The following is a 113,376-nucleotide window of genomic DNA, read 5'->3' as shown; positions in this document are numbered from 1 at the left end:
GGGGTTGGCGGTTAGCGCCGCGGCGTTGCCGGATTATCCCAAGGGCGTATTAGTCGTTCAGGATGGGCGTAATCGCGCGCCGGAGGCCGTGCAGAATTTCAAAGTGGTTGATTGGCGCAAAATTGCCGAGTTGCTGGAACCGGGCGACGACTGATGCATTGCCCCGTCACGGCTGGGGTCGCCGCGCCCGGCCGTGAGCCTTACGGGGTTGTGTCGTCGCTATCCTCGCGGGCGTTCCACTCATCAATCACTTCCTGTGCAGAGCGAAAGGCGTCAATGCCTGCGGGCATGCCGCAGTAGACCGCTGAGTGCAGCAGCACCTCCTGAATTTCTGCCACAGTACAGCCGTTGCGCAGTGCGCCGCGCACATGTCCTTTCAGTTCCTTGGTCGCTTTTAAGGCGGCGAGGGTGGCGATTGTGATCAGGCTGCGGGTTTGGCGCGGCAGGCCGTCGCGGCTCCATACCTCGCCCCAGCAATTGGCGGTAACCAGTTCTTGCAGGGGTTGGCTGAACTCAGAGGTATTGGCAAAGGCGCGATCGACAAAATCGTCGCCCATCACCTCCCGGCGGACACTCAGGCCCTTATCAAATTGGGCTTTGTTCATAGTAAAACACTCCACAGCTCGTGTTGTAGAAATGAAAAATAAAAGGGGCTAAAAGCCCTCCAGCACGATCTTGCCCTTGGCTTTGCCGGATTCAATCAGAGCGTGGACGCGGCGGAGGTTGTCGGCATTGATACCGCCGGCGACCTCGCTGAGGGTCGAGCGGATTTCGCCGCAATCGACCAGTTCGGCAATGCGGTTCAGTACGGTGCCCTGCTCGGCGATATCCGGGGTCGCGTACAGGGGCCGGGTGAACATAAACTCCCAGTGCAATGACAGGCTTTTTTGCTTCAACGGCATAATCGAGACATCGCTCAGGTCGTCGATTACCCCGAGGCGGCCCTGGGGAGCGATCAGCTCGGCGATGTCGGTGAAGTGGCGGGCGGATTGCGTTGTGGAGAACACGAAACCCGGTGCGGCCAGGCCCAGGGCTTTCAGTTGAGGAGCGAGGGCCTGGCTGTGATCGATAATACAGTGCGCGCCACAATCCTGGGTCCACTGCCGGGTTTCCGGCCGCGACGCGGTGGCAATAACAGTCAGGTCGGTGAGGGCGCGCAGTAGCTGGATCGCGATGGAGCCGACCCCACCGGCTCCGCCGATAATCAAAATGCTATTGCCGCCCTGTGGAGTAGAGGTGTTCACGTCCAGGCGGTCGAATAACATCTCCCAGGCGGTGATCGCGGTGAGGGGCAGGGCGGCGGCCTCGGCATGGCTCAGAGAATGCGGTTTGGTCCCGACGATACGTTCATCCACCAGGTGAAATTCGCTGTTGGTGCCTGGCCGATCGAAACAGCCGGCATAGTAAACCGCGTCGCCAACGCGGTAGTGACGAACCTCCGGGCCAACGGCCTCGACAACACCGGAGGCATCGAAGCCGAGCACCGCCCACTCATTCTCAGGGGGACGATTGCCGCGCAACTTGGTATCGATCGGGTTGACCGAGACAGCGGCGATTTTTACCAGAAGATCGCGACCTTGCGGTTGTGGTGTCTCCAGCTCGATATCCTGTAGGGCATCGCTGCGATCAACCGGGCCGGGTGTGCGGTAGCCAACTGCTTTCATAAACTTCTCCGGGAATACAGTATTAGCCTAGGTCAACGCTCACCGGGCAGTGATCGGATCCCAATATCTCGTTCCAGATACTCGCTGAGGTCAGTTTGCTGACCAACGCGGTTGAACTGAGGAAGTAATCAATCCTCCAGCCGATATTTTTACCCCGGGCCCCGGCGCGGTAGCTCCACCAACTGTATTTCACCGTGTCCGGAAAAAAGTGCCGAAAGGTGTCGATAAAGCCTGCACCGATAATATTATCCATGCCGTCGATTTCTTTCTGAGTAAAACCGGCACTTTTATTGTAGTTGGGCTTGGGGCGGGCGATATCGATGTCCCGGTGGGCAACATTGAAGTCGCCGCACATCAGCACCGGTTTGCTGCGCTCCAGCTCTTTAACAAAGTGCAGAAAATCCCTGTCCCAGGTTTCCCGGTAGGGTAGGCGGGCCAGCTCACTCCCAGAGTTGGGGGTGTACACCGTCACCAGATAGAAATCCTCGAATTCTGCCGTGAGTACCCGCCCTTCGTTGTCGTGTTCGGCAATGCCGATATCGGCAAATACCCGCAGCGGCTTGCGTCGACTCAGAATCGCGACACCGGAGTAGCCCTTGCGCTCGGCGGAGTTACTGAATACGTGGTAGCCCTCAATGCCCTCCAGCGCGGCAACCACCTGATCGTCCTGTGCCTTGGTTTCCTGCAAGCACAAAATATCGGCATTGAGGGTGGCGAGGGAGTCGGCGAAATCTTTTTTCATCACGGCGCGGATGCCGTTAACGTTCCACGAGGCTATGCGCATTGTAGGGCCTATTTGTTGTCATTCCGGTTATTGTATAGCAGGCTGCTGTAAAGGCTCAAAACTGGAATGGCGGCGATGTGCTTATCGGGAGGTGCCTGAAGTGGTGAAGCGACAGATGCGATTTGATGGTAGCAGGGCACTCAGCACAGTACCAACGTGTTTTGATGACTCGGATGATCTTCCCGAGCTGGGCAAAAGCCAAAAGCGCCTCAAAGCGGCCCAGTATCGTTTGTGGGCCAGCCAATCCAGAGGTGTGCTGCTCATCTTTCAAGGGCTGGATGCCAGTGGTAAAGATGGCTGTATTCGCCAGCTGGTAAGTGCGATGCATCCGACGGGCGCACGTGTGAAAGCTTTCACTGTGCCGACGGAGCTGGAGGCGCGGCACGATTTTCTGTGGCGTGCCTGGGCTCACATGCCTGCACAAGGCGAGGTAGCCCTGTTTAATCGCAGCTATTACGAAGCGGTGATTATTGACCAGATGTTGTCAGACGCTGCCACTGGTGCAGAGCAGCGTCTGACGGCGATTCGCGCGCTGGAGCAGCACCTGATCGACAGTGGTACTGTGGTAGTGAAATTTTGGTTGCACATCAGCCGTGAGGAGCAGAGACGGCGGCTGTTGCGTCGACTGGAGGATGTGCGACGGCAGTGGAAATTTGACCCGTCTGACATTGATGGGTGGCAGCACCGCGACCGCTACCTTGAGCTGGTTACGCAGGCCATGGCGGCTACCAGCAGTGAGGCTAGCCCTTGGTATGTGCTCCCGGCTGACGACAAGGGTCTCTGCCGGCGGGCGCTGTGTGCCCATGTCGCAGATGTGCTGGAACACGCGGCTGGCGACTACCCCCAACTTGATGCGCCTTTGATAGAGCGTTATCGCGGAATTCTGGAGAATGGCGAGTAGCGTTTGTTAAAGGGGTCTGTCCCCGGGGACAGACCCCGGAGTTTAGTTGCGGGCGATTGCAGTGTCTTCGCCTTCCAGACGGGCGATGACGACAGCGGCGCAGGAGTCGCTGAAGACGTTAACGGCGGTGCGCATCATGTCGAGGATACGGTCGGTCACCAGAAGTAAACCGATGCCCTCAAGGGGCAGGCCAATGGTGCCGAGAATAACTGAAATGGCAACCAGACTGGCGGCGGGTATACCGGCAACACCGATTGAGGTCAGCAGGGCGACCATCACCACGGTAAATTGCTGGCCGATGCTCAGGTCGAGACCGTAAACCTGCGCGATAAACATCGCCGCAACACATTCGTACAGGGCGGTGCCGTCCATATTTACGGTAGCGCCAAGTGGCAGCACGAAGCCGCTGGTGCTTTTGGACACGCCAGCGCGGTCCTGTACACATTCCATGGTGAGGGGCAACGTGGCGGAGCTGGAAGCAGTTGAAAATGCCGTGAGCAGCGCGGGGGCCATCGCCTGATAGTGTTTTTGCGGATGCACGCGGCCGATAAAGCGCAGAATTAATGGCATGGCGACAAAGGCGTGGATCAGTAACGCCAGTGAAGTAGCGATAAAAAACTTCAGCATGGGGGTAAAGGCGTCGAAGCCGGTGGTGGCTACGGTTTTGGCGATCAGGCCGAACACGCCGATGGGGGCAAACTTCATTACCCACATGGTGATGCTGGTCATTACGTCCATGGTGCCCTGCCAGAAATTCAGCAGGGTTTTTGCCTGGGGAGAATCATTGCGCGCCAGGAAAAAGCCAAACAGCAAGCTGAAAAATATCATGCCCAGCATTTCGCCATTGGCGGCGGCATCGACGATATTGGTCGGAATCATGCGCTCGAAGACCTGCACGATGTCGGCGGCGCTACGCCCTTCTACCTTGCTAAGAGTGGCTTGCAGCTCCGGGTCGTCGCCACTGAGACTGGCGGCCAGCGCCTGGGTGTCGCCACTGCCAGGGGCGATAATATTGACCACGGTCAGACCGATCAGAATCGCGATCAGGCTGGAGCAGGCGTAAAACAACAGGGTTTTGCCGCCGAGGCTCTCCAGTCGGTCACCGCCGACCCCCGCCATGCCGCTGATAATCGACGATGTCACCAGCGGTACAATCAGCATTTTCAATGCGTTCAGAAATAGCGTACCGACGAAGGCGTAAATCGCGACCAGCTTGACGCCGCCAATGCTGGCGTCTGCGCCACTGGCCAGGCCGACGATAACCGCGAGGAGAATGGCAATGGCAATTTGCCAGTGCAGGGCAAGTTTGGGCATGGCTTGAACCTTGTTGTGCTGCGATAGCCGTCCACTCTAGCCTGCGCTGAGGGGTGATGCCAGTAGTGCGGCGGGTAAATGCGCCGGGCCATTCAGCCTTTGGTGGCGCTACCGGAGTAGACATAGCCCGCGACGCGAGGCGTCTTTGGTAAATAGCGCGTTTGGATATCGTCGATCGCAAATCCGCTCTCGCGCAGCATTTGCGCGATAGGTCGGTCGAGGTGACAGCCCCCGGCGAGGCGTTTCCACACCGGGGTGAGACGCTGTTGCCAGTGCTGTACCTCGGCATCGCGGGAAAGGCCGTGTTCGCAGAACAGCAGTGTTCCGGCGGGTTTCAGCACCCGGCGAATGTGTGCGAGTGCGGCGCGCCAATCGGGAATGGTACACAGGGTGAAGGTAAGCAGCACGGTGTCGACGCTGTTGTCCTCCAGAGGAATCGCCTCGCCTCCCAGCTCCAGCCAACGCACTTCCAGGGGGCTGGCAGCCAGTTTGTCAGCGGCGCGTCGTCGCATCGCGTCAGAGGGTTCCAGACCCCAGATGAAGTCGATGTTTTCTGCAGTGTAAAGGGGAAGGTTGAGACCGCTGCCCATGCCGACTTCCAGTACCACGCCACTAGCCAGCGGCACAATTTCCTCCCGCACGGCCATGACGGCGGGCATTGAACAGGCACAGTTAATTACATGGGGCAGAATATAATTCTCGTAAAGGCTCATGACCGTGCGTTGTACCTGTGTGGTAACTGTTTACTAAAGTGTAGCGTATCTGCTGGCGGCCGCCGGGCCGCCAGGTGGAAAAGCCCGCCTTCACCGGCATAAGCTGCGGAGGTTATTCCGGCCCTAGGGCATAATGGCGGGCAGCTGCTTTTGCAGAGCCATTTTCTGCTTGGTGCCCTCGCCCGTCAGGGCAAAGCCGAGCAGGTCGCCGGTGGCGGTGTCCACAAATCGGGCGACAACGTTGTTGCCGTCTTGCTCGACTTGCCAGGACCCCTTGGCATCGGCGGCAGGTGGTGCCACGCAAACCGGACAGGCGGGGGTTTTAATGGTTACCGGCATCGCCGGGTAGCTGACCTCTGTAGCCTCTCCGCTCAGGGTTTTCGCCAGCGCTCGGGCCTGGGCCATCAGCGGCGCCACATACACCAGCACGTGACCAGCGACCTCGGCACAATCGCCCATGGCATATACGTTGGGGGCGCTGGTTTCCAGCAGCCGGTTCGTTACGATACCGCGATTCACCTTAATACCCGCCGATTTGGCCAGTGCGGTTTGCGGGCGCACACCGACGGCGGAGAGGACGAGGTCGCAGCTGAGGGTGTCGCCGGAATTCAGGGTGACCGCGACGCCCTTATCGGCTTTGTTAACCTCGGTGACAAGGGGGCCGAAGTGGAAGGTAGCGCCTTTTTCCTCCAGTGCGGCCTGTACCGCCTTGCCGGCGGCCTCGGGCAGTAGCGTTGGCAGGCAGTAACCCAGGGGGTCGACGGTTTCGACTTCGAGCCCGCCGTTAATCAAGTCGTTGGTGAATTCACAACCGATCAATCCGCCGCCGATAATGCAGATTTTCTTCGCATTGTTATTGGCGACGGCCTTGCGGAAGTCGTCGTAATCGAGAAGGTCGTTAACGGCATAGATATAGTCCTGGCCATCGCCGCCAATGGGGGGGCGAATCACCTCGGCACCGAGGGCCAACACCAGTTTCTTGTAATGCACCTGGGTCTGGGCATCGCCGGTGGACACGGTTTGGGCGACGGTGTCGATGGCGGTCACGCGGGTGTGGGTCCACACGCTGGCGTTGAGATCTTCGCCGATACTGCCTGCATCCTTCTGCGCGAGGGCGTCGGCGTCTTGGTTCTTGGTGAAGCCGGTGGACAGCATGGGTTTGGAGTAAGCGCGACCATCGTCAGCGGTGATGATAATCAGCGGTGTGTCGGTGTCGTGTTTGCGCAACTCCCGGGCCAGCCCGTAGCCGGCCAGTCCCGAGCCGATAATAATGATGGGCGCGTCGGCGGAGGGGGTCGGGGCGTCATCGTGGTGGGGCAGGTTGGACGGCTCCGACTGCTCGATCATCTCAAAGTCTTCCTTGCCAACGCCACAGTCCGGGCACAGCCAGTCGTCGGGAATGTCTTCCCAGCGTGTACCGGCTTTGATACCAGACTCGGGGTCGCCGACTTCTTCGTCATAAACCCAGCCACATACTATGCATTCCCACTTACTCATAACGCGATTATCCTGTTGCCGTCAGCGGCTGTTATTGATTGGTGCCAGTGCGCTGCGCCGACTTGCATGTCGGTGGCGGTTCACGCATTCTGCCGCACTCGGCGAACAGCATATTGCGCCCTGTGCAGCTGTTTAAACAGTGACCAGTACACTGGAAGGTCAGCATTGTACCCCCTCCAATTCAGGCGATACCACAGCTCGGAAGCCAATTGGCGCCCGGCTAATCAGTTTGCAGGAGCCGCGTTACCCCACCCGGTTGCGCGGTGGCTGCTGGACACCGGTTCCCTTACCGCTCATCTGCGACGAAAGTCCGGCGGCCATTTCCGGGTGCGAGTGTTGAGCCAGCAGTGGGGGTTGCCGCGCTTGTCGGAGCGCCGCTTACTGGATATGGGCGATCGCGAGTGGGGGCTTATACGCGAGGTGTTGCTGTGCTGCCATGGTGAGCCCTGGGTGTTCGCCCGCAGCGTGATGCCGGCCTCCAGCTTGACCGGACATTTACGCCGCCTGCGCCGCCTCGACAGTCGTCCGTTGGGCCACCTGTTGTTCACCGACCGCAGTATGCGGCGCGTTCCCTATGAAATTTGTCGCACCGCGCCGGGCCGACTGAGCGAGGGCGTCGAGGTGGATGAGCCACTGTGGGGGCGGCGCTCCTGTTTTCTGCTGCGGGAGCGGCCGATTATGGTGAGTGAAATCTTTCTGCCGGCCTTTCAGGCCTGGGACTGAGTGGCGATGACGGGGCAAGGGTGGTAACGCCGATGGTATACTGCCGGCGCTGGATTGAACTGATAACCGGGCAACTTTTCCATGATGACAACACTACACACGCTGCGCAGGCAAATGCCCCATTACCTCGCGCTGATGCGGGTGGATCGCCCGATAGGGACGTATCTCGTGCTGTGGCCGACCCTGTGGGCACTGTTTCTGGCCGCCGAAGGCTGGCCTGACTGGCAGTTGCTGGTGATATTTTCCCTGGGCACTTTTTTAATGCGCTCCGCGGGTTGTGTGATTAACGACTACGCCGACCGCAAGGTTGACGCCCATGTCGCGCGCACCCGTGAGCGTCCCTTTGCCACCGGATCGGTCACTGAAAAAGAGGCACTGGTGTTGTTTGCATTGCTGTGCCTGAGCGCCTTCGCACTGGTGGTGTTGACCAATTGGCTGACGGTATTGCTGTCCTTGGGCGCGGTTGCCCTCGCCGCCTGTTACCCCTTTATGAAGCGCTACACCCATTTGCCCCAGGTGGTATTGGGAGCGGCCTTTGCCTGGAGCATTCCCATGGCCTTTGCCGCCCAGCGGGGTGAGTTGCCGAGCACCCTGTGGTTGATTTATATCGCGGTGCTGTTGTGGACGGTGGCCTATGACACCTTTTACGCGATGGTTGATCGGGACGACGACCTGAAAATTGGCGTGAAATCCACGGCGATTCTGTTTGGTGACGACGACCGGGCGATTACGGCAATGCTGCAGGCCACGGTGATACTCATCATGGTGCTGGTGGGCAAGCAGTTTGCGCTGAGCTTTATCTACTATGCGAGTTTGATGGCGGCGGCAGGACTGTTTTTTTACCAGCAACAATTGATCCGCGATCGCCGCAAAGAGGACTGTTTCAAGGCCTTTTTGAACAATCACTACGTTGGCATGGTGATTTGCCTGGGGATTGTGCTGCACTACACCCTGAACGGCGCGGCGGGATCGGCATGATACCGGCGCAAGGGCCTGAATATGCTTGAGCTGGAATACTGCGAGGCGATAGCCGAGGTTGAGGCGGAGGCATGGGATGCGCTGACCGGACAACACTATCCCTTCACTCGACATGGCTTTCTTGCGGCGCTTGAGGCCAGTGGGGCCTGTCGCCGGGAAACCGGTTGGCAACCCCAACACCTGCTGTTGCGCGAAGGTGGGGTGTTGGTCGGGGTGCTGCCGCTGTATATCAAATCCCATAGCTACGGCGAATATGTGTTCGACTGGGCCTGGGCCAATGCCTATCAACGCTATGGTCGCGACTACTATCCCAAGCTGGTGGCGGCGGTGCCCTTTACCCCGGCCACTGGGCCGCGTCTGTGTTTGCGCGAAGGGTTGGACGCCGAGGCCCTGATGCCCTGGCTTGTTGAGCAGTTACAGCTTCGCGCCCGGCAGCTCGGCGCGTCGTCGGTGCATATTCTGTTTCCCGATCAGCCCGGCTCCGATGCTTGGCAGCAGGCCGGGATGGCCCAGCGAGTGGGGCCGCAGTATCACTGGTTCAATCGGGGTTTTGCCAGTTTCGACGACTTTCTCGGGACGTTCAGTTCGCGCAAGCGCAAAAACCTGCGCAAAGAGCGCCGCACGGTGGCAGAGCAAGGGCTGAGCCTGTGCCGGTTGCGCGGCGATGAGGCCAGTGACGAGCAGTGGCGATTTTTCTACCGCTGCTATCAAACCACCTATGCCAAGCGCAGCGGGCACGGCGGATATTTGAACGAAGCCTTCTTTCGCGCGATTGCCGCCACGATGCCCGAGCAGATGTTGCTGGTACTGGCCTATCAGGGGGCGGAGCCAGTGGCCGCGGCGCTGAATTTTCAGGGCAGCAACAGCCTTTATGGCCGTTATTGGGGATGTGTTCGCGAATACGACTTTCTACATTTCGAGGCTTGCTACTACCAGGGCATCGAGCACTGTATCGAGCAGGGGCTGGCGCATTTTGATCCCGGTGCCCAGGGCGAGCACAAGATTCAGCGGGGCTTTGAGCCGATACTTACCTACTCCAATCACTGGTTGGCCGACGAGGGCTTTGCTCAGGCGATTGATGGCTTTCTGCGGGAGGAGCGCCGCCATATCGACCAGTATTTACTGGAGGCGGCGCGAATGCTGCCGTTCAGGCAGAGTGAGTAAGTGCTCGCTACTGCTGGGCCTTTTTCAGCGCGCGCTCCACGAACAGTAGACTGAGTATTGGCACAAGGTAGCTACAGGCGATCTGCACCAGTAGCAAAATTTCACCGGTGCTCCACTGGGCGTCGCTGCCGTACCAGTACACGGCGATGGGGGCGGCGATAAAGGCGAGTGTGGGTAGCAGCCGCCACAGACTGTAGCTGAGCTGGTTGGCATTTTCGCGATCGGCGCGGCGATAGCAGTAGAAGGTAAGCAGCACACCGCCTACGCCGATGAACAGCGCGGTGTAGCTGTCCAGCAGGCCAATCATCAACTGCAGGATCGCGCCGAAAATCAGGGCCAGCAGACTCAGGTTAATCAGGCCGCGCAGTGTGCGTAACTTCCGTCTGTCCATTTATTCACCGCCTCGTCGCAGGGTTTCACTTAGCGTAGCAGGCTCAACCCTGAGCGTGAATATCCTTTACCAGCAGGCCGTAACGCAGACTTTCCGTCGGGATATCCCGGTCCAGCGGGATGGTGACCCGATGGCCGGAGCCGGGTGCCAGCTCTATGGCCTTGCCCTTTTTGTCGAGCAGGGTGTTGAGGTTGAAGCGATGGTTGCCATCCGGGGTCATCAGTTGCATGGGGTCACCCACGCCAAAGCGGTTTTTGACATCAATAGTCACGCTGTTGTTAGCCGCGTCGACCACTTCACCGACAAACTGCTGCTGTTGGGCGTTGTTCAGGCCCATCTCGTAGTTCTGGTACTCCTTGGGCGGGTGGCGCCGATAAAAGCCCTCGGTATAGCCCCGGTTGGCCAGAGTTTCCAGCTCATCCATCAGCCCCATATTGAAGGGGCGGTTGGCGGCGGCATCGTTGAGCGCCTGGCGGTAGACCTGGGCGGTGCGGGCAACATAATAGTGAGACTTGGTGCGACCCTCGATTTTCAGTGAATGAATGCCCAGTTTGTGCAGGCGCTCCACATGCTGCACAGCGCGCAGATCCTTGGAGTTCATAATATAGGTGCCGTGCTCGTCCTCGTAGGCGGGCATATATTCGCCGGGGCGCTGGGCCTGTTGCAGTAGCACAGGCTCCACTTGGGGTTCGGGGGTGTAGCTTTGCACGGCAATCAAATCGCCGCTGTCGTCTTCTTTTGCGGCGTGGGCGTCGTACTTCCAGCGGCAGGCATTGGTGCAGGCGCCCTGGTTTGAATCGCGGTGGTTCATATAGCCCGAGAGCAGGCAGCGGCCCGAGTAAGCGATGCACAGCGCGCCGTGGACGAAGACCTCCAGCTCCATCTCCGGCACCCGCTGACGGATTTCCTCGATTTCATCCAGTGATAGTTCGCGGGAAAGAATTACTCGGCGAATACCGTTCTGATACCAGAACTTTACGCTGGCCCAGTTGACCGCGTTAGCCTGCACAGAAAGGTGAATGACCTGGTCTGGCCAGCGCTCCCGGACCAGCATAATCAGGCCGGGGTCAGCCATTATCAGCGCGTCCGGGCCGAGTTCAATCACCGGCTCCAGATCGCGCAGATAGCTGCGGATCTTGTCGTTGTGCGGGGAAATATTGGAGGCCAGGTAGAATTGCTTGCCCATTGCGTGGGCTTCATTAATACCGGTCGCCAGGGTGTCGAGATCCTTGAATTCGTTGTTGCGGACGCGCAGACTGTAGCGCGGCTGTCCGGCATACACCGCGTCGGCGCCGTAGGCAAAGGCGTAGCGCATATTGCGCAGGCTGCCTGCGGGAGAAAGCAACTCGGTTGCCATTGATGAATGTCTCCTGGAGAAATAGCGGGTATAGTACCGTATTTGGTAGGCATTCTGCTTTATTGCTTGAAATGTCAACAAAGATAAGTCATAAATGTGCGCTATGTCACGCATAACCGGGGATTGCGCAGAATGCGGGATTTATATCACTAACTGGCGGTCGTAGTTTCGGTTAAACTTCCGCTGAATAGTGGTTTATACATACTATGTTGGAAACAATACCTTTAATACTAATGACTGGGGGAAAGCTATGAGCAAGCAATGGATTCCTAGCCTGATGGCTGGCGCGATACTTGCGTCTGCTGCGGGCGTGGTTGCTGCCGAAGAAGAGAAAGGGTTCTATCTGGGTGGAAACGCGTTTTATACCGACGTTTTCGACGCTGATGGTGAACTGACAACCAGTGCAGCGGCAACGGGCAATGACCCGATTGGTGGCCTGCTGGGTGGCATCGGTGCGCTGCCTGGTGGCGGCACATCAGATGTTGAAACCGAATATGACGCCGATGGCGCCTTCGGTATCAGCCTGGGTTACAAGTTTGCCAGTGCCTGGCGTGCAGAGCTTGAGTACCGCGACGGCGAGAATGAAGTCGAAAACGGTAACGGCGACCTGTCTGTAGAGCAGCTGTTGGTCAACTTCTGGTACGACTTCAATCAGGGTGAGCGTCTGCGTCCCTACCTTGGCTTTGGTATCGGTATGGCCGATATGGAAGTGAACGGCGCCAGCGATGATGTCACCATTGGCCAGCTGGGTGCGGGTTTGAACTACCACCTGACCCCTCGTGTGGTACTGGACGCCGGTTACCGCTACGCCATGTCTGAAGACCCCACGTTCAAGAGCGACACCAGCCGCCTTGAAACTGAATACGAAGCACAGAGCCTGTTGCTGGGTCTGCGCTTTAACTTCTTTGATGCCCAGTACGGCCCGAAAGATGCTGACGGCGACGGCGTTTTCGACAACGCGGATCAGTGCCCCGGCACCCCCCGCGGTGTTCAGGTTGACAGCGTAGGTTGTCCCCTTGACGGCGACAAAGACGGTGTTGCCGACTACCTCGACAAGTGTCCCAACACACCTGCCGGCGAAGAAGTTGACGAGCAGGGTTGTTCGCTGGACAGCGATGGCGACGGTGTTGTGAATCGCAATGACGCTTGCCCCGATACCGCTCCTGGTACGCCGGTAATGTCCAATGGTTGTGGTCAAGAGCAGTCTGTTGTACTTCGCGGTGTTAACTTCGAATTCAACAGCGCGCAACTGACCGTTAACGCTGAAACCATCCTTGATGGTGTTGCGGCAACGCTGATCAGCTCGCCTGGTTTCGATGTTGAGCTGCAGGGTCACACCGACAGCAAAGGTAGCGACAGCTACAACATGAACCTGTCGCAAAACCGCGCCAAGTCAGTCAAGCGTTACCTGACCTTGAAAGGGGTTGAAGGCAGCCGCCTGACTGCCCGTGGCTACGGTGAAGAGCAGCCAGTGGCGAGCAATGACACTGCCGAAGGCCGTGCGCAAAACCGCCGCGTTGAGCTGAAAGTTCTGGGTAGCACAGACGTGCCGGTAGACAACTCCTACCTGCCAGCGGTTGAAGAGCCCATGGCCGACGAGCCCATGTTGGACGAGCCGATGACTGAGGAGCCGATGACTGAAGAGCCTGCTGCGGAAGAGTCGTATGAGTACGAGCCTGCTGCCGTGGAAGAGTCCAGCTCAGCCGACGAAGACGAGTACGAGTACGAATACGAGCCCTAAGTAGCTCTGAGTATCATGCTCTGATAAAAACCCGCTGCTTGCAGCGGGTTTTTTTTTCGCTGGTCAAACGCTTAGCGCAGCCAGATGACAAGCCTGTTATTGGCGGGCATGGCGTAATCGCGGTGCAGGGTGTACCCGGCTTCTGCAGCGAGGGCATTGACTGCTTCCATATCGCGGATACCACTGAGAGGATCGCGGTCTTTCAGCCAGCGATCAAAGCTCGCATTGCTGTCCGAGGTGAAATCGCCGTGGTAGTTGAAGGGGCCATAGATACACAGCCGAGTGATGCCCGGCTGCTCGGCCAGTCGAGCGAACAGCCGCTCGACAGACGGCCAGCTCATAATGTGCAGGGTGTTGGCGCTGTACACGGTGTCAAACTCGCCGCTGGGCCAGGGGGAGTGATTGACCTCAAACTCCTGGGGAGGCAGGAGATTGCTCAGGTGACTATCGGCAATCCACTGGCGAATGCCGTCGAGGTAGGGGCGCTGGTCGCAACACTGCCATTGCAGGTGGGGCATCGCCGCGGCGAAGTGAACCGCGTGCTGACCGGTGCCGCTACCGATTTCCAGCACTGACCTGCTGTCTTGCAATGCAGGTAGCAGCTGCTCGAGAATAGGTGTTTTATTGTTTTCGCAGGCCTGTGAAAAAGGCTTTTCCATCATATCGTCCAGTCATTTGGGGTGAGTGTGGGCCTGCCATAATCCCCAAGGGGAACAGGTGATGCAATACTGGTTGATGAAATCCGAGCCGGATACCTTTGGTATCGACGACCTCGCCGCGAGGAAAAATGCCACCGAGCATTGGGACGGTGTGCGCAATTATCAGGCGCGCAATTTCATGCGCGACCGAATGAAGGTGGGCGATCAAATTCTGTTTTACCACTCCGCCTGCAAGACCCCCGGTGTGGCAGGGATTGCCAGAGTGGTGAGGGAGGCCTATCCGGACCACACGGCGCGCAACCCGGAGTCGAAATACTACGATCCCAAGGCCAGCGACGATGATCCGCGCTGGTATATGGTCGATGTGCAATTCCAGCGTAAGTTATCGCGGCTGATTACCCTGAAGGAGCTGAAGGGCAACCCGGCACTTGATGGAATGGCACTGCTTAAAAAGGGCAGCAGGCTGTCGATAATGCCAGTGGAGGAGGCACACTGGCGGGCTGTTCTGGCAATGGAGTAGTCGTATCAGGCGACTTCGTCACGCAGGAATACCCACTCGCGAGCAGTGGACTGGGCGGGGCAGAAATAGTAGCCCTCGCAGTCAAATTGCTTGAGATGCTCCGCCTCGGTAATGCGATTTTTAATGATCCAGGCGCTCATTAGTCCTCGGGCCTTTTTCGCGTAAAAACTGATGATTTTGTATTTGCCGTTTTTGCAGTCCTTGAACACCGGGGTAATGATGTCGGCCTTGATTTGCCCCGGTTTTACCGCGCTGTAGTATTCGTTGGACGCCAGGTTGACCAGCAGTGGCCCGGTCTCCTTCAACTGCCTGTTGACCGCCTTGGTAATGCTGTCGCCCCAGAATTCATAGAGGTTCTTGCCACCGCTGTTGGCGAATTTCGTGCCCATTTCCAGCCGGTAGGGCTGAATCAGATCCAGCGGTCGCAGCAGACCATACAAGCCACTGAGAATGCGCAGGTGCTGTTGGGCAAAGGCGAAGTCATCGTCGTTGAAACTGTCGGCGTCGAGGCCGGTGTACACATCGCCGCGAAAGGCGAGAATGGCCTGTTTGGCGTTGTCCGGGGTAAACGGCGTGTGCCAATCGGCAAAGCGCTGATGATTGAGGCTGCCCAGTTTGTCGCTGATTTTCATCAACGCAGAAATATCGTGGGGGGCAAGCTCGCGCAGCTCCTTGATCAGGGCGCGGGACTGCTTGAGGAAATCCCCCTGGGTAAAGATGTCGGTATGGGCGGGGGTGTCGAAGTCCAGCGTTTTGGCTGGAGAAATAAGCATTAGCATGGTTAATGGCTGCCTCGTGTCTAAACCTGCATCATCGACTGCCACCAGTTCAGTGGCTGTCCTTCATCGTCATACACATTGCCGTAGAGCCAGCGGGCAGAACCCTTGGGCAGATGGGTGTCGAGCAGCTTTTCCAGCGTTTGAAAGCCGATACCAAAGTGGATGCTGTACACCAGTGCCCGTTCGCTGGCGATATCAAGATGGCCGCCAAGTTTTTCCAGCTCGCCGGTCAGTGCCTCTTCAAGCGCGCTGTCCGGTTCGCGCAGAAAGACCCGCACGCAGAGGTTGCCACCGCGCTCCACCAGTGAAAAACGACCGCGGGACTCCGGCACAATTTTGACGATATCCCGCGCGGCTACGCCGCGTACAAACATCGGCGACTTCAACAGGCGGTATTGGTGCTCGGTCTCCGTGGGAGTGGCCAGACATTGCTCGAACACCGGTTGTTGGTTTTGCGGGTGGATGCCGGCGAACAGTTCAAGCCGGGTTTCCTTTTCAGAGAGCGGGGGAGTCTGCATGTGTATCCAATACGGGGCGAAAAGCGACAATGATACCGCGTTTCGCCGCCTGTCGCATGGCGGGGCGGGGCTGCCTGTGCCTATAATGTGCGGCTTATAAAAACGGACATACTCAAACAAGTATCATGACGGCATTCATCTTACTGATCGACCGCTACACCGAACTTTGGGGCCGCCTGTTGGCCTGGTGTATTCCGATAATGATGGCGGTGACCGCAGGGGTAGTGGTAATGCGCTACGGATTCGGCGCTGGCATTATGGCAATGCAGGAGTCGATCACCTACCTGCACGGCAGCATTTTCATGTTGGGGGCCGCCTACACCTTCAAGCACGGTGGCCATGTGCGGGTAGATATTCTCTACCAGCGATTTTCCCCCCGCACTCGGGCGTGGGTCGACAGCCTCGGCACCCTGGTGTTTTTACTGCCCCTCTGTGGGCTGATTGTCTTCAGCAGTTGGGAATTTACCGCGAAAGCCTGGGCTATTCGGGAAACATCGGCGGAATCGGGGGGTATTCCCGGAGTCTTCCTGTTAAAAAGTCTGATTCCGTTAATGGCGATAAATCTGGCGTTGCAGGGCGTGGCTGAGTTACTGCGCAATGTTCGGGTGTTGAGCGGAGCGCCGTCATGTTGATTGAATTGCTGCCGTTACTCATGTTTCTCGCCATTTGCGTGGTCTTGATGCTGGGATATCCAGTGGCGTTCAGCCTTGCCGGTGTGGCGATGATCTTTGCCGGCATCGGTATCAGCATTGGTCATTTCGACCCCACCTTTCTCAGCGCACTGCCGAACCGGCTTTTCGGCACGATTTCCAATACCACCCTCATTGCGGTACCACTCTTTGTGCTGATGGGGGTGCTACTGGAAAAGAGCCAGCTTGCAGAGGAATTGCTGGGCAATATGGCTGCGCTGTTTGGCCGCCGCCGGGGTGGCTTGGGTATATCAGTGGTGTTGGTGGGTATGTTGCTGGCGGCGAGCACCGGTATTGTCGGCGCAACCGTGGTGACCATGGGCCTGATGTCACTGCCGTCGATGCTCAAGCGTGGCTACGACCCCTCGCTGGCAACGGGAACCATCTGCGCCACCGGTACGCTGGGGCAGATTATTCCGCCGTCGATCGCCCTGGTATTGCTGGGCGATACCCTGTCCAGTGCTTACCAGCAAGCCCAGTTGAATATGGGCGTGTTCAGCCCGAAAACCCTGTCGGTTGGCGACTTGTTTGTGGGCGCACTGGTGCCGGGATTGCTGCTGGTGCTGCTGTATATGCTCTACGTGGGTGGTGTTGCCATTGTGCGCCCGCAGCTGGCTCCTCCTGCCAGCGACCTTGAGCCCCCCCCGCTGAAGGATTTGGCCAAGGGCTTTTTGCCGCCGGTATTGCTGATTGTGACCGTGCTGGGCTCAATTCTGCTGGGGGCCGCCACACCGACCGAGGCCGCCGGGGTCGGCGCTCTGGGTGCCGCGTTGCTGGCTGCAGCGCGGGGGCGCTTGTCGCTATCGCGTTTGGCCGAGGTGTCGCAGGAGACCATGAAGGTGACCTGCATGGTGTTTATGATACTTATCGGCGCGGCGGTTTTTTCACTGGTGTTTCGCGGCTTTGGTGGTGACGAACTTATTCACCACTTCTTCGACAGCATGCCCGGCGGGGTGGTTATGGCAACCGCTTTGGTCATGCTGGTGATCTTCCTGCTCGGGTTTATTCTCGATTTTATCGAAATCACCTTTGTGGTTGTGCCAATTGTGGGGCCGATATTATTGGCTATGGGTGTCGATCCGATTTGGTTGGGCATTATGATCGCGCTGAACTTGCAAACCTCGTTTTTGACCCCACCATTCGGGTTTGCCCTGTTCTATTTGCGCGGTGTGGCGCCGGCGTCAGTGAGTACAGCGCAGATTTACCGGGGAGTTGCACCTTTTATTGCCCTGCAGTTGTTGATGTTGCTGATGTTGGCGATGTGGCCGGGCCTGGCAACCTGGTTGCCAGGGCTGCTCAGGTAATTAGATTGACAATACTAATGCTAAAACGTTAACTGGCGCCTAAATCTTTCCTTATAAAAGAAGAGAACTGTAATGCGTGACATAGATGATGCACCGCGTCCTATCGGCGAGCTGGCCTTGCAGGTGATTGCAATGCCCGCAGATACCAACGCTGACGGCGATATCTACGGTGGCTGGTTGTTATCGCAAATGGATGTTGCTGGAGGTATCACTGCAGGACGCCGTGCAGGTGGACGTATCGCGACCGTAGCGGTGGGCGGTATGGCTTTTCTAACGCCAGTTAATGTGGGCGCGGTGGTAACCTGCTACACCGAAATTGTCGAGATAGGTCGAAGCTCTATTCGTGTCAATGTCGAGGTGTGGACCACCGACATCGACGAGGATGAGTCGGTTAAAGTTACCGAGGGCGAATTTGTATACGTGGCTATCGACGACAACGGCCGCACTCGCTCGGTGGACTAACTTAGCCACCTGATAAGTGTTATCGCCTTGTGAAACGATGTTGGTTCTGCATTGTTTCGCAAAATAGGCGATCAACCCTGCCCTGTGCCGCGGAGTCGGCAGCTTTGTGAAGTGGGTCTCGGCTCCGCCGAATTTTCTCCCTTAAGCTAACTGTTAGAATTCTGACAGATCGCAGGGCTGCTATGAGTACGCGCCGACAATTTGTGCAATGGAGTGGCGGCGCCGTCGCCCTGGGTCTCACCGCCTGTGGTGGTGGCGGGGGAGGGGGTAGCGCACCTGCTGTTGCGGAAAATACCGAAAACACCGCCCAAAGCAGCCCCGCGCTGCAGCAAAATTCCACGGCGGCCTCTGCCAACCTGCCGCCCCCTTCCGCTGAATTACATCTGTTAAAGCGCGCCTCCTGGGGGCCAGGCCCCGACGAGCTGGCACGGCTCAGGTCCCTCGGCATTGACGGCTGGTTAGACGAGCAACTCGATCCGAACTTTACTGCCGATGCGGATGTTGAAACCGAGGTCAACTTTCGCTGGCCAACGGTCAACTACAGTGCCTGTCGTCTCGCACAGTTGAAGGACGATGGTCGAGTGATGCGGGAGCTGCGCGCCGCGACCCTGTTCCGACGCATTTTCAGTCGTAAGCAGTTGTTTGAGGTGATGGTCGATTTCTGGAGCGATCACTTTACGGTGTATCACGGCGATGGTATTGCCCGTCATATGAAAACCCTGGACGACCGCGAGGTCATTCGCGCGAACGCCTTGCGCAGTTTCTCGGCAATGCTGCGGGCCTCCGCCAGAAGTCCGGCGATGCTGGAATATCTCGACAATCGCCGTTCCACCGGGAAAAATCCCAACGAAAATTACGCGAGAGAGCTGCTGGAGCTACACACCCTGGGGGTGGACGGCGGTTATACTGAAGCCGATATTAAAAATGTAGCTCGCGCCTTTACTGGTTGGTCAGTTCAGTTCGACGAGCAGGATCAGCTCTGCCTGTTTGGCCAGCACAGCACCTTTGTATTTAATAGCGACAACCACGATTCCGCTGCCAAAACGGTGCTGGGTCACTCCCTCGCCGCCAATCGCGGCATGGAAGACGGCGACGACGTACTCGATATTCTGGTGGCGCACCCGGCGACCCGGCGGCATATCGCGCGCAAGTTGTACCGTCGTTTTGTGGCGGATGGTATCGCGCCGGCAGGATTTGTTGACGCAGTTGCGGCGGCGTGGGGCAGTGATGGCGATATTCCTGCGATGTTGCGCCAGGTCTTTGCGAGCAGTGAGTTCCGCAATTCCGCCGATGCCAAGCTCACTCGTCCTCAGGAGGGCGCCCTGTATCTGGTGCGTGCCCTCGACCCGCAGATGGACAACGATCGCAGTGTTAACGATATTCTTGAGGCGGCGGCGATTCCCGATTTGTACAGCATGTCGGGCCTGGCCAATATCGACTTTTTGCCGAAGCCCGATTACTCAATGTTTGATCCCCTGAAAAGTGATTTTAACGACGCTTATGAAGGGCCCAACAGCGATGCCATGATCAGTCGAACAGGGCACGTTCCTTTCCAGTGGCCGTCCCCGAATGGCTATCCCGATGTTGAATCATACTGGGCCAGTGTCAACGGTCTGTTGGAGCGCTGGCGTTACACCATTCAGGTTGCCGGTCAGCAGCGCGAGGACGGCCTGAGTAATGCGGCCTGGGCCGCGGGTCAGGAGACCGACCCGCAACGGGCGCTGGCAAATATGCGCGATCGCCTGTTAATGCGCGAGCTACTGCCAGAGCAGGCCTCCGTCCTGCTGGCCGCCGCCGGGGTGAAGCCCGACGGCGGCGCGGCATCAACAGAACAGTTCTGGCGGCGGCTGATGGCGTTGCTGGTGTCGTCGCCCTATGCCCTGCGCCGATAACAATAAGGATCTGAACCATGGCCTATAGCCGTCGAGAATTGTGGACTAAGCTGGTCGGACAGGAAACCGAGCAGGCCATCAGTCGTGCCGCCGGTGCGAGTGGCAATACTGTTGTGGTGATATTTATGCGCGGCGCGGTCGACGGGCTTAATGTTGTCGTGCCCCATGGCAGTGACGACTACTACGCGCGCAGGCCAATTGTGCGGGTGTCTCGCCCCGGCGAAAACGATGGGGCACTGGACCTCGACGGCTTTTTTGGCCTGCATCCTGCGCTGTCGCCCTTGCTGCCCTACTGGCAGTCAGGGCAGTTTGCGGCGGTACATGCCGCGGGTTCGCCTCACAGCAGCCGTTCACACTTCGACGCCCAGGCAATCATGGAAAGTGGCGTGCAGGATCCCACGGCAACATTGACCGGCTGGGTGGGGCGCCATGTCGCGGCGACCCATAGCGGTAGCAGCGCCTCACCGTTTCGCTCGGTGGCGATTGCCGGCGCGGCGCCCCACAGCCAGCAGGGGCCGGTGCCGCCCCTTGCACTGTCGTCCTTCGACCGCTTCGACAGCATTATGAATCAGGGCGCGGATTTTCTGTCGGCGATGGCGATGATGCACGGTAGCAATACCGGGCTCGATATACATAGCCGCCTGGCGCTGGAGGTGCTGGACACCCTTAAGCGGGCGAATCCTGCCGCGCTGGAGCCTGCCAATGGCGCGGAATATGCCAACAACGGCTTTGGTCGCGGCATGCGCAAGGCTGCTCAGTTAATTCGGTCTAATATTGGTGCGGAGTTTGTCAGTGTCGATATCGGCGGCTGGGATACCCATGTCAATCAGAATGGTGCGCTGCGAAATAACCTCGCGACGCTGGCAAATGGCCTTGTCGCTTTTATGCAGGATCTTGGTCCTACGGCTATGCAGCGGGTCACGGTGGTTTGCATGAGCGAGTTCGGCCGCCGAGCGGGAGAGAATGGCTCCTTTGGCACTGATCACGGCCATGGCAACGCCATGTTGTTACTGGGTGGCGGTGTCAATGGTGGCCGAGTGCACAGCGATTGGCCCGGGCTGGCCGACGGTGATCTGGATAACGGCGATTTGCAGGTTACTACCGACTACCGACAGGTGCTGAGCGAGTTACTGCAGCGGCGCAGCGGCGGTGTTCGACTGGGCGAGGTCTTCCCCGGCTATACTCACCCCGGGGGACTGGGCCTGTTTCACTGAGGCCTCCTTGTCCAGGCTTGGCTATAAGTCGCGGGCGTTGATATAAGCCTGTTCGGAAATGTGGTGGTACTCCCGGGCATCCTCCAGAAAGGCTTTCCAGCTTTTATAGACACGCCCGGTCAATTCATCGGTTTTCGACAATTCCAGCAGATATTCGTCCGAGGCCTGATGCAGTGCGCGAATCACGTCGTCGGGCAGACGGCGCAACTGAACATCGTGCTCTTCCACCAATTCCTTCAGTGCGGTGTTATTGCGCGCGGTGTACTCGTCAAGCATATCGGCGTTGGCGTACCGTGCGGCGGCCTCAACGATGGCCTTGAGGTCGTCAGGAAGGGCGTCAAATGCCTGCTTATTAACAATGATCTCCAGCGTGGAGCCGGGCTCATGCCAGCCGGGGTAATAGTAGTAGCGGGCAACTTCCTGAAAACCAAAGGCCATATCGTTATAGGGTGCGACCCACTCTACCGCGTCTATTACGCCGGTTTGCAGAGAGGTGTAAAGCTCGCCGCCGGGAATGGTGACCGAGGTGCCACCGAGGCGGCTGAGAACCTCTCCGCCAGATCCGGGAATGCGCATTTTCAGATTCTTGAGATCATCAATCGAGTTGATCTCGCGGTTAAACCAACCTGCCATTTGCACCCCGGTGTTGCCACCGGCAAGGGGGACCAGGTCGAAGGGAGCGTAGGCTTCACGCCATAATGCCATGCCGCCACCGTGGTATAGCCAGCCATTCATTTCCTGGGCGGTCATGCCAAAGGGCACGGCGGTGAAGAATATTGACGAGGGCAGCTTACCCTTCCAGTAATAGGCGGCGCCGTGTCCGGCCTGAACGCTACCCGCCGATACCGCGTCGAATACGCCCAGGGCGGGCACCAGTTCGCCGGCGCCGAATACCTTGATTACCAGCCGGCCATTGCTCATGCGATTGACGATCTCGGCAAATTTTTCCGGTGCGGTGCCCAGACCGGGGAAATTCTTCGGCCAGGTGGTGACCAGCTTCCACTCGAATGCCTGCTCGCTGCCACCGGCATGTTCCCGCGACAGGGTGTTGTCGCTGGCATACATGCGGCTGCGCTCGCCAACATAGAGCCAACTCATGGTGACCAGAGCGGCCACCAGAGCGAGGATAATGGCGGGGGTGTAGGAACGTGTGGATTGACTCATCGTTATTATCGTTACCTGATTAAGTGGTTATAGCAGTTGCAGATTGGCGTACTGCAGCACCAGCCATTTACTGCCTTCGTCCTCGAAATTAACCTGGACCCTGGCACTTGGCCCCTGACCTTCAAAGCTCAGTACGACGCCCGCACCGAAAATACTGTGCAATACCCGCTGGCCCAGTGCCATGCCATTGGCCGCTGCAGCCTGTGCGGCGAGATTGCCGTTGGCGAAGCTGGTGGGGCGACTAACGGTATTGTTGATGCGCACTTCGCTGATAAGCTCATTGGGTATTTCGCGGACAAACCGCGACAGACTGTTGAAACTTTCCTGGCCGTGCAGGCGCCGGGACTCGGCGTAGCTCAGAAAGAGTTTTTGCTCGGCGCGGGTGATGCCGACATAGGCCAGCCGTCGCTCTTCTTCCAACCTTGCCGGGTCATCCATCGACATTTTGTGGGGGAATAGGTTTTCCTCCACGCCCACCATGAACACGATGGGGAACTCCAGACCTTTTGCCGAGTGCAGGGTCATCAATTGTACACTGTCCTCGTGGGGGTCAGCTTGCTGGTCTCCGGCGTCAAGGGCGGCCTGATCGAGGAAGGCGCGGAGAATATCCTCTTCGGGATCCTCCGGTTGAAAACTGCGTGCGGCGCTTACCAGCTCTTGCAGGTTTTCTACCCGCGCCTGTCCCTTCTCACCCTTTTCCCTGGCGTGAAAGTCGAGGATGCCGGAATGACTCAAAACATAATCGACCTGTTCGTCGAGGGGCATCTCCGCGGTTTTTTCCGCCAGGTCTTCGACCAGTGACAGAAAACCGCGCAGCGCATTCCCCGCGCGGGCGGCGAGGCCGCCACTCTGCACCAGAGCGACGGCAGCCTTCCACAGTGACAGTTGGTGATCCCGGGCGTAGTGCCGCAAGGTTTCCACTGTCGCGTTGCCAATGCCTCGGGTGGGTGTGTTGATGACCCGTTCAACCGCGGTGTCGTCGTCGCGCAGTGCGATCAGCCGCATATAGGCCAGGGCGTTTTTGATTTCCAATCGGTCGTAAAAGCGTTGGCCGCCGTAGATACGGTAGGGCAGCCCGGCGCGTATCAGGGCTTCTTCCAACACCCGCGACTGGGCATTGCTGCGGTACAGAATGCCGATATCGGCGCGGCGGTAATCCTCTTTCAGCAACTCTTCGATGCGATCGGTGACAAAGCGGGCTTCGTCGTGTTCGTTAAAGCCGGCAAACAGCGCAATGGGGTCGCCGTCTTCGCCACTCGTCCACAATTCCTTGCCGAGGCGCTGGCTGTTGTGCTGAATGACCGCATTGGCGGCCGAGAGAATCGTGCCGGTGGAGCGATAATTTTGCTCCAGGCGAATAATACGGGTGTCGGCAAAGTCCTTGGAGAATTGCTGGATATTCTCGATACGTGCGCCCCGCCAGCCGTAAATGGATTGGTCGTCGTCGCCGACGGCGGTGATGGGCATACCGCGTCCGGCAAGAATACGCAGCCAGGCATATTGCACTGCGTTGGTGTCCTGGAATTCGTCCACCAGAATATGTTTAAAGCGTTGCTGATAGTGGCTGAGTACCGCAGGGTTATCTCGCCACAGCTCCAGCGCTCGCAGCAGCAGCTCGGCGAAGTCTATCACACCCTGCTGCTGGCAGATTTCTTCATAGCGCCGGTATACCCGCAACATGGTTTGCAGGTACAGATCGCCACCGGGGTCGTCGATATGGGCGCTGCGGCGGCCTTCATCCTTGTGGCCATTCACGAAATAGCAGGACTGGCGGGGCGGCCAGCGAGCGTCGTCAAGACCCAGTTCCCGGTGGATGCGTTTCATCATCCGCAGCTGATCGTCGCTGTCGAGGATCTGGAAGTTATCGGGTAGCCCGGCTTCGCTGGCGTGGGCCTTAAGCAGCCGGTGGGCCAGTCCGTGAAAGGTACCCACCCACATACCGCCCTGTACATTGTTGTTCAGCAGTTCCTCTATTCGGGTGCGCATCTCCCGCGCGGCCTTGTTGGTAAAGGTAACCGCCATAATGCTATAGGGCGACAGGCCCTCTACCTGGATTTTCCAGGCAATGCGGTGTACCAGCACGCGGGTTTTGCCACTTCCGGCGCCGGCCAGTACCAGCGTGCCCGGGCTGTCAGCGGTGACGGCGTCGCGTTGAGCGTCGTTGAGTTGATCGAGAATATAAGATACGTCCATGGGCGACTATTCTAGCGGGATTGAGCGGCGCTGACACGGCTAATCTTGAACAAGTGAGGCGGCGACTGGGTTATACTCGAGGCCTGTCGGTAGCAAGACTGTTCACAGCTACCGGGGACGGAGAATAACGTGAAACCCCGAAATATCATCCGCGCGGTAGAAACCGGCCGAGAAGCGATGCGCCGCAGCGAGCGCAAGGTGGCTGATTACATTCTCGCCAATCGGCGCGAAGTGATCCATATGCGCATTGTTGATCTGGCCCAGGAGGCCCACGTCAGCGAGCCGACGGTCGTGCGCTTTTGCCGCGCGGTTGGCTGTGATGGTTTTCAGAATTTCAAGGTGGCCCTTGCCCAGCACATCGCCCACAGCCCGGAATACGAAGCCTTCAGCTTCAGCGACGATGACTCCGCGCAGCAATACACCTTCAAAGTGTTCGATTCCACGATGGAGGCCTTGAAAAAGGTGCGCGACAGCATCGAAGTTAGTGCTGTCGAACGAGCTGTGGAATTACTCAGCAATGCACGGCGGGTGGAATTCTACGGCTTTGGCGCCTCGGCAGCGGTGGCCAGCGATGCCCAGCACAATTTCTTCCGCCTGCAAATCAGCGCCAGCGTCTACTCCGATCCCCATGTGCAGGCTATGTCCGCCATGTCCTTGCACAGCGATGATGTGGTTGTAGCTATCTCCCAATCAGGCCGCACCAAGGCATTGCTCGACGTGATAAAACTTGCTCAGGCCAGCGGTGCGCCGGTTATTGCCCTGGCGCCCAGCGGCAGCCCCATCGCCGAGCTGAGTGACCTGCCGATCTATGTCGATGTGGACATCGAAGAGGGCAACTATACCCCCTTACCCTCGCGGCTGGCCCATATGACCGTGCTGGACATCCTCGCGGTGGGTATCTCCGGTAGTAAAGCCGGCCTGCGAGATCATCTCAAAAGTCTTGAGAGGGGCTTGTTGAGCTTGCGTACGGAGGGCTAGGACTCAGGCTTTATTCAGTGCGGCGTATCGATATGGTACCAAAGCCGCTCCGGCGGTCCCTGCCTGCAACCTCGGTACAGCGCCGCGCTAGCTTGTAGTCGCTGCGCTAATTCGATTGGGGCATGGACGGTGTTGCTCAATATCCGCCAGGTTCTGCAAGGTATTGTGGGCGATGCTCGCCAGTGCATCGGCGGTAAAAAATCCCTGGTGGCCGGTAATCAACACATTGGGGAAGGTCAGCAGGCGGGCGAAGACATCATCGTTGAGAATTTTATCGGAGATGTCTTCAAAGAAAATATCGGCTTCCTCCTCGTAGACATCAAGACCCAGGTAGCCGATTTTGCCAGTTTTCAGATTCTTGATTACGGCAGACGTGTCAATCAGTCCACCTCTGCTGGTGTTGATCAACATCAACCCGCTTTTCATTAGCGATAGTGCACGTTCGTCAATCAAGTGGTGTGTCGCCGGAGTCAAAGGGCAGTGCAGACTGATAATATCGGCTCGAGTCAGCAAGCTGTTAAAATCCACATACTCCACCCCCATATTTTCGCACTGGCTGTTGGGCTCGGGGTCGTAAGCGAGAATTTTGCAGCCGAAGCCCTGCATAATCCTGCAGAACACGGCGCCAATATTGCCCGTCCCGACAACACCCACCGTTCTGGTATTAAGGTCGAAGCCGAGCAGCCCATCCAGCAGAAAATTGCCTTCGCGAACTCGGTTGTAGGCGCGGTAAATTTTGCGGTTCAGCGAAAGAATCAAGGTCACCGCATGTTCCGCCACGCCGTGTGGGGAGTACTTGGGCACACGTACCACGGTAATGCCGGATTGCGTCGCAGCGGCAAGATCCACATTGTTAAAGCCGGCGCAGCGCAGTGCCACAACGGTTACCCCGATGTCTGCAAGTTGCTCTAAACAAGCTTGGTTGAGCCGGTCGTTAACAAATGCACAAACGGCTGCACTGCCCTGCGCCAGCGCGGCCGTGTCCGGGCCCAGGTGAGCCTCAAGAAAAATCAGTTCGTGATGAAAGGCGCGGTTCTCTCGAATAAGGTAATCCTGATCGTAGGCTTTCGTACCAAATACCGAAACTTTCATATACCGTCGCCTAAGGTTGTCTGTGATTTTGGCTTGGCCTGCCGAGGCTTTTTTTTGGAGGAAAGATGGCGCAGGGTGGGCATAAGTCTACGACGATAGCTGATTCAGCGCAGACAAGTATCGAACGTATTCCAGCCACCGGATGGTGGCTGGAAATCAAGGGAACTAAGCGGCCTGCTCCCTGTCTCCGTGTTCTAGCCAATGGATGGCCAGTGCTTCCTCTTCGGGAGTAAATGCCCGAATGCTAATCCACGAAAATAAATGACCTTCCCATTCACCGACCTTGCGAATCCAGCTTTTATGGCAAACCACAGCAGCTCTTTCAAAATGCTTATAAGCGCGGAGAAACTGGCCAAAGTGCGATAGCTCAAAACCTACCGCACCAAGGGAGGGCCAATGAAAGTCCGTCACTTTAAACAGCATGTGACCGTGCTCCATGCCTTCGGCTACGGTGCTCAGCTGCTCCAGAAAAACCTGCATATCCTCCTTGGTGATAGTGCCTTCTATTTCTACATCAACACGGCCTTGATCTGTGGGGGTTACAGTGATCATCTGACTATCCTCCGAAAAGGGGTAGTGGGTGTTATTGCGGCTTACAGTGCTACCGCGGCATACAGCGTTTTCTCAGTATAGCCAGAGGCCGTGGATTAAAGGGAAGATTCACCGCTTATATAGCTCATTAGTCTAAGGTGGGTAGTTGCTAGGTAATAGCTGGATAAACAGACGCAACTAAAACAACAAAATAACTGGCCTGCGAATTAGTGGCTCGCAGGAAGGACGGCGCAATTCGGCAATGTCTCAAATTTTCCCACCGTTGCTAATTTCACATCGCCGGGAGTTTTGCTAGCGGAAAAGTGTTGCTGCCACTTTTTACAAGGTGGGCGATACAAGCTCATAATTTGACAGTTGCTCTGCGCCAGGGCATTCAACTTCGTTTGCTACAAAGCTGGGAATCATAAAGCCTAAAATGGGAATCAGGGCCATTGACATAGACGCAGCATTTCCACGAACCTGAATGCATCTCCTTTCATTCTCAGTAATCGACATACTGAACTTATAAGGTGGTGATCCACCAGCCCCGATGACTTGAAATATATTGTTCCCAACAGGTACAGGCACAATCGAATATTCCATATTCCTTAAGGCCACAACATAATTTTCCGTTGAGCCAAAACCGGATTCAACTCTTCCGTACCACCACTTTTTATCTCTAAACACCAGCACTTCGGAAAGACGACTTTTCTCACTTGCCCAATTGGGTTCCCTGTTGACATCTACCGTAGTGCATCCCGCAAATAGAACGGCGATAGCTACCAAAAGAGTGTGTTTAAATTTCAGAATTCATCCTCATTGTTAATATCACATGCTGTAATGGTGATGTCGTTTCTCTGTTATGAGCAGTTTGCGCAAGCTACTTATTTCGCAGTTCCTGCAGCGCTTCATTCATTTTGAACAGTACTATTAGAAGCTCACACCATATTCGCGCAGCAACAGAGCCACCAACAATGTACGCAATGCCCATGAAGAATTTTCCGAAAGTAAATCCACCGTAGCCACCAAATATGGTACCCAAGCCGCCAGCTAATGCGCCGAGGAGTAGCAGCCAATACACCAATGCTATTATTTTGGGGGTAAGCATGTTGTCAAAAAACAGTACGTCTTTCATTTGATGCTCCTTCAGTTGATTAAGGACTTGCTCAGTTTGTCAGGATCTACGTCGAGATAGTCAACTGTTACTAAAAATCTGTGTTCACAGTTGGACGCGAGCGACAACAAATACACCGGCGTTGCTATATCAAACACGCACACTTGCGCGATGCGATATACAGCGAGCTATCCTCTCGGTAATTTGATTTAAAACAGGAAAAGGGGAGTTGACGAAAATTTCTGAAGGAAAGAGCCGCGCAGGTGCGCGTTGTTGAGCAGATATTCCGTATCCCATTATCCACATTCCTATGTGTTTGAAGTCGTTGCCTCAATATTTCGCCGTGCGGGGGCGTGCGATGTACAACGTCAACCGAGCATAAACCTACAGGGACTAAAAATAAAGTCAGTAGTGGCAGTCAAAATACGGTGACTGAATCGTACTTACACCGACGCATACAAAGTTTTATCCGCCAGCCAGCGCCTGATTAATGCGGCGCTGCCGCGGCCTTGGTCGGCGGTCACCTGCTCGGCCGTGTCGCGCACGGCATCGAGCAGGTCTTCGTCCCGCTGGAGGTCGGCGATGCGAAAGCTCATCAGCCCGGTCTGGCGGGTGCCCAGCACCTCGCCGGGGCCACGCAATTGCAGGTCTTGCTCGGCTATTTCAAAGCCGTCGTTACTGTCGCGCAGGGCCGAGAGTCGCTGGCGGCCATTGCGCGACAGGGGCGATTGATACAGCAGTACGCAGTGGCTTTGCTGGCTGCCGCGACCCACTCGGCCGCGCAGCTGATGGAGCTGGGCGAGGCCGAGGCGCTCGGCGTTTTCGATTATCATCAACGTTGCGTTGGGCACATCCACGCCCACTTCAATGACGGTTGTGGCGACCAACAGGTTTAATTCCGCGGCTTTGAAGGATGCCATGACGGCGGCTTTTTCGGCGGGTTTCATGCGGCCGTGGACCAGCCCCACCTTTAACTCGGGCAGGGCCTCTTTCAGCTGCTCCCAGCTGACCTCGGCGGCCTGGGCCTGGAGTTTGTCAGACTCTTCAATCAGGGTGCACACCCAATAGGCCTGCTGTCCACTGAGGCAGACACCGCGCAGCCGTTCGACGACCTGATCGCGGCGGCTGTTGGCCAGCACCACCGTGTTCACCGGGCTGCGTCCCGGCGGTAATTCATCGATGACCGAGGTGTCGAGGTCGGCGTAAGCGGTCATCGCCAGCGTGCGGGGTATTGGTGTGGCGGTCATTATTAATTGGTGGGCCTGGCCGACCTGTTCTTCGCCCTTTTGTTTCAGGGCCAGTCGTTGGTGAACGCCAAAGCGATGTTGTTCGTCGATAATGACTAATCCCAGCCGTGCGAAGACAACCTCGTCCTGAAACAGGGCGTGGGTGCCGACAACAACCTGAGCGCGGTGCTCGGCCACCTGTTGTTGTTGCTCCTGCCGGGCCTTGCCCTTCTGTTTGCCACTGAGCCACGCGACCTCCAGCCCCAGTGGTCGCAGCCAATTACTGAAGCTGTGGAAGTGCTGTTCGGCAAGGATTTCGGTAGGTGCCATTATTGCCACCTGATAACCACTGGCCACCGCTCGCAGTGCGGCCAGGGCCGCGACGGCGGTTTTGCCGCTGCCAACGTCCCCCTGCACCAATCGCAGCATGGGAGCATGTTGCGCGAGGTCATGTTGCACCTCATTCACTACCCGTTGCTGGGCCTTGGTGAGTTGAAAACCGAGACCGCGAAGAAACGCCCGTTCCAGCGTATCGCTGCCGAGCATCGCGGGGGCGGCGTGGCGCCGGGCTTCCTGACGCAGTTTTTGCAGCGCCAGGTTGTGGGCGAGCAACTCCTCAAAGGCGAGGCGGCGCTGGGCGGGATGCAAGCCGGATTGCAGTTGTTCGAGCGAGGCATCGACCGGCGGGTGGTGCAGGTAACGCAGGGCCTCGGCGAGGGTCCAGCTCCCGGTCAACGCGGTGGGCAGGCAGTGCCGGGGCAGCCACTCGCTGAGCGGGTGCTGGTCCAGCAGCGACAGGGCCTGATCGCACAGCTTGCGCCAGCTGGCCTGGGCGAATCCCTCGGTGCTGGGGTACACCGGGGTGAGCCGCTCGTCGATGGGAAGAATATCGGCATCGCTGAGTTGGCGGTATTCCGGGTGGTAGAACTCCAGGCCACCCGCGCCGCGCCGGGCCTCGCCAAAGCAGCGCAGGCGAGTGCCGGGGAGCAATTGCTGTTTCTGTGCGGCGCTGAAATGGAAAAAGCGCAGGGTGGTGGTGCCGCTGCCGTCGCGCAGGCGGCACACCAGGCTGCGCCGTCGACCGAAAACGATGTCTGCGGCGAGGATCTCCCCTTCGATCACTACATCGGCGCCGGGGCGCAGGGCACCAATGGGGCAAATACGCGTGCGGTCCTGGTAGCGCAGGGGCAGGTGAAACAGCAGGTCCTGCACACAGTGAATACCCAGTGCGGCGAGCTTTTCCCGCAGACGAGGGCCAACACCCTTAAGGCTGGCGACATCGAGCTGATCCAGTGGCTGTTTCATTCGGCAGCGAGAGTGGAGGTGGGTGTCGTTGCCCGGCGCACGGCGGTGCCAATAACGTCCAGTGCCTGATGCCGTGGAAAGCTCGCCCGCCAGGCTAGGGCGACACTGCGCATGGCGCTGGGGCCGCTAAGTGGTCGGGTACACAGCACGCCCTTGCCGTAGGGGGCAACTTCCGCGGCAGATTGGGGTAATACGCTGATGCCCATACCTGAGGCGACCATATGTTTGAGGGTTTCCAGGGAGCTGCCCTCAACAACGGATTGGGTCAGGCGGTCGCTGCGGGCCAGGTGTTGTTGCAAACCGGGGCAGGCGGCGAGAACCTGATCGCGAAAGCAGTGGCCCTCGCCCAACAGCAGCACGTTTTCCTGAAATAACTGTTCGGCGGCGATAGTGCTGAGCTGGCTGAGGGGATGCTCAGCCGGCAGCAATACCACGAAGGGTTCCTCGTACAGGGTTTGGGTGACCACTTCGGGCTCATTAAAGGGCAGGGCGATAATAATGGCGTCGAGTTTGCCGCTGCGCAGCCGCTCGCGGAGGTTGGCGGTCATATTCTCCTCGATATACAACGGCATCTGCGGGGCCAGTGCGCGAACCTCGGGAATCACCCGGGGGAACAGATAGGGGCCGACAGTGTGGATGGCCCCCAACGCCAGTGGGCTGCCCAGGGGGTCGATACCCAGCTGGGCCAGCTCGCGGATGCGCTCGCTTTGTTCGAGCACGTAGCGCGCCTGATTCACAATTTTCTCGCCGATCGGGGTGCAGGTTACCTGGCCGCGACTGCGCTCGAACAGGCAGACGCCAAGTTCCTCTTCCAGCTTTTTTACCGCCACACTGAGGGTCGGCTGGCTGACAAAGCAGTTGTCGGCGGCCTTGCCGAAATGCCCTGTCTCCTGCAGGGCAATGATGTAGCGCAATTCAGTTAATGTCACCATAGCCTCCAAGTCGATAGTTTGTAGCTATTATAGCGACGATTGCTGCTGGATCAGGGGGTTTTTGTCAGGTCGAGAATGATTTTGCCGATGTTATTGCCGCTCTCCATACGCGCGTGGGCCAGGGCGGTATCCTCCAGGGCGAACACTGAGTCGATCACCGGGGCGAGCTCGCCGCTGGCGTAAAGCGGCATGACCTGTTCCTGGAGTTCAGCGGCGATTTGCGCCTTTTGCGCGGCACTCTGGGCGCGCAGTGTTGACGCGGTGAGGGTGAGGCGTTTCATCAACACGGGCACAAAATTGAGCTCGGCGTTGAAGCCCTGCTGAAAGGCGATAAATACGATGCGCCCATCGGCGGCGGCCAGTTTGATATCCCGCTGGATATAGTCACCGCCGACCATATCGAGGATAAGATCCATGCCGTGTCCGCCGCTTTCCGCTTTCAGACGCTCGACAAAGTCTTCCTCCTTGTAATTTACCGCGGCGCTGGCGCCGAGGGACTCACAGGCGGCGCACTTTTCTGCACTACCGGCGGTGGCGTATACCCTGGCACCCATAGCGCCGGCAAGGGTAATGGCTGCGGTGCCAATGCCGCTGCTGCCGCCGTGTACCAGAAAGTGTTCGCCGGCCTTCAGCGCGCCGCGCTGGAACACGTTGTGCCACACGGTAAACAGTACCTCGGGCAAGCCAGCCGCCTGAATGTCGCTGAGGTTGTTCGGGATACGCAGGCATTGTGCGGCGGGAACAATACTGTAGTCGCTATAGCCGCCGCCGTTACACAGGGCACAGACCCGGTCGCCGATTTGCCACTGGGTGACGCCGTCGCCCACCGCCGCGACTTCACCGGCGACTTCCAGTCCCAGAATCGGGCTGGCATCGGCGGGAGGTGGGTAGAGGCCATAACGCTGCATCAGGTCGGGACGATTGACCCCGGCGGCGTTAACCTTGATCAGCACTTCCCCGCTGCCGGGCAAGGGCAGGTCGGAGGCGGCTATGGCCAGGCTGTGGTCGTCGTTGACGGTGACGTGGCGATGCTGTGGTGGCAGTGTGTTCATCGTGCTCCCCGAACAGGTTGAAGTGGTATGCTTGCCAGTGACGAGGCTGGCGATCAGCTTTCCAGTATGCCTGAGCAGAGCGACAGGTTAAATCAAGCGGTAGATAGATCATGACAGAGCAGGGCAAAGCACCAACACGGTTGCTGATTATTGGTTGTGGCGATATTGGCGGCGGTGTGGCGGAACACTTTGTGCAACGGGGGTGGCAGGTGCAGGGCTTGCGCCGGAATACCGCCCTTCTGCCGTTCGGTGTGGCGGGCTTGTCTGCCGACCTGAGCAAGCGGGAGAGTGTTGGGAAATTAGGCAAGCTTGGCGCCGACTATGTACTGTTTACCCTGACTCCTGCGGCCTACACCGCCGAGGGTTATCGCGTGATTTTCGAGGAGGCGGTGGCGCAGATTCTTGCCCAGCTTGAGCGTCCCGCCAGGCTCTTTTTTGTATCCAGCAGTGGCGTGTACGACCAGAGCGGCCACGAGTGGGTCGATGAGGACAGTGCTACCACGCCATCGCGGTTCTCAGGCCAAAGCCTGCTGGCGGGTGAGCAACGGGTGAAAGCCTTCGGTTGCCCTCACTCGATAGTTCGTTTTACCGGCATCTATGGCCCCGGGCGAGTGCAGATGCTGAGCAAGGTGGTGGCGGGGGAGTGCGCACCGGAGCACCCGGTGCATTACACCAACCGTATTCACCGGGATGACTGTGTGGGCTTTCTTTGTCACCTGATCGACAAGGCCGATCGCGGTGAGCCCCTCCACGATTGCTATCTGGGCAGCGACGATACCCCGTCGTCTATTCAGGAAGTGCAACACTGGCTGGCCGAGCAGTTGGGGGTGGCCTATCGACAGGAGGGGGCACCGGTGGCTCGCACCGGCAGCAAGCGTTGCGATAATCGTCGGTTAAGGGAGAGTGGTTATACCCTGCTGCATCCGGATTATCGCAGCGGCTTTCGCGGCGTGGTGGAGGAATTCCGCGGTCGCTGAGGCCGGTGGCGCTTACAGCGCCAGAATCACCTCGATTTCCACCTGGGCACCCCGGGGCAGGGCGGCAACCTGTACGCAGGCGCGGGCAGGGTAGGGTTCGGCGAACACCGAGGCCATCACCTCATTCACCTTGGCGAAGTCCGCCAAATCCGTCAGCGAGATATTCACTTTCACAGCGTCGTTCAAGCTCCCGCCAGCCGCCTCGGCCACGGCGCTGAGATTGCGGAATACCTGCTGGGTTTGCTCGGTAATACCGCCCTCGATCATTTCCATGGTTTCAGGAATCAATGGAATCTGACCCGACAGGTATACGGTGTTGCCAGCCTTTACCGCCTGGGAATAGGGTCCGATTGCGGCAGGGGCCTTGTCGGTGCTGATGATGGTTTTAGTGCTCATGAGGGGTCCTTGGAGTGATGATGTCATGTCTTCGCTAGCCGGGCTCGCTGGTGCAAAACTGCTACCACCGCTTGTTCCTGTGGGAGCGGGGCTCCCCCGCGAAGATGTTGGCAAGGCAGCTCAGTGCCGTTCCCGAGTGACCTTGATCACGGCGGGAATATTGCGTATTCGCCGCATGATACTGGCCAGGTGCACCCGCGAGCGCACGCCGATTACCAGGTGGATAGTGCTGATTTTCGGGTTCTCATCTTCGACGCTGATTTTTTCAATGCTGGCATCGGCGCCGTTTACCCGTGTCGCCAGCACCGCAATAATACCGCGCTGTTTGGTCAATTCGACTTTCAGTTCGACCGAGAAGTCGCGGTCGATATCATCTGCCCAGCTCAGCGGCACTACGCGTTCCGGTTCATTGCGCAGTTCTATACTGTTGTGGCAGTTTTCGCAGTGCACCACCACGCCTTTTTCCGAGCTGACAATGCCGACGATATGGTCGCCGGGAATGGGGTAGCAGCAGCGGGCAAAGTTGACCAGGAAGCCTTCGGTGCCGTGGATCACCATTGCCTGGCGGTTGATCGGTGCGGGCAGGCTGTGTTCACCGTCGCTCTCGCCTTCGTCCCTGAGATTCAGTAATTGCCGGGCAGTGAGGTACGCCACTCGGTTGCCCAGTCCGATCTGCTCGTACAGGCTGTCGGCGGTTTGGGTGCCGGTGGTTTCGACCAGCTGTGCCAGATGGGCGTCCTCGAAGTTTTCGAGGTTGTCGTCCATGCTCGCCAGTGCCCGTTCGAGCATACGGCGACCGAGGGCGACGGCTTCGGCGCGGCGCTGGTGTTTCAGGTAGTGGCGAATCCCGCTGCGGGCCTTGGCGGTGACCACAAAATGCAGCCAGGCCGGGTTGGGTTGTGCGCCGGGGGTGGTGATGACTTCGACGGTTTGCCCGCTCTGCAGGGGTTCTGACAAGGGTGCGAGGCGGCGGTTGATCCGACAGGCCACGCAGGTGTTGCCGATATCGCTGTGTACCGCGTAGGCGAAATCCACCGCAGTTGCCCCGGCGGGTAGCTCCATAATGTCGCCCCGTGGGGTAAACACATAGACTTCGTCGGGGAACAGATCGATTTTGACGTTTTCAATAAATTCCAGCGAGTCACCGGCGCGCTGCTGCATTTCCAACAGGCCCTGTACCCACTGGCGGGCGCGGGCGTGGCTGGAGTTGCGCTTGGGCTCCTGTTCACTGGATTTGTACAGCCAGTGGGCGGCGATGCCGTTGTTGGCCATCTCCTCCATTTCGGTGGTGCGAATCTGGATTTCGATGGGCACGCCCTGCAGGCCGAACAGTACGGTGTGCAGCGACTGGTAGCCGTTGGCCTTGGGTATGGCGATATAGTCTTTAAACTGACCCGGCACCGGTTTGTACAGGGCGTGGACACAACCGAGTACCCGATAGCAGGTGTCTACCGAATCAACAACGATGCGAAAGGCGTAGAGATCCATGATCTCTTTCAGCGATTTGCGCTTGTTGCGCATTTTGCTGTAAATGCTGAACAGGTGCTTTTCCCGGCCGATCACGTGGGCCTTGTGCCCCTCTTCGATCAGGCAGTTTTCTATGGCTTCGCGAATCATGTTGATCGATTTGTGGCGGTCGCCAAAGCGCGTGCCAATGGCCCGACTGATCCGCCGCGCCCGCATGGGGTGCATCGACTGGAAGCCGAGGTCTTCAAACTCTACGCGAATATTGTGCATACCCAGGCGCTGGGCAATGGGGGCGTAAATTTCCAGCGTTTCCCGGGCAATGCGCCGACGCTTGACTGGCGGCATCACTCCCAGGGTGCGCATATTGTGCAGGCGGTCGGCAAGCTTCACCAGAATGACGCGAATATCCTTGGCCATGGCCAGGGCCATTTTCTGGAAATTCTCGGCCTGTTGTTCGGCCTTGGATTGAAACTCGATACGGGTCAGTTTGGAGACGCCGTCGACCAGCTCGGCCACCGGCTCGCCGAATTGTTCGCTGAGATCCTGCTTGCTGATCGCCGTGTCTTCGATCACGTCGTGCAGCATGGCTGCCATCAGGCTTTGGGCGTCGAGACGCATCTCCGACAGAATGCCGGCAACGGCCAGGGGGTGGGTGACATAGGGCTCGCCACTGCGCCGATTCTGGCCCTCATGGGCTTGCTCGGCATAGTAATACGCCCGCTTGACCTGATTGACCTGGGCGGGAGTAAGGTAGTTGGCTAGGGATTCTGCGAGGGCGTCGATGGACTGCGCCGGTTCGGGTTTACCGTGGCTATAGTTGAAGAAGCTATATTGGTGCATCGACGCCTCTGGTACACGGGTTTACAGTGCTGAAGGGTCCAGCTCAATCCCGAGGTCCAGTGAAGGGGCTTCTTTTTCCACGTCGGCGGCCATGATTTCTTCACGAGTAATTTTTCCCGCCGCAATTTCACGCAGGGCCAGCACTGTGGGCTTGTCGCCTTCTTCCGCGACCAGAGGATCTTTACCGCCGGTGGCCAGCGCGCGAGCACGCTTGCTCGATACCATTACCAACTCAAAACGGTTATCTACTGCCGACAGACAGTCTTCTACGGTTATACGGGCCATGAACATGTATCCTGAATTTCTGAATTGCGGCGACATATTTGCCACCGGCACCTGGACATAGTCTACCAAAGAGGCTAGGCCTGTGTCAGCAGGGCAGAGAGAAGATCTGCGTGGCGCTGCTGCTGTTTTTCCAGTTTGAGTCGTTGGCTGTGTATTATTGCCTTTAATTCCACCAGCGCTTGTTCGAAATCGTCGTTGATCACTACGAAGTCTCCCTCGACGTAGTGGGACATTTCTGTGACAGCGGCAGCCATACGGCGGTTGATAACGGTGTCGTCGTCCTGGCCGCGACCGGTTAGCCGTTCCCGCAGGGCTTCCTGGGAGGGCGGCAGGATAAAGATGGATACCGTATCGGGCATCAGCCGACGTACTTGGGCGGCGCCCTGCCAGTCAATTTCCAGAATCACGTCGGTGCCGCCGAGCAGGGTGTCTTCCACCCAGGCCTGGGAGGTGCCGTAGAAATTGTCGAATACCTGGGCGTGTTCCAAAAAGGCCGACTGCGACAGCATCTGCTGGAACTGCTCGTGGTCAATAAAGTGGTAATTGATGCCGTGCTGTTCACCCGGACGCATGGGGCGTGTCGTGTGGGAAATGGACACCTGAATACCCTGGGTTTCCTTGAGCAGGCGGGCAACCAGGCTGGTTTTACCGGCGCCAGACGGGGCTGATACAGTAAACAGGGTTCCCTTGCTGCTCTGGGGCATAGCGATACTTCCGTTGGCGGTGGTGGTCGGCTTGATTATACGGGCTGCTTTTCGCGGCGTCACGGAGTGGACGTGGGTGGGTGTGCACGGTGAGGAAATTCGGCACGACCCGCGCGCCCAATCTATACTGGAGCCATCTTTCAACTATTGACCGAATGTGCCCAACTGCCCATGCGTAAAACCAAAATCATTTGCACCATTGGCCCCGCCACCAGTAATTACGAGATGCTCAGCAAGCTCGCTCACGCGGGGATGAATGTGATTCGTTTGAATATGTCCCACGGCGAACATGAGAGCTGTGCCGCGATCATCAAGGCGATTCGCACCCTCAATCGCAAGCTGGCTCACCCGGTAGCGGTGCTGATGGACACCCAGGGACCGGAAATTCGCACCGGCGATATGAGCCAGGACCTGCCCCTGCGCAAGGGTGACGTCGTGTCGGTTGTCGCCCGGGGCGAAGCCGATGTGGAAGCCAGCTCGATTCGTATCAACTACGAAGACCTGATTACCGATGTCGCCGTGGGCGACAAAATCACCGTCGATAACGGCCTTATCAATCTCGAAGTACTCAGCAAGGAAGCCCGTACCATGCAGTGTCGAGTGATCGACGGCGGGGTGCTGAAAAGCAAGCGCCACGTCAACCTGCCCGGCATTCGAGTGAACCTGCCGGCCATCACCGAAAAGGACCGGCGGGATATCCAGTTTGCGATAGAGCAGGATGTGGATTTTATCGCGCTGTCCTTTGTGCGCAGCCCCGACGATATCCGCGAACTGAAGGAACTACTGGGCGAAAAGGCAGGGAAAATCAAAATTATCGCCAAAATTGAAGATCAGGAAGGAGTTAAAAACCTCGACGCGATTATTCAGGAGTCTCACGGTGTGATGGTCGCCCGGGGCGATCTCGGGGTGGAGATTCCACTGGAAGAACTGCCCATTGTGCAGCGGCGGATTATTTCCCAATGCGCCAAACACGGCAAACGCAGCATTGTCGCTACCCATATGCTGGAGTCCATGATCGACAACCCCATGCCCACCCGGGCAGAGGTCACCGATGTCGCCAATGCCGTTTACGAGGAGGCAGACGCCATTATGCTGTCCGGCGAAACCACCGTGGGCAAATACCCGGTAAAGTGTGTGGAAATCCTTGACCGCATCGCCCGTTCCATTGAGCGCACCCGTGGCCTGCGCTTTAGTGACGAACTGGTGATGAATAACGACAAACAGGAAATCGCCGCCGCAGCGGTCAAGCTGGCAGAATCTATTCAGGCCAAGGCGATACTGGTGCCCACCCGGCGCGGGCTGATGGCCAACCTGGTGAGCAACTGCCACCCCCAGCACTCCACGATCTGCGCCTTTACCAATGACAGCCGTACCCGCCGTCATTTGGTGTTGAACCGCAATGTGCTCAGCTACCGCATCAACTTCAGCTCTGACCCGGAAAAGACCCTCGGCACCGCCGCGGCAATTATGACCCGGCGGGACGAGTTCACGGATAACGACAAAGTCGTGGTGATTTCAGATGCCCTGTCTACCCACGGTGTGGAAGCCATTCAAATACGTCGGCTGGGGGACCTGGCGAAGCACGCGCCGGTGGTGGAGGACGAGGTAAGCGGATGAAAAGTCAGCAAGGTATAGGGCTGCTCTGTTAGCGGCTTAAGCTATTTGTAATTCAGCTGGCCGCGTATTCGCTGGTGCGGGCGTTAGCAAGGTTATTCAATATTCTGGATCTGCTCATTGAGTACCAGCCTAGACCATAACAAAATCAATTATTTACCGAAAAGGAACCGATCAAAAATGCTTGTTTGCCCACCAAACTGCCCACCACTTGCCTATGGCTTTTACTAAATCTTAGTGGTTAGCAATGGAAAAACAGTGCCGTTTTTATGCTGCTGTTAGGGCTAAAACATAGCAGTTTTGAAGGGCTTTATCGAGCACGATTTCCGTCAACATAGCTTTGCCATTTTTTCACTGGTTCCACGCGATAGTAATGAGTCAGCAGAAAGCTCACTTAGCCTGAAATGGACATTATGGTGTCCATTTTAATAAAAATAAGCTAAATATGGATACTACGGTATCCAAGAGAGATAAGACTGAGTGTCGAATGGTAAGCATCAGGTCTACAAATTGTTATTCCTAAGGTAACTTTGTGTAGACCTTCGGGGCTAGGCAACGCGCCTTTACCATCTCTGAGGTAAATACTGCGTGAAATACAAAGGCATCACGATATTGGTTTGTTCTAACGCTGAAGAGCCTTGTGTACCCGTTAACTTAAAGGTTTTACTTGGAGTACATTTTTCAACGTAGGATACCAACGATTTTGCTCTTGTACGTTTACCACTTTTGACTTCAACAGGGATGATATCGCCTTCATCGGTCGCCAAAATAAATTCGATTTCGGCGCGGGCGTCATTCCATGAATAGCTTGGGTCAACGCCAATAGCAGTGAGCTCTTGTTGCACAAAGTTTTCAGCCACATAGCCTTTGTATTCATAGTTTTGTTGCTTAATCTCTTTATAACCGCTGCCCAGCATATGATTGAGCAGGCCCACATCAAACAGAAACAGTTTCACCATATTTTCTTTTTTATAAGCCGCCAACGGAGATTTCGGCAATCCTTCAATAGGGTAGTTTGGCAAAGCTAAGCGGCAGCAGTTAAGCCAATGGATCGCGGTTTCAAAATCGCTATAACGAGATTTACGCTCATGCACATGCTTAAATTTAAAGCGTTTAACCGACTCATCGCTGACAAGTGATAGCTGGGCTGGAATGCTATTAAACACCGATTCAATCAGTGTGGCATCGACCTTGCCCGCGTACTTACCGAAATCGCGGCGATAACCTTCAACTAAATCGGCATGAATTTTTGTGACTTTTTCAACACGCTCTAGAATGCTCGAATCCTTAAACTGATACCAAGCAGAAACGGCTTCCGGCATACCACCGGTAAAAAAATAGTCGGTTAGTTTATCCATCAATTTAGTGTGCACCGCCGGTGTGCTTGCTTGACTATCAAATGCTTTGATCAGTGCTTGCTCGTTGGATGCGTAAATAAATTCTTGGAAGGTCAGTGGTCGTAAATTGTATTGTTCTACCTTGCCTACAGGGAAGGTATTGAGCAAACCAATGTTTGAACCGCTGGCTGCGACAAAATAGGACGGTGCTTTTTCGGCAAAATACTTCAGCGAAGTTACGGCTCGTTCACATTCGCCAATTTCATCTAATATCAGCAAGTCGGTTTCTGGATTGAACGCTTGGTTGGTTAACAACTCAATGTTCATTACTAGCTCGTCAGGTGACAACGAGCCATCGAACGCTTCTTTGTAAGCTGGGTTTTCAAGGAAGTCGATACGAAGGATGTTGGCAAAGGTCTTCCCAAACAACTCTTGCAGTAGATAGGTTTTACCTGTTTGTCTTGCGCCATCGATCAATAATGGCTTGCGCACAGGTTGATTTTTCCATGCTATTAGGGCGTTGAGTAAGTTGCGCTGCATTGTCATTTCCCGCCAATTAAGACTGTTAGCTGCCTGTATATAACTTAGTCTACATTTTTTAGCGCATAAAAGTGCGTAATTTTACATTTTTATGCGCATAAAAGTGTTGTGACGTTCTAATTGAGCAAGACTTTCCCTTTTTGAGAAAGCTTTTGGCACTCATCCCTTGGGCTTTTGGGGCAAAGCCTTAATTCACGCTACTTAGCAACACACTAACCCTGCCCACAGGGTATTTATGACTTGGGGCATTATGTCAATTCTGGGGCAGCTAGCTACCTGTACCCTCAGAAAGCAGCACGAACTGGGCATTTATCTGCCCACCACTAAACAGGTAGTTGGTAACGGACATCTGCAAACCGATTTGGACGGGAAAAATAAAAAAGCCCTGTATTTACAAGCAAATAACAGGGCTTCTAAGACATTCTTGGACGGGTAAAAAAGCTATTCGATGTTTTGAATCTGCTCCCGCATCTGCTCGATCAGTACTTTCAGTTCCACCGCCGCCTGAGTGCTTTCCGAAGCCACGGCTTTCGATGACAGGGTGTTGGCCTCGCGATTCAGCTCTTGCATCAGGAAGTCGAGTCGTCGGCCAACGGCGCCGCCCTTTTTCAGTATGCGACGAACTTCAACGACGTGGGTGTCGAGACGGTCGAGTTCTTCATCGACATCGGCCTTTTGGGCAATCAGGGCCATTTCCTGTTCCAGGCGTTCGTCGTGCAGTTCGGCCTTGAGCTCTGCAAGGCGGGCGCGGAGTTTGTCGCGCTGGGCGCTGACGATGTCGGGCATACGGCTGCGCAGGTCGCGGACGATGTCGTCGATGCTTTGCAGGCGCTGTTCTATCAGTTCGGCGAGGGCGTGGCCTTCACGCTGGCGGTTGGCGATATGCTCGGTGAGGGTGGTGGCAAAGGTGGCGAGCAGGTCGCGGGTGATGGCGTCGCCGTCGATGTCGCCGCTGATAATAACGCCGGGCCAGCGCAGCACATCGAGTACGTCGATAGGTGCAGCGTGGGCAATGTCAGCGCGCAGGCTGTGAGCGGTTTCGAGGAGTTGTTGGGCGAGTGCATGATTCAGTTGCAGGGACTGGTCCTGGGATTGCAGTTGAATTTTCAGCGAGCATTCTACCTTGCCCCGTTGCAGTCCCTTGCGCAGGCGGTCGCGCAGTTCCGGCTCCAGCTGCCGCCAGTTTTCGGGTAGTTTGAAGGCCAGCTCCAGGTAGCGGTGATTGACCGAGCGCAGCTCCCAGGTGGCGCTTCCCCAGGAGTGTTCACTGCGGTGGTGGGCGAAGGCGGTCATACTGCATATGGTCACGGGCGTTGTCGTCACGGGCGCACCTGTCTGGTCGAGGGTGAGGGTAAATCACCTCCATTGTAGCGGGAAAAGTCTTTCGCTTCAGGGGTATACTGTCGCGCTTAGTCAAAGGAGAGTGTTATGTCTGTGATCCGCCCCAGTGAGCGCGCTGTTGATGAAAAGCGCAGTCTGTCTATTACCCGCAACTATACCTGCCACGCCGAGGGTTCGGTGTTGGTGGCAACGGGTGACACCAAGGTGCTGTGTACCGCGTCGGTGGAGAGCGGTGTGCCGGGTTTTTTGCGGGGCAAGGGCCAGGGTTGGATAACTGCTGAATACGGTATGCTGCCGCGCTCGACCGGCAGTCGTATGGGGCGTGAAGCGGCGCGGGGCAAGCAGTCCGGGCGCACCCAGGAAATTCAGCGGCTGATCGGTCGGTCACTGCGAGCGGCGGTGGATCTGTCGGCCTTGGGCGAAAATACCATTACGCTGGACTGTGATGTCATACAGGCTGATGGCGGCACCCGCACAGCCTCGATTACCGGTGCCTGTGTCGCTTTGGTGGATGCCATTCGCAGCCTCCAGCGCAGCGGTGCGATCAGCACTGAGCCGTTAAAGCAGATGGTGGCGGCGGTCTCGGTAGGCATTTATCAGGGGCAGGCGGTGCTGGATCTCGACTATATCGAGGACTCAAGCGCGGAAACGGATATGAACGTGGTTATGGACGAGAGTGGCGGAATCATCGAGGTGCAGGGCACCGCAGAGGGCGCGACGTTTTCCCGTGCTGAAATGAACGCGATGATGGATTTGGCGGAAAAGGGTATTGCCGAGTTGATTGCGGCGCAAAAGGCGGCGTTGGCGGAGTAAAACAGAACGGGCGGAGAGTCTCCGCCCGATGGAATCAGAACGCGCTTTCCGGCAGCTCGTAATCGTAGTCCATAATGACCGGAGCGTGCTTGCCGAACTGCTGAACCTTGTAAATGGCGCCGTATTCCACCCGTGGCTTCAGTCGCTCTGACACAATTTGATAGTCTACCCGCCAGCCATTTTTACCGGGTTCGCCGTCGGGCCACCAGCTGAATTCGTCGGCATCAGTGTTCACCAGGCGGAAGGCGTCGGCATAGTGCTCTTCGTGGAACAGGCGCTCCATCCACTGCTGTTCTTCGTTCAGGCTGCCGGATACGCCGTGATTGGACTTGGCGTCCTGAAGGTCGATATTTTTGTGGGCGATGCCCCAGTTGCCGCAAATGACGAAATCCCGGCGCTTGTTGCGCACTTTGTGCAGGTGGTTGTAAAACTGCTCAAAGAACTGGTTTTTACGTATTTGCGCTTTCGGGTCGTTATCCGGCACGCTGGGAGCGAGCAGGCTGCCGATGCTGATATCGTCAAAGTCGGCCTGAATGTAGAGGCCGTCCATATCGAAATCCATGAAGCCGAGGCCGGTCATAATGGCTTTGGGCAGCTGGCGACAATAAATCGCCACCCCGTTGCTCTTGCCGTCGGCAGAGTCAAAGAAGTAGGGGTTGTACTCGCGGGGAAAGTACACGTCGTCGCGCAGCTTGTACTCGGCAATGCCGAGGTTCTGCAGGCAAATGATGTCGGCGTCTTGCTTGACGACCCAGTCAAAGAAGCCTTTTTCTGCGGCATCGACGATGCTGTCAGCGCAAAAGCTGATGATTCTCATGAGTTTCCTGTACTTTGAAGTCTGATCGTAGCGCCGTAGGCGTTTAATCGAGGGTGCTAAATATAGCGCTGGGCAATCGCCCACTCCCCAAAATGATTGCGATACAGGGATGCTGCCATGCGAGCGACTATTACACACTCAGGCCGCAATTCGCCTGCAAATAGGGTGTTAGACTACAATGAAACCCCATTGACAACAATCAGCTTTAGTCCGCAGTGACAAAAATCCCATTATTTCTTCTGTGCCGATGGCAAAGTGGGGTGAGAAATCAGTGTTGGCAGGCCCTGGGTAAAGGCAGAGATCCGGGGTGCTGGGAGAGTGTCGAGTCAGCGCGTACAATGCGTCTTCCAACAGTCGTCAAGTGCAGAGATTATAGCGTCGTATGAGTATCAAGCCCTTTCAAGAAGCCTTTATTCGGCAGGCTATCAGCAGCCAAGCCCTGTGTTTTGGTGAATTTACCCTGAAATCAGGGCGTGTCAGCCCGTATTTTTTTAATGCCGGGCGCTTTGGCAGCGGTTCTGCGCTGCTGGCACTGGCGCGTTGTTACGCCGATGCGATAGTGGATTCCGGGATTGAGTTTGATGTGCTGTTTGGCCCCGCCTACAAGGGGATTCCGCTGGCGGCGGCAACGGCCTGCGCGCTGGCCGAACGCCACGGGCGGGATGTGCCTTTTGTATACAACCGCAAGGAGGCGAAAACCCACGGCGAGGGTGGCACGCTGGTGGGGGCCGAGTTGCACGGCCGCGTGTTAATCATCGATGATGTGATTACCGCAGGTACCGCCATTCGGGAAGCAATCGGCATGATTGAAGCCGCCGGAGCGAGTGTGGCGGCGGTGGCCATTGGTCTTGATCGTCAAGAGCGTGGCCAGGGTGAGCGTTCTGCCATTCAGGAGCTGGAGCAGGAGCGTGGTCTGTCTGTTGTCAGCATTGTCGGGCTGGCGGATATCGTTGAATTTTTGCACGCCGAACGTGACGAAGATCTGGTGAAGCGAATTAACGCGTATCGGGATCAATACGGTGTGCGTGGTTGATAATAATGAGGTGATCGATCCTTGCAGCCCTTAAGGTCGCTAAAATGGATAACCCTCGCTGCGCTGTTGCTGGCTTTTGCCGGCACGGCGGTGGCGGAAAAGGTGTTTTATCGCTATGTCGATAGTGAGGGCAAGATTGCCATCGTCGATCGCCTGACCCCGGAGATCGTCCCGCGGGGTTACGACATTATTCGCGCGAACGGCACCGTGGTGGATACCATCGCGCCCCGCCTGTCGGATGACGAGCGTCGAGTGTGGCGACAGGAACAGGCGGTGGCCAAGGCCCGGGCAGAGGCCGAGGCGAAAATGCGTGCCTGGGATGAGTCGTTGCTGCTGCGCTACAGCGATGTTGCCGATATCGATGTGGCGAAGGAGCGCGCCCTGCGCGATATTCAGGTGCGTATATCCATACTGAAAAGTAACCTGACTGCGATCAAACAGCAGGTATTAAACAATCAGGCTGAGGCTGCTGAGCTGGAGCGCCGCGGCCAACAGGTGCCGGAATCACTGGTGACCACTCTGAGTGACCTGCGCCGCGAGGTCAGTGGTACTGAAGCGCAAATCGTCAGCCGTACCCAGGAGCTTGACGAGGTGGCAGAGGCCTATGAGCGGGATCGTGCGCGCTTTTCGCAGCTGCAGGAAAGCGTGCTGAAAAGGCGGAATTATCACCGCAATGATGAGGCCGACGAATAGCGTTGCCAGCCCTCAGCGGAATAAGCGCTCCACCAGAAACAGCCACTGCTCGTCCCAGTGTTCGGTGGGCTGGCGGCGAAATTCACTGCGCACAAACTGGCCGATTCGTCCATCTACCCAGGCCAGCAGTAGATTGGCGCTGCTGTTAACGGTCATGCTGGTGCGCAAACCTTCGCGCAGCTCTGCTTCCCGTAAAATCTGCCGCAATTGGGTTTCGATGCGGTCGTAGAATTGCAACACCCGCTCGCGCAGACGCTCGTGTTCACCCGCCAGGGCGTCGCCGTTGAAAATTCGCGTAATGCCGGGGTTGCGCTCGGTAAAGGCCAGCAGCAGGTGCAATATTTTGCCGACCTTGGTGGTGGCCGAGCCCTCGTCCTCGGTAATAACGCTGATGCGGCTGAAAATCGCCTCTTCGACAAACTCTATCAAGCCTTCGAACATTTTCGCCTTGCTGGGAAAATGCCGATACAGGGCTGCCTCGGAGACGCCGACTTCGGCGGCCAGTTTGGCGGTAGTAATGCGTCCGCCGGGGTGAGACTCAAGCATGGTGGCCAATGCTTGCAGGATCTCATCGCGACGGGAGGGGCGTTTATTCATTCCGCTACAACTCTTGAATCTGATGCGTGACCGGGCGAAAGCCCGGTTCAGGGGTTACTCCGCAGGGGCGCGGCTGGTGTTGGTAATCAAGGTGCCGACGCCGGTATCGGTAAAGATTTCCAGCAGCACCGCGTGGGGCACTCGACCATCAATAATATGGGCGCTGTTGACCCCGGCATTGACCGCGCTCAGCGCGCAGCCGATTTTTGGCAGCATACCGCCGTAGATGGTGCCGTCATCGATCAGCGCGTCCACCTGAGCGGTGCTCAGGCCGGTCAACACCTTGCCGTCCTTGTTCTTCAGGCCCTCGATATTGGTCAGCAGCATCAGCTTTTCGGCGCACAATACTTCGGCGACCTTACCCGCCACCAGGTCGGCGTTGATATTGTAGGAGGCGCCATCCGGCCCAACCCCTATCGGAGCAATTACCGGAATAAAATCGCTGTTGACCAGCATATCCAGCACCTCTTTATTGATGCTGGCGACTTCGCCGACGTGGCCGATGTCGATGATTTCCGGTGTGGACATTTCCGGGGTTTTTTGGGTGACCTTCAGTTTGCGTGCACGGATCAACTGGCCATCCTTACCGGTCAGACCAATGGCCTTGCCACCGTTGTGGTTGAGCAGAGACACGATTTCCTTGTTGACGCTACCACCCAGCACCATTTCCACCACGTCCATGGTGGCGCTGTCGGTGACGCGCATGCCATCGACAAAACTTGATTCGATTTGCAGGCGCTTGAGCAGGTCGCCGATTTGCGGGCCGCCGCCGTGAACCACAATGGGGTTCATGCCGACCAGCTTCATCAGCACGATATCCCGGGCAAAGTGCTCCTTAAGCTCGTCGTCGATCATGGCATTGCCGCCAAATTTCACCACGATGGTTTTATTGGTGAAGCGCTGGATGTAGGGCAGGGCTTCGGTAAGAACGCGGGCGATATCGCCGGCGGCGTCGCGACTGAGTGACATGATGCGATCTCGTACTTGTGGGGCTCGCAGCCCGGAATGAAAAAAGACGACTATTAAAGACTATCTGCCAGTGCAGGATCAATGCTTGCGATTAATTCTGCAAAGGCGTCGCGAATACTGTTCATCGCCACCGCACTTTCTCCCTCGAAGCGCAGGGAAATGGCCGGGCCGGTATTTGAAGCGCGAATCAGCCCCCAGCCATTGCGAAATTCGAAGCGCAGGCCGTCGATATCGATCAGCTTGGCATCGGTAAAGCGGTGTTCGGCGGCAACGCGATTAATAAAGGCAAATTTATCCTCGTCCTTGATCGGTAGCAAAATTTCCGGGCTGCTCACCAGCGCGGGGTAGCGGTCCAGCTCGGTGTCCATGTCGGTGTCGGCAAGGGTAAGGGCTTCGATCAGCCGAGCGGCGGCGTACATCCCGTCGTCAAAGCCGTACCAGCGCTCGTTGAAGAAGATATGGCCAGAGTATTCGCCGCCGAGTAAGGCGCCGGTATGGGCCATTTTTCGCTTCATGTGTGAATGACCGCACTTCCACATCACCGGGCGACCGCCGCGTTCCACAATAAGTTGTGGCAGGCTGCGGGTGCATTTCACGTCAAACAGTATGTCGCAGCCGGGGTTACGGCTGATGATGTCGTCGGCCAGCACCATCAGCAGCTGGTCGGCACTGGGCCGCCGCCCGCTGGCGGTGACCACGGCGATGCGGTCGCCGTCGCCGTCCAGGGCAATACCGATATCGGCACCGTGCTCGATAATGGCATTGGCCAATGCGTCGAGGTTCTCGGGAATCGTCGGGTCGGGGGAGCGGTTGGGGAAGTTCCCGTCAATGTCGCAGAACAGCGGCACCACATCGCAGCCGAGTTCTTCAAACAGCTCTGGTGCAACCCTGGAGGTGGCGCCATTGCCGGCGTCAATAACCACCCTGAGGTTTTGCGCGATCACCACATCGCTGCAAATGCGGTCGATATAACGTTGCTCAATGCTGTCGCCGGTCAGTGTACCTTCGCCGGAGAGGAAGTCCTTCTGCTCGATACGGGTGGCCAGATTGGCAATATCTTCGGAGGTTAAACTGGAGAAGTTCAGGCTGATTTTCAAGCCGTTGTATTCCGGGGGATTGTGGCTGCCGGTAATCATCACGCCGCTGCCAATATTCAGGTCATGGCAGGCGTAGTGCAACATCGGTGTGGCGATCAGGCCCAAATCGATGACATCAATGCCCGTGGACAACAGCCCCTTCACCAGCGCGTCGCGGATGCGCTGGCTGCTGATGCGACCGTCGCGGCCCAGCAAAATCTTGCTCTGGCCACGGTTGAGGGCCTCGCTGCCGATGGCTCGCCCGAGCTCGAGGCACTGTTCGTCGCCGAGATCCCGGTCGGCAATGCCGCGAATATCATAAGCGCGAAAGCAGTTGCGGTTGTGTTTAACAGTCTCCTGAGGGGGAGCCGCGCTGGCTGCTCCGCTGAAGGCGGCGTTATCCAGCGAAATGTCGCCGTCGTCGCTTAAATCGAAAACATCGTCATCGCGCAATTTTTCGGTGTTCGCCGGTGGCGTAGCTGCCTTGTTCCTGCGCTCGGGGATGTCGGGCATCGGCGGGCGCATTTGCTGGGTAGGATCAAATTTTGGTGTGGGGTGGGTGGACTCTCGTTGCCGGCCGGCAGACAGCTTCTTTGTCAATTCCTGCTGAATTTGCCGCTCGAGTTCTACGGCGGGGTCGCTGGGCGGTTCGACTTTGGAGGGCCGTGCCAAGGGTGCAGGCTGTTGCAGGCTGCGCAGGAAGAAAATACTGTGACTGCCGCAGACCAGACCAATACACAGCAGACACACCAGCCACGGCAGGGTGTTGTCTCCGGCCAGCTGCCCGAGCATTTCCTGGCGCGGGTAGACTTTCAATACCAGCCCAAAGGGCAAATGGTGTTGCTTCTCGAATTCATTCAGTAACGGCGACGCTGCGATGATAGTGCTTTCCCGACCGCCGTAACGCTGAAGCAGCGCGTTGGTAACGGTGCTGCCTGCGCTGGCCGAAAGGACGTGGCCAATGGTCTCGCGAATACCAAAGCTGATGAAAAACGCCGCACTGGAGCTCACCGGGCGAACGAAACTCAACAGCCACTCGCCATTGTGCTGGTAGGTCTCGACGATGGTCGAACGGGTTTCCAGGCTTTTGCGCAGCATATCGATCTCGATGTTGTTGCGCAGCCGCTGGGTGTGAGTGTCTTCGTCGGCGATCCCTTGGGCGCCTACATGTAATAACAAGGCGTTGAGTGCTTCGGGGAAGGCGGCGGCAAGGGTTTGTTCCACCCCGCTGATATTGGCCTTGCCAGTGTCGAGGGTTTGCAGGCGAAGGCTGGCGCTGTCTACGCGGGCGCCGAGATTGGCCACATAAGCGGTTAGGGTTTTTCGCTGTTGATCGGCGATGGCGCTGGTCAGCGCATTGATGCGCAGGCTCTCAACACGCTTTTTTTCATTTTGCTGCAGCCAGAAAAAAGCGGCTACGATCAAGGCGATGCAAACCACCCCCGAGAGCACAATGTCACGTGAGGCTGCGGTGAGTTGCAGAGGGGGCAGTTTCAGATCCGCAGTGTTGAGCTTCTTTATCATATTGTATTGTTATTCCGGGTGGCCGTAGGTCGCCGTCAGCTGTGCATCAAGCCTTGAAGGCGTCGGCAATGACCTTCAGCAACTGCCGGGCAAGTTGATTTTTACCCATCTGCGGGATCGGTATTACCTGCTCCGGAGTCACCACCAAGACTTCATTCTCGTCTGAATTAAAGCCAATATCGCTGTTTGACACATCATTGGCAACTATCAGGTCAAGTCCCTTTCTTTCGAGTTTGCCTTTGGCGTAGTTCAGCACATCCTGTGTTTCAGCGGCAAAACCGACGGTGAACGGCCTTTGTGAGTGGCTGGCCACTGCGCTGACAATGTCGGGGTTGCGCACCAGTTCAATGTGCATGGCCTCCTCGTGTTTTTTGATTTTCTGGCTGGCGGTGCTGACCGGGCGGTAGTCAGCGACGGCGGCGCAGCCGATAAAAATCTGGCAGTCGCCCATCTGCGCCAGTGCTGCGTCATACATTTCCTGAGCGCTGATAACGTCGATTCGCGTGACGCGCTCGGGGCAGGCGAGTTGAGTGGGGCCGCTGATAAGGGTCACTCGCGCGCCGGCGTCGGCGGCGGCGGTAGCCAGAGCATAGCCCATTTTGCCGGAACTGTGATTGCTGATATAGCGCACCGGGTCGATGGCCTCGCGGGTTGGGCCAGCGGTAATACACAGCTGTACGCCGTCCAGGGCGCGGCTGGTGAACATGGCGGCGGTCATTGCGGCCAACTGCTCGGCTTCCAGCATGCGCCCGGGGCCAACGTCGCCACAGGCCTGCTCACCCTCTGCGGGGCCGAACAGGGTCACGCCACGCTGGCGTAGTATCTCGGCATTGTGCTGGGTTGCAGGGTCGCGCCACATGCCCTGGTTCATTGCCGGAGCCAGGGCGATTTGTGAGGGGGTCGCCAGACAGAGAGTGGTCAGTAAATCATCGCCGCGGCCATTGGCCAGACGCGCCATAAAATCAGCGGTTGCCGGTGCGACCAGAATCACATCGGCCCAGCGGGCCAGCTCGATATGGCCCATGCCCGCCTCGGCCTCGGGGTCGAGCAAGGTGGTGTGCACCGGGTTCCCGGACAGTGCCTGTAAGGTCAGCGGGGTAATGAACTCCATCGCGGCGGCGGTCATCACCACGCGCACATCGGCGCCGTGTTCCTTGAGACGACGCACGAGTTCTGCGCTCTTGTAGGCGGCGATGCCGCCGCTGATGCCGAGGATAATCTGTCTGTTGCTGAGCTGCTGCATGCTGTGGCTCGCTAATGCTGGCGGAAGCGCTATTATGACGTTTCGCGGCGGTGGGGACTACCGCCCGCTGGAATCTGATGCTTCACCACGGAGGGTGATATGGCAATAAGTGACTGGCCTGCGGATGAGCGGCCACGGGAAAAACTGTTGCAGCGCGGGGCTGGCGCGTTGTCTGATGCCGAATTGCTGGCGATTTTTTTACGCACCGGGGTGCGCGGCAAGTCGGCGGTGGATTTGTCGCGGGAGCTGTTGGCCGAACACGGCGGTCTGTCGGCGCTGATGTCTGCCAGCCAGCAGCAGTTCTGCGCTTCAAAGGGTCTCGGGGATGCCAAGTTCGTGCAGCTGCAAGCGGTGATGGAGATGTCGCGGCGCTACCTCAGCGAGGCCTTGCAGCGCGACGAAGTGTTTGCCAGCGCCCAGGCAACCCGGCAGTTTCTGGTCGGCCGTCTGCGCGGTGAGCAGCGGGAGGTGTTTGCGGTGCTCTATCTCGACAATCAGCATCGGCTGATCGCCTATGAGCCACTGTTCTACGGCACCATCGATGGCGCGGCGGTCTACCCGCGGGAAATTGCCCGCCGTGCGCTGGAAATGCATGCGGCGGCGCTGATTATTGCCCACAATCACCCCAGTGGGGTTGCCGAGCCGAGTGATGCCGACGTCAGAATTACTCGACGCATCCGCGAAGCGCTGGCATTGCTGGACATCCGTCTACTCGACCACTGTGTTGTTGCCGGGCCAGAGGTGGTGTCACTGGCGGAACGGGGATTGATCTAGGGCCTGCATAACAGGCCCTGAGCGTCTGCCAGTGATTGTGCTAGTTGATTGCCATCATTGACGCGATATCAAAGTCCTCGAACTCGTCAACCCGGCCGTCCTGCAGCTTTTGCACCCAGTTGGCATCCTGAAGCAGGGCGCGGCCTACGGCGATAAGGTCGAACTCACCCCGTTCAAAGCGGGTTTGCAGGTCGTGGATGCGGTCACCGGAGCTTTGCTGTGCGGACTCGCCGTGGGTCAGTGCGCCGAGAAAGTCGCTTTCCAGCCCTACCGAACCCACGGTGATGCTCGGTTTGCCCGTCAGCTTTTTCGCCCAACCGGCAAAGTTCATCGAAGAGCCGTCAAACTCCGGTTCCCAGAAACGACGTTGGGAACAGTGAAAAATATCGGCACCGGCATCGCTGAGTGCGCCCAGCCATGCCTCCATTTCTGCGGGGGTCTCTGCCAGGCGCGCGGTGTAGTCCTGTTGTTTCCACTGGGACACCCGCAGAATCAGCGCAAAGTCTTCGCCGACAGCCTTGCGCGCAGCCTGGAGGATTTCCACCGCGAAGCGACTGCGCTCCACCAGCGATTTGCCGCCGTAGCGATCGCTGCGCTGATTGGTCGGCCCCCAGAAAAACTCATCGATGAGATAGCCGTGGGCGCCGTGAAATTCGGCACCATCACAGCCGATGTTTTTGGCATCCAGCGCGGCCTGGGCAAAGGCGTCGATACAGTCAGCGATATCGCTATCGCTCATGGTGAGGCCTCGGGGGCGCTCGGCCATGGCCAGTCCGGAGGGGCTTTCCAGTATGTCGCTGCTGATCGGATCAGCGTGTGCGGCGGCGCGCATGGCGCCGACATGCCAGAGCTGGGGAACAAAGGCGCCGCCGGCAGCGTGCACCGCCTCGACAACCTGCTGCCAGGCGGCCAGTTCGGCCTCGCCGTGGAAGCGTGGCACATTTTTATCGTTCAGCGCGCCGGGGCGATTAATGCCGGTGCCCTCGGAGATAATCAAGCCCACACCGCCAGCGGCGCGGCGCTGATAATAGTCGCGCATGGTGTCAGATACGACGCCGCCAGGGGAGCCCGAGCGGGTCATGGGCGCCATTGCGAAACGGTTGCGCAGCGTTAATGACTTGCATTGAAAGGTCTGGAAGAAAGCGTCTTGAGACATCGTGACTCCTGCTGGTCGATGCGGCGAAAAGTGTGGATTAATATCGCGCGCGATAAGGTTGAGCTAAGTCTATCACAAGTTTTCAGTGATTACATTTTACTGTGAGAGTGATCTTTATGATGGAAATTTCACCAGTTTCGTTGATTAGCGGGAAGGGTTCTGGTATAAAGTCGCGCTCTATTTGGGTCTGACCTCCCTGAGAGTCAACCGAGCCTGATTCGGGCGCTGTTTGCAGCGTTGTGGCCCATATTTTTAAAGCGGAAGTTTTGAAGCAGAATTCATCGGGCTTTTTTGCGTAAAAAGCTTTAAGAGGCGAAAGAAATCATGTCCAGAGTATGTCAAGTTACCGGCAAACGTCCTGTAACCGGTAATAATGTATCTCACGCAAAAAACCGCACCCGTCGCCGTTTTTTGCCAAACCTGCACAGCCACCGTTTTTGGGTTGAGGCAGAGAAGCGTTTCGTAACCCTGCGTGTTTCTGCCAAGGGTATGCGGATCATCGATAAAAAGGGTATTTCTGCCGTACTGGCTGAAATGACTGCCCGCGGCGAAAAATACTAAGGAGCACCGTCATGGCGAAGAAAGGCGCTAGCGATAAAATCCGTCTGGTCTCCAGCGCGGGTACTGGTCACTTCTACACGACCACCAAGAACAAGCGTAACACTCCGGATAAATTCGAATTTTCGAAATACGATCCTGTTGTTCGCAAGCACGTGATCTACAAAGAAGCTAAAATCAAGTAATTGCACTGGATTTTCTGCGAAGAAAGCCGCGCCTGTCGCGGCTTTTTTTCGTCTGGGGTCTGTCCCCGGGGACAGACCCCCTGTTAAGGACGACGCTATGACACCCATTCGCGCCGAACACCTGTTTGATCTGCCGGGGCAGAGCGTACTGCTGATGCCCAGTGATGCCAGCGCTCGTCAGCAGCGCGACCGGGTCGCCGCCCTGCGGGGCGACCACGACCAGGCGTTTCTGGAACACATTACCGTGATGCCTGCCGCCCAGTGGCTGGCGGAACTTTGGGATGGGAGTTTTCCCTCGGCGCAGGTGCTGAGGCCAATTCAGTTACTGGCTCTGGCCCGGCCCATAATCGAAAGCAGTGACTACTACCCGGACAATTGTCTGAACAGCCTGGCGATTGTTCGGCAGTTTGTTGATGCCTTTCAGCTACATGCAGCGTACATGCTCAGCACTGAGCGCGAGGACTACCTGTTCTCGCCGGAATATCAGGCTTTCTACCATTGGCGCGCGCAGCTGCAACAGCAACTGGATGAGCTTGATGCCCTGAGCAGTGAGCAGCTGCCATTGCGTCTGACCCCACTGCTGGCCGATGGCGCCCTGGATTTGCCCGCCCGCTTGGTGATCAGTCCGCGTACGGAGCTGGTGCCCGCAGTGCGGCAGTTTATTGACCACTGCGCGCCGCAGCTGGACATTTTTCTCCTTGATGAAACGCCCCCGGCCAGTGATCAGCGGCTGTATTGCTTTCCCCAGCGTGATGACGAGTGCCGCGCTGTAGCGACCCGGCTCAGCGAAATCTTGCGAGCCTGGCGCAAAGACGCTGCGACGAACCCCTGTCCGCCGCCATCACTGGGTGTAGTGGTGCCGGATATGAACACCTACAAGCCCTTGCTGGAGAGTGCGCTGCGGCGGCAGCTGTATCCGCAGTCGCTGTTGCCTGAGGATGAAATTCAGGAACCCTGGCACTTCGAGGGAAGTGAGAGTCTTTATGCCTATCCGCTGATCCGCGCGGCCTGGGATCTGATCTCGCTGCGCGACGGGCCTGGCGAGCTGGAGCACTTTAGCCGAGTGTTGCGCAGCCGCTTTGTCAGCGGCTGGCCGGAACAGCGCAGTGCGCGGGCGAGTTTCGATCGCCTGCTGCGCGAACGGCTCACCGTGCAGTGCAGTCTGCGTGATATCGAAGTGCAGGCCAGACGCGCCGCGGAACCAGACACCGTCGCGGTGTTGATGGCCGCCCGTGAACAGTTGTCGGCCTATCCCGGGCGGCAATTGCCCTCTGCCTGGGTGCGCAGCTTTGATCAGTTATTACTGGCCACTGGTTGGCCCAACGCCGACGATGACGACCCGGTGGTCGCCCAGTGTCGACAGGGCTTCAGTCAGGCGATGGATGTGTTCCGCGCCCTTGACCGCCAGCTCGGCGAAGTCGAACACAGCGAGGCCTTGTCCTGGCTGCAGCATATTTTAACCACCAAACGTTTTTCCGTGAGCCGCGATTGGCCCTGCCCGATTCGAATTCTCACCATTGACGATGCCCTGGCGCTGACCTTCGACGAAGTGTGGCTGGTGGGGCTGGACGATAGTGCCCTGCCGCGCCGCGCGTCGCCCTCGCCGTTTTTGCCCCAGCACCTGCAACAGCGGGCGCAGGTGGCGGGTTGTGAGGCCAACCTGTGCCTGCAGCGCGACCGCGAGGTTCTGGCGGGCCTTCTGCAGGCCGCCCCCGTGGTCAATTGCAGTCTTGCCCACGAGGCCGAGGGCGGTGCGCCACGTTCGGTATGCAGCCTGCTGACCTTGCCGGAATCTCTGTTTAACTGGCCTGATCAGGAAGAATCGCTCCTCCAGCAGGGCCGTTGTGAATGGCCAGACATGGATGAGGTACGGCCGGTGCCGGTGGCCCAGCGCGACCAGCTGCGCGGTGGTAGTGGCTTGTTCAAGGAGTACGCACAAAGCCCGTTTTTTGCGTTCCTGAAATATCGCCTTGATCTGCGCGAGTTTCCCCGCCCCGCCGAGGGCCTGGACCATCGCCTGCAAGGGGTGCTGGTACACGACACTCTGGAAGCGGTTTGGCGGCGGCTGGGTGGCAAAGCCGAGCTGGACAGACTCGACTTTGCGCGCTTGCAGGAGTTGGTTGGCCAGTGTGTGGACGAGGCCCTTGCGGGCTCGGAAATCAATACCATGAGGTTCGGTGAGGCCCTGTTGCGGCTGGAGAAAACCCGGGTTGTGGCGCTCGTCAGTCACTGGCTCGAATTCAAGGAAAAAATGCGTTTGCAGGACTTCACCGTCGAGGCGGTGGAAACCCAGCTGGATACCCGTTTTATGGGCATACCGTTAAAGCTGCGGATGGATCGCATCGATCGCATCGGCGACAAGCGTCTGGTAATCGATTACAAAACCGGCACGGTCGATGGCAAAACCCTTAACAGCGATGCCCTGACCGAGCCGCAGTTGCCGATATACGCCCTGGCGGCCAGCGAGGCGGCGCCTATCGACGGGGTGATGCTGGCCCAGATCAAAAGCTCCGACGACCTGAAAATTCATGTGCGCAGCAACTGGACGAACAGCGTTATCGCCAAAAAAGCCCACGACAGTGATGTGGACGACGAGCAAAAATGGGCCGCGGAACTCAAGGCCTGGGCTGCCGCTCTGGAGGCGATGGCAGAGGGTATTTTGGCTGGCAACATCGAGCACGATTACAGCCTCAATATGAGTCGCAGTTTCAGCGGCTATCTCATGCCGCTATTGCGCAGCGCGGCCACCGACGACGAGGAGGTGCTGTGATGACAGAGCTGCTGTTGCCGCCGGACCAGGATGCCCGTGACCTTGCGGTAGATCCGGCGCGCTCGGTGTTGCTGCGGGCCCCGGCCGGCTCCGGTAAGACCGGTGTACTGTTACTGCGTTACCTGCGCTGCCTGCTGCGGGTGGATCGCCCGGAAAAGGTGGTTGCCATCACCTTTACCAACAAGGCCGCTGGCGAAATCAAAGAGCGGGTAATGGAGGCGCTGCTGGAGGGTGAGGCCATTGAGGTGCGCAGTGCCTTCGACCGGGATATCGCCGCCGCTGTCGCCGAGGTCAGAGCCCACAGCCAGCGCCTGAACTGGGGCCTGCTGGAAAACAGCTCGCGCCTGCGTATTGCCACCTTCGACAGTTTTTGCGGCAGCCTGGTGCGGCGCTTGCCGCTATTGTCGGGAATGGGTGCCGCTGCGCCCCTCAGCGATAGTGACAGTCTGTATCGCGAGGCCATCCTGGCCCTGTTCCGCCAGCTCGACGACCGCAGCTGCCCGCCGGTATTGGCCGAGGCCCTGCAGAGTCTACTGCGCTACGGCAGCAACCGTATCGAAAGCCTGGCACCGCTGCTGGCCTCGCTGCTGGCTAAACGGGATCAGTGGCAGGACGATATTCTCAATGCCGACCTGGATGTTATGGAAGCGGCGCTGGCGGAGTTGGTCGAGGAGGCGTTCCTGCCCCAATGGGAGGTGCTGACACGCTTTGGCGTGGACGAGCTGTTCGCCGCCTATAGGGAGTCCTCCGGTAGTTGCGACGCCCATGCCTGGGCGGCAAATTTGCCCGACCCGGAGTTGGTCAGTGTGGACGATATGGCGATGGTTTCAACCCTCGCCGCCAGTCTGTGCAATGGTAAGGGCGAGCTCTATAAGCCAGGTTCTGCCCACCACGCCAAATTTACCAAGGGTCAGCCCGGCACCGAGCAGGTCAAGGCCTGGTTGAAGCGCGCCCATGACGAGGGCGCGGCTCCCATGCTTGCTGAGGCCTTGGGGCGGTTGGCGATCTTGCCTTTGCCGACACTGCCCGAGGCCAGCCGAGAACTGGTTGGCCACTTCTGTGTAGCCCTGCGCTTTTTGCTGGCCCACCTGCGGCTCGTCTTTGAGCAGCGCGGTGGCGTTGATTTTGGTGAAATTGCCCAGCGCGCCATTATGGCTCTGCGCAGTGAGGGGCAGGGCGATGGAACCGATACCGTCTCCGAGGCTCTGTTGCTGGAAGACCGTATCGAGCACATTCTCGTCGATGAAATGCAGGATACATCGGTAAGCCAAATCCAGTTACTGGAGGCACTCTGTCAGGGCTGGGAGCCGGACGATGGCCGCAGTGTATTTTTCTGTGGCGATCTGCAGCAGTCTATTTACGCCTTCCGTGGCAGTCTGGTCAGCCTGTTTGACGAGCTGAGTCAGCGCGGAGAGTTCGCCGGAAAAGCCCTTGAACGTCTGCAATTGCGGGCGAACTTTCGCTCGTCGCCGGATTTGGTCAATTGGGTTAACCAGTGTTTCAGCGCCCTGTTCGCCGAGCGTGGCAGTGAATATGTGGCGGCCTTACCGCAGCGGAAAAATCCGGGTGCGGTACAGATTCACCCCTTTGCGATTGCCAAAGACTGCGACGCCAAGGCGGGGGTGGCGGCCCGGGAAGCGGCGCACATTGTCGATATCATCCAGCGTCGGCAAGCCGAGCAAGCGGACGTATCGATCGCCATTCTTGTGCGCAGTCGCAGCCACCTGCGGGGCATACTGCCCGCACTGAAAGCGGCGGGTATCGCCTTTTCCGGGCAGGACATCGACAGTCTTACCGACACCCCCGCGGTAATGGATTTAATGTGCCTGCTGAGGGCATTGTGGCACGACGCCGACGATGTCGCCTGGGCCGGCGTGTTGCGGGCGCCCTTTGTCGGCCTCAGCTGGGACGACCTGTTGCAGCTGCGCACCGGGGGTGGCCTGTTGCGCGATGCCATTTTGTCGGACGAGGAAGCCTTTGCCCTGCGCCGGCAAGGACTGAGCCAGGAGGGGCAGGGCCGTGTTGCGCGGCTGCGCACCGAACTGCAGTGGCTGGACCAGCGCCCGGAGAGTCGCGATCTGCGCTGGGCGCTGCGCACCCTGTGGTATCGGCTCGGCGGGCCAGCCTGCATTGAGGCCCATCAGCAAACCGACATCGACCGAGTGTTGGCGGTGCTGAACGAACACGCGCCCTCGGGCATTCTGGAAGATATTACCGCGCTGGAAAATGCCCTGGGTCGGCTGTTTGCCGCGCCGCCGGTCAGCCGCGTAGAGCTTATGACCATCCACAAATCCAAGGGACTGGAATTCGATGTGGTGATTTTGCCCGGCCTTGGTGGTCGAGGTCGCAACGATGACAAGCCCCTGCTTGCCTGGCAGCGCCTGCAGGGGCATATGCTGTTTGGCCCGCGTCCCCAAGCCAGCAGTGGGCCGGAAAAGCGCCTGTATGACTTTCTCTGTGGTGAACAGAGTCGTGCGCTCAAGGAAGAACTGGACCGGCTGCTCTATGTGGCGCTGACCCGGGCGAAAGGAGAATTGCATGTGTTCGCGGCGGTGACCGCCAACAAGGATGGCGACCTGGTACCCGCCACAGGCAGTTTTTTACAGCGCCTGTGGCCGATGGTCGAAGGGGATTTCGAACGTGCCGATATGATGGTCGAGAGCGACGCGCAACTCCCCCGGCGGGTGCCATTGAGCCCGCGCTTGCGGGACTACCGTGTGACGGTGAACAGCCCGTGGCTGAACCTGCCCACGGCGGACTCGCCTTTGCGGCGGGTGCAGCGGCAAACGGAAAACGCCGTGCTGGAAGACAATATTGAAGAGCGCGCAGTCGGTATTGTGTTCCACGAACTGATGGAACACCTGGGTCGACGGCAAAACGGAAAAGCCCTGTTGAGCGATCGCAGCAGATTGTCAGCGGCCCTGCGCCAGCGTCTGCGGCATCACTGCCACCCGGAGCCGGAGCTGGAGCACAGTGTCGGGCGGGTACTGGAGTTGTTGGACAATACTCTGGCGTGCCCCGACGGCCGCTGGATTCTGGGTAGCTATCAATGGCAGGCCAGCGAGCAAACGATTCGCCGCTTGATGGGAGGGCAATGGCAAACGCTGATTCTCGATCGGGCCTTTATTGAAGACGGCGATGCGCCGCGCTGTTGGATAGTCGATTATAAAACCGCGCGCAGTCGCGGAAGCTTCGATGAATTCCTGCGTATGCAGACCGAGCGATATGCACCAAAGATGCAAATTTATAAGGAGGCTTTGCGGGCAACTGGGTTAGAATGCCCGATTGTTGCGGCCCTGTATTTTCCCGCGCATCAGCATTTGCTTTGTTTGGATGACACCGATGTTTAATCAAGTCCATTTCCGGGTGGTGGCCAGCGCCGCCGCGCCGCAAAAAATCCTCGTATTGGTCGCCTTGCTGTTGCTGGGTGCCTGCGTCAGCGTCGATGAAAAACGCAAGGCTATGCAGGCAAAAACCGACAGCGATGACAACGCCGCCGCTAACCTCGCCGTCGAGGGGGACTCGAATATCGTTCTGGAACTGCGCGGCGAGCGCAGTGAAATCGACACCGGCCTGCCCACAGCGTTGGCGCGCAAGGCGCTGATAGGTAAATGGTACGGCATGACCGAAACCCGGGGCGGCGGGCGCAAGGAGTGGCTGGTGGAGCGGGCGGCAGATGGCACCTACCGCACCGACTTTCACACCGTGGCCAGCGACGGCGCGGTGCGCTCGCAATCGGAAGTCGGATTTTGGGGCGTGTCCGGCGACATCTACTTTCGCATCTTTCGCGGCTGGGTGATGCTCGACGGCATGAAACTCGCAAACCCGGGTGACTCCGGTCACTACGATGCCTACCATGTTGAAATGTTGAACAGCGGGCACTTCCGTTACCGCCATGTTGAAACCGGGCGGGTGTACACCGTGCGTAAAATGCCCAAGGACTTCAGCCTGCCCATCGTTCTGGATGAGCGCAACGACAGTCCCCTCAAGTTCGAATTCTGAGCTCGATCACCGCCGGCGCGGGGGCAATCCGCGCTGGCTGTGATCGCACGAGCAGGATAAAATCACCAGCTTTATCGTTTTCAGCGGAGCCTCGTAATGGGCAGAGCCTACCAAAACCGGAAAGATTCCATGGCCAAGACGGCCGCCGCCAAGACCAAGGTCTACAGCCGCTACGGTCGCGAAATCTACATGAGCGCCAAGGCCGGTGGTATCGACCCGGCGGGCAATCTGTCGCTGCGCAGCTTGCTCGATCGCGCGAAAAAAGACCAGGTGCCCAGTCACGTCATCAAGAACGCTCTGGACAAAGCCAAGGGCGGCGGTGGCGAAGACTACTCTCCGGCCCGCTACGAAGGCTATGGCCCGGGTAACTGCATGGTGATCGTCGACTGCCTGACCGACAACCCCAATCGTACCTTTGGTGATGTGCGTCTGGCCTTTACCAAAACCAAATGCAAAATCGGCACCCAGGGCAGTGTTGCCCATATGTTTGACCACTCGGCGATATTTGTATTTTCCGGCGACGACGAAGAAGCGGTACTGGAAGCACTGATGATGGCCGATGTCGATGTCAGCGACATCGAATGCGAAGACGGAAAAATCAGTGTATTTGCACCCAACACCGAATTTTTCAAGGTGAAGCAGGCCTTGCAGGATGCCTTTGAAGGCATCGACTTCGACGTGGAAGAAATTCAATTCCTGCCGCAAACCACTGCGCCCATCAGCGAAGAAGATATGCCGATGTTCGAGAAATTTCTCGATATGCTGAACGACCTCGACGATGTTCAGCAGGTTTACCACAACGTTGAACTGCCGGATTCTGCGGAGTAGGTTTACGACTCCGTCAGAAAGTTAATGCGGGTGGTCTCGTTGTAGAGTAAATCCGCAAGGGAATAGGGCTCCAGGGTCGCTAAAAAGGCGACCACCGCCTTGCCCAGCAGGCCCTTCAATTTACAGCCCTGAATGACCCGGCAGGGCTGCTCCGCACAGTTTATCGGTTGCAGGGTGGTTTCAAACTCCCTGATCACCGTGACCAGCGATATCTCCTCGGCGCGGCAACCTAACCTGATGCCGCCCCCTTTGCCCCTCACCGCATCGACAAAACCCAGGTGCACCAGCCGCATCACGACCTTGGCGATATGGTTTGCCGAAATATCATAAAAATCGCAGACCTGCTGAATATTAACCAGCTTACCCTGGGGCTGTTGACCCAGATACAGCAGGGTGCGAAACGCGAAATCTGTCTGCTTGCTCAGTTTCATGGTAGCGCCGATTCTTCTGCAAAGTTTGTTGTTGTAGAGCGTTGCTACAAGCTCAATGCATAAATCGTGCGAGACATATTAATGTGTAGTAAAAACAGACAATTATGCCCTTGGGGACAGACCCCGGGGTCTGTCCCCAAGGGCATAATTGAGCGGCAATGGTGCAGTAGTGCTACACCGAAAGGCTGCGACCACCATCAACGGCGATAATCTGGCCATTGATGTAGCTGGTCTTGTTCAGCAGAAAGGACACGGTCGTGGCGATATTGGCGGGTGCTCCCCAGCGCGCCAGCGGTACCCGTTCGCTGACATTGCGTTCTTCCAGCTCACCGAATTCGTCACTGGCCATGGGCGGCAGTATGGCGCCGGGTGATACCCCGTTCACGCGCACATTGGGCCCCAGCTCAATCGCCAGCGATTTGGTCATCATTGCCAGTGCGGCCTTGGCCATGCTGTATATCGAATGCTGGGGAAGGGGACGGTCGCCATAGATATCGACAATATTCACAATCGCGCCCTGATGCTGGCTGAGTGTCGGTGCGAGCGCCTGGCTGAGAAAAAATGCGCCCTTCACGTTGCTGCCGAACAGACTGTCCCAATCGTCACCACTGGCGCTGGCCAGCGGGGTGGGATAAAACCCTGACGCGTTATTCACCAGCGCATCGACCCGTCCCCAGTGTTGGATAGTGTTGGTGGCCAGGGCCTGCACACTGGCGATGTCGCTGAGCTCGGCGGACAGGGGCAGTGCGGAGTCGTTGCGCTGTGCGTTGAGTTCAGCGCACAGCTTTTCGGCGTCGTCGGCGGAGTGGTGGTAGTGGACAACAATATTGTAGCCCTCGTGGTGCAACAGACGGGCGGTTTCCGCGCCGATGCGCTGGGCGGCTCCGGTAATCAGGGCGACGGGGGTGTGGGTCATGGGGTTTCCAGCTGAGCGATAATGTGGGCGAAATTATCGCAGGGCGCAGGAGGAAGTTAAACCCGCGGGTATTTTTCCGATGGGTCCTTATTCCCCACCCAAAAAGGCGCTATGCTCGGCTTTTTTTGAGCGTCGTTGTCGGAGGGTGAGTATGTTTGAGTGGATGGTGAGCCCGGAAGCCTGGGTGGCGCTGGGTACCCTGATTGCGCTGGAAATCGTGCTGGGCATCGACAATATTATTTTTATCTCCATTCTGGTTGGCCGCTTGCCTGCAGAGCAGCGCGATAAAGCCCGGCGGATTGGTCTGGGTCTGGCAATGTTTGCCCGTCTGGCCCTGCTGTTCAGCCTGTTCTGGGTAATGGGGCTGATTGAACCCCTGTTTAGTGTGTTCGGTAATGAGATCTCCGGTCGCGACTGTATCCTCATTCTCGGCGGTTTGTTTCTGCTGGCGAAATCGACCCACGAAATACATGCGAGCCTCGAACTTGACGACCCCGGTGCGCCAAAGGTTGCTGTGGCAAGTTTTGCCAGCATTATGGTGCAAATCGCCGCGCTGGATCTCGTGTTTTCCCTCGACTCGGTGATCACAGCCGTCGGTTTGGTGGACCACATATCAGTGATGGTCATCGCCGTGGTGATTTCCGTCGGTGTGATGTTGTTTGCCGCCAAACCCATTGGCGACTTTGTGGATAGCAACCCCACCATCAAAATGCTGGCCCTGTCCTTTTTGTTAATGATTGGTCTGATGCTGACGGCAGAGGGTTTTGATGTTCACGTGCCCAAGGGCTATATCTACTTTGCAATGGCGTTTTCCTTCGCCGTGGAGTTGCTGAACATTCGCGTGCGCCGCCGTCGGCAAATACCGTTGAATAAAAAGATCAGTGAATAGGGTGGTCAGGCTGCATATGCGATGCGACTGATGTTTTCAATATCGATAGGTTTTTTGATATAACGATATGAATATGTCGCATTGTTTTTGACGATAAAATTATTTTATATACTTAAATTAAAAAAATAATCAGTGTTGCTTATCGGCGACATAATGGCGCGCCATATGTCGCTGTTATCCTACAAAATGCAGCATTATCAAGGTGTTAAGTTTGAACTGGCGCACACCATTGGCACAAGGCGTTCTGCGCTATTGACCGGGATTGGTGATTGTTTCTAGTCTTGCACGCGTTGCGTTATCCACGGAACAACATTATTCGCTAAATTTTTTCGTCAGTCGGTTCTCAGCGTTTCTGCGTGTGTTCAAACTGCTTACGTCTCGCTTGATACCTGGGCGGGCGGCGCGCGCCTGTGTTGCAAGAACGATGTACGGCGACGCAGTTTTTGAGGCCGCCCCTTCATGAAATTATTCTCCCTCGCCCTGCTGTTTGCAGCAGCGTGTTTTCACTCCACTTTTTTATCTGCCGCCACTCTCCACAATCTAAAGCCCAATCAAATTGAATCGGCGATCGCCGGGGAAGACGGCCCGGGTGGTCGTTATTACTCCTTGCGTGCCTATGGCGGAGGCGCCCACGATTTGCTGGAAGATATTCCTGGGGTACAGCGCAGTGGCAGCAAGGTGTTGTCGGCCTATTTCAAGGATACGGGCCGTCGCTGGGTGTATTTAGGCACACGGAAGAGCGGACACATTCAGCGCAGTTTCTTTGATCTCGGCGCCGGCGTTGTCGGCGAGCGCGGCAGCGAGCATCGCGCTGACATTGCGGCGATAGGGGGCGGCTGGTACCGGGTGAGCATCAGCTATAACGCCGCCGATGTGACCAGCGTGCACCTGGGGATTGCCGGTGGGAATGGCTCCCCCTACTTCTCGGCAAACCCCGGTGTCGATCGAGTGTTTTTATCCGCACCGGAGTTAAGCGATGGGACTGCGGCCCCCGCTCCGGCCAGAGCGGCTGGCCCCAGGTCCATGCAAAAAGGGCTTTGGGTGTGGCGGGCCGAGCCGGTGTTGAATGTGAACAAGCGCACTGAACTGCTGACCTTTATGCTGAACAAGGGCTTGAATACCGCCTATATCGACGCCCGCATTCCGGTAATGAACAATCATTATATGCTGTCGGAATTTATCCGTACCTTCCAATCCAGGGGGATCAGTGTCGAACTGATGTTTGGCAAACCGGAGTGGGCCCTGCGCGACCATCATCACGAAGTGCTGAGCCTGATTGATCAGGCTGTGGAGTACACTCGTCGCTATCCGGCCGCGCGACCCACGGCGATTCATCTTGATATAGAAGCTCACCTGATTCGTGAGTGGCAAGATCAACGCAACTGGGTGGCGAATCAGTTTATCGACCTGATCGCCCAGGCGCGCCATCGCTCGGCGGCGGTGTCGCTGCCTTTGGTAATAGATATGCCAGTGTGGTGGGACACATTCAGTATAGTGCGCGAGGGTGTCTCTCGCCCCCTGCATCAGTGGGTTATCGACGGCGCTGATCGAATCGCACTAATGGATTACCGCGACACTGAGGAGCGCATTGTGAACGATGCCGGAGACGAACTGCGCTATGCCAGCAGCCGAGGCAAGGAAATCGTCGTGGGTGTGGAAACCATGTGTATTCCCCCCGAGATGATTACCTTCTGCGAAGAGGGCAGCGCCAATATGGAATGGGTATTACAGCGGGTTGATGGACGATTGCCGGTTAACGACAGTTATCGTGGCTTTGCGGTGCATCATTACGAAACCTACCGCACTATGCGACGCTAGGTATCGGGCTCAGGGTCGATGTTACAACACCAGAAACTGATGCTATAAGCCGCCAGAGTACCGCTGAAGGTCTTCTGTGGAAATTGATCGAGGCGGACGGCGCCGCCCTTGAAGCGCACTTTTTTGTCGTTGATTCTCACCCGCCGCCCGGTCAGACGCTTGGCCGTCATTTCGTAGCCGTGGCTGATACGACTACGGAGTTCTGCTGGGAGGTGTGCGCTAACGCAGTGGGCCTTGAGGTTAATCAGCATCAGCGTTTGGCCGCTGTTGTCCGGCCGGTCGTGTAAATAGCTGCGCAGGGCCGGGTCGCTGCTGTCGATGGCGTAAACATTTTGCCCCATGAGCTGGCCCCACAGCCAGCTCACCCAATAATCCGGGCGAGGTTTCAGGGTAAGCCTTGCGATCATTCCGTAGTCGCCGCCAAGCAATGACTGTCTCACCATGACTTTCTGCCCCAGTCGCGCGCCCATGCCCAGTTGGTCAGCCCACCAGAAGCTGGAAATCCAGCGGTCGGACAGCTCCGGCTGGCCACCGCACTGGGCAGAGCCGGTCTCGCCGGTCCACAGTTCGGCCTCGGGTTGAAAACGGTCGCGCAGGGCGCTGAGACGATGGCTGTAACGCCGAAAGTACTCAAAGGATTTGGGGTCGATAAGGTGTTCGATACGGGCGCGACGGGTGCGCACCGGGCTGCGGTCGCTCTGAAAGGGGTAGTAGTGCCAGTCGACGATATCCAGTCGGGTATTCAGCGAGGCCAAAAAGCGCGGTGTGATATTGCTGAGGGGTTTGACGGTTTCTCCGAGCTTGGGCCAGAAGGCACTGCCCGGCCCGGAGATTTTCGCCTCGGGGAACAGGCTGTGAACCAGCGCGCTGAACCGGTCGTAGTCCCGGGCAAGGTTGTGTGCGCGGGGCTGTGAGGTGAGGCCGTGGAAGGCCCAGTAGGCATTGAGTTCGTTGCCGAGCTCGAACACCTCAACGTTATAGCCCTTGGCGCGGGTGTACTCCAGCAGAGCGACTAGCTCATCTCCCTGCCAGCGCCCCTGCTGTCGTCGATTGAACAGGCCGTACTTACAGGTAAAAATCAGTTGCAGCTGATTGCGGCGAATAAAGTCGTGCAGCTCATCCCACTGCTGGTGGGTCAGTACCAGCGCGTCCTCATCGTCCTCTGGCTTGTTGAAATAGTGAATTTTATCCGCTTCCGAGCCGCCTATGCGCAGGTAGGCTGGCCCGAGTAACTGTACCAGCTTGTCGAGTTTTTTAGAGGTGAGGCTCAGGGGTGGCACCCGCAGAGTGCCTAATCCGCGTTTTACATCGAGGGCACCCTCCCACCAAAAGCCGCCGGCCAACACAGAAATATCAATGGAGAAGGACAGGTAGCGGGGGTCGGTGCGCGCAACCGGTTGGTGGCTGGCCAGGCTCAGTGTCACCTCGTCGGTGAGGTCGGCGCCGCGAATCATCTGGTGCAACTGACGAATCCTGAGCAACAGCGTGGCCAGCAGCTGACCCAGGGTGTGACGAATCTGCATAGGCCTCGTGTAGAAACAACAATCCCAAAGTTATTGATTGAACACGAAGTCGATTACAGGCGTATGACGAGGCCGGGCCCTAGAACGGCCAGAATACCGAGGGCAATTTGTCCTGTTGCACCAGCGAGGCCACATCCATGCCCACGGCAATACCGGCGTGGACGAAAAACCCTCCCCAAATGGAGCGAGAGCGAAGGGCGAGGATGCCCAGGAACAGGCCGAAGGAAATCGCGCCGAAGGCCTCGGGCCACAGCTTGGGAAAGTGGATCATCAAATAGGGCACGCACATCACCCATACAGCATTGGCACCGATAGCCGGGCGCAATGCCTGGAGAAAAAAGCCGCGAAAGAAAAACTCAAGGCAGAGGAATTGGCAGAGATAGAGCGCCTCCCAGGCGATAAAATCAAACCAGCTGCGCCCGCTTTGTTTGTAGAAGGGGTAGTGGGCAAGAAAATCGCGGTTAAACGAAGCGATAACCACAAACAGCAAAATCGGCGACAGCAGCAAGGCGTAACCGGCCCAGTGTTTGCCGGTGTCGTTCCAGCGCCAACCGTAATCCCGAACCCTGTCCTTCCACAGCAGTTTAATCAGCAGGGCCGGTATTAACAGATAACCGACGACATGCCAGGCCGTCCACCAGGCATAGCCCGCCAGCTCCAGAAAGCCCAAGCGCCGCAGAATCATGTAATAGTGGTTGGCCGGGAGATCCTGCCAGCGGCTGAGCAGAGCCGTGGTCTCGACAAAAACATTGGAAAACTTCACATAGTGAATCAGCAGCAGGCACAGGGATATACAGGCAAGCACTGCAAACACTCGGCGCAGGGCGGCTGGGCGGCTCATGGTATAGCTGGGGGCCGTGGCGTCGATGTCGTCCAATGCGGCCATAATTTGCCGTGGATGGAGCCATCTGAGAATGGCGGCGGGCTGTAGGCGTCGGGTTGTGGTCAAAACCGGCTTCCTGGCTGGTGAACATTCTAGGGGCAGGTGTTTCCTGCGGGAGCAGCGGTTATTCTATGGTATCGCCGCCGGCGGCAGTAGCCTGCTATGCCCGGCTTTTGCACTCAATCTGGATCGCAAGCCCATGCAGAATCGCCTGATCGCGCCACTCCGGCAATTTCTTTACAGCGCGCTAACCTTGCTGGTGTGTCTCTACATGAGTTGGCACGCGCTGTTGTCGGTAGATTTCTTTTATGGCTTCTGGCACGACAATGTCGGCATCGCCGAGAATATTGCCGAGATGGGGCCGCAGAATCGCTACCGTCAGGGTTTTGAAGATACTGAGCGGGCAGAGCGCCTGGCCGTGTTTGGCGAGATTTGCCGAGCGATATCAAATGGCGGCGAGGGCTTGGCGGATATTCACTATACCGGCCCATCGGGGCAGCCAGTGCCCCTGTTGCACCGGGCGGAAATTATTCATCTGCAGGACGTGGCCAACCTGGTGACGACAACACAAACTCTGAAGCCCTGGGTGGTGGCCCTGTGGTTGGGGGTGGTGGTGTTATTTCTCTACCGCCGCTGGGCGTTCCCGGGCTATCGCCGCCTGCTGTGGCTTTACTCAGGCGCCATTGCAATAGCGGTGATTGCCATCCTGTCGGTGGGCTGGGTGGAAATCTTCTACGCCGCCCACCGCTGGGTCTTTCCCGACGACCATCAGTGGTTTTTCTATTACCAGGACTCGCTGATGTCGACGATGATGAAGGCCCCTGATCTGTTTTTATATATTGGTGTCACCCTGTTGCTACTGGCGCTGCTGCTGTTTGTGCTTATGCATCAGGCACTGATGACGGCGAGCCGGCGGCGAAATACCTGCGCGCCGCCGCGTTGACCTTGGGCGCCAATAGCAGGGCTGCCGTTATGGTGGGAATAGCCATCAGGGCGTACATGGAGTCGATAAGGTTGACCACCAGTTGCAGGGACGCCACCGCACCGGCCACGATCAACAGCAGATAGAACCAGATATAGAGGTGTTGGTAGCGCGCGCCAATCAGAAACCCAAGGCATTTGCTGCCGTAATACCAGAAGGTAAACACCGTACTCAGACTCAACAGGCTGACCAGCACGGCGAGAATACCGGCGCCTCCTGTCGGAAAAAGCTGACCAAAGGCGGTGGCTGTGAGAGTGACGCCATCGTGGTTGCCCTCTTGCCACACACCGCTGATTAAAATCACCAGCGCGGTGCAGGTGCACACAATCAGCGTGTCGATCACCGGCCCCAGCATGGCAACCAGCCCCTCCCGCACCGGCTCACGGGTGCGAGCGGCACCGTGGGCCATTGCCTCGGTGCCAATACCCGCTTCATTGGAAAAGGCCGCGCGGCGGATGCCGGTAATAATCACCGTGCCCAGTGCGCCACCGGCGACCGCGTTGCCCGAAAAGGCATCGCTGACAATCAATGCCAGGGCACTGGGAATCTCAGCGAGGTGGTTGAGTAACACGTAGCCAGTGAGCAGCAGATAGCCACCCACCATTGATGGCACTAACCAGCTGGTAACCTTGCCCAGGCGCGGTAAACGCCCGGTAGACACCATTAACATCAAGGCGGCGATCACCACACCAACGGTGAAATCGAAGGACAGGTGCTGGTCCGCGGTGGTCAGCCCTGCGGGTATCGCGAGGGTGTCCCGCAGTACCTGCACTAGCTGGTTTACCTGAAAAATCGGCATTGTGCCGAGCAGGCCCGCCACCGCAAAAAAATAAGCCAGGGGACGCCAGCGTCGGCCCAAGCCCTCGCGAATGACATACATCGGCCCGCCCTGCCATTCGCCCTCGCTGTCCTGCCCGCGATACATTACCGCCAGGGTGCAGGTGTAGAACTTGGTGGCAACGCCCAGCAGGGCGCTCACCCACATCCAGAAAATAGCGCCGGGACCACCCATTGCAATGGCCAGCGCGACACCGGAGATATTGCCCATTCCCAGAGTGCCCGACAGTGCGGTGCTGAGCGCCTGAAAGTGGGACAGCTGTCCGGGGTCGCGGCTATCGGCACGGGTAAACAGCAAACGCACACTTTGACCAAAGTGGCGATAGGGCAGACCACGGGAATACAGCAGAAAGAATAGGCCACCGCCAACCAGCAAGGTCACCAGTGGTGGCCCCCACAACAGGCCCACCAACTTGCCCAGTGCGGCTTCGATATCGCTTGGAAAACTCATGGGGCTATCCTAAAGGAGTGGGCCCGTTCGGTCATTAGTTCAGCGCTCGATTTTCTTCTGAAAGGTATTTAATGCTTACCGCAACGGCTGCTGGAGCACCTCTTTAAACAAACGGTGATTTGCTGTCCGTTAAAGCGGGTGATGCTCACGGGGCGCTTGCCTGTGCTTGTTGCGCGCGGCTATACTTCTGTACGTATTGTTGTACATGTACAGGAAAAGTCGATGGAAAGCATTAGCTATACCGCCGCCAGGAGCAACTTGGCTAAAACTATGGAGAAGGTCTGTAACGACCATGCCCCCATTGCGATTACTCGAAAGGGCGAAGGTGCCGTTGTCATGATTTCTATGGACGACTACCAAGCCTTGGAAGAAACGGCATATCTGCTCAGGAGCCCCAAAAATACGCGACGCCTGATGGAGTCTATTTCCGAGCTTGAGGATGGCAAAGGGCATGAAAAGGAACTGCTTGAGTGAAATTAATTTTTGCGGAGAAGGCATGGGAAGATTACCTGTTCTGGCAAAAAACCGACAAGCAGATACTGAAACGCATTAATACCCTTATAAAGGAAATCAAACGAGAGCCATTCGAAGGCATTGGAAAGCCGGAGCCGCTGAAACATGCCCTTTCGGGATATTGGTCTCGAAGGATTAACGACGAGCAACGAATGGTTTATAAAATCCATCAAGATTTCCTGTTTATTGCCCAGCTTCTCTACCACTACTGACCTAGCGAAAAACGCCGCCATGATTTTCCGACTGAAGCGTAATGCTGAGCACTTACACCCAATTCTTTTGCTACCTGGGCTTGAGTGACGCCGGGCTTCTCTGACCTCTTTACTGCTTCCCGACGAAATTCCTGGGTGAAAGCGGGGTTCCTTTACGTGCCATTTTACACCTCCAAATAGGTTTATATAACTACTGGGAGGTGTCTACAAGTTGTGGGGCACACGGGGGTATAACGCCGTGTTTTGGGGCGCGGGAGCGACAGCTTAATTGTCCGAGTATTTTGATTTGTTGGCTTTCGTTTAAACACAAAAGAATTTTTCATCCTCATCCAGAGACAAGATTATATTTCTGGATACCTTCTTATAGGTTTTTTCTGATATTTTATCTGATAGCATTGACAGAATCTGTTGGCCTGGAAGCTTGTTTGCTTCGTCGAGAATATCTTCAATTTGTTTTTTGTCAATATCCTCAATACTGTCATGGAAAATAAAGCTTGGGCGATTAATTTTTAACTCATTGATGGCATGTATATATGCAAAATCAAAAGCAATAACTTCGGCTTTCTTCTTCCCGCCCTCAGGATTAGTTGCCGTGTTAATGAGTTCTATAGAGCAAGCACCACTATCCTTATTAAAATCTAAGTCTATGCTGTATTCTTCATCGTGAAGACTTTTGGTAAGAGACCTTAAATATGTGTTAAATTTTTTCTCAAACTCATAAACATGATCAATTTCTTTGGAAATGGCCTCAAGGATCTTTTGCAATTGAGCTTCTGCTTCAGCTTGATCTGATTTTGCTTTGGACTGCTGCTCCATTAGACCTTCTAACTTTCCAAGCTCAACTTTAAGCTCACCCAGTCGTTTCAGGTTTTTAGTCACATTGTCTAAGCTTTCCTTAGACCTCATGTCAGAAAAAACTTGTAACTTATCTTTCCTTATTGAACTTAGCTCTGCCTGAAGCCCTTCAGACTCCTCATTCAATTTAGGTAAATCAATCGTAAGAAAGTGCTTCTTTTTCTCAACGAGGTTTGTATGGAACAAAATGACGTCTTCAAGTTCTCGTAAGGCTCCGTCAATTGCGACACCGGAGAAGCTATATATAGCTTTAAGCTCGTTAATCAAATAACCATCTTTGTCTTTAGATAAGAGTTCTATAGTGTGATTTATGTTGTCTACTTTTCGCTGTATAGATAGAAGTTCTTCGGTATATCGGTCTTCTTTTGCTTGTAGCTCTGAAAGTCTTTCTATTGGGTTTGAATATTCTGATGAATACTCGAATGTTAAAAGGTTGTCCTCTAGCTCTTTAGCATCTGCCTTATATTTCTTGATTTCACTTTTCGGCTTTTGCTCTTTCACTAGCGCATTAATCGATGTGGAATTCCTTTTTCGCCTGTTAACCAGATTCGTTGCATCTCTTTTCTCCGTAAGTAGAGACGTATTATTGAAACCGAAAAGGTATAAAAAAAGTTCGCTATAATCTTTTGGGCCTTGTCGTTTATCAAGAAACTTAGTCGTACTTAACATTCTGTGGCTGTCATTTCTAATGAACTTCGGTGCTACAGCTCGGACAGAAGGTCTTCTAGTAGATATATTAAAAATTTTATCCTGAATAAATGACTCATATCCCTTTTCTTCAACAACTTCACCATTTATCCAGAATTCGGGTTCGGCTTCGTCATCAATACATAAATAGCGAGAAATTTGATTTATTTTGTTTGAGTAGTCAAAGAAGCTGAGAGAGGCAATTACAATGTTGTTCTTAAATAGCGTTTCTATCTCAAGATTTGGCTTTTTGAACTCTTCGTCAATGTAAATGCTGTCTATGCTTCCTAACATTAGAAAATCAACCACTCGTGATAGTGTTGATTTACCTACACTGTTACCTGTACGACCAGAATTTGGCTTGTTTGTGACGAGGTTAAGACCAGGTTTGAATTTAACAAATCTTTTTACTTCGTTATTTATCTTTATTTCAAGGCTATCAAGCTTCATTTATAAAAACCTCTACTCCATTAAACCCAATGGCCTTAATTGAAAACAACCAACCTAACGACAGTATGATGTGATCAATCGATACTTTTAGCTCTGAAGAGCAGTCAGAAAGTATCGCATCTAAGGGCGGATTTTCATCTGCCACTTTCTTTAAAATTTTTGCCCCTATGCTTACAACGTTTATTTCTGGGTCACAACCACTCCTAGGAATCATCAGCTGGATTCTCCATGATTATGCATTCGATAAAAGCATGAGCTACAACAACATTCACTCCCAATTCAACATGCTCTTTGTAAGCAGGAGTGTTTTTTGATTCAAATACAGTATTTTTTAATCTTTGAATGATAAATTCCAAAATGAACTCAGAATTTTCTCTGACTTTAGCTATGTCTATATCGCAAATTAAATAGTCAATTTCAACAGCGTCTAAAGCAAGAAAGTATAAATCGTTTAAATTCTGAAGGATTGTAGCTTTTCCAAAAGTTATCAATGAGTCAATCTCGGAATAGGCTTCTTCTACTTTTGAAGAATGATCTAAGTATTGCTTTATGATATGGCTTTTAGCTTTAAGATTATTGTGTTGTATCTTTACAACTGTTTCAGAAGATGGGCGTCTTCTGTTTTTCTTGAATGTAAATGGCTTATTAGCTAGTGACTTTAGCAGCTCATTTATAGCTGAGCTGATCTCATATTCGGGTGAATTCCCGATTATGATATTTCCAGCATTACGGTCAACTTTAATTGTTTTATTCACAGGGGGATTGTTCCCTTCATTTACTATCGTCAAGGTTTAGTCCCTTACATGTCTATTTTCATGCCGCCTGAGTTGTTCTTTGTATATACATTCTTCTGGCCGTTTTGCGTAACACTATCCTGACTATTATCTACTATTGAGTTTTTTGTTATTTCGCCAATTTGTATTTTCAACTTTTTGTTTTTCTTTGATGAAATCACAGCAAATAACGTACTTCCAACAGTACATACCCAAGCCAGTGTGACACCAATATCCGATTTTACAAATTCAATGAAAGTATCCATTTCTATCCTAGATGACAAATGATGATGTTTATGAGCAAGCTAGCGAAAAAAGAAAGGCGCGCCAATTTTTATTGTTATGGGGATTGCGCAAAGGTCGCCCCCGCTGACAACGCGAGCAAGAAAGACCCGAGCACATAAAGTGTGCGGCAAAGGAAATCATTCACTCTCTCAGGATATGTTGCTCCGTGCATAGTTTGGAGACCCCAACCTACCTGCCCAAATGTTGCCCATAGCAATAGGGCAATACCAGCATACTGAGAGGCCTCGGAAGTTGCCTGCCCATTGATAATGCCCAGCCCGACTAAAAATTTACCTACCATGCCTCCGGTGAGAACTGCGGAAACAACCAGCCAAAACGATTTGCTATACGCTGCTCTAATTAGCTTAGCTGCTCGCGCTGACTGACTATCCGTTTTCTCGCCCTGACTTTCCGAGTTTGCTTCTGGTGAGTTTATCCAAGCCATGTGCTTCTCGGATTCTTGTAAAAACTTATTTGGCCGAAAAATAAACCATAGCACCAATCGAATATCGGAATGTTTCATCTTTACCTACTAGAGATCACATAACAGCCTGTTAATAAGGCCAACGGCCTTATAAGAATTCTTAGCGGGCGGCCTGAGTAATATCTTGAGCTGGCCCAGACGAAATCAGCCAACCCCATAAAAATACAAATATTATTTCCATTCGCCCTTCGGGCCTGGCATTTTTTCAGAGCGCACCTTGCAAGCACAGCGAATATAAAACACGGCTTAAATACACAGATTTCGGTGAGGGGGTATCGTAATGTCGTCGTCAGCATCCCCATTCCTTGAGTCAATCCGCGAGTATATGTTGGTGCGGCACTATAGCCGCCGTACTGTAAGCACGTACTTGTGCTGGATTCGTTACTTTATGGTATTTCATGGGGAAAAAACACCCTGGCGATTTAAGCGGGCAGGCCGTAGAGCAATTCTTAACGTGGCTAGCCGTTGTCCGAGAGGTATCAGCGTCGACGTAAGAGATCGCGCTAAAAGCGGTCGAGCGACTATTGAGTGTATTGTTCGGCGGGGTAAGGGGACTGGAGTTTGTCGCCTTCGGCCAGGGGAGGGCGCGAGGTACGCCGCCCTAGCGCAGCAGCGCTTCCTGGCTGACGGTGGCCACCAGACGACCGGACTGGTCGAAGATGCTGCCCTCGGCGATGCCGCGGCCGAGGTCGGCCCAGTCGCTGCGGGTGCGATATAGCAGCCACTGATCGGTTTTTACCGGTGCGTGCAGGCGCAGGGTGTGGTTCAGCGACATCAGGGCGTTGACCTGCTCCCGGGGGTGGGTAATGCCGATGGTGCCCGGGAACCAATAGTCTGACATCAGGGCCAGTACGGCGTGGTGGTCGCGAACGTCGCTCAGTGTTGCGGCACTGGGAGTGCGAATCCAGTAGTCGAAGGACGGTTCGTCGACAGGGGCAAAAAAGTGATCGACTCGGGTGGGTGCTATGTCAAAGACATAGTCCCGGCTGAGCATATTGAACACGGGCGTGGCCAGCTCACTGCGATGCCTGTTGGCAAATTGTTGAAGGGTGTCCAGGGTATCGGCAGAAGGGGGCTCGCCGATGTCGATGTACTGGTGGGTGAGGCTCTGTTCGCCACAGTGGAAGGAACACAGCAGCTCAAAGATGGTTTTTCCCCGCTGGCTTGCGCGGACCCGACGACAGGCGAAGCTACGGCTGTCGCTGACCCGCTCTACCGCGTAGTCGATGGGTTCGTCGATAATACCGCCGCGAATAAAATAGCCACTGAGGCTGTGGCAGTGCCAGTTTTCAACGGTGCGGGTGGCGACGGCGAGGGACTGGCCCAGCGCCTGGCCGCCAAAGGTCATCCCGGCGAGGTTGTCGAGGTTGTCGAGGTTGTGGCGGGCGCGGAAGTGGTCGGTGCCGATAACGTCAAATTCCAACAGCTCTGCCGCTGTTGGGAAGGTCGCAGGATGTGGGGAAGTGCTCACTGTCAGAATGCTCTCAACCGGATTGAGGGCCGCGCATATTACCATTTTTCGGGAGATCCCGAAGGTTTGCACAAGCGCCCTGCGACAATCGGTCGCATTTTCATTTTGCTAAAAGCCTCTATTCTGTGCGCCTGTCTATTTTCAGGATTACTCGCCGTGTTTTCCCTACGTCTAAATCGTCTGTCCTTGTTTATGCTCGCGGCTTCTGCCAGCCTGGCCGCCCACGCGGAACACAGTAAACTGGAAACCGTATTGGTCACGGCAACCAGGGACACACAGTCGCTTTCTGATATCGCCGCAAGTGTGGGGGTGTTGGACCAGGACACACTGGAAAAATTGAACCCGACCCATGCCGCCGAGCTGATGAATCGTATTCCGGGAGTGAATATTGTTCAGCTTGGCTCCAGTGGTGAAGGTGTCGCAGCAGCCATCCGTCAACCGGTGTCGTATGGTCCGGTTTATTTATATCTGGAAAACGGTGTGCCAACCCGCAGTGCGGGCTTTTTTAATCACAATGCGCTGTATGAGGTGAACAGTGCGCTGGGCAACGGCGTCGAAATTATCAAGGGGCCGGGGTCAGCACTCTACGGCTCGGATGCGATTGGCGCTGTGGTCAACAGTCTCAGTGGCCAGCCCCCTGAAGAAGACCGGGCGTCGCTCAGCATGGAGGTGGGCGAAGATGACTGGACGCGCTTGCAGTGGCGTGGTGCCGCAGTGGGTGAGGTCGATAGCTATACCCTGAATGTCTCGGCGAGTCGCAACGGCGGCTGGCGGGACAATACCGCCGCCGACCGTCAGGAATTACTGGCGTCGTGGTTTCATCAATTCGACGGCGACTGGCAGGTCAATTCGGTATTCAGCGCCAGCCGGGTCAATATGGAAACCGGAGGTTCGGCCCTGGGAGCGGATGATTATCACAATACGCCCGAGCGGGCGGGTAATAAAATCGGCTTTCGCGATGTCAGTGCAGTGCGCGTGTCCAGTGCCTTTGACAAAACACTGGAGAATGGCCAGCTCAGCGTAACGCCGTATTTGCGCAGTAATCGCCTGGCGTATATTGCTACGTGGACTCTCAATACCGGTCGAGTGCAGCCACCCCCGCCCTGGTGCCCCAGCTGCCCTGCGGCGCTGGATTCCCAGGACGCGCACATTAATGACGACGGTCACGACTCGCTGGGCATACTGCTCAAGCTGCGCCGGGATATTGGTGACAACAGTTTGGTCATTTCCGGGGTCGATATCGACCAAAGCTTTGGTGGCCAGACTCAGTACTATATAGAACGCAACGACAATGACCCGGGCCAGTATTGGTTGAGCTATCGGCGCGCGGGCAAGCTCTATGACTACAAGGTGGCGTTTACCTCGATATCGCCCTATGTGCACAGCGAGTTTCAGTTGGCGCCGAGCTGGCGGTTGACCGCGGGTCTGCGTTACGACGCGATTCGTTATGACTACGAAGATAATATCGATGCCGCCAACACCGACCCCAACCACTTGCGCCCGGAAGATCAGTCGCTGGACTATCACCATGTCAGCCCCAAGCTGGGCCTGATCTACGACTTTAGCCCGTCGATCAATGGCTATTTAGCCTATCGCCACGCCTTCCGCATTCCGTCATCGGGGCAGCTGTTTCGCAGTGGCAGCACCGTTGACTCCACTGAGCTGAAGCCGGTTCAGGCCGACAGCCTGGAGGTAGGGGTTCGCGGGAACCTGGGTCGGCGCAGCAGTTTTGAGGTCGCGGTGTACACCCTGCGCAAAGAGGACGATATTTTATCGGTTCAGGATGCGGGTAGCGGCGCTCGTCGACACAGCAATGCCGGTGAAACCCGCCACCGTGGTATCGAAGTGGGGGTGGAGCACCGTCTGACTGCGCAATGGGATATCGGCATTGCCTATAGCCGCAATCAACATCGTTTTGAGGATTGGCGGGATCGCAGCGGTGATTTCAGTGGTAATACCATGCCCGATGCACCGAGCAGCTTTAGTCACCTTCACCTGAATTATCACCCCGCTTGGCTGGGTGGTGGCTTTATCGAGCTGGAAGCCTCCCATCAGGGAGCGCATTGGATCGACGAAAGCAACGCCGATGATAACAACGACGGCGATGTCGACCGTTATAAGGGGCACAGCTTGCTTAATCTGCGGGGCGAGTATGCGGTATCTCCTCAACTCACCGTTTATACGCGGGTTATGAACCTCGCCGACAAGCGTTATGCCGAGACGACCAGCAAATGGGGGCCGGGCTTTACACCGGGCCGTGGGCGTACCGCCTATCTGGGCGCGAGGATGGAATTCTGATGCCCGCGAAAACGATTGCCTGGCTACTGCGATGGCATATGCGCATTGGCATGGTGGTGTCGGTGGCGATCATCGGCTGGGGCCTCAGTGGAATGGCTCACCCGATTCTGGCCAATTTTAATCCGCGCCCTGCGGCGATGTCGCTGCCGCTGGAGGACTTTCCCACAGCCCGCTTGCGCAGCCCTGTCGAATTGGTGGAAGGGCTTGAGCTTGGCGTGGTGTCGGCATTGCGGCTGGTGAACTGGCAAAGGCCGGTGTACCGACTTGAGTCGGTAGCCGGTGTGCAATGGCGTGACGCGATCACCGGGGAGGAAATCGCCAATGGCGAGCGGGACTACGCCATAATGCTGGCGCGACACTACCTGGGTGACAGCGACAGCGCGGTGATCTCCGTGAGTCGGCAGCACCACTTTGACGGCGAGTATGTCTTTATCAATCGTTTGTTGCCGGTCTGGAAGGTCGTGTTTCAGCGGGACGACGGCGCGCGGGTCTATGTGGATACGGAGAGTGGCCGCCTTGCGGCCATCGTTAACGACAACAAGGCGCTGGCAACGGCCTTCTTTCGCAATGTGCACAGCTGGGTGTTTATTCGCAACGAAGCGCTGCGCCACGGTTTGATGCTGTGCTTTCTCGCTGGTGGTGCTCTGGTGGGTATCGCAGGTATCGTGCAGTACTCGCTGTTGCGGAGGCGGGGCAGAGCCGGACGTGAGGGGCGTTCAACACCGATGAAAAACTGGCATCGGCGACTGGGAATTGTGGTGTCGCTGAGTGTGGTCACGTTCACTGTCAGTGGCAGCTGGCATCTGTTGCAAAAGCACAATGGCGCGCAGGTTGTTGGCGTTGAACCGTGGGCGTTTCCTCTGGCCTCGATGCAGATTGATTGGTTGCAGACGGGTGCTTCTGTGACCCAGGCCGAATTGGTTTCGGTGGGGGGGCAGCCCTATTTCCGCGTGTGGGCCGATCGCACATTGCGGTATGTGCACGCGGGTACGGGTGTCGAGCTGGAGGTCGGCGAAGAACGCCATGCGTTGGAGCTGGCGGCGGCCTATGCCGGTGAGCCGGCTGACGCATTCGCCGCCGAGGTGGTCGGGGTGCGCACGGTAAATGAGTTTGGCGGGGAATATGGCTTTGTTAACAAACGCCTGCCGGTGATTGCGGTAGATCGCTCCGACCCTGCTGCGACCAGTTATTACGTAGAGCCCCGCAGCGGCGCCTTGGCCGCTGTGGTGCGCAACAGCGACCGGGCAGAGGGCTGGAGTTTTGCCTGGCTGCACAAGTGGCACTTTCTCGATGGCCTGGGCAAAACCACCCGCGACACCGTGGCGGCGGTGTTCGCCTTGGGCATCGCGCTGACCTTTGCTCTTGGCGTTGCCCTATACGGGCGCCGCATCAGCCGGCGTCGCGGGCAAGTTCAAAGGCGTTAGGTGTCGTCGTCATCACTGCTATTGAAGGGCGCGTCAATCCAGTAAGTGGCCTCTGCCTTTTCGGCGGGTGACAAGGCGCCGGGGCATGTTACCAGTACCTTGCTGCTCACCGTATCCCTGACCCAAATCGCTTCGCCGGGATCGGCACAGGCGCTGTCGATGGTGTAGGACTCGCTGTCTATCAGATTGGCGTTAGCGTCGAGTTTAACCAAATGGTACTGGCTCGAATCACCGGTGCTGTCGAGGGTGAGCGCCACATAATTACCACTGTCATCGAGCAGTAAATCCAGGCTTTGCGGCTGACTGCCGATGGACACCGTGGTTTTGACGGTGGGCAGTGTTGATTCCAGCAGGCTAATGGTCGTCAGCGTGTTGTCGGCATCATCGATGACGGCACACAGGGTGCTATTCAAACAGCGCAAACGTTTGGGGCGCGTACCCAGAGTGGCGATCTCTATCGCTTCGCCCTGCTGGATAAACCACAGCTTGCCGTTGACGGAGTTGGAGGTGACCACCAACAGGTCGGAGCTGCTGCCACCACCCACCGCCGCTGCCGTGACAATGGTATCTGAACCGAAATATTCCAGGCCGAAGTAGCTTGTTTGATTGAAGCGGTTAGCCGGGTTTCGGTCACCGGCGATTTCAGGGTTCGCGAAGGACACTACGGCGATGGCATCGGGGTTGGTCAACACAATGGTCTCAGCCGTCCCGGTGAAATTACCGCTGAACCCGGACAGGCTGTAGTCGCTTAACGGGGCGTTGAACACGTCCTGTAGTGTGGGTTCGGTGGAATCAAAGGCGGGGTCGTATTCCTCGGCCGCCGTGCTGGCTTCATCTCCGGCGCCGGTGACCGCGCGACTGCCCGGCCCGGGCACCTTCTGCGACAGGGCAAAGCGGAATTTTTCGCCGATGGTCAACCCGGTATGCAACACGTCACCGTGGAGCAGATCGACCGCGAGATCCTGCTTCTGCTGAAAGCTGAAATCGATATTGAAAGCAACCAGCGGGCCGAAGGCCGTATTATTCAGTGCAAATCCGCGGCTGCCGCTGCCGTTGAGTCCCTTGGCGACGGAAGCTTCCGACGAGGTGGCCACCGTGCCGTCGGCCGGGATACCTGTGGCCTGATTCAACACCTGGGCGTGGGTGATGGGGGCCGACTCAACAAAGCGGTCCTGGGGGTGACGAACCCGGTGTATGCCAACTTCCAGTTCGCCGGGTTGCACGGGATCAAGGCAAACCGCTTTGGTGAAGACCTCGCCGTAACCACAGCCTTGCTCAGATGTCGGTTCGCCGCTGCGATCGGGCTCGGGGTGCGGCCCTTTTTTGTCGACATATATGGCGCTGCCATGCAGGTGGCGTACCGAGCAGCCAAACTCCTGAATATGGGCGTCGGAAACGGCTTCGATATTACTGATGCGAGACAGCGCAATTTCGCTGTCGGCAGGTACCGTGGGCACGCCGGGGCCAGTCAGTGCAATATCCAGACGGAGGAACTCCCGCTGTACTTCATTCGCGCAACTGGTACCGGGGTCTGTCCCCGGATCAGTGCCGGGGTCGGTGGTGCCAACGCAGGTCACCGGTACGTTGTAACGGGTAAGATATTGGCTGGGCAGCGCTTCCTCGGGAAGAATCTGGGCGAGGGTAATGCTGTTGCCAACATTGGCCTGGCTGATAAATGTGCTGTCGTCGGGTCGCCGGTTGAAGAATTCGGTAAGGGTCATCACCACCGTGCCCACGCCGCTCTCGGCGCATTCGAACTGGGAAATGGCCTCGGCGTAGTGGCGACCGGATTGCTCGGTGTCGTCGTTCAGGTAGGGGAAGAACTGACTCTGGGCGGTGACAAGTGGAGTGCCGATAATATTGATAAAAGCGCTGGTCTGGCTGCTGACCGAAATACTGGTCAGGTGGTCGTCGGTGTCGATATTGTCAACGCCAAGGGAGGCCACGACGTTGTAGCTGAAACTCTGGCCCACGTCGTAGGTAAAACTGCGTTGAAGCTCGCCGCCGCTACCCGAGCGGTTGCTGAGGGTGACCAGGTCGACCAGCGGCGAAAAGTGCAGCAGGTCACCGTGCAAAATGGCCTTGCCGGTGGCGGCGTCGACGTCGAGTAGCTGATTGGCCACCAACTGCGGTGCATCATCATCGCCGGCGGTAAGTAAAAAGTGGGTGCCGTGAAAGGCCAGCGAGCTGTTATCGATTTCGCTGGCATCCATCTCCAATTCAATTTTGACTGCCTGGGTAAAGGTCAGGTCATCGGGCAGCAGCTGATAAAAACGGGAACCCTCGGCGAAGTCACCCTCCTGAAAGGTTTGCGGAAGCTGGCTGCGCTCGACTTCGTTAATCGTAATGGTTGTGGTTTCCGGCAGTGCCTGGGGTGGGAAGGTCAATTTCAGGCGCCCATCAGTGGCGACGATCTCTCCGCCTTCTGCACCAATATCCTTGCTGGTGGTCTTGTCGGGCGAGGTTTCGCCGCCGCAAGCAATGAATGTGACTGAAAAAATCCCGGTAAGTAGCCATCTGGCGACAGTTGCGCGGTTCATTATCCCTGTCCTGTACGATTATCGACAATGATTAACTATAGCGCCCTGTTAGGCGATTGCCAGCATTTAAGGGGTCTGTCCCCGGGGACAGACCCCTATGCTTTGTTTTGGTGCAGACAGACTTTTGCGATCAGTTGCTGCAGCAGGGTGATGCCGTCGGTGATTTGGTCCGCGCCCAGGTATTCGTCGGGTTGATGGGCCTGATCGATATGGCCCGGCCCCATCACAATGGTTTGCATTCCCAGCTTTTGGAAAAACGAGGCTTCAGTGGCAAAGCCGACGGTTTCTGCGCCAAGTCCCGTCAGCTGCTCAACCATTTGCACCAGTTCGGAGTTGGCAGCCTGCTCGTAGGCCTCGATGCCGGGCATCAGTTCGCGCAGGCCAATATTGATTTTGCGGCGTTCGGCAATGGGGGTAAGCAGTTGTTGCAAGCGTTCGCGGGTGGCGGCAACTTCCATTCCGGGCACCGGGCGAATGTCGAAGTGCAGCTCGCACTGGCCGCAGATGCGGTTGGGGTTGTCGCCGCCGTGGATGCAGCCGAAGTTCATGCTGGGGCCGGGCACCGCAAAGCCGGGGTGATGGTACTGCTGTTGCAGTTGTCCGCGCAGGGTCATCAGCGCGCCCATAACCTCATGCATGGCTTCCAGGGCGTTGTTGCCCAGTGCAGGGTTCGAGCTGTGGCCGCTGCGGCCGGTAATGGTAATGCCTTCCATCATCATGCCCTTGTGGGCGCGAATAGGGCGCAGGCCGGTAGGTTCGCCGACAATGGCGTAGCGGGCGCCGCTGAGGTCGGCTTTAACCAGTGCCCGGGCACCGTCCATGCTGCTCTCTTCGTCGGCGGTGGCCAGAATGATTAACGGTGACTTGAAATTCTGCTCGAGCATTGGTTTGAGGGCTTCGATGACCAGTGCAAAAAAGCCCTTCATGTCGGCGCTGCCCAGGCCGTAGTAGCGGTTGTCGCGTTCGCTGAGGGTAAAGGGGTCTGACTGCCATTTGGCCTCGTCATAGGGCACGGTGTCGGTGTGACCGGCCAATACCAAGCCGCCTTCGCCACTGCCGTAGGTCGCAATAAGGTTGGCTTTGTCGGGGTTGGCCAGGGGCATGATGCGCACCTTGAACCCCAGTGGTTCCAGCCAGTTGGCCAGTTGTTCGATGACCTTGCGATTGCCCATGTCCCAGCGTTCGCTGGTGGCGCTCACAGAGGGCAGGGCAATGAGCTGGCCCATCATGTCAAGTAGGCGGGGGGTGTTCATTACGGCGTAACTCGGGCGTGGGGGAAGCCTATTGTATGGCCGAAACCCAATGCGGAACAGGGGCGCAGGAAAATTCGGTGGGGAGAGGGGTGCGACCCTTTGACCGGGTCGCACCGTATCGGCTGTTAGCCGAAGATAGCCTTGAAGGTGAAGAAGAACACAATTGCCAGGCCCGCACCGGCTGGCAGGGTGACAATCCACGACATAAAGATGTTGCGAATCACCCGCAGGTTGAGTGCAGCAATGCCCCGGGCCAGACCGACACCGAGTACCGCGCCAACCAGGGTGTGGGTGGTTGAGATCGGCAGGCCAGTGGCCGAGGCCAGTACCACCGTGGTCGCCGCGCCGAGTTCCGCCGCGAAGCCCCGGCTTGGGGTCAATTCGGTGATTTTGGTGCCGACGGTGGCGATGACCTTGAAACCGTAGGTGGCCAGACCAAACACAATACCCGCCGCGCCCAGCAGCAACACCCACCAGGGCAGAGCGGCTTTCGCGGCTATTTCGCCGCCGGACTGAATCACGCTGACCACTGCGGCCACAGGGCCAATGGCATTGGCAACGTCGTTGGAGCCGTGGGCAAAGGCCATGGCGCAGGCAGTGAATACCATCAATACCGCAAACACCCGCTCGACGCTGGCGAAACGGTTGCCGTCCTTACTGGGGGTGTCGGTGATGCGGGACAGGAACAACTGACCAATGGCGGTAATGACGAGGCCGGCGAAGGCGGCGTAGACCAGGCATTCGCCGAAGTTCAGGCCAAGGCCAATATGCTTCAGACCTTTGGTCAGGGTGACCATCGCGATCATAAAGCCGACAAGGAACAGGTAGAACGGAATGTAGCGCTTGGCCGCTTCAAAAGGCTTGTCGGCGTTGAGGATCAGATTCTGGGCGCTGAGGAACAGGCCAAAGGATATGGTGCCCGCCAATACCGGTGAGACCACCCAGCTGGCAACAATCTGACCGACCTTACCCCAGGCGACCGCATCTACGTCGATACCCACAGCGGCGAAGCCAACCAGGGCGCCAACAATGGAGTGGGTGGTGGATACCGGCCAGCCCATCATACTGGCCACCAGCAGCCATGTGCCTGCGGCGAGCAGGGCCGATAGCATTCCGTAGACTAGTAATTCAGGGGTATCAGCCACAAAGCTGGGGTCGAGAATGCCCTTGCGGATGGTCTGGGTAACCTCTCCCCCGGCGAGGTAGGCGCCGCAGAATTCGAACAGCATGGCGATCAGAATGGCTTGCTTGATGGTCAGTGCCTTGGCACCGACAGAGGTCCCCATGGCGTTGGCAACGTCGTTGGCTCCAACACCCCAGGCCATAAAGAAGCCGAATAGGCAGCCGAGGATGAGCAGCAACTGCCCGTGTTCAGCGATAATAGACATGTGAGTTCCTTTAACTAGCGAATTTCCACCCGGCGCGCTTAGCGGGCGATAATGACCTGCAGGCGCGAGCCTACTTTCTGCGATTTGTCTGACAGCTCGCCGATCAGCTCGATGATGCGGTAGAGGAACATTACGTCCACCGGTGGCAGGTCGCGTTCAATGCTGTACAGGTCGCCGCGGATGCTGATCTGCAGTTGATCGGCGGCAGACTCCAGTTGATCGAGGTCTTCGATCATTTTTTCGACCAATTCCACTTCCCTGCCGCGAAAGCCGGTTTCCAGCAATTCGTCCAGCTCGTCGATGGCACCGCGCGCCTGGGAGGCGGTGCGAACGGCCAGATCGACGTATTCGGTCATGCTGGTGGTCAGCACGTCGGGAATGCGCATTTTGCGGCCGAGCATCAATCCGGCCACATCCTTGGCGCAGTTGGCGATGCGATCCTGCATGGTCACCAGATCAAGCAGATCGGGTCGCGGCACGGGCATGAACAGGCTACGGGGCATATTCAGCCGAATGTGCTTTTTCAGTTCATCGGCCTCGTTCTCCAGGGTGACGATGTGCTGTTGGGCGGCCAGCGCGGCATCCCAGTCTTCGGCGATGACCGCTGCGATAAAGGGCCGCAGGCCCTGGGCGCAGGCTTCCGCCTTCTGGATATGCTTCTGGATCGGGTTGAAGGGCGACTTGCCAAACAGGTTGTTCAACTGATTCAAGGGCACGATAAAGGCTCCATTGTCGGTTTTTGGGGTGCGACCTGCGGCGGATTATACGGACGGAGCGGGGTCAGTCACCAGTTTTGTTCACAATCAGTGCATCGCACTGGCGGTGAAGCTATGCTGTAAACTTTCGCAGTCAGTGGTCTTGCGGCGTTATTCCCGCGTCCATCGCCAGCTATTATCATTTCGGACAACTGTGACAATTTGGAGAATGAATGTCGGTTTTGTCGTCCCATAAGGGCCCCTTGGACACCGGATTACTGGTGCGGGGACTGGTCGAGGCCGGACTACTGGCCAGTGCGTCAGCAAAACGGGTGTCACTGTCGCCGCCACGCCGGGGCGACCGTCTGCAACACCCGGTGAATTTCCTCGCCAGCCAGCAAATTGCCGATGCCCGCCGCGCCGATACCTGCCTGAGTATAGACAGTATTCTCGAATGGCTCGGCGGCGAGTGCGAAATGGGGTGCATGCGTATTGATCCGCTAAAGGTCGATGTGCCGTCAGTCACGGAGGTAATGTCCTTTGCCTTTGCCCAGCGCCACCGCATTCTGGCAGTGGCCTCGACCCATGACGAGGTGGTCATAGCCTGCGCCGAGCCGAAGGTCAGCACCTGGGTGAAGGACCTTCAACATATTCTCAACCGCCCCATTCGCCGAGTATTGGCCGACCCCGAGGCCATCGACCGCTTTACGGTCGAGTTTTACAGCCTGGCGCGCTCGGTGCGCGGGGCCAGTGGCGAGGACCGCAAATCCGGGGGCAGCGCCAACCTTGAGCAGCTGCTGGAGATCAGCAAGCAGAAGGATCTGGATGCCAACGACAGCCATGTCGTTAATATTGTGGATTGGCTACTCCAGTACGCCTATGACCAGCGCGCGAGTGATATTCATATCGAGCCGCGCCGGGATCAGGGCAATGTGCGCTTTCGTATCGACGGCGTGCTTTACACCGTCTATCAACTACCCGCAGCGGTGCTCACCGCGGTGGTCAGCCGCCTGAAAATTCTCGGACGAATGGATGTGGCGGAAAAACGTCGCCCCCAGGACGGCCGCCTGAAAACCAAAAACCCCAACGGTGAGGAGATAGAGCTGCGCCTGTCTACCCTGCCGACGGCCTTTGGCGAAAAGCTGGTGATGCGGATCTTCGACCCCGAGGTACTGCTGCGCTCCTTCGATCAGCTGGGTTTGCGCGGTGAAGACCTGAGCCGGTGGCGGTCGATGATCGGTGCGGCCCACGGTATTGTGCTGGTGACCGGGCCGACCGGGTCCGGTAAAACCACCACGCTTTATTCCAGCCTGCGTCAAATCGCCAGTTCCGAGGTCAATGTCTGCACCATTGAAGACCCCATCGAAATGGTCGAGGACGCCTTCAATCAAATGCAGGTCCAGCACAACATCAACCTTGATTTTGCCGGCGGGGTGCGTGCCCTGCTGCGCCAGGACCCGGACATCATCATGATCGGCGAAATCCGCGATCTGGAAACCGCCGAAATGGCGATACAGGCCGCCCTCACCGGCCACCTGGTGATCTCCACCCTGCATACCAACGACGCGCCCTCGGCGGTGACGCGGCTGCTGGAGCTGGGGGTGCCTGCGTATTTGATTCGTGCCACTGTGCTTGGGGTGATGGCCCAGCGGCTGGTGCGTACCCTGTGCCCCCATTGCAAGGCGCCCCAGACCGTGGAGGAGGTTGATCCCAACGGGGTGGAATGGTCGGCGCTGACCGCTCCGTGGAAGCTGGCCGCCCCGGCGCGGTATTTTCACGCCGAGGGTTGTCTGGAGTGCCGTAATACCGGCTTCTACGGCCGTCAGGGGGTGTATGAAATTCTGACGGTAGAGGGCGAAATTCAGGCGGCAATTAAAGACGATGTCGCACTGGATGAATTGCGCCTGCTGGCGATGAAAAAGGGTATGAGAACGCTGCGCCTCAGCGGTGCGCGCAAGGTCGCCGCCGGAGAGACCACCATCGCCGAAATTCTTCGCGTCGCGCCGCCGGTACACCGGCCCTGAGAGCGCAGGCCACAGCAAAATAAAAAGGAAAGCTCGATGACTCAGGTCGATTTACTGCGTAACAGCGATACCGTTCCCGTCGCTCTTCAACCGGGCCTGCGCGCCCGCTGGGTGGGTTTGCTGGAGCGTTGCAGCCCCGAGCAGGCGCAGTGGTACCAAGGCTTTGCCGATTCGCCAGCCCGCCCGCAATTGTTGAAGGCAATGGCCTGCAGTCCCGCCTTTGCCGATTACTGTACACGCTACCCGGCAATGCTGATCGAGCTGGCTGACAGCGGTGCCCTCGACCAGCCCTTGGCAGCGGGTGCTATCGACGGTGAGTTGGCCGCGGCGAGCGCCGCTTGTACTAACGCCGATGAACTGGGAGCGTGTTTACGTCAATTCCGGCACCGTCACTGGCTGCGTATTGTCTGGCGGGACATCAACCGTGTGGCGCCGATGGAGGCCACTGTTGCGGACTTATCCGCTTTGGCCGAGGTCTGTGTGCGCCGCGCTCTGGACTGGCTGCACGAGGAGTTATGCCGGGAGTGGGGCGAGCCGCAATCCCGGGCCGGGGTGCCCCAGCGGATGTTGGTGATCGCGATGGGCAAGCTCGGTGCAGGGGAGCTCAATTTATCCTCGGATATCGATTTAGTGTTCAGTTACCCCGAGGCCGGGGAGACCGTTGGCGGGCCGCGTACCGTCGATAATCAGCAGTTTTTTATCCGTTTGGGGCAGCGCCTGATCAAGGCTCTGGATGCCCGCACCGGTGATGGCTTTGTGTTCCGGGTTGATATGCGACTGCGCCCCTATGGCCAGAGCGGCCCACTGGTAGTGAGCTTTGATGCACTGGAGGAATACTACGAAGATCAGGGGCGGGACTGGGAGCGTTACGCGCTCATCAAGGCCCGCTGCATCGCCGGCGACCCCAAGGTGGGAAATGGGCTGATGGCGCGACTGCGGCCCTTTGTTTATCGCCGTTATCTGGACTTTTCGGCGATAGACTCCCTGCGTGATATGAAGGGCATGATACAGCGCGAAGTGGTGCGCCGCAGTTTGCAGGACAACATCAAGCTGGGCTCCGGCGGTATTCGCGAAATTGAATTTATCGCCCAGTGTTTTCAGTTGATTCGCGGCGGTCAGGAGCCGGAGTTACAGGAGCGGGCGCTGCAGACGATTTTGACCAATTTGCGGGACATGGAGCTGCTGCCCGCTCCGGTGGTGGCAGACCTTCAGGCGGCCAACGTGTTCCTGCGCAATACCGAGCACGCCATCCAGGCCTGGCGCGACGAACAAACCCAGAAGCTCCCCGCAGCAGAAGATGCCCAGGCGGCGCTGGCCTGGGCAATGGGCTTTTCCGGGTGGGATGATTTTGCCGAGGAGCTGGCGCGGCTGCGCGGGCGTGTCGCCGAACATTTCGCCAATGTCATCGCGTCGCCCGACGAAGAGACCTCACTGAACAAGGACCACCTCAATGAGTGGCAGGCCTTGATCGAAGACGCCGATCAGGAGGAACTTGCCGCTGCGTTCACCGCTGCCGGATACGACGACGCCGAGGAAGTGGCGCGGCGACTGGTCGCGTTGCTGGGCGGTGCGGTGGTGCAGCGAATGCAGGGCAGCGCGCGGGAGCGGCTCGACGATTTTCTGCCGTTACTGCTGGAGCAGCTGTCGGAGGCCGAAGAGCCCGGGCGCACCCTGTTGCGACTACTGCCGCTGATTGAGTCGGTGTTGCGACGTACCGCCTATCTCGTGTTGTTAATGGAAAACCCCGGCGCACTGCGCCAGTTGGTAAGGCTGTGCGACGCCAGCCCCTGGGTGTCGCGTCAGCTGGCGGCCCACCCGGTGCTCCTCGACGAGTTGCTGGATGCCCGCAGCCTGTATTCGGTGCCGGACAAGGACGGCCTGCACAGCGAACTGCGTCAGCGTATGCTGCGCATCGACGAACAGGATTTGGAAGCCCAGATGGAGGCGCTGCGTTACTTCCGTCTGGCCCACGTATTGCGGGTAGCGGCCTCTGAAATAGGCGGCAGCCTGCCGCTGATGAAAGTGAGTGATTACCTTACCGCCATTGCCGAAGTGGTGCTGGAAGCGGTGGTGGATATCGCCTGGCAAAACCTTGTGGAAAAGCACGGTGCGCCGACCGCCACCGACGGCCTGCCCAGCGAGCGCCGCCATTTCGTGGTGTTGGGCTACGGCAAAATGGGCGGTATTGAACTGGGCTATGGCTCGGATCTCGACCTGGTGTTTCTGCACGACGCTCCTGCCGGGGCGATCACCGATGGCGAGCGGCCACTCGACAGCAATATGTTCTACACCCGTTTGGGGCAGCGCATTATTCATATCCTGTCGGCGACGACCCGCCTGGGCGCTTTGTATGAGGTTGATATGCGCCTGCGGCCCTCGGGCAATTCCGGCTTGTTGGTCAGCTCTTTTTCTGCCTTTCGCGACTACCAGCGTGGCCAGGCCTGGACCTGGGAGCATCAGGCCCTGGTGCGGGCGCGGGTGGTAGTGGGTGACGAGGTGCTGGCGGCGAAATTTAACGAACTGCGCGGCGAAATTCTGCAAATACAGCGGGATCAAGCAGCGCTGCGCGAAGATGTGGTGGCCATGCGCGAAAAAATGCGTCAACACCTGCTGCCAGCCGGTGGCGAAAAAAATGGCAAATTTCATCTTAAACAGGGGCTGGGTGGTATCGTTGATATTGAATTTATGGTGCAATACGCCGTTTTAGCTTGGTCGCATCTGCACCCGCCGCTGCATAACTACACTGATAATATCCGCATTCTCGAATCCCTTCGCGAGCGAGGTTTGATTCCCGAGGCAGATACTCAGGCGCTGATCGACGCGTATATTGCCTTTCGCAGTGAGTCGCATCGGGCCAGCCTTCAGGAACAGAAGGGCTTGCTCGACGATACACTGCTGACGGCGGAACGCGCCAATGTTCAACGTCTGTGGCAACGGTTGATGGTGGCGGATCAAGCTGGTTAATAACGCTTACAGAGCACATAAGTTTAGGAGTAGATGACGATGTCCATGGCCGACCGCGATGGTCTGATCTGGTTTGACGGTGAAATGGTTCCCTGGCGCGATGCCCGGGTGCACGTGCTCACCCACACCCTGCACTACGGCATGGGCGTGTTCGAAGGCGTTCGCGCTTACCAGACTGCAGACCGGGGTACCTGTATTTTCCGTCTGCAGGAACACACCGACCGCCTGTTCCGCTCCGCCCATATCATGAGAATGGACATGCCCTTCGACAAGGCGGTCATCAATGAGGCCCAGCGCCAGGTAGTGCGCGAGAATAATCTCGACGAAGCGTATTTGCGGCCGATGGTGTTTTTGGGATCAGAGGGCATGGGGCTGCGCGCCGACAATCTGCGCACCCACGTTATTGTGGCGGCATGGGACTGGCCGTCCTATATGAGCCCGGAAGCCCGTGACAATGGCATCAAGGTGCGTTGCAGCTCCTATACCCGTCACCACGTCAATATCTCTATGTGTAAAGCCAAGGCCAACGGCCACTACATCAACTCGATGCTGGCGCTGCGCGAGGCGCTGGACAGCGGCTGCGAAGAAGCACTGCTGCTCGACAACGAAGGCTATGTGGCAGAAGGCAGCGGCGAGAACGTCTTTATTGTGCGTGAGGGGAAAATCTTCACCCCCGAGCTGACTAGCTGTTTGGACGGGATTACCCGCAACACCATCTTTGCCTTCTGTCAGGAAATGGGCGTGGAGCTGATTGAAAAACGGATTACCCGGGACGAAGTTTACGTTGCCGACGAGGCCTTTTTCACCGGTACGGCTGCCGAAGTGCTGCCGATCCGTGAACTGGACGGTCGCAAAATAGGCAGCGGTGTGCGCGGCCCGATTACCACCGAGCTGCAAACCCGCTACTTCGACCAGGTGAAAGGCCGTCGCGAGCAATTCCCCGAGTGGCTGACGCCGGTGAAATAACCTCGCCAAAGACATAAAAAAGGCCGCTTGATGCGGCCTTTTTTACGCTCGGCAACCGGGTTTTAGCCGGCGCTGTAGGGGCCTTTCATCAGTCGCGGCAGGGTGCGATTCAGCACCTCGACGATAAAGTCGATAAACAGGGTGCCCATGCTGGACTTGAAGTGCTGGGGGTCTTTGCTGGCAATTGCGAGCACGCCCTGGCCGGTGCCGGGGCAGACCGGCACCAGTGCCGCCGAGCCAATGTGGTCGGCGTGTTTGCCAAACAAAAAGCTCAGTTCTTCGCCGCGAAGCACGCCGCATACCGCCTTGCCACGGAGCAGGGCGCCGATGTTTTCCTGGGCGGTTTCCGGGCTGACCACTCGAAGTTGGCTGCTGCCCATACGCGATGGATCGCCGAACAGAATCAGGCTGGCGTAGTCGATTTTTTCAAAATCGGCGACCAGACGGCGGCACAGGATATTGTTCAATTCTTCCGGGCGACGGGCCTCCAGCAGAGCCAGAATCAGCTCGCGGCTGCGCTGAAAAATCACGTCGTTGTTCTGGGCGTTTTCCAGCAGGTTATTGAGCCGGGTGCGCATGTCCATATTGCGTTCGCGCAGCAGCTCTACCTGGCGCTCCAGCAGGCTAACGGCCTTGCCCGAGGCGTGGGCGAGCTTGAGTTCTGCCAGGATATCTTCGTTGTTCAAGAAAAAGCCCGGATGGTTGCGCAGGTAGCGCGCCACTTCGCTTTCGCTGGGCAGGCCGTCTTTGTTGGGTTTGGCATTGTCCACACGCATATCCTTGTTTGGGGGTGGCTGGGCGTTGTATTACACCTGAATCTGGCCTTCAAACACCGTGGTAGCTGGCCCGGTCATAATAACGGGATGGCCGGGACCCGACCAGTGGATGCTCAAGGCGCCACCGGGCAGCTCTACCGTTACGGTGTCGTTCAGGTGGCCCTGTACGATGCCCGCGACAGCGGCCGCGCAGGCTCCGGTGCCGCAGGCCAGGGTTTCGCCGACGCCGCGCTCGAACACCCGCAGACGAATCTTGTCGCGGTTGATAATCTGCATAAAACCGACATTGACCCGCTGGGGAAAGCGGGGGTGGCTTTCGGCGATGGGGCCGATCTGTGCCACTGGCGCGGTATCGACGTTGTCCACCGGCAACACTACATGGGGATTGCCCATGGACACGGCACCCACCTGCCAGGACTGACCGTCGATCTCCAGCGGATAGTACTCGGCTTGAGCCTCGGCCTGAAAGGGAATCTGTGCCGGCTCCAGAATGGGCTGGCCCATATCGACGCGCACCTGGCGGTTTTCAGCCAGCTCGAGTTCAATCACTCCGGCAAGGGTTTCTACCCTGATAACCTGTTTTCCGGTGAGTCGCTTGTCGACCACATAGCGAGCGAAGCAGCGAGCGCCGTTGCCACACTGCTCGACCTCACTGCCTTCGGCATTGTAGATGCGATAGCGGAAATCCACATCGGGCCGGGTGGGAATTTCCACCGCCAGCACCTGATCGCAGCCGACGCCAAAATGCCGGTCGGCGAGCTTGCGGATATGGTGGGGCTTGAGTTTGAAGCGCTGGGTGATTAAGTCCACCACAACAAAATCATTGCCCAGGCCATGCATTTTGGTAAAACGTAGCTGCATTGTGTGTCCTGTGAGGCGCCTCGCCGATAGCGCAGTAGTGCGATGCGGGCGCTCTTATTCTGTACTTGCCGCGAGGTGCGGCTATAGCGGTAACAGAGCTTCGCCACGCATCAAGTCGGCGACAGTTTCACGGGCGCGAATCAGATAATGCTGATCGCCATCGACCATCACCTCGGCCACCCGTCCACGGCTATTGTAATTGGAACTCATGGTAAATCCATAGGCGCCGCTCGACGCCAGAGCCAACAAGTCGCCGGATTCAATGCGCAATTCGCGGTCTTTTGCCAGGAAATCGCCGGTTTCACACACCGGGCCGACGACGTCGTAAAGCCGCGCGTCCACGTCTTCGCGGGGGGTGACGGGCAGCAGGTCCATCCACGCCTGATATAGCGACGGGCGCAGCATGTCGTTCATAGCAGCATCGATCACGGCGAAATTTTTATGCGGATTGAGCTTCAAAAATTCCACGGTTGTCAGCAATACCCCGGCATTGGCGGCAATGGAGCGGCCGGGTTCAAACATCAGCTTGACCTGGCGGTCGCCGAGCCGGCGGCGAATGGCTGCGATATATTCGCCGGTGTTCGGTGCCTGCTCGTCGCGATAGCGCACGCCGAGGCCACCGCCAAGGTCGATATGGCTCAGGTGTATCTGTTGCTTCGCCAGTTCGTCGACCAGCTGAAGCAGGCGCTCCAGAGTGTCGAGGAAGGGTGTGGTGTCGATCAACTGGGAACCGATATGGCAATCCACACCTTTGATTTCCAGATGATCGAGGGAAGCGGCCCGCTGGTATACCGCCGGTGCACGGGCGATATCGATGCCGAATTTGTTGTCACGCAGCCCGGTGGAGATATACGGGTGGGTTTTGGCGTCCACGTCGGGATTGACGCGAATGGACACCGGTGCGCGACAGCCCAGTTCAGCGGCGACCTCGTTCAGGCGCTCCAGTTCGGCCTCTGATTCCACATTGAAGCAGAGTATGCCTACCTCCAATGCCCGGCGCATTTCCGCCTTGGTTTTGCCCACGCCGGAAAATACCACGCGCTCCGCCTTGCCGCCGGCGGCCAATACCCGCTCCAGCTCGCCCACGGAAACAATGTCAAAGCCCGCGCCAAGCCGCGCCAGCACATTGAGTACCGCGATATTGGAGTTGGCCTTTACCGCGTAGCACACCAGGTGGTCCTGACCCTCAAGCGCGTTGCTGTATTCCAGAAAGCGTTGTTCCAGATAATTGCGCGAATAGACATAGCAGGGGCTGCCGTACTCGGCGGCAATATCAGACAGGGAAACGGACTCGGCATAAAGACTGCCGTTCTGGTAATGGAATGCGCTCATGCTTACTCGCTTGCGGATGGTTGGCGTTGGGGTGCCGACTGCTGTGGCGTGGCGGCGCCGTTGTCGTCGGGGTAGACCAGTGGCCCGGTCTGACCGCAGGCGCTCAAACCGCCAAGGCTCAAGGCACACAGGCAGAAGGCGATAGCGGTACGACGGCGGGTGTGGTTGCTGGCGAACATGACAAGCCCCTGAAAATTGATCGCGTAGTATACCTGTGCTGAGGGGGAGATGGCAGGGGCCGGGAAGGAGGCGGGAGATGCTGGACGGGAGACGGGAGGCGCAAAGACAGTCGGATCGGGTGCGGAAAATATAGAACATTGGCAAATTGCTGCTTGACTGCAAAGACACTCGATCCAAACGCTGTCTAGCGTCTAGCGTCTAGCGTCTAGCGTCTAGCGTCTAGCGTCTAGCGTCTAGCGTCTAGCGTCTAGCGTCTAGCGTCTAGCGCCCAAAAAAAAGGGCGCCACAGGGGGCGCCCAAAAATACCTAGAGTAGGAGACTTCGCAAATTTAGTCCGCTACCAGTGAATAAAGTTCATCCCGGCTCGGCGAAAACCAGTAATTTCCTGTCAATGGCGTGGAAAAGTCGGTGATGCGGTCGCGAACGCCGTCGTCGGTGGTGCCGAACATACTGGCCAGAATCCGGTCGTAGCGTTCCAGTTCGCAGCTGAAGGCCAGAAAGTACAGGCCATGGTCGCGCACACCGCCATAGGGCACGCTGCGGCGGTAGAGCTTCTGGGCGACGCCGTCGAGTTTTACGTCGCTGCGGCTGACATGGGAATCCTCGGGCATCACTTCGTCGTCCAGCTCTATGCTGTCGGCCTTGGTGCGGCCAATGACTTTTTCCTGTTCCGCTTCGGGCAGGGCGTGGAAGGGCTTGAGCTGATGCTGCCATTGCTGCGAGAGCACGAAGCTGCCTCCGGCGCCGATCTCTCCATCGGGGATCAGTGCGACCTTCTGACGGCCCTGCTCTTTGGGATTTTCGGTGCCGTCGATAAAACCGGTCAGGTCGCGGGAGTCCTTGTAAACAAAGCCATTGACCTCCAGTTCCAGTCGCGCAATGCCTTCGAGTAGGCCGGTGACGCGCAGGGCGGTATCAAAATTGTCGCTGTGGCTGTCGCCGTGCACCCAGACAAAGATGCTGCGCTGACTGGCGGGTGCGGTCTTGTCGCCCTGCCCAATGGGCTGGAAGGGCTTGAGGCCTGCGGGTTGGGGTTTGTCGAGGCGCTGCCAGCAATCGGCGGAAAACGCCCACACGATATTGACACCGCGGCCGTCCCGCTGGCGCAGTGCGGCAATTGCCGCGCCGACCTGCTGTTGTAACAGCGCCGGGGCGACGGTGTCCAAAAGTTGGTATTCAAGGAAAAAGTGGCTGCGGCTGCCCTCGACGAAAATGCCGGGCTGGGGGTTACTCATTCTACGAAGATCTCCTGTTTTTCCTAATTTTTATCAGCATGGCGCTATTCTGGCAATCCATTTGCTGCAATGCTTGTTCGCGACAGGGGCCGGATTTAAACTGTCCGGCCGTTTTTCAATGCCCACTTGAGGACAGTAATTTGTCTAGTACATTTACGCAGAAGCTGGCTGTGCTGGCCGAGCCCGGCAACCGACACCTGCTAAGGGATATCCGTCGCGGCATTGAAAAGGAAAGCCTGCGTATGGACGGCGAAGGTCGTCTGGCGCAAACGCCTCACCCCGAGGCCTTCGGCTCGCCGTTGACGCACCCCTCGATTACCACTGACTTTTCCGAGGCGCTGCTGGAGTTTATCACGCCGGTCAGCACCAGCATTGCCGACACCCTCAACGAGCTGGACGATATTCACCGCTTCGTCAGCCAGAACCTCGGCGGCGAGGCCCTGTGGAATGCGAGTATGCCCTGTCGTCTGGGTAGCGACGACGATGCGATTCCCGTTGCCCAGTATGGCAGCAGCCATTCCGCGACGATGAAAACCCGCTATCGGCTGGGGCTGGGGCATCGCTACGGCCGCAAGATGCAGACCATTGCCGGCATCCATTACAACTTCTCCCTGCCGGAGTCCCTGTGGGACGTTCTGCACCGGAGCGAAGTCGCTCAACATGGTCGCAACGGCAGTGCTGACAAAGACTATGTCACGGAAAACTATTTTGCGTTGATACGTAATTTCCGTCGTTATTCCTGGCTGCTGGTATACGCCTTTGGTGCGGCACCGGCGGTGTCCAGCTGTTTCGTGAACGGGCAGGCCCACAGTTTGGAAGCGCTGGGTGACTATACGCTGTACGCCCGCCACGCCACCTCGCTGCGCATGGGGGATTTGGGCTACCAGAGCAACGCCCAGAAAAACCTTCACATTTGCTACAACCACCTCGACTACTATGTGGATACCCTGTGCCGGGCCATCACCACGTCCCACAGTGATTACGAGGACTTCCCCGCCGATGAGCAGCTCAGCACCGGTTTGCTGCAAATTGAAAACGAGTTTTACAGCCCGATACGCCCCAAGCGAGTCACCGCCAGCGGTGAGATTCCGCTGGGCGCCCTGCGCCGGGGTGGCGTGGAATATATCGAAGTGCGCTGTCTGGATGTAAACCCCTTGCTGCCGGTGGGCATCAGCGCCCAGCAGATTCGGTTTATCGATGCGTTTCTACTGTACTGCCTTTGTGTGGAAAGTCCCTTCTGCGACGACGATGCCAATGCCGACATCACCGAAAACCTGCTTGATGTGGTGAATCGTGGCCGGGAGCCGGGACTTACCCTGCGTCATCTGGGGCAGTCCCGGAATCTGGTGGAGTGGGGGGAGGACATTCTCGACGGGGTTGAACAGCTTGCCGCCCTGCTCGACGAGGCCCACGGTGGCGGCGATTATATGGAAAGCTGTGCCGCCCAGCGGGCCAAGCTGCGCAATTCGGCACTGACACCCTCGGCGCAGATTCTTGAGCAGATTGCAGAGACCGACGGTAGCTTTTTCCACTTTGCCCTGCGCCAGTCACAGCAGCACGATGCGGCGTTCCGGGAGCGGGTTTTGTCTCCCGCACAACACGCCCACTATGTCGCCTTGAAGCAGGAATCCAAAGCGGCTCAGGCCGCCGCAGAAAGCCAGCAGGAGGAGAGCTTCGACGACTATCTGGCGCGCTTCTATCGGCAATACAGCGAGCTGTGAATTACCTGGCTCATTTTCATCTGGCGGCGGTGGTTGCCCGTCAGGGTGGTTACGATGATGAGGCGCTGTTGGTCGGCGCGCTGCTGGGGGACTATATCAAGGGGCCGCTGCGGGGCGATTGGCCCGCAGAGTGGGAGGTGGGCATACGTTTGCATCGGCGTATAGATGCGCTGACTGACGGCCATCCTCTGGTCAGCGAGTGTCTGGCGGGCTTCCCCAGTGAGTTTCGACGCTATGGCGGTATTGCACTGGACGTGTGCTTTGACCATTTTTTACTGGATCGCTGGTCAGACCATGCCCTGGATAACGCGCCTACCGCGGCGCAGTTTGCCGGGGAATGCTACCGGGTGCTGGGGGCTAAGCGCGAGCATTTTCCGGTGGCGGCCCAGCGCCAACTGGCGTTTCTCACCGAGCACAATGTGCTGTGTATACTGCGCGACTGGACGATGGCGGCGCAGATGCTGGCGCGTATCTCCCGGCGGCTGAAGCGGCAAAACCCCCTGCGGGATTGCGCCGCGGTACTCGACGCCCAACGTCCGGCGATCGCCCGTTGTTTCGATCAACTCTACCCCCGGTTACTGGAGCAGTTGCCACAGGAATTTGCCCATTAAACCACCCCGCGTCGCAGCGCTTGTTTGCGGCGCGGCAATCCCCTAACGTATGCAGAAAATTTTCTACAGGCCCAGACCATGTTACTACCCATTCCGGTTCGTGTGATTTACACCTTTATTCTCGCCTGCTGTATCGGTCTGCTCGCCTATGCGCTGTATGCCCAGTATGTCGATGGTTTGCACCCCTGCCCCCTGTGTATCACCCAGCGTGCCTTTTTTGTGCTCACTGGGTTAGTGGCGCTGATGTCGCTGATTTTTCATCCCCACGGAGTGGGCCGCTACCTCTCAGCCGGGTTGATGCTGCTGTGTTGTGCGGGTGGCGCTGCAGTCGCGGGGCGTCAGGTGTGGTTGCAGGGCCTGCCGCCAGATCAGGTGCCCGCCTGTGGTCCCAGCCTGGAGTATATGTTTGAAAACCTGCCCTTTGGCGAAGCGTTTAGCACGCTGATGATGGGCGATGGCAACTGTGCAGAGGTGGTGTGGACACTGTTCGGTTTGAGTATGCCGAACTGGGCAATGATCGCCTTTATCGGCCTCGGCCTGGCGGCAGTGGCCACCATTTTTGCCACACCGCGCCGCTGATGCTGGCGGGGTTTCTCACATTATTTGCTTGCCAGCTGGCGGGCGAGGCGTTGCAGCGGGGGTTGAATTTACCCCTGCCCGGCCAGGTGGTGGGCATGTTTTTGCTGTTCGCCATTCTTTGCGTTCGGGGCGCTTATCTGGATAAGGCGGTGCCGGAGGGGCTGGCCCAGGGCAGTCAGCGACTGATTGATTTGCTGCCGCTGCTGCTGATGGCCCCTGCGGCGGGAGTGTTTTTCCTCGGTGACGGATTCGCCGACCAGTGGTGGGCGTTTATTGTTGCGGTGACCTTGGGCACCTGGCTCACGCTGATTGTTAGCGGCCTACTGTTGAAATATCTGGCGGGTCGTACACCGTGACGGCATTGCTCGACAGCCCGTTATTTGCCCTGTGCCTGACACTTGCCGCCTTTCAACTGGCGCAATGGCTGTATCTGAGTAGTGGTCGTGTGGCCTTGCTGCACCCGACCATTGGCGGTGCGGTGTGTATCGCCCTGGCGTTGGTGCTGTTGGACAAAAATTACGCGGACTATTATCGGGACATTGACTGGCTGAACTTCCTGCTGGGGCCGGTTACCGTGGCGCTGGCGGTGCCCCTTTATCGCCAATTACACCTGCTGCGCGCACTGGCGGGACCGTTGATGATTACTGTGGTGTGCGGTGCGAGCTTTGCCTGCCTGTCAGCCCTGATTCTGGCCTGGTGGTGTGGCGCGAGCGCATCAACGCTGCTGTCATTGACCACCAAATCGATCACTACGCCTATTGCCATCATCGTCACCGATGATATCGGCGGTGTGACCTCGATCGCGGTGGCGTCGGTGATTTTGACCGGCATGGCCGGTATCTCGACCATCTCGTGGTTATTCCGCAGGCTGAAGATTGAAGACGACCGCCTGTGGGGGTTTTGCCTGGGGCTGGCCGCCCACGCGATAGGTACCTCCCGCGCCTTTGAGCGCAGCCCGGTGGCGGGGGCCTTTGCCAGCCTCGCGTTGTGTCTGACCGGGGCCTTTACCGCGCTGGTCGTGCCCCTCGCTGCACGCTGGTTGCTCTGAACAGGGGACAGACCCCGGTTCAGGGTGCCAGCCGCGACGCCGCCAGCGGTTTTGCCATCGACTGGCGAATGGACGCCACCATGGCACGGACACACTCCATGCGGGAGTAGTTTGGTCTTACCAGCAGGCAGATTTCCCGAGTGGGGGGCGGCTCGCGGAAGGGGATATAGCTCAGCCCCTGGTCGATATCACTGCTGCGCACCGCGAGTTCAGGCATCAGGGTAATGCCGAGACCACTGGCGACCATGTAGCGCAGGGTCTCCAGGCTGGTGGCCTGAAAGCGGTCATCCTCCCGCGCACCGGCGCTGAAGCAATAATCCAGAGTCTCGTCCCGTAGGCAATGGCCGTCTTCCAATGTGAGTACCAGCTGACCGTCGAGGTCGGCGAGGGTGGCCTCGCGTTTCTTGGCCAGGGGTTGGCGCAGGGGGACAGTGAGCACCAGCGCCTCCTTGAACAGACTGTACCGCTCAACGTGCTCGATGCTGTCTAACCAGGACAGAATCACCACGTCGAGCTGGCCTTCATCCAGTTGCTGCAATAGCACCTGGGTTTGGTTTTCGTGCAGATAGAAGTCGATATTCGGCAGGTCACTACTGAGGCCGCCCATAATGTGAGGCAGCAAGTAGGGCGCCACGGTGGGGATCAAGCCAAGGTGCAGACTGCCGGACAGTGGGTCGGAGAGGGCCTTGGCGGTTTCCTCAAAGTCGTCGGCGGCGCGCAGCACGGCCCGTGCGCGAGCGATAAGGGCCTCGCCAGCGGGGGTCAGCATTACCCGCTTGCGGTGGCGCTCGATCAGCATCAGCCCGAGCTGTTCCTCCAGCTTCATAATCTGGCCGCTGAGGGTGGGTTGGCTGACAAAGCAGGACTCAGCGGCTCGCCCAAAATGCTGGTGGCGGGCGACGGCGTCCAGGTATTGCAGGTCGCGGATTTTTACCATGCAGATATCGTCCTCTGTCCTAAGGGCTTAGAAACTATCATAGGTTATGACAATTAACATTATAAAAATGATCGATTAGACCGCTGCCAGGTGGTTTCCTAAGATGTTCCTGTCTTCGAACAGAAGAGATTCTTTCACTCAGTACAGGCATCAGGAGTAACACTATGTTTCCGACCATCATTAACACGAAAATACTTCCCTTCAAGGCAACGGCGTTCCACAACGGAGACTTTGTCGATGTCAGCGACGCCGACCTGCTGGGTAAGTGGTCTGTGGTCATGTTCTATCCCGCCGATTTCACCTTTGTCTGTCCCACCGAGTTAGGTGATATGGCCGATCACTACGCACAACTTCAAGAGATGGGCGTAGAGGTTTACTCGGTATCCACCGACACCCATTTCACCCACAAGGCCTGGCACGATAGTTCGGACACCATCGGCAAGATTCAATTCCCGATGATCGGCGATCCGACCGGCAAAATCTCACGCAACTTCGGGGTGATGATCGAAGACGACGGCCTGGCGCTGCGGGGCACCTTTGTGATTAACCCCGAGGGTGAGATCAAGGTTGCGGAATTGCACGACCTGGGCATTGGCCGTTCGGCGAAGGAACTGGTGCGCAAGATTCAGGCGGCCCAGTACGTGGCAGAGCACGACGGCGAAGTGTGCCCCGCCGCGTGGCAGCCCGGCGACGACACCCTGTCTCCGTCATTGGATCTGGTTGGCAAAATCTGATCCCGGCCCGGGCCGCAAGGCCCGGATGTTCAAGAATTCGACACCATTGTGGGAGTCACCATGTTAGACAACACACTGAAACAGCAGCTTGCGAGCTACCTGAAAAACCTGAAAACGCCGGTGGAACTTGTCGCCTATCTCAGTGATGGTGACGCCTCCGATAAAATTGCCGCTTTGGTTGAAGATATCAAGGGGCTATCCAGCCAGATACAGGTTCGCGAAGACCGCGACAGCCCGGTACGGCGCCCGGCGATGGGTGTTCGCTCGACCGAGGTCGATACCGAACTGCGCTTTGCCGGCCTGCCCCTCGGCCACGAGTTTACCTCGCTGGTGTTGGCAATCCTGCACAGTGGTGGTCATCCAATGAAAATTGATCCGGCGCTGATCGAACAGGTAAGGGAACTCGAAGGTGACCATCACTTCGAGACCTATATTTCCCTGAGCTGCCAGAACTGCCCCGACGTGGTTCAGGCCTTGAATATGATGGCGGTGATCAATCCGCGAATCACTCACGAGATGGTCGACGGCGCCCTGTTTCAGGACGAGGTGGATGATCGGAAAGTGATGGCCGTGCCGTCGGTGTTTCTCAACGGCAAGAGCTTTGCCCAGGGGCGGATCAGTCTTGCCGACATATTGAAGAAAGTGGATGTCGGCGCAGCGGCGCGGAGCCTGGATCGGCTCAAGGAAAAGCCGGTGTTCGATATGCTCGTGGTAGGAGGCGGCCCGGCGGCCTCGGCTGCCGCGATATACGCGGCCCGCAAGGGCATACGCACCGGGGTGCTGGCCGAGAGATTCGGTGGCCAATTACTGGACACTGTGGGCATCGAAAACTTTATCTCGGTTAAAGAAACCGAAGGCCCCAAACTTGCGGCCAACCTGGAGGCCCATGTACAGAGCTACGACGTCGACATTATGAGCGGACACCGCGCGGCGGACCTGCGGGTCAGCGACGACGGTACCATTGAAATTGACGTCGAGGGCGGTGCGACACTGCTTAGCCGCAGTGTGATGTTGGCGACCGGTGCCCGCTGGCGGGAAATGAACGTGCCGGGAGAGCAGGAATACCGCGGTCGTGGTGTTGCCTACTGCCCTCACTGCGACGGCCCGCTATTCAAGGGCAAGTCAGTGGCGGTGATTGGTGGGGGAAACTCCGGCATCGAGGCGGCCATCGACCTGGCGGGCATCGTCAAGCATGTCACGGTACTGGAGTTTGACAGCCGCCTGCGAGCCGACGAGGTCTTGCAACGTAAAGCCAGGTCCATGGGAAATATCGAGATCATTGTCAATGCCCAGACGACGGAGGTCCTCGGCAACGGGGAAAAGGTCACCGGCCTGAGTTATAGCGACAGGGTGAGTGGCGACAGTCGCCATGTGGAATTGGCGGGAATCTTTGTGCAGATCGGCCTGGTGCCAAACACAGATTTCCTCAAGGGCAAGATCGACTTGAGTGGTCGCGGGGAGATCATCGTTGACGAGCGTGGCGCGACCTCATTGCCGGGAGTTTTTGCGGCGGGGGATGCCACCACGAGCCCCTATAAGCAAATCGTGATTGCAATGGGAGCCGGTGCCACTGCCGCATTGGGGGCCTTCGACTACCTGATTCGCAGCTCGGTCGAAGAAGGTCGCAGCGATAGCAAAGCCGCCTGAACCCTTCTGCATCGATGAAAAAAGCCCCTCGGCGAGGGGCTTTGTCCATTTCAGGATTGATTGTCGGTGGGCCGCGACGCGACCCATTTTTCCAGCCAATTGGCGTTGCGCAGATTCTTGCGGTAGGCAATGTCAGCAATATCACCAATGATGGGGATCGCACCAAGTAGAAAGTCGAGCCCGATATTGGCCAGCATTTGCAGGATCAAACGACGGGGCGCTTTGAGCTGGTGGGCTTGCCAGACTATACCCAGGCCCAGTATTGCGCTGACAAGATCCCCTCCAACCGGCAGTAGACCGATAATGGAGTCGAGGCCTATACGCCACTGTGTGCCGGGAATGACCCAGGCGCTATCCAGCAGTGTTGCGAGCTGGCGGCTGCGCCTTAGCCGCAGGTTTACCTCGTCCTGATTCATTTTTTGGCGATGATATAGACAGCGTGGATGATGCCGGGCAGGTAACCGAACAGCGTAAGAATGATATTAATCCAGAAATGCTTGCCGATACCGACCTGAAGGAATACGCCGAGGGGAGGCAGGAGAATGGCGAAGATAATGCGGATCAAGTCCATGGTGTCAGTCCTTCATATAGCTGCTTTTGAGATATGACTGATCCTAGACGTAAATTGCTGCAATTGGGAGGCCGAAGGGAGGGATTTTTCGAGGCAAAGGAACACAAGCCAGTGGCGATGGCCATTGGCTTGTGGCACAGCGCACGTTGCCGTGCGCTGAAATTAATTACTCAGCCGCTTTTTTGGCAGGTGCCTTTTTAGCAGCCGCTTTGCGCGGTGCTTTGGCTTTGGGTGCAGCGGTGGCCGGTGCGGACGCCGAAGACTTGGTCAGGGCATCAACTTTCTTGCTCAGCGCGTCGAGCTTCTTTTCAAGGCGCTCGATATCGTCGGCACTGGCAGTATGGCCGAAGCCGAGGCTCGCACGCATTTTGCTGATGCGCTCTTCGATGGACGCGGTTTTGCCAATGGTGGAGACATCACCCAGTTTTTCACGGGCCTGGGCTTCCAGCTTGTTACCCTTCTCAACCAGCTCCTTGAACAGGCGGGGAGATTCCTTGCTCGCCTTTTCGACCACTTCCTGAGCGTCGTCATAGGCGCGGCCGTAGGCGCCCAGGCCTGCCAACCAAATGCTTTTAGCCAGTTCGCCTGCTTGTGAAGAAACGTCTTTCAGGCTTTTCTTGTCGTTGCTCATACTGTGCTCCATGATACCGGCTTGTTACTGAACGTTGTGTCGCAACAAACCTGAAAAAGATACATAAAAAAGCACGATGACCCGAAAGTGCATCGTGCAAAGCATAGGTGTGATTAAGACCTTGGGTGGTGGCGGTCAAATCGACCGCCGAAATGCTTGCTTACGATGCAACCGCTTCTGACAGATCTTCCGCTGCATCTTTAGCTTCCTCGGCTTTGCGAGAAACCTTGCTCTTGATCTTTTCGAAGTTGCTTTCCAGGCTGCCGCGCAGTTCTTTAATGCGAGCTTCTACCTTTTCGCTTTTTACAGACTCAAGCTTGGCAGTAACTTCTTCTTTGCTTTCCTTGATCTTGGAAACAACTTCTTCTTTACGGGCTTCGAACTTGGCAATGGCGTCGCTCTGTACTTTCTCGCCACGGCTTACCAGGCCTTCAAAAATTTCGTTGCGCTTGGCATACAGGTCTTTGTATTTGGCTTCAGTTGCCTTGAACTTGGTTTCGGTGTCCTTCAGCAGTTCCTGGCCTTGTTCAAAGGCTTTGCCAGCCAGACCGAGATTAGCCATCAGTACGTCTTTGGCGACGGTGCTTGCTTTCTCGATGATGTTGCCTTTTTCTTCGCTCATGATAGTGCCTCTCATAGTAGTGTGGGGTTGCGACCCGTGATTGCTTGTGTCGCTCGGTACTACGGTGTTCAGAGTCGGGGTCCTGGTGGCAGGAGTTGCCCCGTGTCGTGAACTTGCCGAGCGGCTTTTTCAAGTTGGGTTCAGATTAGTGATAAAAATTAGAAATGGCATACTAAAACCCCGCCGCGAAGGGTGTGGTGGTAGTGAAAGCGTAAAATTACCGGTTTGGCGGGAGGGCGGGCACAAAAAACCCGCCGAAGGGCGGGTTTCTCAGGGTGGGCGCCTCGGTTTATCGAAGCGCTGTCGGTACGGTTGCGATCAGCCTTTGGGGCCTGCCGCAATAATGCCTTCGGCTACATCAAACTTTTTGATGTTTTCCTGGAACAGGCGAGCCAGCTTGGCGGCTTCCTGGTCGTAGGCGGCTTCATCGCCCCAGGCTTTGCGCGGGTTGATGTATTTTTCATCAACGCCGGGGATGGCCTTGGGAATGGTCAGGTTGAGAATGTCCAGCTGCTCGGTTTCAGCACCGACCAGTGCACCGCTCTGGGCTGCTGCAACGACGGCGCGGGTTACCGGAATGGGGAAGCGTGAGCCGGTGCCGCCGGCAGCGCCTGAGCCACCAGTCCAGCCGGTGTTGATGAGGTAAACCTGTGAGTCGAAGTCTTCGATACGCTTCATCAGCAGTTCGGCGTACTCGCCAGCGGGACGGGGCATAAAGGGTGCGCCGAAACAGGTGGAGAAAGTCGGGTGAATACCCGCTTCCGCGCCCAGTTCCGTAGAGCCGACCCGAGCGGTATAGCCGCTGAGGAAATGGAAGGCCGCCGCTTCCTTGGACAGGATGGACACAGGTGGCAGTACACCGGAAACATCGCAGGTCAGGAAGATAACGGTTTTGGGCTCGCCCGCTGCGTTTTCGATGACGCGCTTTTCAACGTTTTCAAGGGGGTAGCAGCAGCGACCGTTCTCGGTCAGCGTGGTGTCGTCGTAGTCGGCAGTGCGAGTGGCCTGGTCGATAACCACGTTTTCAACAATCGCACCAAAGCGAATCGCGTCCCAGATAATAGGTTCGTTTTTCTGGCTGAGGTTGATGGTTTTTGCGTAGCAGCCGCCTTCGATGTTGAATACGGAGCCCTTCGCCCAGCCGTGCTCGTCGTCGCCGATCAGGTAGCAGCTGGGGTCAGCTGAGAGGGTGGTTTTACCGGTGCCGGACAGGCCGAAGAACAGAGTAGTGTTGCCGCTTTCATCGACGTTGGCCGAGCAGTGCATTGGCATCACGTCTTTCTCTGGCAGCAGGAAGTTCTGCACGGAGAACATGGCTTTTTTCATTTCACCCGCGTAGCGCATCCCGGCCAGGAGTACCTTGCGCTGGGCAAAGTTGATTACCACAATGCCGTCGGAGTTGGTGCCATCGCGCTCGGGGTCACATACGAAACCGGCGCAGTTGAGAATGGTCCACTCTTCCTTGGCCTTGGGGTTGTACTTCGCCGGGCGCACAAACATATTGCGGCCGAACAGACCCTGCCATGCGGTTTGGGTGTTAACGACAACAGGGATGTAGTGATCTTCGTGGGCACCGACATGAAGGTGAGAAACAAAGGAGTCATGATCGGCCAGGTAGTCTTCTACCCGAGCCCACAGCGCGTCAAATTTGGCGGCGTCGAAGGGGCGGTTTACGCTGCCCCACTCGATTGAGTCGGCGGTTGATGGCTCTTGCACAATAAAACGGTCGCCGGGAGAGCGGCCAGTGCGCTTGCCGGTGGTGACAACCAGAGCGCCGTTGTCGGCGAGCTGGCCTTCGCCGCGGGCCAGTGCCTGCTCGATAAACTGGGCGGGGGTTAAATCATTGTAAATCGTGGTTTCTGCGCTCATTCTCGGGTTCCTGTCACCTTGTCCGTTCGGACAGTATTTGGAGCCCCAGGCTTGTACCCGGAACCCCCGCGGGAGGTCTGAAATTGGGGCACTCCAGCGCAAGCGGGGGTGCCGAAAGCCGGCTATTATTACAAAAAACCCGTGGCGGCGCTAACCCCGATCCGAGCTGATTGCGAATGATTGTGGTTTTTTTTCACTCAATGGCGGGTGGCGTGGTCGCCGTCGCCAAGAAGTTGCTGAATTTGATCGGCGGAGTAGTGATATTCGCGATGGCAATATTCACAGTTGCTGTCGATTTGACCCTGTTCGGCCAGGATGCTTTCCAGCTCGGCGCGGCCCAGTGAAATCAGCGCCGCTTCCATGCGCTGGGGGCTGCAACTGCAGTGAAAGGTGACCACTGCCGGGTCGAATACTCTTACCTCTTCCTGGTGGTAAAGCCGGTAAAGCAGCTCATCCGCGGGCAGGCCGAGTAGTTCGTCCCGGCGCACAGTATCGGTCAGGGTGCTGATGTGCTGCCAGTCGTCGCTGTACGAAGCCTGCTCCGGCAGCTCCTGTAACAGCAGGCCTGCAGCGTGGGTGCCGTCGGCGTGTAGCCACAGGCGGGTGGCCAGCTGTTCGCTCTGGGCAAAGTAATTCTCGATGCACTGGGCCAGGCTGTCGCCGTCGAGGGTGACGATGCCCTGGTAACGGTGGCCGTTTTCCGGGTCGATGGTAATGGCCAGCTGGCCTTTGCCTAACAGTGTTTTAAAGTCTTCAGACATTGCCTGGCCCGCGCCGCGGGCGATGCCGCGAATTTGCAGCTCGGAGTTGGCCTCGGCCATTATCAGCGGAATCTCGCCATCGCCCCGCACCTGGAGGATCAGCGTACCGCGGAATTTGATGGTGACGCTCAGCAGCGCCGCCGCCAGCAAAAACTCGCCCAGCAGATTGGCAACCGCAGGCGGGTAGTGGTGGTGGTCGAGAATGTCCCGGTAGCTGGAGACCAGGCGCAGGTGTTCGCCGCGAACATTGCTGCCCTCAAAGATAAAACGGCGTAGCTCATCACTCATAATCGGGTTTAGTCCTGTTTCTCGCGGAACTGGTGGATCTGTCGGCGCTGCTTTTTGGTGGGGCGCTCGCCGCCGAATATGCCGGCGTTGGGGCCGAGGGCCTTGCGTTCTGCGGCGCGTTTTTCCCGCTGGGCGATACTGTCGGGGGTTTCCCGGTACAGCATGGCGGCCTCAGGTGCGCCACGTCGCTGATCGGAGAGGGCGAGAATTTCGATCTCTCGCTCGTCCCAGCCGGTGCGCAGGGTGAGCGTGGCACCGGTTTCCACTTCCTTGCTAACCTTGCAGCGGGCGCCATTGTACTGCACTTTGCCGCCCTCGATGGCCTGTTTTGCCAGACTGCGTGTTTTATAAAAACGGGCGGCCCACAGCCATTTATCCAGGCGTATTCGTGGGCGCGGTGTGTTTTGCGTAGTCATTGCCGTGGCGTCCGCTGGGGGATGGGCATGATATCGTCGAAGCTGTTAAGTGCGGGATAGCTGAGATTGGGCCGCGGCGGCGATTGGCTGTCGGGCCGAGTGATTGTTAGCAACTGGCCGACGCCGAAGTCGGCAGCGGCGTCCAGTACCGTGGCGGTGTCGTCAATCAGCAGGCTTTTTGCCGGGTCAAACGGCCAGTGCCGGTGCAGGGCGGGCCAGAAGCCGCGGTCTTCCTTGGGCAGCGAGAGTTCGTGAGAGCTGATAATGCGGTGCATCCATGTATTCAGCCCGGTTTTTTCGAGCTTGATGCGCAGACCATCCTGATGGGAGTTGGTGACAAGCCAGATGTCTCGTCCACTGGCCTTCAGTGCGTCGAGAAAGCGCGCGGTAGTGGGGAGCATGCGTATTTTGTCGGCGACTTCCACGCTGAGCGCGGTGATGTTGACGTCCAGCTGCTGCGACCAGTAGTCCATGCAGTACCAGTTGAGGGAACCGCGCTCGGACATAATCCGGTCAATCAACCGGCCTTTGACGTGCGCCAATTCGCCGCCGTGAATGTCGGTGAAGCGCTTTGGCAGGTGGCTGGTCCAGAAGAAATTGTCAAAATGGAGGTCCAGAAGGGTGCCGTCCATATCTAACAGTACGGTGTCGATGGTGCTCCAGTTAATCATAGGTCCTTTGCGTATCGCGGTGCGGCACGCGACGGCGGGCCTCAGCCGTTGGCGTGTGCGCGCAGGTTTTGGATGGCCACAGCGTCTTTCATTTCGATAAGTTCCGCGTAGTTTACATTTAACCACCACTCGGTGCGATTCGAACGGTATTGGTCGATAGGCCGAGAGGTGCGGCGAGTGTGGTTAAAAATAGATGGCTTGTTTGCAGATGTTTCCAACATTGGCTGATTTCCTCTTTAACTGTCAGGACTGGTACCAACAGTAATGAGTCCGACGTTGCGTCAGAATAGGGAAATCCCCCTATTACAGCGGATGCGGCTGGAAAATGTGAACTACCGCCAAAAGTTGTGTGTTGTTGCCTTATCAGCGGCGTTGTAATGAGTGTTAGCAGGCCCTTGTGTTATTTGTGCAGGGCGGTCGAATGTCGGCGCACGCGAAGATAGCGGTCCAGGTCGCGAAGCTCAATTTCTTCCGCATAACCCACGTTCAGCCACCATTCCTTGCGCTTGTTTCCATGCTCAATGAGGTGGTGAGCGTCTGCGCGTCTAACGCCGAAAATGCTGTTCGTAGACTCAGACATAGGCCAATCCTGGCGATTTTTGTGATACGTATCACATTTATATCGCCGGGAGCGGGGGCAGCCTATAGGGGTTTTCCCGTATGTGCGCGTCTGTTATGGGTGCTGGTTGCCGGAGGGGATGTCTTTGAAAGCCATGCCTTTGTCGGCGCGGGGTTCCTGAGGCATACCCAGCACCTGCTCGGCAATGATGTTGCGCATCACCTCGTCGGTGCCGCCGGCAAGACGGATACCCGGGGAAAACAGCACGGTTTTCTGGAAGTGGGCCTGCTGCCTGGCTAGCTCGGGTTCCATAACCGCGCCGGCGCCGTCCATCAATTGCAGTGCAAAGTTGGCAATATCCTGATTCATCGCCGCGCCCACCAGCTTGCCCAGTGCGGCTTCGGCGCCGGGCATACCCCCCTTGGCGACGGCGGTGAGCATTCGGTTGCTGGCGGCCTTGACCCCGGCGTGGCGGTAGTAGCATTCGGCGAGAAAGGCTTTGACCAAGGGGTCACTGCTGATCGGCTCGCCGTCGAGGCGCAGGGTTTTGACCAGCTGTAAAAACTCCGGGAAGCCGTCGGGCTGCACGCCGGAAATCGCCAGACGTTCGTTCATTAACACCAGCAGGGCTGCCCCCCAGCCGCCGCCGACCTCTCCCAGGCGCTGATGGTCTGGAATTTCTGCGTCGTTGAAGAACACCTCATTGAAATGGGCATCGCCGTCCATCTGCTTGATTGGCCGCACTTCAACTCCGGGCTGGTGCATGTCGATAAAGAACATGGTCAGGCCGCGGTACTTCGACACTTCGGTATCGGTGCGGCACAGTACAACGCCGTAATCGGAGTGCTGGGCACCGGAAGTCCAGATTTTCTGGCCGTTGATGATCCATTTGTCCCCCCGCTTTACCGCGCTGGTGCGCAGGCCGGCGACATCTGAACCGGCGCTGGGCTCAGAGAACATCTGACACCACACATCTTCGGCGCTGGCCATACGGGGCAACAGGTCGCGTTTCTGCTCTTCGCTGGCAAAGTGCATAATGGCCGGGCCGCAGTTGCCGATGCCAATCACGAAGTAGCCGTCGGGCTCAGCAAAGGCGCTGACTTCCTGTGACCAGATGACCTTGTGGAGCTGGCTCAGTCCGGCGCCGCCGTATTCCTTGGGCCAATCCAGGCAGGCAAAGCCCGCATCGGCCACTTTTTGATACCACAGTTTGGCCTCTTCGTAGAGCTCGCCCTGGGATTTGCGCTGGGCACCATCGTTTTTGGGGCGAGCGTTTTGTTGTAGCCATTGCCGCACGGTGCGACGAAATTCCGCCTGTTCGGGGCTGTCTTTAAAATCCATGATGTACTCCTCTCAGGCCATTAGCAGGCTGTCGGCCAGGCGTTGCTTCCAGCGCGGGTTGCCGCCGATCAGTGTCGATAACAGTTGTGCTCGGCGGTAGTAAAGGTGGCAGTCAAACTCCCAGGTAAAACCCATTCCGCCGTGGGCCTGAATGTTTTCCTTGCTGCATAGATAGTAGGCATCGATGGCACTCACCCGAGCAGTGGCCGCGGCCAGCGGCAGCTCCTGTTCGCCGGCGGTCATTGCCCACGCGCCGTAATAGGCATTGGATTTGGCCAGCTCCTTGGCGACAAACATATCCGCCACCTTGTGTTTGATGGCCTGGAAGGAGGCGACCTGGCGTCCAAAGGCATAGCGCCCTGCGGTATAGGCCTTGGCCATGTCGATGGCGGCCTCACAGCCGCCGACCTGTTCAAAACCGAGTAAGACGGCAACTCGATCTAATAACGTAGACAGTGACTGATCGAGGGGAGGTTCGCCCTGTAGCCGAGTGCCGTAAACGTCTTGCAAGCACAGTTGCGCGAGAGGCAGACTGGGGTCGAGGGATTTTTGCGGCTTACGCTCGACACCGGCCTGGTTCAGGTCGACGTGGAAGAGCGCGGGCTGCTGGCGCTCATCCTGAACAAGGGCTATCAGAGTGTTTGCAAGGGTGCCGTGCAGTACCGCATTGACCGTGCCATTAAGGCGGTCGCCTCGGGCGATCAGACTGAGCTCCTGAGTGCGGTGGTTGAGCGGATAGTGCTCGAGCGCCACGGTCGCCACGGTTTCGCCGGTGGCCAGATCCGGCAGCCACTCGGCCTGCTGGTCGGCAGACGCAGCCAGCTTGATCAGTTCGGTGCCCAGGTAGACCGAAGCGATAAAAGGCACGGGAGCGAGTGAGCGGCCAAGCTCTTCGGCAATCACACAGAGTTCGAGGTAGCTCAAGCCAAGGCCGCCGTGCTCCTCGGCAATGGCGATGGCCGGCCAGCCCAGCTCGACCATTTTTTTCCACAGGGCAATGTCGCCAGTGGCATCGTCGTTAAGTTGCTCGCGTACCCGCGTTGCGGGGCACTCCTTCGCGAGCATGGTTCGCGCCTGTTCCTGTATGGTGCGCTGCTCTTCTGAAAAATCGAAATTCATTGGGCCTGATCCTGTGACGGGCAGTATTGCGGTCTTCAGGCAGGGTAGTGGGCGGCGGGGGCAGTCTCAATGGCATATGAGACCAGCTTTATGGCGGAAAAGGCCAGCCGCGCAAGGGCGCGGCTGAAGGGGAGTTTGAAGATGAACGGCGGTGATTCAGAAGCGCATCGCGCGCATACTGGCGTGGAACTCGTCCTTGCTGACCGGGTGCTGCCGATAAATCAGTGACAGGCGGCCCGCCAGGGGAACAATGTCTTCGATTTTCAGTGCGCTGTTGTGCCGCTGATTGTGGCTGGCCAGAGGGCCTTCCAGCACGCCCCGCCAGAGCTGCTCGGACTCAGGGTTGTCCTGCTGTGGCAGCAGCTCCTGGGTGCGGCGGCTATCGGCCTGCTTGAGTTGCTGCTCGCACTCTGAGCGGTAGTTGGCGGCAAACCAGATGCATTCCTCGAGCAAGCGCGGGAAGTCGTCGCGGTATTCGGCGGCAACGCTTTCCATTTGCTGAAACATGGTTTCCCGGTCTATGCTCACCAGGGCAGCAACGATCTCGGGTTTGCCGTTAAAGTAGCGGTAAACGGTGCGGCGAGTCACGTTGGCGACGTTGGCAATGTCCTCGATGGTGGTGGCCTTTACGCCTTTTGAAGAAAAGCAACTTACGGCGGCTTCCAGCAGCATTTTTTTGCCTTTGCCCAGATCGTCTACACGGGCTCCATGTCCCCAGCGCTTATTCGTTTTCATAGTTCGTACTCACCTTGCCGACACGGCTCTAACAACTCAGTCAAGTGTCACTATGCTAGCATGCTGTGCCGTTGCAATTGACTGAAAAACAGCCAAATTGACTAAGGGATTGTACGTATAATCTGTGAATTAGTGCTTAAAATTGGCGAAAACGTAATTAAAACCGCGACTCTCATTTCCCCAAGTAATACCAGCATCGGGGTGCGTGGGAATGGTGACACTGCATACTTGGCTGGGCATAATGCCGCTTATATTAAAAGAAGGGGTCGAACGCATGTTGTACGCGAATATCACTGGCTGGGGGAAATGCGTTCCCCCCGCAATACTGACCAATGAGGACCTGGCGACCTTCCTGGATACCTCAGATGAATGGATTTCCACCCGTACGGGGATCAAGGAACGGCGAATCTCCCATGTGGGTACTGCCGCATTGGCGAGCCTTGCCGCTGAGCGCGCACTGGCCGCAGCCGGAATGGATGCCGCTGAGCTCGATCTGGTGATTCTGGGCACCGCCTGCCCGGACACCCTGATTCCCAACGCCGGTTCCGCCGTGCAGGACAGCATCGGCGCGGTAAATGCGGCGGTGTTCGACCTGAATGCCGCTTGTACCGGTTTTGTCTATGGCCTGAGTGTGGGTACAGCGATGATTCGCTCCGGTGCCATGAAAAAAGTGCTGGTGATTGGCGCTGACCGCATTCCCTACTTTCTTGATTACAGCATTCGCGACGTA

General features: G+C 57.2%; 110 protein-coding genes and 2 pseudogenes (2 of these 112 cut by a window edge). 45 read left to right on the top strand and 67 right to left on the bottom strand.

Annotation, left to right across the window (positions count from 1 at the left end; translation table 11 throughout):
• A protein-coding gene (locus HCU74_RS12570) for a phytase (RefSeq protein WP_168450761.1) crosses the window boundary here: on the top strand, positions 1-154 show its final stretch. Its footprint begins 1,427 nt before the window's first position; only the last 154 of its 1,581 coding nucleotides appear in the window; the start codon falls outside the window, past its left edge; the stop codon is at positions 152-154.
• A 46-nt stretch (positions 155-200) separates the two neighbouring features.
• Here HCU74_RS12570 and pcaC read toward each other — a convergent pair whose 3' ends face one another.
• Genes pcaC through HCU74_RS12555 form a run of 3 tightly spaced genes read right to left on the bottom strand, consistent with a single transcriptional unit; the run spans position 201 to position 2,448 of the window.
• Entirely contained in the window at positions 201-605 is a 405-nt protein-coding gene (gene pcaC, locus HCU74_RS12565) for a 4-carboxymuconolactone decarboxylase (protein WP_168450760.1), read from the bottom strand.
• A gap of 48 nt (positions 606-653) precedes the next feature.
• Positions 654-1,664, bottom strand: coding sequence for a zinc-binding alcohol dehydrogenase family protein (locus HCU74_RS12560; RefSeq protein WP_168450759.1), 1,011 nt, complete (start codon positions 1,662-1,664; stop codon positions 654-656).
• Between the two features lie 22 nt (positions 1,665-1,686).
• Positions 1,687-2,448: an exodeoxyribonuclease III gene (locus HCU74_RS12555; protein ID WP_168450758.1), complete on the bottom strand. Its 762-nt coding sequence runs from the start codon at positions 2,446-2,448 to the stop codon at positions 1,687-1,689.
• Between the two features lie 115 nt (positions 2,449-2,563).
• Here HCU74_RS12555 and HCU74_RS12550 point away from each other — a divergent pair, with 115 nt between their 5' ends.
• On the top strand, positions 2,564-3,349 hold the full coding sequence (locus HCU74_RS12550; protein ID WP_168450757.1) for a polyphosphate kinase 2 family protein: 786 nt from the start codon (positions 2,564-2,566) through the stop codon (positions 3,347-3,349).
• Between the two features lie 42 nt (positions 3,350-3,391).
• On the opposite strand, the gene HCU74_RS12545 is transcribed toward HCU74_RS12550, so the two are convergent.
• From HCU74_RS12545 to HCU74_RS12535, 3 genes are all read right to left on the bottom strand, one after another.
• A complete protein-coding gene (locus HCU74_RS12545) occupies positions 3,392-4,663 on the bottom strand; it encodes a dicarboxylate/amino acid:cation symporter (protein WP_168450756.1) in 1,272 nt (423 codons plus the stop codon).
• 92 nt (positions 4,664-4,755) lie between these two features.
• Complete coding sequence (locus HCU74_RS12540) at positions 4,756-5,376, bottom strand: class I SAM-dependent methyltransferase (RefSeq protein WP_168450755.1); 621 nt, start codon at positions 5,374-5,376, stop codon at positions 4,756-4,758.
• Positions 5,377-5,499: 123 nt separating this feature from the next.
• Positions 5,500-6,873 carry an FAD-dependent oxidoreductase gene (locus HCU74_RS12535; RefSeq protein WP_168450754.1) on the bottom strand — a complete coding sequence of 458 codons (1,374 nt, stop codon included), beginning with the start codon at positions 6,871-6,873 and terminating at the stop codon, positions 5,500-5,502.
• A gap of 66 nt (positions 6,874-6,939) precedes the next feature.
• On the opposite strand from HCU74_RS12535, the gene HCU74_RS12530 reads away from it, so the two are divergent.
• The 3 genes from HCU74_RS12530 to HCU74_RS12520 all read left to right on the top strand — a co-directional run bounded on the left by HCU74_RS12530 (position 6,940) and on the right by HCU74_RS12520 (position 9,738).
• Positions 6,940-7,596, top strand: coding sequence for a chorismate--pyruvate lyase family protein (locus HCU74_RS12530; RefSeq protein ID WP_246864619.1), 657 nt, complete (start codon positions 6,940-6,942; stop codon positions 7,594-7,596).
• Between the two features lie 81 nt (positions 7,597-7,677).
• Positions 7,678-8,574: a 4-hydroxybenzoate octaprenyltransferase gene (ubiA, locus tag HCU74_RS12525; protein ID WP_168450752.1), complete on the top strand. Its 897-nt coding sequence runs from the start codon at positions 7,678-7,680 to the stop codon at positions 8,572-8,574.
• 21 nt (positions 8,575-8,595) lie between these two features.
• Entirely contained in the window at positions 8,596-9,738 is a 1,143-nt protein-coding gene (locus tag HCU74_RS12520) for a GNAT family N-acetyltransferase (protein ID WP_168450751.1), read from the top strand.
• A gap of 7 nt (positions 9,739-9,745) precedes the next feature.
• Here HCU74_RS12520 and HCU74_RS12515 read toward each other — a convergent pair whose 3' ends face one another.
• Complete coding sequence (locus tag HCU74_RS12515) at positions 9,746-10,129, bottom strand: hypothetical protein (RefSeq protein ID WP_168450750.1); 384 nt, start codon at positions 10,127-10,129, stop codon at positions 9,746-9,748.
• Positions 10,130-10,172: 43 nt separating this feature from the next.
• Positions 10,173-11,486: a prephenate-dependent tRNA uridine(34) hydroxylase TrhP gene (trhP, locus tag HCU74_RS12510; RefSeq protein ID WP_168450749.1), complete on the bottom strand. Its 1,314-nt coding sequence runs from the start codon at positions 11,484-11,486 to the stop codon at positions 10,173-10,175.
• Positions 11,487-11,736: 250 nt separating this feature from the next.
• Between trhP and HCU74_RS19830 the strand changes: the two genes are divergently transcribed.
• Complete coding sequence (locus HCU74_RS19830) at positions 11,737-13,227, top strand: OmpA family protein (RefSeq protein ID WP_210425262.1); 1,491 nt, start codon at positions 11,737-11,739, stop codon at positions 13,225-13,227.
• 71 nt (positions 13,228-13,298) lie between these two features.
• On the opposite strand, the gene HCU74_RS12500 is transcribed toward HCU74_RS19830, so the two are convergent.
• On the bottom strand, positions 13,299-13,886 hold the full coding sequence (locus tag HCU74_RS12500; RefSeq protein WP_168450937.1) for a DUF938 domain-containing protein: 588 nt from the start codon (positions 13,884-13,886) through the stop codon (positions 13,299-13,301).
• Between the two features lie 61 nt (positions 13,887-13,947).
• Here HCU74_RS12500 and HCU74_RS12495 point away from each other — a divergent pair, with 61 nt between their 5' ends.
• A complete protein-coding gene (locus HCU74_RS12495) occupies positions 13,948-14,406 on the top strand; it encodes an EVE domain-containing protein (RefSeq protein WP_168450748.1) in 459 nt (152 codons plus the stop codon).
• A 5-nt stretch (positions 14,407-14,411) separates the two neighbouring features.
• Here HCU74_RS12495 and yaaA read toward each other — a convergent pair whose 3' ends face one another.
• Both yaaA and HCU74_RS12485 read right to left on the bottom strand, forming a co-directional pair.
• Complete coding sequence (yaaA, locus tag HCU74_RS12490; RefSeq protein ID WP_168450747.1) at positions 14,412-15,185, bottom strand: peroxide stress protein YaaA; 774 nt, start codon at positions 15,183-15,185, stop codon at positions 14,412-14,414.
• Between the two features lie 20 nt (positions 15,186-15,205).
• Positions 15,206-15,703 (bottom strand): DUF4265 domain-containing protein, encoded by a 498-nt coding sequence (locus tag HCU74_RS12485; protein WP_168450746.1) that lies wholly within the window; start codon positions 15,701-15,703, stop codon positions 15,206-15,208.
• Positions 15,704-15,828: 125 nt separating this feature from the next.
• Here HCU74_RS12485 and HCU74_RS12480 point away from each other — a divergent pair, with 125 nt between their 5' ends.
• The 5 genes from HCU74_RS12480 (at position 15,829) to HCU74_RS12460 (ending at position 21,264) form a co-directional block, all read left to right on the top strand.
• Positions 15,829-16,335, top strand: a complete 507-nt coding sequence (locus HCU74_RS12480) for a TRAP transporter small permease subunit (protein WP_168450745.1) — start codon at positions 15,829-15,831, stop codon at positions 16,333-16,335.
• On the top strand, positions 16,329-17,696 hold the full coding sequence (locus HCU74_RS12475) for a TRAP transporter large permease (protein WP_168450744.1): 1,368 nt from the start codon (positions 16,329-16,331) through the stop codon (positions 17,694-17,696). Before HCU74_RS12480 ends, HCU74_RS12475 begins: the two co-directional genes overlap by 7 nt.
• Positions 17,697-17,768: 72 nt before the next feature.
• Positions 17,769-18,158 carry an acyl-CoA thioesterase gene (locus HCU74_RS12470; protein WP_168450743.1) on the top strand — a complete coding sequence of 130 codons (390 nt, stop codon included), beginning with the start codon at positions 17,769-17,771 and terminating at the stop codon, positions 18,156-18,158.
• A gap of 182 nt (positions 18,159-18,340) precedes the next feature.
• The gene (locus tag HCU74_RS12465) at positions 18,341-20,050 is read left to right on the top strand and encodes a DUF1800 domain-containing protein (RefSeq protein WP_168450742.1); all 1,710 of its coding nucleotides are present in this window, start codon (positions 18,341-18,343) and stop codon (positions 20,048-20,050) included.
• A 17-nt stretch (positions 20,051-20,067) separates the two neighbouring features.
• Complete coding sequence (locus tag HCU74_RS12460) at positions 20,068-21,264, top strand: DUF1501 domain-containing protein (RefSeq protein WP_168450741.1); 1,197 nt, start codon at positions 20,068-20,070, stop codon at positions 21,262-21,264.
• Between the two features lie 21 nt (positions 21,265-21,285).
• On the opposite strand, the gene HCU74_RS12455 is transcribed toward HCU74_RS12460, so the two are convergent.
• Together HCU74_RS12455 and uvrD are read right to left on the bottom strand one after the other, a co-directional pair.
• The gene (locus HCU74_RS12455) at positions 21,286-22,428 is read right to left on the bottom strand and encodes a TRAP transporter substrate-binding protein (protein ID WP_168450740.1); all 1,143 of its coding nucleotides are present in this window, start codon (positions 22,426-22,428) and stop codon (positions 21,286-21,288) included.
• Between the two features lie 27 nt (positions 22,429-22,455).
• The gene (gene uvrD / locus HCU74_RS12450; RefSeq protein WP_168450739.1) at positions 22,456-24,621 is read right to left on the bottom strand and encodes a DNA helicase II; all 2,166 of its coding nucleotides are present in this window, start codon (positions 24,619-24,621) and stop codon (positions 22,456-22,458) included.
• A 129-nt stretch (positions 24,622-24,750) separates the two neighbouring features.
• On the opposite strand from uvrD, the gene HCU74_RS12445 reads away from it, so the two are divergent.
• Complete coding sequence (locus HCU74_RS12445) at positions 24,751-25,599, top strand: SIS domain-containing protein (protein WP_168450738.1); 849 nt, start codon at positions 24,751-24,753, stop codon at positions 25,597-25,599.
• Between the two features lie 87 nt (positions 25,600-25,686).
• Here HCU74_RS12445 and HCU74_RS12440 read toward each other — a convergent pair whose 3' ends face one another.
• The 7 genes from HCU74_RS12440 to HCU74_RS12410 all read right to left on the bottom strand — a co-directional run bounded on the left by HCU74_RS12440 (position 25,687) and on the right by HCU74_RS12410 (position 32,851).
• On the bottom strand, positions 25,687-26,691 hold the full coding sequence (locus tag HCU74_RS12440) for a 2-hydroxyacid dehydrogenase (RefSeq protein WP_168450737.1): 1,005 nt from the start codon (positions 26,689-26,691) through the stop codon (positions 25,687-25,689).
• A 165-nt stretch (positions 26,692-26,856) separates the two neighbouring features.
• Complete coding sequence (locus tag HCU74_RS12435; RefSeq protein WP_168450736.1) at positions 26,857-27,243, bottom strand: SpoIIAA family protein; 387 nt, start codon at positions 27,241-27,243, stop codon at positions 26,857-26,859.
• Between the two features lie 318 nt (positions 27,244-27,561).
• On the bottom strand, positions 27,562-27,909 hold the full coding sequence (locus HCU74_RS12430; protein WP_168450735.1) for a hypothetical protein: 348 nt from the start codon (positions 27,907-27,909) through the stop codon (positions 27,562-27,564).
• A 193-nt stretch (positions 27,910-28,102) separates the two neighbouring features.
• Positions 28,103-28,357, bottom strand: coding sequence for a DUF4282 domain-containing protein (locus tag HCU74_RS12425; protein WP_168450734.1), 255 nt, complete (start codon positions 28,355-28,357; stop codon positions 28,103-28,105).
• Positions 28,358-28,779: 422 nt separating this feature from the next.
• Positions 28,780-30,867, bottom strand: coding sequence for an ATP-dependent DNA helicase RecG (recG, locus tag HCU74_RS12420; protein ID WP_168450733.1), 2,088 nt, complete (start codon positions 30,865-30,867; stop codon positions 28,780-28,782).
• The gene (locus HCU74_RS12415; RefSeq protein WP_168450936.1) at positions 30,864-31,796 is read right to left on the bottom strand and encodes a LysR substrate-binding domain-containing protein; all 933 of its coding nucleotides are present in this window, start codon (positions 31,794-31,796) and stop codon (positions 30,864-30,866) included. Before HCU74_RS12415 ends, recG begins: the two co-directional genes overlap by 4 nt.
• A gap of 53 nt (positions 31,797-31,849) precedes the next feature.
• Complete coding sequence (locus HCU74_RS12410; RefSeq protein WP_168450732.1) at positions 31,850-32,851, bottom strand: NAD(P)H-quinone oxidoreductase; 1,002 nt, start codon at positions 32,849-32,851, stop codon at positions 31,850-31,852.
• 110 nt (positions 32,852-32,961) lie between these two features.
• On the opposite strand from HCU74_RS12410, the gene HCU74_RS12405 reads away from it, so the two are divergent.
• On the top strand, positions 32,962-33,828 hold the full coding sequence (locus tag HCU74_RS12405) for a sugar nucleotide-binding protein (protein ID WP_168450731.1): 867 nt from the start codon (positions 32,962-32,964) through the stop codon (positions 33,826-33,828).
• A 12-nt stretch (positions 33,829-33,840) separates the two neighbouring features.
• Here HCU74_RS12405 and HCU74_RS12400 read toward each other — a convergent pair whose 3' ends face one another.
• From HCU74_RS12400 to gmk, 4 genes are all read right to left on the bottom strand, one after another.
• Positions 33,841-34,224, bottom strand: a complete 384-nt coding sequence (locus HCU74_RS12400) for a RidA family protein (protein WP_168450730.1) — start codon at positions 34,222-34,224, stop codon at positions 33,841-33,843.
• A gap of 120 nt (positions 34,225-34,344) precedes the next feature.
• Entirely contained in the window at positions 34,345-36,531 is a 2,187-nt protein-coding gene (locus tag HCU74_RS12395) for a RelA/SpoT family protein (RefSeq protein ID WP_168450729.1), read from the bottom strand.
• Between the two features lie 21 nt (positions 36,532-36,552).
• Positions 36,553-36,816, bottom strand: a complete 264-nt coding sequence (gene rpoZ, locus HCU74_RS12390) for a DNA-directed RNA polymerase subunit omega (protein ID WP_168450728.1) — start codon at positions 36,814-36,816, stop codon at positions 36,553-36,555.
• Between the two features lie 74 nt (positions 36,817-36,890).
• Positions 36,891-37,520 carry a guanylate kinase gene (gmk, locus tag HCU74_RS12385; protein ID WP_168450727.1) on the bottom strand — a complete coding sequence of 210 codons (630 nt, stop codon included), beginning with the start codon at positions 37,518-37,520 and terminating at the stop codon, positions 36,891-36,893.
• Between the two features lie 171 nt (positions 37,521-37,691).
• Between gmk and pyk the strand changes: the two genes are divergently transcribed.
• Complete coding sequence (gene pyk / locus HCU74_RS12380) at positions 37,692-39,137, top strand: pyruvate kinase (protein ID WP_168450726.1); 1,446 nt, start codon at positions 37,692-37,694, stop codon at positions 39,135-39,137.
• A 560-nt stretch (positions 39,138-39,697) separates the two neighbouring features.
• On the opposite strand, the gene HCU74_RS12375 is transcribed toward pyk, so the two are convergent.
• Together HCU74_RS12375 and HCU74_RS12370 are read right to left on the bottom strand one after the other, a co-directional pair.
• On the bottom strand, positions 39,698-41,011 hold the full coding sequence (locus HCU74_RS12375) for an ATP-binding protein (protein WP_168450725.1): 1,314 nt from the start codon (positions 41,009-41,011) through the stop codon (positions 39,698-39,700).
• A gap of 441 nt (positions 41,012-41,452) precedes the next feature.
• Positions 41,453-42,304: a YicC/YloC family endoribonuclease gene (locus HCU74_RS12370; protein WP_168450935.1), complete on the bottom strand. Its 852-nt coding sequence runs from the start codon at positions 42,302-42,304 to the stop codon at positions 41,453-41,455.
• Positions 42,305-42,445: 141 nt separating this feature from the next.
• Between HCU74_RS12370 and rph the strand changes: the two genes are divergently transcribed.
• Positions 42,446-43,165 carry a ribonuclease PH gene (rph, locus tag HCU74_RS12365; protein ID WP_168450934.1) on the top strand — a complete coding sequence of 240 codons (720 nt, stop codon included), beginning with the start codon at positions 42,446-42,448 and terminating at the stop codon, positions 43,163-43,165.
• A 34-nt stretch (positions 43,166-43,199) separates the two neighbouring features.
• Here the strand turns inward: rph and HCU74_RS12360 are convergent, their stop codons facing one another.
• Positions 43,200-43,982: an exodeoxyribonuclease III gene (locus HCU74_RS12360; protein WP_168450724.1), complete on the bottom strand. Its 783-nt coding sequence runs from the start codon at positions 43,980-43,982 to the stop codon at positions 43,200-43,202.
• Between the two features lie 382 nt (positions 43,983-44,364).
• Here HCU74_RS12360 and pyrE point away from each other — a divergent pair, with 382 nt between their 5' ends.
• A complete protein-coding gene (gene pyrE / locus HCU74_RS12355) occupies positions 44,365-45,015 on the top strand; it encodes an orotate phosphoribosyltransferase (RefSeq protein WP_168450723.1) in 651 nt (216 codons plus the stop codon).
• 21 nt (positions 45,016-45,036) lie between these two features.
• Positions 45,037-45,708 (top strand): hypothetical protein, encoded by a 672-nt coding sequence (locus HCU74_RS12350; protein ID WP_168450722.1) that lies wholly within the window; start codon positions 45,037-45,039, stop codon positions 45,706-45,708.
• 12 nt (positions 45,709-45,720) lie between these two features.
• On the opposite strand, the gene slmA is transcribed toward HCU74_RS12350, so the two are convergent.
• Genes slmA through coaBC form a run of 4 tightly spaced genes read right to left on the bottom strand, consistent with a single transcriptional unit; the run spans position 45,721 to position 51,117 of the window.
• The gene (slmA, locus tag HCU74_RS12345) at positions 45,721-46,305 is read right to left on the bottom strand and encodes a nucleoid occlusion factor SlmA (protein ID WP_168450721.1); all 585 of its coding nucleotides are present in this window, start codon (positions 46,303-46,305) and stop codon (positions 45,721-45,723) included.
• Between the two features lie 54 nt (positions 46,306-46,359).
• Complete coding sequence (gene argB / locus HCU74_RS12340; RefSeq protein ID WP_168450720.1) at positions 46,360-47,274, bottom strand: acetylglutamate kinase; 915 nt, start codon at positions 47,272-47,274, stop codon at positions 46,360-46,362.
• Positions 47,275-47,327: 53 nt separating this feature from the next.
• Positions 47,328-49,874, bottom strand: coding sequence for a phosphomannomutase/phosphoglucomutase (locus HCU74_RS12335; protein ID WP_168450719.1), 2,547 nt, complete (start codon positions 49,872-49,874; stop codon positions 47,328-47,330).
• Positions 49,875-49,920: 46 nt separating this feature from the next.
• Positions 49,921-51,117 carry a bifunctional phosphopantothenoylcysteine decarboxylase/phosphopantothenate--cysteine ligase CoaBC gene (gene coaBC / locus HCU74_RS12330; protein WP_168450718.1) on the bottom strand — a complete coding sequence of 399 codons (1,197 nt, stop codon included), beginning with the start codon at positions 51,115-51,117 and terminating at the stop codon, positions 49,921-49,923.
• A gap of 99 nt (positions 51,118-51,216) precedes the next feature.
• Here coaBC and radC point away from each other — a divergent pair, with 99 nt between their 5' ends.
• On the top strand, positions 51,217-51,891 hold the full coding sequence (radC, locus tag HCU74_RS12325) for a RadC family protein (protein WP_168450717.1): 675 nt from the start codon (positions 51,217-51,219) through the stop codon (positions 51,889-51,891).
• A gap of 40 nt (positions 51,892-51,931) precedes the next feature.
• Here the strand turns inward: radC and HCU74_RS12320 are convergent, their stop codons facing one another.
• Positions 51,932-53,047: an NADH:flavin oxidoreductase gene (locus tag HCU74_RS12320; RefSeq protein WP_168450716.1), complete on the bottom strand. Its 1,116-nt coding sequence runs from the start codon at positions 53,045-53,047 to the stop codon at positions 51,932-51,934.
• Between the two features lie 324 nt (positions 53,048-53,371).
• On the opposite strand from HCU74_RS12320, the gene rpmB reads away from it, so the two are divergent.
• The 6 genes from rpmB to HCU74_RS12290 all read left to right on the top strand — a co-directional run bounded on the left by rpmB (position 53,372) and on the right by HCU74_RS12290 (position 61,390).
• On the top strand, positions 53,372-53,608 hold the full coding sequence (rpmB, locus tag HCU74_RS12315) for a 50S ribosomal protein L28 (RefSeq protein ID WP_168450715.1): 237 nt from the start codon (positions 53,372-53,374) through the stop codon (positions 53,606-53,608).
• 11 nt (positions 53,609-53,619) lie between these two features.
• A complete protein-coding gene (gene rpmG, locus HCU74_RS12310) occupies positions 53,620-53,790 on the top strand; it encodes a 50S ribosomal protein L33 (protein WP_168450714.1) in 171 nt (56 codons plus the stop codon).
• A 97-nt stretch (positions 53,791-53,887) separates the two neighbouring features.
• A complete protein-coding gene (locus tag HCU74_RS12305) occupies positions 53,888-56,560 on the top strand; it encodes a PD-(D/E)XK nuclease family protein (RefSeq protein ID WP_168450713.1) in 2,673 nt (890 codons plus the stop codon).
• Entirely contained in the window at positions 56,560-59,910 is a 3,351-nt protein-coding gene (locus HCU74_RS12300; RefSeq protein WP_168450712.1) for a UvrD-helicase domain-containing protein, read from the top strand. The genes HCU74_RS12305 and HCU74_RS12300 overlap by 1 nt, the downstream gene beginning before the upstream one ends.
• Positions 59,903-60,562 carry a hypothetical protein gene (locus tag HCU74_RS12295; protein WP_168450711.1) on the top strand — a complete coding sequence of 220 codons (660 nt, stop codon included), beginning with the start codon at positions 59,903-59,905 and terminating at the stop codon, positions 60,560-60,562. Before HCU74_RS12300 ends, HCU74_RS12295 begins: the two co-directional genes overlap by 8 nt.
• A gap of 96 nt (positions 60,563-60,658) precedes the next feature.
• A complete protein-coding gene (locus HCU74_RS12290) occupies positions 60,659-61,390 on the top strand; it encodes a YebC/PmpR family DNA-binding transcriptional regulator (RefSeq protein WP_168450710.1) in 732 nt (243 codons plus the stop codon).
• 2 nt (positions 61,391-61,392) lie between these two features.
• Here HCU74_RS12290 and HCU74_RS12285 read toward each other — a convergent pair whose 3' ends face one another.
• Both HCU74_RS12285 and HCU74_RS12280 read right to left on the bottom strand, forming a co-directional pair.
• Positions 61,393-61,821, bottom strand: coding sequence for an Rrf2 family transcriptional regulator (locus HCU74_RS12285; protein WP_168450709.1), 429 nt, complete (start codon positions 61,819-61,821; stop codon positions 61,393-61,395).
• A gap of 172 nt (positions 61,822-61,993) precedes the next feature.
• Positions 61,994-62,737, bottom strand: coding sequence for a pteridine reductase (locus tag HCU74_RS12280; RefSeq protein ID WP_168450708.1), 744 nt, complete (start codon positions 62,735-62,737; stop codon positions 61,994-61,996).
• Positions 62,738-62,888: 151 nt separating this feature from the next.
• Here HCU74_RS12280 and HCU74_RS12275 point away from each other — a divergent pair, with 151 nt between their 5' ends.
• On the top strand, positions 62,889-63,626 hold the full coding sequence (locus HCU74_RS12275) for a TerC family protein (RefSeq protein ID WP_168450707.1): 738 nt from the start codon (positions 62,889-62,891) through the stop codon (positions 63,624-63,626).
• Positions 63,627-64,085: 459 nt separating this feature from the next.
• Positions 64,086-65,444 carry a phage head spike fiber domain-containing protein gene (locus tag HCU74_RS12270; protein ID WP_168450706.1) on the top strand — a complete coding sequence of 453 codons (1,359 nt, stop codon included), beginning with the start codon at positions 64,086-64,088 and terminating at the stop codon, positions 65,442-65,444.
• Here HCU74_RS12270 and HCU74_RS12265 read toward each other — a convergent pair.
• Both HCU74_RS12265 and HCU74_RS12260 read right to left on the bottom strand, forming a co-directional pair.
• Positions 65,441-66,967, bottom strand: a complete 1,527-nt coding sequence (locus HCU74_RS12265; protein WP_246864618.1) for a glycosyl hydrolase family 79 N-terminal domain-containing protein — start codon at positions 66,965-66,967, stop codon at positions 65,441-65,443. The genes HCU74_RS12270 and HCU74_RS12265 overlap by 4 nt on opposite strands.
• Positions 66,968-67,046: 79 nt before the next feature.
• Complete coding sequence (locus tag HCU74_RS12260; protein WP_428480343.1) at positions 67,047-67,916, bottom strand: CPBP family intramembrane glutamic endopeptidase; 870 nt, start codon at positions 67,914-67,916, stop codon at positions 67,047-67,049.
• On the opposite strand from HCU74_RS12260, the gene HCU74_RS12255 reads away from it, so the two are divergent.
• Positions 67,909-68,793, top strand: coding sequence for a lipoprotein intramolecular transacylase Lit (locus HCU74_RS12255; protein WP_168450705.1), 885 nt, complete (start codon positions 67,909-67,911; stop codon positions 68,791-68,793). The two genes, HCU74_RS12260 and HCU74_RS12255, sit on opposite strands and share 8 nt — an antisense overlap.
• Here the strand turns inward: HCU74_RS12255 and HCU74_RS12250 are convergent.
• Positions 68,732-70,120 (bottom strand): alanine/glycine:cation symporter family protein, encoded by a 1,389-nt coding sequence (locus HCU74_RS12250; RefSeq protein ID WP_168450704.1) that lies wholly within the window; start codon positions 70,118-70,120, stop codon positions 68,732-68,734. The genes HCU74_RS12255 and HCU74_RS12250 overlap by 62 nt on opposite strands.
• Before the next feature lie 222 nt (positions 70,121-70,342).
• Here HCU74_RS12250 and HCU74_RS12245 point away from each other — a divergent pair, with 222 nt between their 5' ends.
• Positions 70,343-70,594 carry a type II toxin-antitoxin system Phd/YefM family antitoxin gene (locus HCU74_RS12245; protein ID WP_168450703.1) on the top strand — a complete coding sequence of 84 codons (252 nt, stop codon included), beginning with the start codon at positions 70,343-70,345 and terminating at the stop codon, positions 70,592-70,594.
• Positions 70,591-70,845, top strand: a complete 255-nt coding sequence (locus HCU74_RS12240) for a Txe/YoeB family addiction module toxin (protein WP_168450702.1) — start codon at positions 70,591-70,593, stop codon at positions 70,843-70,845. The genes HCU74_RS12245 and HCU74_RS12240 overlap by 4 nt, the downstream gene beginning before the upstream one ends.
• On the opposite strand, the pseudogene HCU74_RS20460 reads toward HCU74_RS12240, so the two are convergent.
• From HCU74_RS20460 to HCU74_RS12210, 6 genes and pseudogenes are all read right to left on the bottom strand, one after another.
• Positions 70,839-70,973 (bottom strand): annotated as a pseudogene (locus HCU74_RS20460) (transposase); the annotation flags it as partial. The gene HCU74_RS12240 and the pseudogene HCU74_RS20460 overlap by 7 nt on opposite strands.
• Before the next feature lie 172 nt (positions 70,974-71,145).
• Positions 71,146-72,837 carry a DUF2326 domain-containing protein gene (locus HCU74_RS12230; protein WP_168450701.1) on the bottom strand — a complete coding sequence of 564 codons (1,692 nt, stop codon included), beginning with the start codon at positions 72,835-72,837 and terminating at the stop codon, positions 71,146-71,148.
• Complete coding sequence (locus HCU74_RS12225) at positions 72,827-73,051, bottom strand: ABC-three component system middle component 6 (RefSeq protein WP_168450700.1); 225 nt, start codon at positions 73,049-73,051, stop codon at positions 72,827-72,829. The genes HCU74_RS12230 and HCU74_RS12225 overlap by 11 nt, the downstream gene beginning before the upstream one ends.
• Positions 73,041-73,625, bottom strand: a complete 585-nt coding sequence (locus HCU74_RS12220) for an ABC-three component system protein (protein WP_168450699.1) — start codon at positions 73,623-73,625, stop codon at positions 73,041-73,043. The genes HCU74_RS12225 and HCU74_RS12220 overlap by 11 nt, the downstream gene beginning before the upstream one ends.
• 11 nt (positions 73,626-73,636) lie before the next feature.
• Entirely contained in the window at positions 73,637-73,876 is a 240-nt protein-coding gene (locus HCU74_RS12215) for a hypothetical protein (protein ID WP_168450698.1), read from the bottom strand.
• A gap of 74 nt (positions 73,877-73,950) precedes the next feature.
• Positions 73,951-74,418 carry a hypothetical protein gene (locus HCU74_RS12210; protein WP_168450697.1) on the bottom strand — a complete coding sequence of 156 codons (468 nt, stop codon included), beginning with the start codon at positions 74,416-74,418 and terminating at the stop codon, positions 73,951-73,953.
• Positions 74,419-74,659: 241 nt separating this feature from the next.
• On the opposite strand from HCU74_RS12210, the pseudogene HCU74_RS20455 reads away from it, so the two are divergent.
• Together HCU74_RS20455 and HCU74_RS20450 are read left to right on the top strand one after the other, a co-directional pair.
• Positions 74,660-74,791, top strand: a pseudogene (locus tag HCU74_RS20455) (phage integrase N-terminal SAM-like domain-containing protein); the annotation flags it as partial.
• Entirely contained in the window at positions 74,778-74,873 is a 96-nt protein-coding gene (locus tag HCU74_RS20450) for a hypothetical protein (RefSeq protein ID WP_428480342.1), read from the top strand. The pseudogene HCU74_RS20455 and the gene HCU74_RS20450, both read left to right, overlap by 14 nt.
• Positions 74,874-74,980: 107 nt before the next feature.
• On the opposite strand, the gene HCU74_RS12200 is transcribed toward HCU74_RS20450, so the two are convergent.
• Positions 74,981-75,850, bottom strand: a complete 870-nt coding sequence (locus HCU74_RS12200; RefSeq protein WP_168450695.1) for an acyl-CoA thioesterase domain-containing protein — start codon at positions 75,848-75,850, stop codon at positions 74,981-74,983.
• A 156-nt stretch (positions 75,851-76,006) separates the two neighbouring features.
• Here HCU74_RS12200 and HCU74_RS12195 point away from each other — a divergent pair, with 156 nt between their 5' ends.
• Entirely contained in the window at positions 76,007-78,148 is a 2,142-nt protein-coding gene (locus HCU74_RS12195; RefSeq protein ID WP_168450694.1) for a TonB-dependent receptor domain-containing protein, read from the top strand.
• Positions 78,148-79,572 carry a hypothetical protein gene (locus tag HCU74_RS12190; protein WP_168450693.1) on the top strand — a complete coding sequence of 475 codons (1,425 nt, stop codon included), beginning with the start codon at positions 78,148-78,150 and terminating at the stop codon, positions 79,570-79,572. Before HCU74_RS12195 ends, HCU74_RS12190 begins: the two co-directional genes overlap by 1 nt.
• Here HCU74_RS12190 and HCU74_RS12185 read toward each other — a convergent pair.
• The 4 genes from HCU74_RS12185 to HCU74_RS12170 all read right to left on the bottom strand — a co-directional run bounded on the left by HCU74_RS12185 (position 79,569) and on the right by HCU74_RS12170 (position 85,469).
• Positions 79,569-82,112: a hypothetical protein gene (locus HCU74_RS12185; protein WP_168450692.1), complete on the bottom strand. Its 2,544-nt coding sequence runs from the start codon at positions 82,110-82,112 to the stop codon at positions 79,569-79,571. The genes HCU74_RS12190 and HCU74_RS12185 overlap by 4 nt on opposite strands.
• A 95-nt stretch (positions 82,113-82,207) precedes the next feature.
• Positions 82,208-83,365 (bottom strand): acetylornithine deacetylase, encoded by a 1,158-nt coding sequence (argE, locus tag HCU74_RS12180; protein WP_168450691.1) that lies wholly within the window; start codon positions 83,363-83,365, stop codon positions 82,208-82,210.
• Positions 83,366-83,490: 125 nt separating this feature from the next.
• Entirely contained in the window at positions 83,491-84,753 is a 1,263-nt protein-coding gene (locus tag HCU74_RS12175; RefSeq protein WP_168450690.1) for an inorganic phosphate transporter, read from the bottom strand.
• A gap of 38 nt (positions 84,754-84,791) precedes the next feature.
• Complete coding sequence (locus HCU74_RS12170; protein WP_168450689.1) at positions 84,792-85,469, bottom strand: TIGR00153 family protein; 678 nt, start codon at positions 85,467-85,469, stop codon at positions 84,792-84,794.
• A 212-nt stretch (positions 85,470-85,681) separates the two neighbouring features.
• Between HCU74_RS12170 and tfpB the strand changes: the two genes are divergently transcribed.
• The 3 genes from tfpB to HCU74_RS12155 are packed head-to-tail and all read left to right on the top strand — an operon-like array spanning position 85,682 to position 91,402.
• A complete protein-coding gene (gene tfpB / locus HCU74_RS12165) occupies positions 85,682-87,472 on the top strand; it encodes a type IV pilus assembly ATPase TfpB (protein ID WP_168450688.1) in 1,791 nt (596 codons plus the stop codon).
• Positions 87,473-87,508: 36 nt separating this feature from the next.
• The gene (gene glnE, locus HCU74_RS12160; RefSeq protein ID WP_168450687.1) at positions 87,509-90,436 is read left to right on the top strand and encodes a bifunctional [glutamate--ammonia ligase]-adenylyl-L-tyrosine phosphorylase/[glutamate--ammonia-ligase] adenylyltransferase; all 2,928 of its coding nucleotides are present in this window, start codon (positions 87,509-87,511) and stop codon (positions 90,434-90,436) included.
• Between the two features lie 39 nt (positions 90,437-90,475).
• The gene (locus HCU74_RS12155; protein ID WP_168450931.1) at positions 90,476-91,402 is read left to right on the top strand and encodes a branched-chain amino acid transaminase; all 927 of its coding nucleotides are present in this window, start codon (positions 90,476-90,478) and stop codon (positions 91,400-91,402) included.
• 62 nt (positions 91,403-91,464) lie between these two features.
• On the opposite strand, the gene HCU74_RS12150 is transcribed toward HCU74_RS12155, so the two are convergent.
• The 5 genes from HCU74_RS12150 to HCU74_RS12130 all read right to left on the bottom strand — a co-directional run bounded on the left by HCU74_RS12150 (position 91,465) and on the right by HCU74_RS12130 (position 95,786).
• Entirely contained in the window at positions 91,465-92,172 is a 708-nt protein-coding gene (locus HCU74_RS12150) for a DUF484 family protein (RefSeq protein WP_345889689.1), read from the bottom strand.
• A 36-nt stretch (positions 92,173-92,208) separates the two neighbouring features.
• A complete protein-coding gene (gene dapF / locus HCU74_RS12145; protein WP_168450685.1) occupies positions 92,209-93,039 on the bottom strand; it encodes a diaminopimelate epimerase in 831 nt (276 codons plus the stop codon).
• Positions 93,040-93,120: 81 nt separating this feature from the next.
• On the bottom strand, positions 93,121-94,371 hold the full coding sequence (lysA, locus tag HCU74_RS12140; protein WP_168450684.1) for a diaminopimelate decarboxylase: 1,251 nt from the start codon (positions 94,369-94,371) through the stop codon (positions 93,121-93,123).
• A 2-nt stretch (positions 94,372-94,373) separates the two neighbouring features.
• On the bottom strand, positions 94,374-94,550 hold the full coding sequence (lptM, locus tag HCU74_RS12135; protein ID WP_168450526.1) for an LPS translocon maturation chaperone LptM: 177 nt from the start codon (positions 94,548-94,550) through the stop codon (positions 94,374-94,376).
• A 330-nt stretch (positions 94,551-94,880) separates the two neighbouring features.
• Entirely contained in the window at positions 94,881-95,786 is a 906-nt protein-coding gene (locus tag HCU74_RS12130) for a Dyp-type peroxidase (protein WP_168450683.1), read from the bottom strand.
• Between the two features lie 140 nt (positions 95,787-95,926).
• Between HCU74_RS12130 and gshA the strand changes: the two genes are divergently transcribed.
• From gshA to HCU74_RS12105, 5 genes are all read left to right on the top strand, one after another.
• Complete coding sequence (gene gshA, locus HCU74_RS12125; protein ID WP_168450682.1) at positions 95,927-97,507, top strand: glutamate--cysteine ligase; 1,581 nt, start codon at positions 95,927-95,929, stop codon at positions 97,505-97,507.
• A complete protein-coding gene (locus HCU74_RS12120; protein WP_168450681.1) occupies positions 97,504-98,118 on the top strand; it encodes an ACP phosphodiesterase in 615 nt (204 codons plus the stop codon). The genes gshA and HCU74_RS12120 overlap by 4 nt, the downstream gene beginning before the upstream one ends.
• Before the next feature lie 78 nt (positions 98,119-98,196).
• Complete coding sequence (locus tag HCU74_RS12115; protein WP_168450680.1) at positions 98,197-98,697, top strand: disulfide bond formation protein B; 501 nt, start codon at positions 98,197-98,199, stop codon at positions 98,695-98,697.
• Entirely contained in the window at positions 98,697-99,053 is a 357-nt protein-coding gene (locus tag HCU74_RS12110) for a CidA/LrgA family protein (protein WP_168450679.1), read from the top strand. The genes HCU74_RS12115 and HCU74_RS12110 overlap by 1 nt, the downstream gene beginning before the upstream one ends.
• A complete protein-coding gene (locus tag HCU74_RS12105) occupies positions 99,050-99,745 on the top strand; it encodes an LrgB family protein (RefSeq protein ID WP_168450678.1) in 696 nt (231 codons plus the stop codon). Before HCU74_RS12110 ends, HCU74_RS12105 begins: the two co-directional genes overlap by 4 nt.
• A 19-nt stretch (positions 99,746-99,764) precedes the next feature.
• Here the strand turns inward: HCU74_RS12105 and oxyR are convergent, their stop codons facing one another.
• Entirely contained in the window at positions 99,765-100,682 is a 918-nt protein-coding gene (oxyR, locus tag HCU74_RS12100) for a DNA-binding transcriptional regulator OxyR (RefSeq protein WP_168450677.1), read from the bottom strand.
• A gap of 164 nt (positions 100,683-100,846) precedes the next feature.
• On the opposite strand from oxyR, the gene ahpC reads away from it, so the two are divergent.
• Both ahpC and ahpF read left to right on the top strand, forming a co-directional pair.
• The gene (ahpC, locus tag HCU74_RS12095) at positions 100,847-101,416 is read left to right on the top strand and encodes an alkyl hydroperoxide reductase subunit C (RefSeq protein WP_168450676.1); all 570 of its coding nucleotides are present in this window, start codon (positions 100,847-100,849) and stop codon (positions 101,414-101,416) included.
• A 60-nt stretch (positions 101,417-101,476) separates the two neighbouring features.
• Positions 101,477-103,063, top strand: a complete 1,587-nt coding sequence (ahpF, locus tag HCU74_RS12090) for an alkyl hydroperoxide reductase subunit F (protein WP_168450675.1) — start codon at positions 101,477-101,479, stop codon at positions 103,061-103,063.
• 50 nt (positions 103,064-103,113) lie between these two features.
• Here the strand turns inward: ahpF and HCU74_RS12085 are convergent, their stop codons facing one another.
• From HCU74_RS12085 to HCU74_RS12025, 13 genes are all read right to left on the bottom strand, one after another.
• Entirely contained in the window at positions 103,114-103,479 is a 366-nt protein-coding gene (locus tag HCU74_RS12085) for a DUF4112 domain-containing protein (RefSeq protein WP_168450674.1), read from the bottom strand.
• Positions 103,476-103,634, bottom strand: a complete 159-nt coding sequence (locus HCU74_RS12080; protein ID WP_168450673.1) for a YqaE/Pmp3 family membrane protein — start codon at positions 103,632-103,634, stop codon at positions 103,476-103,478. Before HCU74_RS12080 ends, HCU74_RS12085 begins: the two co-directional genes overlap by 4 nt.
• Positions 103,635-103,800: 166 nt before the next feature.
• A complete protein-coding gene (locus tag HCU74_RS12075; RefSeq protein WP_168450672.1) occupies positions 103,801-104,265 on the bottom strand; it encodes a phasin family protein in 465 nt (154 codons plus the stop codon).
• Between the two features lie 160 nt (positions 104,266-104,425).
• Entirely contained in the window at positions 104,426-104,887 is a 462-nt protein-coding gene (locus tag HCU74_RS12070) for a hypothetical protein (protein ID WP_168450671.1), read from the bottom strand.
• A gap of 318 nt (positions 104,888-105,205) precedes the next feature.
• On the bottom strand, positions 105,206-106,756 hold the full coding sequence (locus tag HCU74_RS12065; RefSeq protein ID WP_168450670.1) for a phosphoenolpyruvate carboxykinase: 1,551 nt from the start codon (positions 106,754-106,756) through the stop codon (positions 105,206-105,208).
• Positions 106,757-106,953: 197 nt separating this feature from the next.
• Positions 106,954-107,805, bottom strand: coding sequence for an Hsp33 family molecular chaperone HslO (hslO, locus tag HCU74_RS12060; RefSeq protein WP_168450669.1), 852 nt, complete (start codon positions 107,803-107,805; stop codon positions 106,954-106,956).
• An 8-nt stretch (positions 107,806-107,813) separates the two neighbouring features.
• The gene (locus tag HCU74_RS12055; protein ID WP_168450668.1) at positions 107,814-108,221 is read right to left on the bottom strand and encodes an RNA-binding S4 domain-containing protein; all 408 of its coding nucleotides are present in this window, start codon (positions 108,219-108,221) and stop codon (positions 107,814-107,816) included.
• Positions 108,218-108,892, bottom strand: coding sequence for a GMP/IMP nucleotidase (yrfG, locus tag HCU74_RS12050; protein ID WP_168450667.1), 675 nt, complete (start codon positions 108,890-108,892; stop codon positions 108,218-108,220). The genes HCU74_RS12055 and yrfG overlap by 4 nt, the downstream gene beginning before the upstream one ends.
• Before the next feature lie 41 nt (positions 108,893-108,933).
• Complete coding sequence (locus HCU74_RS12045) at positions 108,934-109,113, bottom strand: hypothetical protein (protein ID WP_168450666.1); 180 nt, start codon at positions 109,111-109,113, stop codon at positions 108,934-108,936.
• A 179-nt stretch (positions 109,114-109,292) separates the two neighbouring features.
• Complete coding sequence (locus tag HCU74_RS12040; RefSeq protein ID WP_168450665.1) at positions 109,293-109,472, bottom strand: hypothetical protein; 180 nt, start codon at positions 109,470-109,472, stop codon at positions 109,293-109,295.
• Positions 109,473-109,565: 93 nt separating this feature from the next.
• On the bottom strand, positions 109,566-110,792 hold the full coding sequence (locus tag HCU74_RS12035) for an acyl-CoA dehydrogenase family protein (protein WP_168450664.1): 1,227 nt from the start codon (positions 110,790-110,792) through the stop codon (positions 109,566-109,568).
• 12 nt (positions 110,793-110,804) lie between these two features.
• Positions 110,805-111,911, bottom strand: a complete 1,107-nt coding sequence (locus HCU74_RS12030) for an acyl-CoA dehydrogenase family protein (protein ID WP_168450663.1) — start codon at positions 111,909-111,911, stop codon at positions 110,805-110,807.
• Positions 111,912-112,067: 156 nt separating this feature from the next.
• Positions 112,068-112,646, bottom strand: a complete 579-nt coding sequence (locus HCU74_RS12025) for a TetR/AcrR family transcriptional regulator (protein WP_168450662.1) — start codon at positions 112,644-112,646, stop codon at positions 112,068-112,070.
• A 274-nt stretch (positions 112,647-112,920) separates the two neighbouring features.
• Here HCU74_RS12025 and HCU74_RS12020 point away from each other — a divergent pair, with 274 nt between their 5' ends.
• Positions 112,921-113,376, top strand: the start of a protein-coding gene (locus HCU74_RS12020; protein WP_168450661.1) for a ketoacyl-ACP synthase III. Its footprint extends 639 nt past the window's final position; only the first 456 of its 1,095 coding nucleotides appear in the window; it begins with the start codon at positions 112,921-112,923; its stop codon lies off the right edge, out of view.

The sequence above is a fragment of the Spongiibacter thalassae genome (assembly GCF_012272835.1).
Lineage (GTDB): Bacteria > Pseudomonadota > Gammaproteobacteria > Pseudomonadales > Spongiibacteraceae > Spongiibacter > Spongiibacter thalassae.
The sequence above is the reverse complement of the archived record's forward strand: the minus strand, read 5'-3'. Positions and strand labels throughout refer to the sequence as shown.

Bases quoted from the DNA above. Each gene is read 5' to 3' on its own strand.
- pcaC (WP_168450760.1), bottom strand. From the start codon at position 605: ATGAACAAAGCCCAATTTGATAAGGGCCTGAGTGTCCGCCGGGAGGTG.
- HCU74_RS12560 (WP_168450759.1), bottom strand. From the start codon at position 1,664: ATGAAAGCAGTTGGCTACCGCACACCCGGCCCGGTTGATCGCAGCGAT.
- HCU74_RS12555 (WP_168450758.1), bottom strand. From the start codon at position 2,448: ATGCGCATAGCCTCGTGGAACGTTAACGGCATCCGCGCCGTGATGAAA.
- HCU74_RS12550 (WP_168450757.1), top strand. From the start codon at position 2,564: ATGCGATTTGATGGTAGCAGGGCACTCAGCACAGTACCAACGTGTTTT.
- HCU74_RS12545 (WP_168450756.1), bottom strand. From the start codon at position 4,663: ATGCCCAAACTTGCCCTGCACTGGCAAATTGCCATTGCCATTCTCCTC.
- HCU74_RS12540 (WP_168450755.1), bottom strand. From the start codon at position 5,376: ATGAGCCTTTACGAGAATTATATTCTGCCCCATGTAATTAACTGTGCC.
- HCU74_RS12535 (WP_168450754.1), bottom strand. From the start codon at position 6,873: ATGAGTAAGTGGGAATGCATAGTATGTGGCTGGGTTTATGACGAAGAA.
- HCU74_RS12530 (WP_246864619.1), top strand. From the start codon at position 6,940: ATGTCGGTGGCGGTTCACGCATTCTGCCGCACTCGGCGAACAGCATAT.
- ubiA (WP_168450752.1), top strand. From the start codon at position 7,678: ATGATGACAACACTACACACGCTGCGCAGGCAAATGCCCCATTACCTC.
- HCU74_RS12520 (WP_168450751.1), top strand. From the start codon at position 8,596: ATGCTTGAGCTGGAATACTGCGAGGCGATAGCCGAGGTTGAGGCGGAG.
- HCU74_RS12515 (WP_168450750.1), bottom strand. From the start codon at position 10,129: ATGGACAGACGGAAGTTACGCACACTGCGCGGCCTGATTAACCTGAGT.
- trhP (WP_168450749.1), bottom strand. From the start codon at position 11,486: ATGGCAACCGAGTTGCTTTCTCCCGCAGGCAGCCTGCGCAATATGCGC.
- HCU74_RS19830 (WP_210425262.1), top strand. From the start codon at position 11,737: ATGAGCAAGCAATGGATTCCTAGCCTGATGGCTGGCGCGATACTTGCG.
- HCU74_RS12500 (WP_168450937.1), bottom strand. From the start codon at position 13,886: ATGGAAAAGCCTTTTTCACAGGCCTGCGAAAACAATAAAACACCTATT.
- HCU74_RS12495 (WP_168450748.1), top strand. From the start codon at position 13,948: ATGCAATACTGGTTGATGAAATCCGAGCCGGATACCTTTGGTATCGAC.
- yaaA (WP_168450747.1), bottom strand. From the start codon at position 15,185: ATGCTAATGCTTATTTCTCCAGCCAAAACGCTGGACTTCGACACCCCC.
- HCU74_RS12485 (WP_168450746.1), bottom strand. From the start codon at position 15,703: ATGCAGACTCCCCCGCTCTCTGAAAAGGAAACCCGGCTTGAACTGTTC.
- HCU74_RS12480 (WP_168450745.1), top strand. From the start codon at position 15,829: ATGACGGCATTCATCTTACTGATCGACCGCTACACCGAACTTTGGGGC.
- HCU74_RS12475 (WP_168450744.1), top strand. From the start codon at position 16,329: ATGTTGATTGAATTGCTGCCGTTACTCATGTTTCTCGCCATTTGCGTG.
- HCU74_RS12470 (WP_168450743.1), top strand. From the start codon at position 17,769: ATGCGTGACATAGATGATGCACCGCGTCCTATCGGCGAGCTGGCCTTG.
- HCU74_RS12465 (WP_168450742.1), top strand. From the start codon at position 18,341: ATGAGTACGCGCCGACAATTTGTGCAATGGAGTGGCGGCGCCGTCGCC.
- HCU74_RS12460 (WP_168450741.1), top strand. From the start codon at position 20,068: ATGGCCTATAGCCGTCGAGAATTGTGGACTAAGCTGGTCGGACAGGAA.
- HCU74_RS12455 (WP_168450740.1), bottom strand. From the start codon at position 22,428: ATGAGTCAATCCACACGTTCCTACACCCCCGCCATTATCCTCGCTCTG.
- uvrD (WP_168450739.1), bottom strand. From the start codon at position 24,621: ATGGACGTATCTTATATTCTCGATCAACTCAACGACGCTCAACGCGAC.
- HCU74_RS12440 (WP_168450737.1), bottom strand. From the start codon at position 26,691: ATGAAAGTTTCGGTATTTGGTACGAAAGCCTACGATCAGGATTACCTT.
- HCU74_RS12435 (WP_168450736.1), bottom strand. From the start codon at position 27,243: ATGATCACTGTAACCCCCACAGATCAAGGCCGTGTTGATGTAGAAATA.
- HCU74_RS12425 (WP_168450734.1), bottom strand. From the start codon at position 28,357: ATGAAAGACGTACTGTTTTTTGACAACATGCTTACCCCCAAAATAATA.
- recG (WP_168450733.1), bottom strand. From the start codon at position 30,867: ATGAAACAGCCACTGGATCAGCTCGATGTCGCCAGCCTTAAGGGTGTT.
- HCU74_RS12410 (WP_168450732.1), bottom strand. From the start codon at position 32,851: ATGAACACACTGCCACCACAGCATCGCCACGTCACCGTCAACGACGAC.
- HCU74_RS12405 (WP_168450731.1), top strand. From the start codon at position 32,962: ATGACAGAGCAGGGCAAAGCACCAACACGGTTGCTGATTATTGGTTGT.
- HCU74_RS12400 (WP_168450730.1), bottom strand. From the start codon at position 34,224: ATGAGCACTAAAACCATCATCAGCACCGACAAGGCCCCTGCCGCAATC.
- HCU74_RS12395 (WP_168450729.1), bottom strand. From the start codon at position 36,531: ATGCACCAATATAGCTTCTTCAACTATAGCCACGGTAAACCCGAACCG.
- rpoZ (WP_168450728.1), bottom strand. From the start codon at position 36,816: ATGGCCCGTATAACCGTAGAAGACTGTCTGTCGGCAGTAGATAACCGT.
- gmk (WP_168450727.1), bottom strand. From the start codon at position 37,520: ATGCCCCAGAGCAGCAAGGGAACCCTGTTTACTGTATCAGCCCCGTCT.
- pyk (WP_168450726.1), top strand. From the start codon at position 37,692: ATGCGTAAAACCAAAATCATTTGCACCATTGGCCCCGCCACCAGTAAT.
- HCU74_RS12375 (WP_168450725.1), bottom strand. From the start codon at position 41,011: ATGCAGCGCAACTTACTCAACGCCCTAATAGCATGGAAAAATCAACCT.
- HCU74_RS12370 (WP_168450935.1), bottom strand. From the start codon at position 42,304: ATGACCGCCTTCGCCCACCACCGCAGTGAACACTCCTGGGGAAGCGCC.
- HCU74_RS12360 (WP_168450724.1), bottom strand. From the start codon at position 43,982: ATGAGAATCATCAGCTTTTGCGCTGACAGCATCGTCGATGCCGCAGAA.
- pyrE (WP_168450723.1), top strand. From the start codon at position 44,365: ATGAGTATCAAGCCCTTTCAAGAAGCCTTTATTCGGCAGGCTATCAGC.
- slmA (WP_168450721.1), bottom strand. From the start codon at position 46,305: ATGAATAAACGCCCCTCCCGTCGCGATGAGATCCTGCAAGCATTGGCC.
- argB (WP_168450720.1), bottom strand. From the start codon at position 47,274: ATGTCACTCAGTCGCGACGCCGCCGGCGATATCGCCCGCGTTCTTACC.
- HCU74_RS12335 (WP_168450719.1), bottom strand. From the start codon at position 49,874: ATGATAAAGAAGCTCAACACTGCGGATCTGAAACTGCCCCCTCTGCAA.
- coaBC (WP_168450718.1), bottom strand. From the start codon at position 51,117: ATGCAGCAGCTCAGCAACAGACAGATTATCCTCGGCATCAGCGGCGGC.
- radC (WP_168450717.1), top strand. From the start codon at position 51,217: ATGGCAATAAGTGACTGGCCTGCGGATGAGCGGCCACGGGAAAAACTG.
- HCU74_RS12320 (WP_168450716.1), bottom strand. From the start codon at position 53,047: ATGTCTCAAGACGCTTTCTTCCAGACCTTTCAATGCAAGTCATTAACG.
- rpmB (WP_168450715.1), top strand. From the start codon at position 53,372: ATGTCCAGAGTATGTCAAGTTACCGGCAAACGTCCTGTAACCGGTAAT.
- rpmG (WP_168450714.1), top strand. From the start codon at position 53,620: ATGGCGAAGAAAGGCGCTAGCGATAAAATCCGTCTGGTCTCCAGCGCG.
- HCU74_RS12305 (WP_168450713.1), top strand. From the start codon at position 53,888: ATGACACCCATTCGCGCCGAACACCTGTTTGATCTGCCGGGGCAGAGC.
- HCU74_RS12300 (WP_168450712.1), top strand. From the start codon at position 56,560: ATGACAGAGCTGCTGTTGCCGCCGGACCAGGATGCCCGTGACCTTGCG.
- HCU74_RS12295 (WP_168450711.1), top strand. From the start codon at position 59,903: ATGTTTAATCAAGTCCATTTCCGGGTGGTGGCCAGCGCCGCCGCGCCG.
- HCU74_RS12290 (WP_168450710.1), top strand. From the start codon at position 60,659: ATGGGCAGAGCCTACCAAAACCGGAAAGATTCCATGGCCAAGACGGCC.
- HCU74_RS12285 (WP_168450709.1), bottom strand. From the start codon at position 61,821: ATGAAACTGAGCAAGCAGACAGATTTCGCGTTTCGCACCCTGCTGTAT.
- HCU74_RS12280 (WP_168450708.1), bottom strand. From the start codon at position 62,737: ATGACCCACACCCCCGTCGCCCTGATTACCGGAGCCGCCCAGCGCATC.
- HCU74_RS12275 (WP_168450707.1), top strand. From the start codon at position 62,889: ATGTTTGAGTGGATGGTGAGCCCGGAAGCCTGGGTGGCGCTGGGTACC.
- HCU74_RS12270 (WP_168450706.1), top strand. From the start codon at position 64,086: ATGAAATTATTCTCCCTCGCCCTGCTGTTTGCAGCAGCGTGTTTTCAC.
- HCU74_RS12265 (WP_246864618.1), bottom strand. From the start codon at position 66,967: ATGCAGATTCGTCACACCCTGGGTCAGCTGCTGGCCACGCTGTTGCTC.
- HCU74_RS12250 (WP_168450704.1), bottom strand. From the start codon at position 70,120: ATGAGTTTTCCAAGCGATATCGAAGCCGCACTGGGCAAGTTGGTGGGC.
- HCU74_RS12245 (WP_168450703.1), top strand. From the start codon at position 70,343: ATGGAAAGCATTAGCTATACCGCCGCCAGGAGCAACTTGGCTAAAACT.
- HCU74_RS12230 (WP_168450701.1), bottom strand. From the start codon at position 72,837: ATGAAGCTTGATAGCCTTGAAATAAAGATAAATAACGAAGTAAAAAGA.
- HCU74_RS12225 (WP_168450700.1), bottom strand. From the start codon at position 73,051: ATGATTCCTAGGAGTGGTTGTGACCCAGAAATAAACGTTGTAAGCATA.
- HCU74_RS12215 (WP_168450698.1), bottom strand. From the start codon at position 73,876: ATGGATACTTTCATTGAATTTGTAAAATCGGATATTGGTGTCACACTG.
- HCU74_RS12210 (WP_168450697.1), bottom strand. From the start codon at position 74,418: ATGAAACATTCCGATATTCGATTGGTGCTATGGTTTATTTTTCGGCCA.
- HCU74_RS20450 (WP_428480342.1), top strand. From the start codon at position 74,778: ATGGGGAAAAAACACCCTGGCGATTTAAGCGGGCAGGCCGTAGAGCAA.
- HCU74_RS12190 (WP_168450693.1), top strand. From the start codon at position 78,148: ATGCCCGCGAAAACGATTGCCTGGCTACTGCGATGGCATATGCGCATT.
- HCU74_RS12185 (WP_168450692.1), bottom strand. From the start codon at position 82,112: ATGAACCGCGCAACTGTCGCCAGATGGCTACTTACCGGGATTTTTTCA.
- argE (WP_168450691.1), bottom strand. From the start codon at position 83,365: ATGAACACCCCCCGCCTACTTGACATGATGGGCCAGCTCATTGCCCTG.
- HCU74_RS12175 (WP_168450690.1), bottom strand. From the start codon at position 84,753: ATGTCTATTATCGCTGAACACGGGCAGTTGCTGCTCATCCTCGGCTGC.
- tfpB (WP_168450688.1), top strand. From the start codon at position 85,682: ATGTCGGTTTTGTCGTCCCATAAGGGCCCCTTGGACACCGGATTACTG.
- glnE (WP_168450687.1), top strand. From the start codon at position 87,509: ATGACTCAGGTCGATTTACTGCGTAACAGCGATACCGTTCCCGTCGCT.
- HCU74_RS12155 (WP_168450931.1), top strand. From the start codon at position 90,476: ATGTCCATGGCCGACCGCGATGGTCTGATCTGGTTTGACGGTGAAATG.
- dapF (WP_168450685.1), bottom strand. From the start codon at position 93,039: ATGCAGCTACGTTTTACCAAAATGCATGGCCTGGGCAATGATTTTGTT.
- lysA (WP_168450684.1), bottom strand. From the start codon at position 94,371: ATGAGCGCATTCCATTACCAGAACGGCAGTCTTTATGCCGAGTCCGTT.
- lptM (WP_168450526.1), bottom strand. From the start codon at position 94,550: ATGTTCGCCAGCAACCACACCCGCCGTCGTACCGCTATCGCCTTCTGC.
- HCU74_RS12130 (WP_168450683.1), bottom strand. From the start codon at position 95,786: ATGAGTAACCCCCAGCCCGGCATTTTCGTCGAGGGCAGCCGCAGCCAC.
- HCU74_RS12115 (WP_168450680.1), top strand. From the start codon at position 98,197: ATGTTACTACCCATTCCGGTTCGTGTGATTTACACCTTTATTCTCGCC.
- HCU74_RS12110 (WP_168450679.1), top strand. From the start codon at position 98,697: ATGCTGGCGGGGTTTCTCACATTATTTGCTTGCCAGCTGGCGGGCGAG.
- oxyR (WP_168450677.1), bottom strand. From the start codon at position 100,682: ATGGTAAAAATCCGCGACCTGCAATACCTGGACGCCGTCGCCCGCCAC.
- ahpC (WP_168450676.1), top strand. From the start codon at position 100,847: ATGTTTCCGACCATCATTAACACGAAAATACTTCCCTTCAAGGCAACG.
- ahpF (WP_168450675.1), top strand. From the start codon at position 101,477: ATGTTAGACAACACACTGAAACAGCAGCTTGCGAGCTACCTGAAAAAC.
- HCU74_RS12085 (WP_168450674.1), bottom strand. From the start codon at position 103,479: ATGAATCAGGACGAGGTAAACCTGCGGCTAAGGCGCAGCCGCCAGCTC.
- HCU74_RS12080 (WP_168450673.1), bottom strand. From the start codon at position 103,634: ATGGACTTGATCCGCATTATCTTCGCCATTCTCCTGCCTCCCCTCGGC.
- HCU74_RS12075 (WP_168450672.1), bottom strand. From the start codon at position 104,265: ATGAGCAACGACAAGAAAAGCCTGAAAGACGTTTCTTCACAAGCAGGC.
- HCU74_RS12070 (WP_168450671.1), bottom strand. From the start codon at position 104,887: ATGAGCGAAGAAAAAGGCAACATCATCGAGAAAGCAAGCACCGTCGCC.
- HCU74_RS12065 (WP_168450670.1), bottom strand. From the start codon at position 106,756: ATGAGCGCAGAAACCACGATTTACAATGATTTAACCCCCGCCCAGTTT.
- hslO (WP_168450669.1), bottom strand. From the start codon at position 107,805: ATGAGTGATGAGCTACGCCGTTTTATCTTTGAGGGCAGCAATGTTCGC.
- HCU74_RS12055 (WP_168450668.1), bottom strand. From the start codon at position 108,221: ATGACTACGCAAAACACACCGCGCCCACGAATACGCCTGGATAAATGG.
- yrfG (WP_168450667.1), bottom strand. From the start codon at position 108,892: ATGATTAACTGGAGCACCATCGACACCGTACTGTTAGATATGGACGGC.
- HCU74_RS12045 (WP_168450666.1), bottom strand. From the start codon at position 109,113: ATGTTGGAAACATCTGCAAACAAGCCATCTATTTTTAACCACACTCGC.
- HCU74_RS12040 (WP_168450665.1), bottom strand. From the start codon at position 109,472: ATGTCTGAGTCTACGAACAGCATTTTCGGCGTTAGACGCGCAGACGCT.
- HCU74_RS12035 (WP_168450664.1), bottom strand. From the start codon at position 110,792: ATGGATTTTAAAGACAGCCCCGAACAGGCGGAATTTCGTCGCACCGTG.
- HCU74_RS12030 (WP_168450663.1), bottom strand. From the start codon at position 111,911: ATGAATTTCGATTTTTCAGAAGAGCAGCGCACCATACAGGAACAGGCG.
- HCU74_RS12025 (WP_168450662.1), bottom strand. From the start codon at position 112,646: ATGAAAACGAATAAGCGCTGGGGACATGGAGCCCGTGTAGACGATCTG.